Source organism: Nocardia citri (assembly GCF_054065835.1).
Window position 1 is genome coordinate 1 of the sequence record NZ_JBSUQM010000012.1, and the last position, 115,343, is coordinate 115,343.

Consider the following 115,343-nt stretch of genomic DNA (forward strand, 5'->3'; position numbering starts at 1 on the left):
GTCAGTGCGACATCGTTTGCGTTGTGGTACATCAGGATTTGAGCGCAGTTGGGCAGGACTTCGGCATCTACAGCCGAGACTACCGGCCGTGACCAGGTCGTTGCGAGTTGTCACCAGGTTGTCACTCGCGGCACTTGTATGTCCATAACGTCGGTATGAGCACCTCCCCAGCAGGACGCGCCCCAGAGCGCGCCGCAGGCTACGAGCCGCCCAACGGTGCGGTTGGTGCCCCACTGGGGGTGTGCAGCCAACGACAAGGGGACCAGACCGTGACCGCGAGCGACCTTCCGCAACGCCGAGCCGGACACCGGAATTTGCCGCTACTGCAAGGCCGCTTTCGAGCGCGCAAGCCGCGCAATCGTTCTCGCGCATCGAACTGGCGGGAATCCGGACGGATGGATCAGTTCGGACCGGACGCGAGGGCGTGGTCGAGTAGCAGGCGGCGTTCCGCGGCGGCGACGACTCGGCGGGTTGCGGGGGCCGCGTCGGGGGTGACGGACACCGAGGTGATTCCCATGCGAACTAGGTGTTCGGCGAATTCCGGGTGATTGGAAGGCGCCTGGCCGCAGAGCGATGAGGTGACGCCGAGACGCCGAGCTGTGGTGATGATGCGGGCAATGGCGTCCAGCACGGCGGGGTCGGATTCGTCGAAGAGTTCAGCGCATTGTTCGGAATCGCGGTCCACGCCCAGCATGAGCTGGGTCAGGTCGTTGCTGCCGATGGAGACGCCGTCGATGCCGAGGCCGACGTATTCGGGGAGCCAGTGCACGACAGAGGGAACCTCGGCCATCACCCAGCGGTGCAGGCCCCTCTGGCGACCGAGCGGGCTCGCGTCGACGAGTTCGAGACACGTCTCCAGTTCCCATCGGGTGCGCACGAAGGGAATCATCAAGTGCAGGTTGGGGGTTCGTTCGCGGACCCGGGCCAGTGCGGCCAGTTCCAGTGCGAATATCTCCGGTTCCCGGATGTAGCGGTAGGCGCCGCGGTAGCCGATCATCGGATTGTGTTCCACCGGTTCGTATCTGGCGCCGCCGATGAGGGCGCGGAATTCATTCGTGCGGAAGTCGGTGGCGCGGTAGACGACCGGGCGCGGCTGGAAGGCCGCGGTAATCTGGTGCAGCGATTCGGCCATGCGGTCGACGAAGAGGTGTTCCTCACCGCGCGCGATCAGATCGCGGGGGTGCCGGCCGCCGAGCGCATGGGTCAGCAGGGTTTCCGCGCGCAGTAGGCCCACCCCGTCGACATCGCCCGCGGCGACGCGCTCGGCCGCCTCGGGGAGTCCGAGATTGACATAGACCCGGGTTGCGGTGGTTTCGGTGCCGCCGATCGCCGCGACGGGTGCCGTGGTTGTCGGGCTCGATTTCGGTTGTCCGGCACGGACTTCGCCAGCGGAACCGTCCACGGTGACCACGGTGCCGTCGATGAGTGTGGTGGTCGCGGTGCGCGTGCCGACGACGCACGGAACACCGAGTTCGCGGGCGACAATGGCGGCGTGACAGGTCATTCCGCCACTGTCGGTGACTACCGCCGCCGCGCGGGTGAGTGTCGGCAGCCAGTCCGGGTTGGTCATCGGTGCGACAAGCACTTCGCCGTCACGCAGCGATTGCCCCTGTGCGGGCGAGGAAAGACTGCGCACGGCACCGCTCGCGCTACCGGGTGCGGCAGCGAGTCCGCGTACGAGCACCTGCGCGGGAACCGGCCCCGCGACGCGATGTTGGGCCGAACCGTCCGGCAGCGTGGTAATCGGACGGGCCTGTACCAGCCAGAGATCGTTATCGTCGAAGGCCCATTCGACATCCTGCGGCTTGCCGCCGTGATGCTCCTGCACGGCTAGTGCGAGGCCGGCGACGGCCAACGCCTGCTGTTCATCCAGTACCGGACCGTCGGCTTCCGGGCCGGTCAATTCCACCTGGCGATCCCCGTCGGGTCCCGCCACGATCGCGAAACTCTGGTGACCGACGCGGGTTTCGAGCAGGGTAGGACCGGCCGCGTCGAACAGGTAGGTATCGGGTTCGGTCGCACCGGAGACGACCACCTCGCCTTGGCCACGGGCGGCGTCGATCACGATCCGGTCCCGGCGTCCGGTAGCGGGGTCGGCGGTGAACGCGACGCCGGATCGCCGTGCGGTCACCATGCGTTGTACCACAACCGCCATGACCGGACGCTGACTCATGCCGCGGCGCGCACGGTAGGTCACCACACGGGGCGTGAACAGCGAAGCCCAGCAGTCCATGACGGCAGCGAGCAGTTGCTCGTCGCCGCGCACATTGGCGGGAGATGTTCATGCCCGCGAACGAGGAAGTGGCGCTGTCCTCGCCGACGGCGGAGGAGCGTACGGCGACGGGAACCTGCTCGCCCAGTGCGTGATACGCGGCCAGGATTGTGTCGCGAAGACCACCGTTCAAAACGGCCTGGAGTACGAGTTCGCGCATGCGCCGGCACAATTCGGTCACCCGAGGGATGTCCGCGCTGGCGGCGAGTGCCTCGCTGTGCAGGCGATCCAGCTCAGCTCCGTCGGGGCCGTCCGAGATCACTTGCTCGTAGCAGGCCCGCAGGATCACGAACCCCGGCGGCACCGGAAGTTTCGCCGCCACCAGCTCGCCCAGGTTCGCACCCTTGCCACCGGCTCGAGCCGCGTCGTCGAGTCGCAGCTCCTCGAATCCGGCCACATAGTCGCCCATCTCGGCTCCCGTCCCTTTTCGTGTCTGGAAATGTCTTTGTTCGCACCGTCGCCCGGTCCAGTAGCGGCGGCTACAGCCGAAGGTCACCGGCGCTGGGCCCGGCGGTTCCGACGGCGATCAGGCTCGGTTCGATTACGGGACAACGGTGTTCGATTGCGCCGCGGGCAAACCGAGTGCTTGCGCGATGCTCACCGACCAGGCGCGGATGGCGGCCCAGTCGCGCAGATCGCCATAGCGTCCACCGCCCATCAAGCGATACAGGATCCTGGCTTTCAGCGAGACGCCGATGTGTTCGTAGTGCCCGGAGAACGCCTGGTAGTCCCGCGGCGATATCGAGTCGCGCAACGCGGCGATCTTCTTCGGCACGATCCGACCGATGCGGCTTCCGATGGGACCGCCGAGGGCGGGGCCGAGGCCGACGCTGAAGAGCCAGACGTTCATGTTCCGCAATGCCTCCCGGTGTGTTCGCACAAAAGTGACGGCGGCGGGCAGAAAGTCCATATCGTGGATCGCGCTGCCGAGCACGACGGTGTCGAAACGGGACAGCTCCGGTGCGTGCTCGGCGGCACTGAGCTCCACTTCGGCGCCCTGATCGTCCAGCTCGGCGGCGATGAACTCCGCGATATCGCGGGTCGATCCCTTTTCGGTCGCGTATACGACCGCGATACGAGGTACGTTCGATTCCATATCCTCAGCGTCGCGCAGGAGCCTGACCGGTGGTGAGAGCCGTGATACCCGTCGGGCGGGGACCAACGTCCCCAAACACGCCGAGCGTGACCAACGTCGACCAGTGCGCGCCGATCCGAATGCCCGCGAAATGCCCGAGTGCGATGGTGCCGCGCAACACCTCAGCGCGCCTGCGAGGTGGTGTGGACCGGTCCCTCGGTCAGCAGGATCCGGTGTGCCTCCCGGGCCGCCGCGGTGGTCCGGTTCACATCCGAGGCGTCGGTGGACAGCCTTTCTATACCGTCGGCGAGTGCCGCGACCGCATCACCGAGCGCGCGCACCCGATCCTCCAACGCGGTCAGTCGATCGCTCGGCGGATCCTCGGGCAGCTGCGCCGAAAGCTCCTTGATGGAGGTTCGCGCGCCGCATAGCACGCCGTAGAGGTGCATCGGCAGCACCGCGAATACTCGGTTCAGCTGCCCCGGGGCGAACAGATCCGACAGCGCGGCGGTGACGGCGCCCGCGACCGGTCCGACCTCGTCCTGATCGATGTCGGCCGCCCTGGCGAACTGGGCGACGAATTCGGAACGGCCATGGCGCACCGGCACCTGGCCCGGCACCCAGCCCTCGTAGTAAACGCCGCGCAGGACCTCCGGCAGTTGCGCGCTGAGATGAGCGGAACCGGTGACACTGATCCGGTCGCGGACGGTGTGCATCCAGGCCCGCAACACCCGATAGGCGAAGGCGCGGTCGTCGGTGTCGAGTCCATCCGCGACGGCGCGCACCCATTGCCGGGCGGTGTGCACAGCGGATGCGAAGGGATCATCGGAATGTGACATGGTCGGCTCCTCGGTGTTCACCCGGTGCGAATCGGGATGGCGCACCGCCAGCCTGCGATGCGGGCGAGCCGCGTCCAAGAGGCAAAAGTTGCCGTGATGTGGGGCGATAGTCACGGTGTCGGCCACCGAATGGCCCCGGCATCGGCTCGTGCCACTATCAGAGTCGAAAGTCCTTTCGGCCGAGGACTTTCCGCCGCAGAACCGGCGACACCTGCGGGACCAGGGGACTCTGCCGTCGGGCGCAGGCGCGTGTGCCCAAACAATAGCTCTTGTCATGGCCGCTTTGCTGTTGCGCGCGGTCGCGCTGGCGGTGCGCACGGTGCCCGCCGTGTACGGGCGCTGGATCGACAGTGAATCCACCCGGCCGATACCGGCGATCTCGGCACGTTCGTCTCGTCTCGCGGCGGCGGCATCATCGGACCCACCAGCGGCTCCTGCCTAGATTTCCTTACGCCGGCCTGACCGCTCGAGCGGTTCGGTCGTGCCGTGTAGATTTCCGCGGAGGCCGGCGAAGCGGTGCTGGTCTGCCGCTAGGTCCCGGTGATCATCGATCCGTCGGGGCGGATCACCAGATAGCCTGCGTGCCTGCGGGTGTCGAGCCACCGGGCGGCCTGTGGCCCGTGCGCGAACGCGGCGGTGGCGTCTATATCGGCCCAGGTCAGGTTGTCGGCGATCACGGTGACCGAGGCAATGCCGGTTGGAGGTCGGCCGGTACGCGCATCGACGATGTGGCTGCCGCGGTGCGCGGTGCCGGAGGTGGCGACCGCGCCCGTGTGCAGCGGGACGACAGCAGCGAGTTGTGTTGTATCGAAGGGGTTTTCGATGCCGATGCGCCACGGCTCAGCGGCCGGATCGAGGGTGCGGCACACCATGTCGCCGCCGGCGGACAGGCAGAAATCGGTGGCGTCCAGGGCACACAGATGAGCGGCCGCGCGTTCGACCGCCCACCCCTTCACGACACCGCTCGGATCGAACACCTCGCCATCGGGGCCCGGCCGGCGGATCGCGAAGGCCCCATCCGACTCGCGTTCGGCCCGTGCACCGAGCGCCAGCACCTCGGTCACCTCGGGCGGGAGTGGATGCGCGGAGGCGTCGTGGCGCATCATCCTCGAAATGAACGAATCCGGTCGACAGGTGCTGAAGACGCGATCGACCTCGCGCAGGCTGGACAGCACTACGGACCAGGCCGCGCGGCCGGTGTGGTCGGCGGCATGCCTGCCTCGCATGGCGAGGCTGATCGGCATGCCCATCAGCTGCTCAACGTATCTGCTGGTCACAGTCCCGCCTGATCGAGCGCGGCCTGCAGCGACCGGACATAGCCGTCGCTGGTCACGGTGGCGCCGCTGACCATGTCGATATGGGCGCTCTGCACCTCGAGGGTTTCCTGCACCAGCACCGGCAGGGCTCGCGCGTTGATCTGCTTATCACGGGAATTGCCATTGGGCGATTGTGGGACCGTGACCTCGGTGACCCGGCCGCCGCTGACCGTTACGGTCACTTGCACTGGGCCCCAACGCGTTTGGGCGCTGGACCCGGTGTAGGTCGTCGACTGATCCGATGCCGGCACGGCCGACCCGGACGCGGTCGTGCCAGCGGCGGAGGGAATGGGGCCGGGTTGGGATGTGGATAAGGCCGCCGGAGGTGATGCGGTATTCAGCGGACCGGCGGTGGAGGTGTGGTAACCGAACAACAGGACGCCACCGGTGATCGTGCTCATCACCCACCAGAGAATGCGTTTCAACGGATTACCACCTGAAGTTTTCGACATGAATCCGGGATTCGGGCACACCGGCCGCTCGGGCCGTACGACGCACCGACTCGGACCAGGCGAGCGGACCGCAGACATAGACATCGCGGGCTGCGATATCGGGCACCCGATCCAGCAAGGCTGTGCGGTCATCTACGCGGCCGACGCTGTCGCCGAGCCACGATCCGCCGCCGCGGCGATGTCCGGGCAGATGATGTAGGCGCAGCCCCCGGGTGCTGGCGAGATATTCGAATTCCCGCGCGAACAGTGGTTCACTCCGGTATCGCAGCAGGGCGACCGCCTCGCCCGGCGCATACGCGATCCCTTCGGCCAGCGCGCGCATCGGCGCGAGCCCGACACCCGCGCCGATCAGCACCACGCCGCGACGGGTGCGGGTGCGAGGGGACAGCCGCCCATAGGGACCTTCGAAAAGTACTGGTGTGCCAGGGCGCAGCGCGGATGTGCGCATGCTGTTGTCGCCCGCGGCTTTGATCGATACGCGCAGGTATTCTCCGTTCGGCATCGCCGACAACGAATACGGGTTGCCGCGCGTCCAGCCGGGGCGATTCAGGAACCGCCAGGTGCAGAACTGTCCGGCCGCGACCGGCAGCCGATCCAGCCGTCGCCCGCTCAGGTACACCGACCAGACATCATCGCCTTCGGGGACCACCGCGGTGACCCGAAGTCGATGTATAGCATTGCGCCACAACGGAAGTGCGAATCGCCACGTCAGCACGGCGACAACCGCGAGCGCCCACGCGCTCCACCAGTACGCGGTCGCGGCGGGGGAGTTCAGGAACTCCTGACCGGTCCACAGTTGATGCGGCAACGCGAGTCCGACACCGAGGTAGGCGTAGAGGTGCAGTAGATGCCATGTCTCATACCGCAACCGCTCGCGGACCGCGCGCATACTGGTCACCACGACCAACATCAGGAGCGTCGTACCGGCCACCGCCAACAGCATGCCCGGATAGTCGACGGTCAGCTCCCACAGCGTCACGGGCGTTCGAATCAGCGCACCCCCGGCGTAACCCCAGGTGATCAGCGCGATGTGACCGATGAGCAGTCCGAAGGAACCACCGCCGATCAGGCGGTGCAGCGCGATCAGCCGATCTCGTCCGAAGGCGTTCTCCAAGAACGGAATCCGTGCGATCAGCAGCACCTGCGCTAATAACAGGTCAGCGGCGACGAGCCCGGCCAGCCGCCCCGTGGAGGTCAGCCGGTCCTCGGCGATGCCGAGATCCTGAATTCCGCCGCCGGCGACCCACCAGTAGACAACGGTCAGCACACTGCCCCACAGCGCGACTCCCGCCGCGCACCGTACGGCCGCGTCGACACGCGCGCTCCGCATCGAAGGTTGTGCTGTCGACCCGATTGCGGCGTCCTGCGTGGCGATCACGCGGAGTCCTCTGCGACTCGGCCCACCGGGTCGTCGCTTCCCGCGCCGCGCACTCCCGTCATCCCGGCACCGATCGGGTGGAGATTGCCACCGCTGCCCGCCTCTGACTGATCCATTTGCTGATTGCACACTCCTCGAGAAACCTGCAATCAGTGTCGGAGAGCCAACTGGGAGCTCGGGGTGTACGCGCTGCGAGGTTGCTGCGGGCCGCAGGTCCCCTGCTGCCATATCGCCGGCCGGCCGGCACGGCCCACGTCCAGGCGCACCTGATTCCTCCAACCTCGAGCTCCCGGGATCGCAATGGGAGAAGAGCCTGCTCACGCCGTTGCCGGGGCCGCGTGCCCGGCGCTCGGAGCACCTGCTGATGCGGCCGGCTCACGAGCTATTGCCGGATCGACCAGTGCGTGTGCACCTCGGCCAGCAGTTCCTCGACGGTAGCCGCGTCGAATACCTCGGTACCAGGCAGCAGTACCGTCGCCGCGGCGGCCGCGACCCCGTACTCGCACGCGCGGACGCAATCGTCACCCACCGCGAGACGATATGTCACCGCGGCAATCAGGCTGTCACCCGCACAGGCGTCGCTGCGCGGCGGGTGGGGTAGTACCGGCGCGGCAACCTCATGGTGGGCGGCGTGGGTGGACAGTACGGCGCCGAGTGCGCCGACCGTGGTGATGGCGTTGCCGACCGCACCCGCCTCGAGGACGTACTCGTTGGCGGCCCGGGCGTCGGCGAAGGTCGCGATGGGACGGCCGATCAGGGCCGCGGCCTCTTTGCGGTCCAGGCGGTTCACGAAAACCGGCTCCTATATCACCTTCCGCAGCTGTGCTCCCGCCACGTCCAGTACGACACGGATGCCACGGGCAGCGGCCTGACGCACTGCCTCGGCGCAGAAATCCTCGCGGACTCCGGGGGGCATGCTTCCGGTGATGACGAGATATGAAAAGTGCTGCGCCATCTGGATTACGGTTGCCAGGCACCGCTGGCCGTCCACCTCGCTGAGCACCGGACCGGGCGGCACGATGTGGTAACTGCGCCCGGAGCGCACCTCGGCGATGACGAACGCCTCCCGGGTGTCGCCTGCTATCTCGATGCGTCGATGGTCCAAGCCTTCCTCGTCGAGGAGCCGGTCCAGCCGTCCGCCGATCTCCCGGCCGGCGGTGTGCAGGGCGATCGCGCCACCACCGAGCCTGCGGATACAGCGGGCGACATTGATACCACCGCCCCCGCCTCGGACCGAGCACAGCCGGGCCCGGTTCTTGCCCTCGCCGTGCAGCTGTTCGACTTCCAGACATATGTCCACGGTCGGATTCAGCGTGACGGTCAGAATCGATGCTGGGGAGTGGTCGGAATTGCCGGAAGCCATATCTCTCAACGTCCGCCGATGTCGCCGCGGGATATAGAGCAATTAGGCGCTTCGACTGTCGACCTTTGTCTCTCACCCACAGCAGGACATGCGCGCGAGGATTGTCGAGTGGCAGTGCCACACTGTCCCATCCGCGGGTACCGGCTGCCACCACCGATGCGTTCGAGGTTGACCATGACCGAGCTGCGCCCGTTGGATTCGGGATTCATGGAGTTGGAGGACACCGACCGCCATATCAGCCTGGGGATCGGCGCGGTGGCGATCGTGGCGGGCCCGCCGCCGACGCGCGAAGAGTTCACCGCGGGAGTGGCCAAGGGGCTCGACCGTAACGCCCGCCTCCGGCAGCGGGTGCGCAGGGCGCCGCTGGACCTGACCGCGCCGGTATGGGAAAACGACCCGAATTTCGATCTGGCGCACCACATTCGGTGGACCGCGCTGCCCGAGCCCAGCGACGAGTCGGCGCTATACGAGCTGATCGCGATGGAACTGGAGGAACGGCTCGACCGAGATCATCCGCTGTGGCAATGCGTGGTCGTCGAGCACTTGGCCGGTGATCGCTGGGCGATGATCGTCAAGGCCCATCACAGCATGGTGGACGGCATCTCGGGCATCACCTTGTTCGAGGGCCTATGCGACCAGCCGAGGGGCGGCGGCAGCGTGCCGGCCCCCAGCGCGGGAGATCGTTCCAGTACCGGTCTTGCGGCTCTGGTGGCGAAGGGTATCCGGCTACCGATAGTGGCGCCGCGGTTCGCGCTCTCGGTGGTGCGCGGTCTCGTGCCGGTGCTGTACTCCGCCATCACCCCGACTGCCGCGTCCTCGTTGAACGGGCCGATCGGACAGCAACGACGCTATGTGGTCGCCCGCGCCTCGCTACCGGAGATCCGGGAGATCGGCGCGGCGTATGATGCGACGGTCAACGACGTCGCACTCGCGGCCATCGCCTCGGCTTACCGAACCGTATTGCACAAGCGCGGCGAGGAGCTTGCGCCGGATAAGCTCCGCATTCTGGTGCCGATATCCGTGCGCGCGTCAGATGCGAAATATGTGATGGACAACAGGGTTTCGGCCATGCTCCCATACCTGCCCATCGAAATCGAGGATCCCGTGCAGCGACTCGCGGCGGTGCACGAGCGGATTTCCCAGCATCGTGCGAAAGGTGAGGCCGAGGCCGAGAAGTCGATGCTGTCGATGGCCGACTGGCTGCCTTTCGCCGCGGTCGCGTGGGCCTTCCGGCTGGCCGGACGCTTCCCGCAGCACAGCGTAGGCGCCCTCGCCACCAATGTCCCCGGACCCCGCCGACCACTGACCGTGCACGGTCGCGAAGTACTGGAAATCCTGCCCTGCATCCCCATCGCCATGCGCCTGCGCACCACGATCGCAATCCTCAGCTACCACGAGCGGCTCGTCTTCGGCATCACCGGCGACTACGACACCACACCCGACATCGACCTGATCGCCGAAGGTATCGAAGAGGGTATCGCCGAGCTGCTGGCCGCGTCCCGCGTCCCGCGCACCTCCTGAGCGGGTACAGAGAACTCCTTCGAACGGATGCGGGATCCGAATCCACTGTCGTCGTAGTGGCTCGCGGTCATGTAGGGGAATTCGGATCTGTACCGGTGGCTTTCGACCTCTCTTGTACGACCCACATCGGATGCGACAGTCGGAACACCGCAAACGATCAGGAGCACCGAGATGAGTTCTTCCGATACCTCCGAAGACCTGGGTTCGGTGCTGCTGCTTCGGCCCGTGTTGCTGGGCTCCGCGATCGGCGCACTGTTGGCGGCAGGGCTGGTCACGCGCCCGTTCAACACGGCCGCGGCCGATCTGCTCTGGCTCGCGGCGACCGTGATCGCGTTGGTTCCTGCGCTGTGGTGGGTAGTGGCCGACCTTCGTAAAGGGCGGTACGGCGCCGATCTGCTCGCCGTGGTCGCCTTGGTCGGCGCGATGGCGGTCGGTGCGTATTTCGCGGGTGCGCTGATCGCGTTGATGGTGGCCACCGGCCGAGTGCTGGAGGCCTACGCCGGGCGACGGGCGGGGCGCGATCTCTCCGAACTGTTGCGGCGAGCCCCGGTTCGTGCGCATCTGCGGCGGGCGAGCGGAATCGATACGGTTGCGGCGGACGCGGTGGGTCCCGGCGATCTGGTCGTGGTATTGCCGGGGGAGACCGTCCCGGTCGACGGTGTGCTTGCCACCACCGAGGGGGTGTTCGATGAGTCGACGCTGACCGGTGAACCGGTGCCCGTCGTGCGCAAGGCGGGCACGGATGTGCGCAGTGGGGTGACGAATGCCGGTGCCGCCGTGGATATTCGGGCTGCGGCCACAGCGGAACAGAGCACCTATGCCGGAATTGTGACGCTGGCCGGCCAGGCGGCCGCGACCGCCGCACCGGTCGCGCGACTGGCCGACCGGGTCGCGGTGTGGTTCCTGCCGATCGCGCTGGTCATCGCCGGCACCGCGTGGGCGGTCACCGGGGACCCGGTCCGTGCGGTCGCGGTGATCGTCACCGCGACACCGTGTCCACTACTGCTCGCGGTGCCGGTGGCGATCACCGCGGGAATGTCGCGGACGGCGCGGGCAGGAGTTGTCGTCAAGGATGGCGCGACCCTCGAAACGCTGGGTCGCGCACAGTGTCTCGCGATGGACAAGACGGGCACCGTCACCGTCGGCCACCCCGAGGTAATCGACATTGTCACCGCCGCGGGCGCGTCCCCGGAGGAGATCCTGCCTCGCGCGGCCGCGGTCGAACGGTACTCACCGCATGTGCTCGCCAAGGCCGTGCTGGGTGCCGCTGCGGCGCGTGGCCTGAAACCTGCTGCAGCCGTGGATATTTCGGAAGAACCCGGGCAGGGGGCGACAGGTACGGTCGCGGGCGATCGGGTGCGCGTCGGCAAGCTGCCCGCGGATGCGCATCCCGCACCATGGGTCCGTGCCGCGGCGCGGCGCGCACACTTGGATCTGGCCGGCATCATCTGGGTTTCGGTGAACGATGCCCCGGTCGCGGCGCTGTTGGTGCGTGACCGCATCCGGGTCGACGCGACGCGGACTATGCGCCGACTACGAGGAGCGGGCCTGCGCAGGCTGCTCCTGCTCACCGGTGACCGGGTCGACAACGCGACCGACGTTGCGCGCATGCTGGGCCTCACCGAGGTGGTCGCCGACGCCGATCCCGCCGATAAGATCGCCGCGATCCGCGCCGAACAACACGACGGTGTCACGGTGATGGTGGGTGACGGCGTCAACGACGCTCCGGCCTTGGCCGCGGCGGATGTGGGAGTCGCGCTCGGCTCGCGCGGATCGACGGCGGCGGTACAGGCCGCAGACGCCGTAATCGTGGACGACCGCATCGACCGGCTGGCCGATGCCGTGGACATCGCGCAGCGTACGCACCGGCTGGCCCTGCAGAGTGCGCTCACCGGCATGTCGCTATCGCTGGTGGCCATGATCGCGGCGGCATTCGGTTTCTTGGTGCCCGCAGCGGGAGCACTCGTGCAGGAGGGGATCGACGTCGCGGTGATACTGAACGCGCTGCGAGTGCTGCGCATAGGTCGTGGTCGGCGCAGCGCCGCGATCGACCCGCTGGTGGCACGGTTCGCGCGCGAACACGAACGGCTGCATGCCGCCCGTTCCTCGGTGCGCGATGCCGCAGACGCCCTGTCCCACGGTCCGGTACCCAGTGCCGACGCCGCGCTGCGCCGGGCCCTGGATGTGCTCACCGCCGACGTACTGCCGCATGAGCGCGCCGAGGAGGCGCAGCTGTATCCGGCGCTGGCGAGCTATCTGCGCGACCCAGAGGCGATGGTCACCATGAGCCGCGAGCACACCGAAATCGAGCGCCTGGTCGAGCGGATCCGCCGCCATCTCGCCGAGTCGCCCGACGGCATCCACGCGGATCAGATCGATGACCTGCGCGCCACCCTGTACGGCTTGGACGCCATCCTCACGCTGCACTTCGCCCAAGAGGACGAAGCGTTGTTCACCTTGGCGCACGAGCCGAGTGAGCACGATTCGGGCGTCACTCGATAGCGTCGCGTTTCGATTCCGCGGACTATTTCGGGTGGACCACCATGATCGGGCAATGTGCCTGCTGTACGAGCCAATTGCTTGTCGAGCCGAGTAGCAGCCCCCGGAAACCGCCGCGCCCGCGACTGCCGACGACGATCAGCTGAGCCGCCTTCGACCAGTCCAACAGGTGCCGGCGCGGCCCGGTGGCGAAGACCTTGCGGGTGACCGTGACGTTCGGGAACTTCTCCTGCCAGCCCGCGAGTCGCTCGGCCAGTAGCGCGTGCTCGGCGACTTCCAGGTCGACGATGGGGATTTCGAGATACTGCTCGCCGGCGAATTCGCCCTCGGACAGATCACTCCAGGCGTGGATGGCGACGAGTTCGGCATTGCGCTCGGTGGCCTCGGCGAACGCCGCGGCGATCGCCGCCTCACCGACAGGGCTGCCGTCGACACCTACCACGACCGGTCCGGTGTCGCGCAGGCGCTGCCCGGTGCCGGTGTCGTGTACCACCACGATGCAGCCGTGTCCGTGGCTGGCGACCGCCAGCAGCGTCGATCCGATGTGCGCCAATGTGCCGACACCCGGGGTGGCTCCGATGGCGACCAAGTGCGCGCGCTCGGACAGCGCGATGAGCAGTTCGGCCGGATTAGCCTCGGTGAGTTCGGTGCTCACCTCCAGGTCGGGGGCGAGCTCATGTGCCAGCCGCACGGCCGAGGCCAGGATGCGCTCGCCGCGACCACGCATCTTCTCGGCGACTCCGGGTGCCATGATGTGGTCGCTGTCGAGGAGCGAGCGGACGGCGGAGGTGTCGATGGCGTGCACGACGTGCAGGCGGCGGCCGCGGTGCGCCGCGGTCTCGGCGGCCCACCGAACGGCCGGCTCGGCGGTGCCGGAGCCGTCGGTGCCGACCACCACAGCGGCGGGTGCCAGCTCGTGCGGGCTATCGTGGCGAGCGGTCATGTCCGGTGCCCCTTCGAGTTTCGACGAGTTCGGTTATTCGTACGGTAGGTAGCCAAGGCTTCGGGGGCTGCTGGCTTTGGTCCTCGACCCGAGGGGCGATCGGCAATTCAACGCGGCCTATAAAGGCGTTGACGTCGCGGTTCGGGCCTTCGGCGCTGTTGGTAAGACGGCGGGGACCAACGTCCACGGGGGGAGGGACACCCGACTCTGTCAACCCCGACCTCGGCACAGGCACAGTTGACGGAGCCGGTTCGGACCTCGCCGCGACCGGACGTTCGCGCAAGGTGGTTTCGTCGATGATCGAGCTGGACAGGCTGACCAAGTCGTATGGCCGCAAACAGGCGCTCGCGGAGGTGACATTGCGCGTACCCGCCGGGGTCGTCTTCGGCTACCTGGGCCCCAACGGTGCGGGTAAGACGACGACTATCCGTGTCCTGGTGGGGCTCATGCGCCCCACCAGTGGTTCGGCGCGGGTCTGTGGTGCGGACACCGTCCGGAAGCGGGAGGCCGCACAGCGCCATATCGGTTATCTCCCAGGACAATTCGTCGCGTATCCCGATATGACGGCGGAGCGCTATCTGACGTATCTGGCCAACTTGCGTGGCGGCGTCGATCGCACCGTCCGTGACACGCTGATCAAGCGGCTGGATCTGGATCCCACCATCCGGATCGGCGCGATGTCCCACGGCAATCGCCAGAAGGTCGGCATCGTACAGGCTTTTATGTCCGAACCGGATCTGCTTGTGCTGGACGAGCCGACCACCGGGCTGGATCCGTTGGTGCAGCGCGAATTTCTCGCCATGATCCGTGAGGCGCGCGATGCGGGGCGGACAGTATTCCTGTCCTCACATGTTATTTCCGAGGTGCAGGCCGTCGCCGATACGGTTGGCCTCCTCCGGCAGGGCCGGTTGATCGAGGTGCGATCGGTCGCCGACCTCACCGGCCGAGCGACGCACCGGATCGATCTGCGATTCGCGGGCGAACCGCCCGATGCCGGCACACTGCGACGGATCGCGGGTGTGCGGGAGGTCCGGCGCGACGCCACCACCGTGCATATCGAGCTGTCGGGTTCGACCGCGGAACTGCTGAAAGCCGTCGCGCCGTACGACGTCGTCGACATCATCAGCCGCGAACCCGATCTGGAAGAAATCTTCCTCTCCTACTACGGACAGGCGTGAGGCGATGCTGCGCAATGTATTTCTGAAGAGCCTGCACGATCAGCGCCGTGGACTGCTGGGCTGGGGTGTCGGAATCGTCGCCGTCGTGCTGCTGGAATCGGCACTATGGCCGTCGATCTCGAGCATGACGGGCCTGCATGACTTCCTGAACAGCTATCCGGAGCCGCTGCGCAAGGTGTTCAATATGGACCAATTCATCACGGGCACTGGGTTTCTCAACGCGGAACTGTTCAGCATGCTGCTGCCGATCCTTTTCCTCGTGTTCGCGATCGGGCGGGGTGCCCGAGCGGTCGCGGGCGAGGAAGAAAGCGGTGCGCTGGAGGTGCTGCTGATCACCCGGCTCTCACCGATCCGCCTCGCCCTGGAACAGGCCGCCGTGCTGGCCACTGCCGTCGGCGCCCTCGCCGTGGTGCTGTTCGCGGCGATCGTGATGGGTTCGACCATATTCGGTCTGGGCGTCTCGATCGCGGCCGCCGCGAGCGGCGCGCTGGCGATGGCCCTGATCGGCATCGAATTCGGTTGGCTGGCACTGGCTCTCGGCGCAGCCACCGGTCGAAGGATCGTTGCACTGGGTGGGGCGTCGGTCTTCGCTGTCGCCGCCTATGTCCTCTATGTCGCCAGTAAGATCGTCGACGATGTGCGCCCATGGGGTCCGTTGTCGCCGTTCCATCAGGCGATCGAGGGTGGACCGCTCGGAGCGGGACTCCCAGCGGCGTACGTGTGGCTGGTGGTGGCCGGTGCGGTGGTCGTACTGGCGGCGCTGCCAGTGTTCGATCGCCGTGATATCGCGGGCGTCTGAGCGCCGAGCTGAATCGCCGGCCTGAACCCGACTAGGCTGGCGGAGTGGGGTGATGATCTCGGGAGGCGGGTGCCGGTGATGGGGTCGCAGCGATTCTCGTGGACGCGGCTGCTGCGCGCGGATGGGTCACCGGCGGTGATCTGCATCCGGCTGGCGGTCGGGTTGGTGTTCCTGAGCGAAGGAATACAGAAGTTCCTGTACCCGGACCAGCTGGGGCCGGGCCGGTTCGACAAGATCGGGATACCGGCGGCGACGTTCTTCGCCAACCTCGATGGCGTGGTCGAAATCGCCTGCGGCGCATTGGTTGTCGTCGGCCTGCTCACCCGGCTGGCGGCGATCCCGCTGCTGATCGACATCAGCCTGGCGATGGTGCTGACCAAACTGAGGGAACTGCGACCCGGCGGTTTCCAAGGCGTGCAAGGCTTCTGGGGCATGGCCCACGACGCCCGCACCGATTTCGCGATGCTGCTCGGCCTGGTCTTCCTGTTATGGGCCGGGCCCGGCCGCTGGTCGCTCGATGCCCGGCTCAGCGGTAGCGCTCGCCCCGCGCGCAGCACTGTCGCGAACGAGTAGCTGCCCGAGGCAAGCGCTGCGGCGATCTGTCAGGCGATCGGCGCTGTTCATCTCCTGCTGACGTCTTCCGGCATCACCGCGACCGCGCCGGGCAATCAAGTGTCGTCGCCACGGGACCTTCCGCCGAATTTCTTTCGGCAAATCAGGCCGGATCCACCGTTTGATCCGCAGTCCTAGATTTTATTCAATTGACCAGTTCCATTTATTCAATTGACCAGTTTGCCAATGTGTCAGAAAAATGTACTCCGCGCTTTATTTGTTCACTTCGTGCACATCTAGCGTCCCCGGAATATTCGCAGCCCGGCGAACGGCGGTTCTTACGATTTCCCGACCCTGGCGGTGCTGCCGGGGTTCGGTTAAATCCTTCAGGAGGATCCGTGTTCAGGAAGCGCATTGCGCCCGTAATCATGGCGGCCGCAGCTTTCATCGGTATGGCGACGTCCGCGGTGGTCAGCTCGACCAACGCGCAGGCGGCGACGAGCGTTCCGGTTTTCGACCACATCGTGCTGGTGATGTTCGAGAACCATTCCTACTCCCAGATCAACGGCAGTTCCAGCGCCCCCTACTTCAACAGTCTGGCCGGGCAGGGAGCGAAGTTCACCCAGTCCTTCGCGGTCACGCACCCGAGCGAGCCCAACTACCTGGCGATGTTCTCCGGGTCTACCCAGGGCATCACCGACGACAGCTGTCCGCACACCTTCAGCGGCAATAACATCGCCAACCAGCTGATCACCGCCGGCAAGACCTTCAAGAGCTACTCCGAGAGCATGCCCTCGGACGGCTACACCGGCTGCACCAGCGGTCAGTACGCGCGCAAGCACAACGCGGCGCCGTTCTTCAGCAACGTGCCGGCGACCAGCAACCTGATGTACACCGATTTCCCGAACTCGTCGAACTACGCGAGCCTGCCGACGGTCTCGTACGTGGCGCCCAACCTCTGCAACGATATGCACGACTGTTCGATCAGCACAGGTGACACCTGGCTGCATAACAACATGGACGCATACGCGCAGTGGGCCAAAACGCACAACAGCCTGCTCATCGTCACCTTCGACGAGGACAACGGCAGTTCGTCCAACCACATCTTCACCACGTTCGTCGGCGCGCACACCCAGGTCGGCACCTTCTCCAACCAGATCAACCACTACAACGTTCTGAGCACCATCGAGAGCGCCTACGGGTTGTCCCACCTGAACTCCGCCGCGGAGATCACCAACGTGTGGAACTGACGGTTCGCGGATGTCCGCGACTGATCGGTAGCTGGTAATCACCCCGCTCGCGGGCACGACGGCGTGTCCGCGAGCGGCACCGCAACTCACTGAGGTGGCACACCCATGTACCTGTCTACGATCGACCGTCCGCACGCCGAGGACGATGGCGCGAAACCGTCTCGCAGGAAGATGTTTTTCCTGCTGAGCGGCAATGTTTTCGCGCTCGGCGCGGTCAGCCTGGTCACCGACATCTCTTCGGAAATGATGACCGCGGTACTACCGGTGTACCTGGTCATCGGGCTGCACCTGAGCCCCGCAGTCTACGGCGTCGTCGACGGCACATACACCGGGGCGACAGCGCTGCTGCGGCTGGTCGGCGGCTTTATCGCCGACTCGACCCGTCGCCGCAAGTTCATCGCCGGGCTGGGCTACGGGTTGTCGGCGGTGGCGAAACTCGGAATGCTGGCCGTGGGCAACGCCGTCGGCGCGATCGGCGCGGTTATCGCGATCGACCGCACCGGAAAGGGTCTGCGCACAGCGCCACGTGACGCTTTGATCACCCTGTCCACCCCGCCGCAGCTGTACGGTCGCGCGTTCGGTGTCCACCGGACGATGGACACCATCGGCGCGTTCGCGGGGCCGCTGGTCGCGCTCGGCATCCTTTCCGCTACCGCGCAAGCCTATGACGCCGTTTTCGTGGCCAGCTTCTGTGTCGCCGCGTTCGGCGTGCTGGTCCTGGTGCTGTTCGTGCGGGATCACCGCGACGAGCAGCCACCGAAGGGCAGGGTCGCACCCTCGGCGTTGGTCGGGCTGATCCGGATGGTGCCGGTGCGGCGGTTGGTGCTGGCCGCGTGCCTGGCCGGGATGGTGACCATCGGCGACGGCTTCGTCTACCTCCTGTTGCAACAGCGGCAACACCTCGGCGTCAGCTCGTTCCCGTTGCTGGCTGTCGGTACGAACCTGTCCTATTTGGTGCTGGCCACGCCGCTGGGCCTGCTGGCCGACAAGATCGGCAGGCTGAAGGTGGTGCTCGGCGGCTATACCGCGCTGGTGCTGGTGTATCTGCTGCTGTTCGGCCCGTTCGGCGGTACTGCGCTGCTGCTGGTGGTGCTCGCCCTCTACGGCCTGTTCTACGCGGCCACCGACGGCGTGCTCATGGCGCTGGCCGGACCGGTCCTGCCCGAATCCCTGCGTACCACCGGAATAGCCCTGATCCAGACCGGACAGGCGCTGTCCTACCTGGTGTCCTCGGTGCTTTTCGGGCTGGCCTGGACGGTGTGGGGACCGGCGAACGCGAGCCGGATCGCCGCGGTTCTGGTCGCCGTGGCCGTGCTCGTGCTGGGCTTGCTGCTGCGTGGCGTCCAGGCCACGGACACCGGCGACCACGCCGAGATCACCGGGGAGCAGGCGTGACTCGGCGGGTGTTGTTCGCACTGCTCGGTGCGGTGCTGCTGACGGCAGTCGCGGTCGGCTACGGCGTGTTCAGGGGGACGCGCGCGCAACCCTCGGCGTCCGCATATAGCGCGCTGAGTCTCGCCTCCGGGCCAAGGATCCTGTTCCGCAGCACGGCACCGGACAGCAAGGGCCACTTGGCGATGGTGGCCACGGAAGATCCGGGCGCGCCGCGCTCGGTCTCCGCGCTCGATTGCCTGCGGGTCGACGCGGCCGGCGGCACCGGCATCTGTCTACGGCAGGACGGCCTGCTGTCCACCTTCCAGGCCGCCATCTTCGACAGCGATCTCAATGTACGGAAGCAGATTCCGCTGGTCGGCGTGCCGAACCGCGCCCGGGTATCCAGGGACGGGCGGTTGGTGGCCTGGACGGTGTTCGTGGCGGGCGACTCGTATAACAACGGGCGGTTCTCCACCCGCGCAGGGCTGATCGACCTCGGCACCGAGGACATGATCGACTCGCTCGAATTCCTCTCGGTGACCCTCGACGACCATCCCTACACCGCGGCCGACCTCAACTTCTGGGGGGTCACATTCGCCGCCGACGACAACACCTTCTACGCCACGATGTCCACCGCCGGACACCGGTTTCTCGTCCAGGGGGATATCGCGGCGAAGACCTTGCGCACCATCGCGCAGAACGTGGAATGTCCATCGCTGTCGGCGGATGGTAGGCGTATTGCCTTCAAGTCGGCGATCGACGGCGACCCCGCGAAGGGCTGGCGGCTGTCCGTCCTGGATCTGGTCTCGGGCGTGCGGACCCTGTTGGCCGAAACCCGCAGCGTGGACGACCAGTCGGCCTGGCTGGACGCGAACACCATCGGTTACGCCATTGCGCGCGGCACCGACGACTCGGACATCTGGGCGGTCCCGGCGGACGGCTCGGGCAGTCCGCGGTTGCTCATCCCGCACGCCGAATCCCCGGCGGCACTCGGCTGACCGGAATGCGGAAATCCTGACTCATTTTCGAAAGAAGAAATTCCTGATGCAATCATTGGATAACAACAACGATCCGGAGCGGAGCAATTCCAGCGCGACCGAACCCATCGGCGCGCCTGACGCTCATATCGCCGACCTCGATGCGACCGAATTTATGGCCAGCCCTGACGGCGGGACCGCTGATTACAGCACACAGGTGCTCAGCGGGAAACCTGATAATGCCATCGCCGGTCCGCGCGATCCATTCGGTGAAATCGGTGCCGATGATTTCGGCGAGAAGGTATCCGACGACCGGTCCGGATCATCGAACTCGGCGCGATCGCGGCAGTCCACCGGGTTTCTCAACCTGCACCACCGCTTACCGCGTCTCGCGACCCGCGACGTGCGCCAGCACCTGCCTTATGCAGCTGCTGCCGCCGCGCTGATCGCACTCGTTATCGGGACCGCGGTAGCGGCGGATTCGAAGCGAAACGAGAAGGCGGGTAATGTCTTGGCGTCCTCGGAGGTCTCCGAGACTTCGAGCGCGGCGGATTCGAACGCCCAGATCGGTGCGATCGACGACGCCGCGAGCATCGCGGAGACCCCGAATGACGGGCCTGTTCCCGATGACGCCACAGCGGACACCCTCGGCAGCAGCGGAGCGGATACGGCGACCGACACGACCACCGGCCAGACGACAGACACCACCGCGAGCGATCCGGCCACGACGACCACCGATACCCCGACTTCGACGATAGCGCCGAGTCTGTCTGTCAGTGTGAGTGCGAGCGCGAGTTTCTCGGTGCAGGCCGCCCCGCAATCGGACGCGGGCCAGACTGCACAGCTCGGCGTGAGCCCCAGCCAGTATCCAATCATCACAACCACCGATCCGGTGATCGTTGCCGCCTCCAGCACCCCCGCCGCTATCTCGACGAGCCCCGCGCCGACCGCGACAACGACGCCGACCGGCACGACAGCAACAACCATCGTCTCGACGACAACACCGACCGTCCCGACGACAACATCGACGGTCCCGACAACCACGACGCCCATCGGTGCGACGACGACATCGACGAGCGCCGGGCCAACGACACCGTCCGGCAAGACGACAACCACATCGGCCCGACGCACCCCGGTGACAACCACAATCACCAAAGCGACCGAGCGTAAGCCGGTATCGCCACCGTCCCAGCCAACGATCGCGCATCCACCGACCACGACTGCGCATCACTCACCGACGCCGACCGTGCCCAAGCCCGCAAAGGTGATCCCCACGACTGCACCGGTGCAGGCCAAGTAACAGACGACCCGGGTGGAAAGACCACTGCAACAGTGAATTTCGAGGCGCGATGACGAATTCCTTTCCGTCCGGTCCGCGCGGTCGGGGCGCGATGACGGCGCACCCGGCGCTGCTGGTGGTCGCGGTAGCGGCAATCCTCGCGGGATGCGGTGGCGCATCCGATCGGACTCCGGATCCGCCGCCGCCCCGTACGGGCGAATCGATACCGGCGATCCGGCTCGACGCGGTCGATCACCCGCTCGACCAACTCCGCGACTGGGCTCGAGTGCGAGCCGAAAAGTACGGAATCCCGGTGCGTGCGTTGCAGGCCTACGGATACGCGACAGTGGCCATGGCGAAGGCACAGCCGACGTGTCATCTCGGGTGGGTCACCCTGGCTGGGATCGCCCGTGTGGAAAGTGATCACGCCCGATTCGGCGGTGCCACCATCGCGGCAAACGGCACGGTACGGCCACCGATCCGTGGCATCGCGTTGAACGGTACCGGCGGTAACGCCGTGATCATCGATCAAAACGCCACAGCCCGAGCCGGGCAGATCACGTATGCCCGCGCAATGGGGCCGTTTCAGTTCATCCCTGACAGCTGGAAACGCTGGGGTGTGCGCGCCGACACCGACTACAACATCGTCGCCAACACCTTGGCAACCGGCAAACCTGTGGCCACCAGCGATCTTTCGGGCAGCCCCGATAACATCGACGATGCGGCGCTGGCGGCGGGCCGCTACCTGTGCGCGTCCGGCCGTGACCTCGCCACTGCCCACGGCTGGCGGCAAGCCATCCTGGCCTATAACCACTCCACTGTCTACGTCAACCAAGTACGCAACGCCGCCATCGGTTACGGGAGCTGACGAAAAGTACCGATGCTTGGCGGGGCCTGATTGCTTTTCACCTCATCCTCCACGATCCCTACAATGCCACCGGCGCCAACAGGGCCGCCCCATCGGCCTCCTCGGCTGGCTCGGTTGGATTGCCTGGATCGTCACCTCCGGCATCGCCCTCCTTCGTTACCAGAGGGTGTTCGACTGGATCGCCCATAGCGCCGACGCGGTACGATCACGGTGAGGATCCGATCAAGGGTTGAGTACACAGCCCGGGACCTCGGAAACACCCCCAGGTGCGGCCATCGACAACTGGACGGCAGGAATCTTCGGCCCATATCTATCGCGCGGGTGCGAGAAGAATGCGGGATTCACGCTATGCCTTCCAAATACCTGGCTCCGGTGACGAGAAGCAACCCGACGGATGCGGGTTTCCTCGGACCCTCGATTCCACAATTCGCACGCAGTGCCACATCTTCGCCGACCGCCCTCGGCCGACCACCACGGTCTGCTCACGTCCGTGTCGTCCGCACGCGGCCTTGTCTCGGTGTCACGTTGTACAGCGTGCTCGGTGAGGTCGACCTGTGCACCGCGGCGGAGTTCGAGCGGCAACTGCTCGCAACGCTGCACACTGCTGCACCGACAATCGTCATCGATCTATCCGAACTCGGTTTTCTCGGTGTGGCAGGCATGGAGGTGCTCGACGACGCACGGGCGTGGTCGCAGCACACCCACGAGATGTACCTCGTCACCGGCACCGAGTGCGTCGACCGTGTGATCGTGGCCAGCGGTATGTCCGCGTGCTTCAACACCTTCGCCAACCTCGACGACGCGCTGCGTGAAGTGGCGAAGCGGCACGGTCAACGATGAGTACACGATCCGCGCGCAGTCGTCGACGGATTCCCGCACGGCGTCCGGGTGGATGGTCAGGTGAGTGCGTCGAGGGTGTGTAGGACCCAGTGCCCTTTGCCGTTGGTTTTGGCGTAGTAGAGGCTGGTGTCGGCGGCGGCGAGGATGGATTCGGCGTTGGCGCCGAGGACGGGAGTCACGATGGCGCCGATGCTGGCCGATATCGGCAGGGCTTGGCTGTCGATGATGATGGGGTCGGCCAGAGCCGACAACAACCTGTCCGCGACGATGGTCACTCGGGCGGTACTGGCTGGTGGCGGAATGAGAGCGACGAATTCATCACCGCCGATGCGGGCGATCAGGCAGTCGTGCTCGCACACGCTGTCGAGTAGTCGGACCGCGACGGCGGCGAGGGCCTTGTCGCCGATGTTGTGGCCGTAGCGGTCGTTGATCGCTTTGAAATGGTCCAGGTCGGCGAAACAGAATCCGGCTCGATCGTCGTGGCGGGCGTTCGCGATCAGTTCGTCGACCTTCTCCAGCAGTAGCCGGCGGTTGGGCAGGCCGGTGAGCGGGTCGTGCCGGGCCTGGCGATGTAGTTCCTCGTGCCGCTCGTGCAGTTCCGTGACATCCGCGCCGAGCGCGAGCAGGTAGTCGGGCTGTCCGTCGGATCCGGGGACGAAGGTGATGGCGAACGACACCCAAGCGACGCTGCCGTCGGCACGGATCAACCGTCGTTCGAGCCTGACCGTGCCGGATCTGGTGGGCACCAACTGCTCGTAGACCAGTGTGCGGATATGGTCGCGGTCGTCGGGATGGGTGAAGTCGTACACCGATATCCCGCGTAGTGCCTCGACAGGCACACCGACCATCTCCGCCAAGGCTTTGTTGGCTTCCAGCAGTCTGCCTTCGGTATCGCCGATCGCGACCGCTGCTGCGATGTTGTCGAACACGATCCGGGACCGTGAGTCGAAGTCATCGCGGTCCGGTGAGGTTGTGCCCGGTCGCCGGTCGAGATCGAGGTCGCGAAGGTCGCGCAGACTGGCTTCATGGCCTTGCCCGAGGGCGGTGAGTAGTGCGGCGAGCCGAGCCTGGGCATCGGATCGGTGGCAATGCTGGGCCAGTTGGTGCAGTGTCAGCGCCGACAACGCCGGTACCCGCGGATCGGTCCATTCCGCCGCGACCAGTGCTCGACCGACCTGCGCACCCAACATGACATCGAAGGGGTCGGTATGCAGTCCCGCGAGCAGATCGACGATCAGACCGTGCAGCAGCTGTTGTGCCCGAGTAGGGGAGGTCGGCGCGGCACCGGTGGTAGTCAGCGCGTCCCACCATGTGCGAGTCAACGCCGCACGCTCGATGTCGTCCACCAGCAACCCTTTGACGTGTTGCGCCGCACGGACTACCCCTCTCCGGACGCGGCCGCAATTTCACTCGATCACGGAACGTATCGAACCTACCGCGCGGAATCATTCCAGTTGTCGGAATTGTGGTAGTCCAGATTTTCGGTGAAGATCTATGCGCCCTCGTACCGTCGCGTCGCGTTCTGCCTCACCCAGGTCACCTGCACACAGCCCAGCAAATCCTCGACATGGGACGCCAGTGCGCGATCGGTCAGTCTCGCGCGTCGGTGATCTACCTCCACTCTTAGCAAGCGGGTGCACCGGGCACGATCCGCCCGGCCTGCTCAACGGCGCCGGCCAGGGTCTACCCGGGGGGGTGTTCAGCAACCGCACAGCCACACCGTCGTCTACACCCAGCGACCAGTAGCCTTCCGGTCACAAAACGGTATCGCGTTTTCGACAAACCGCTGCCGTTGGCGATAGCCAGTGTTCGGGCAGCAGCGGCGAGAACAGCAACCGGAATTCGTTGACACCTTCAGGCGTCGCGTCCACCGCGATAGTTGGGTACTGATCACGGCTTGGTTCCAGTAGGTGCAGTCGGGGGAGGGCGCGGATTGAGCAGCGATTTCGTGGCTATCCCGCCTGCGTGATGTTGATCTGCCCGCCCGGTGTGTACCGGCCACAGGCCGATACCCGGCTGCTGGTGCACGCGCTGCACCAGGCCGGGGTGCCGCGGCACAGTCGGGTGCTGGATGTGTGCACCGGTACCGGAGTGGTGGCCATCCAGTCCGCCCGCGCCCGGGCCGCGTCGGTCACCGCCGTGGATATCTCGCGCTCCGCGCTGGCCGCGGCGTGGCTCAACAGCCGGTTACGCGGGCTCGATATCGAGCTGATCCTGGGTGACTTCCGAAATGTACTGCGCGGCAGGCATTTCGATGTGGTTGTCACCAATCCGCCCTATGTTCCCACCCCCGTCGAGGCGCCGCCACGGGGTATCGCGCGATGCTGGGATGCCGGACACGACGGCCGCTCGGCGATCGATGCTCTGTGTCGGCTCGCTCCGGAACTGCTTTCGGGCACGGGAATGTTGCTCATGGTGCATTCCGCACTGTGCGGCACCGACACCACACTGACCCGGCTACGCCAGGGTGGACTCAAATCCGCGGTAGTCGCCAGAGCGAGCATCCCGTTCGGGCCGGTGCTGCGCCGTCGCGCCGACTGGCTCGCCGCCCGCCACCTCATCCACGCCGGACAACAGCACGAGGAACTGGTGGTCATCCGTGCCGACCGACCCCGACACTGACCGGCGGACCATCACATACACCGCCGAAGGTCCGGCTCTCATCGAAGGGCCGGTAGAACTCGTCACCGACGACGGGCGAATCATCCACTGCGACCGATGCGTGGTGGCGCTGTGTCTGTGCCGCCGTTCCGCGATCTACCCGCTGTGCGACACCAGCCACCGCAAACGTCGCCACACCGCCAAGTAGGCGGCCGATCCGGTAGCACTCGCACCCCGAGCCCGCCGTTACCGATGGCAGGGCGATCGGCACATCGAAAAATGCGTGCGCGTGGTGGTGGCGATGGACTCCGAGGGGAACTACTGCACTCGAAAACGTTCGATCTGCGACTCACGCAGGGTCAGACCATGACCGGGCGCGGCCGGATCGGGGCGTATCACACCCCCGTGGGGATCGAGCGTCCCGTCGAAAGCCATCGATTCGATGCGGACGTGGTCGTGAAACCACTCCAGATGACGAAGATTCGGGATCGCCGCGGCCACGTGCGCGTGCAGATGCGGCGCGCAATGCCCCGACAACGGCAGGTTGTGGGCAGCGGCCACCGCCGCGACTCGCGACCACTCGCTGATGCCGCCACAGCGCGACACATCGGCCTGCAGGCAATCCACCGCGCCCGCCTGACACATGCACCGGAAATAGGTGAGATCACTACCGTATTCGCCCGCCGCGACATCGGCGGTCACCGAGTCACGGACCTCGCGCAGCCCGTCGAGGTCGTCGGAGGACACCGGCTCCTCGAACCACCGCACGTCCAGATCGGCGGCGCGGCGCAGCACGCGAATCGCCTGTTTGCGGCCGTAGGCACCATTGGCGTCGACGAAAAGTTCGGCGCCGCCGATGATCTCGCGGGCTTGGCGCATCCGGGCCAGGTCCCGCTCGACGTCGCCACCCCATGATTCACCGATCTTGATCTTGACACGGGGGATCTGTTGCCGATCGACCCATCCGGTCAGCTGCTCACGCAACCGGTCGGCGTCGTAGGTGGTGAAACCGCCGCTGCCGTAGACGGGTACCTCCACGCGTACCGCGCCGAGCAGCCGGTGCAGCGCGAGATCGAGCAGCCGCGCCTTCAGATCCCACAGCGCCACATCCACTGCGGAGACGGCGTAGTCGACCACACCCGGCCGGCCGAAGTTGCGGGTCTGGGTCACCATGCGATCGAACACACCGGCCACGTTCATCGCGTCGGCACCACGCACGATCCTGGCGAGTTGGTCGTTGATGAACCGGGCGCACACCGCCGGACCGTAGGTCCAGCCCAGTCCGGTTCGTCCGCCGCCTTGCGCGCGCACTACGACCATCGTGGTCGAATCCCAGCTCAACGTTCCGTCGGCCTCCGGTGCATCCGTGGGAATCGTGTAGGCGCAGGCATCGATCCGTTCGACGGTGACATCGGCGACCCTGTTCGTACCCACCACCACTCCTTAGCCTCACCCGGCCGTGTCCTTGCGGCGCGGATACCCGGGGCACGTGCTCCTACACGTCCGTAGCCGCCTCGAAAGCGCCTCCGCCATTGAGTGATCCCGATGACCGGCACAGCCGATCAACCGGCCTCCCGTGCCCGCAGCCCTTTGCCCGGATCCGCGGCTCACGCCTGCGCATATCCGATCAAGGATTCTCATCCTGACCAGGCTTGATCGACAGGTGACGGGGTAGTTCCGGGCGGAGGAGACCGGCTCGAAGGAGGGTGTACGGGACAGGTTCCGCACTATCCATTGTTCGTGGTCTTTACCCATGGGCTGAACATCCTATTCGTCACCTTGCTCATGCGCTCAGGCGTCGAGGTGCTGTCGTCGATGCCGAAGCTGTACTGGCCACCGCACAGCGCGATCGTGACCTGCTCGGCGCGCTCCCGACCCCGCTGGAACGCGAACTGGTCCACCTGGCCACCATGCTGATCAGGCAGACACCGCACGGACCGATTTCGGAGCTCCTGCGGGCCCAGTTCGACCGGCTCTGCGCAGCTTGGCAGGTGCCGCAAGGCCCAGCGGCCGCGCGGCTGCACTCGCGGATCGTGGCAACGCCCTGAATCGAGTTGGGACCTGCGTGGCCGGCTCAGCTGTTGGCGAGCGCACGGTCGGCGAGTGCGGCGATGACCGGTCCGAGGGCTCTGGCGTAACTGACGGTGAGGTGATTGTCGTCGCGGTACACCAGGTTGTCACCGATGATCAGGGGACAGCGGGCCGCGGTGCAGAACAGCGGGGTCGGATCGGCATACTGGCCGCCGCCTGCAGTGGCCGCCGCCTGCTCGGCCGCGATACCCGCGTCGTTGACCGCGACCGGCCGCGCCGGCGTGCACGCCGCGGCGTTGTCGATATGTTGGGACAAACACACCGGCACGGTGGTGTGCGGATCGGGGATCGAACCGAGAACGAGGACCGCCGCTCCGGTTGCTCGCAGTTGGCCGACCAGCTGGTTCAGGCTGTCGACCCAGGCCTGGTCGTAAGAGACGAAGCCGAAGTCGGCGCCATAGCGCCGGGACATGGTCACGACTATCAGCCGGGGGCGTTCGGCCCGCAACCGGGTCAGGATCTGGCCGCGCCACTGCTCGCATTCGGTGTACTCCCGGCCCAGATACGGGCTCGTGATGGGTAAGCCGAGCAACGGGCAGGTGACCTTGGCCATGGTTTCCAGCCGCCAGTGCCGCTCGGCGGCGATCGGCTCGAACGCGGGCTGCCACATCGCGGCGTGTGAATCGCCGACCAATGCCACTGTCGTGGCCGAGTCCGGATCGCCGGAGGCGCACTCCGCCTGCCCCACTTCACGCCACGATCGCACACAGCCGTCGACGAACACGGCTGCCTTGTCGCCGGGCGCGTCGGCCAGCGAGGGGGTGAGATTCGAAGGAACAGCTCGGATTTCGGCCGAGTCGGCGACTGCGGCCTGCGTCTGCGCAGTCAGCTGCCGGACCGCCGCGTCGCGTGCGTCGGCGCCGGGAGCGGCCGATGCGGCCGGCGTGGCGAGCGTGAGAGCCGCGGCCGCCGCGCCACGGCCGACCGGCACGGGAATGAGCACCAGCAGCATCAATGCCACACCACCGGCGACCGCGGTGATCGCACCGCCGCAGGCGAGGCTACGTGCGGCCGACCCTCGCAACGGAGCGGCGAAGCGGACCGGATTCTCGACCAGCCATAACGTGAGCATGGCGAGTCCGCCTGCCATCATGACCGCGCCCAGCGAGCCACCCGGTCCGAGCTGGTGACCGAGCACGTGCGGTGCCAGCAGTAGTACCGGCCAGTGCCACAGATACCAGGAGTACGACATGCGTCCGATCGCGCGCATAACAGGCAGTGCCAGTCCGCGACCAACCCCGAATCGTGTTTCCACACAACCCGATATGATCACCAGGGCGGTACCGACAGCGGGCAGCAGGGCCGCGGTACCCGGATACGGCGTCTGCCCGTTCAGCTGGGTACACGCCACGACGATCAGGGCCAGTCCGGTCCATCCCGCAGGAGCGGCGACCGATTTCGGCAACCGGGACCACACAGTGGCCGACAACGCGATCAAGCCGCCGGCACCCAGCTCCCAGGCCCGTGTGGGCAGCGAGAAGAATGCCCACGGTGGCAGCGTGCGGGTCCAGATCAGCGAGATCGTGAAGGAGAGCGCGGCGACAACCGCAAGAACGATCATGTACGGGAACACGGCGGCCGATCCGATGCGGCGCCGCCGCGCGAACCAGTACGTGGCGGCGATCAGTGCGGGCCACAACAGATAGAACTGCTCCTCCACGCCGAGCGACCAGAAGTGCTGAAACGGGGACGGAAGGGTGTCGCCGGCAAGATAGTCCGTGCCGCGCAACGCGAGTCGATAATTCCCGGCATACAAAGCGCAGGCGATCGCGTCGCCGAGGACTTGGCGAGCCTGCAGCGGCGGCAACAGTATCGCCGCGCCGATCGCGGTGGCAACCGCCACGACACCCGCCGCGGGCAGCAGGCGGCGGGCCCTGGCTCCGTAGAACCGGACCAGTCCGACACTGCCGGCGACAGCAGTTTCGCGCCAGAGGATTCCGGTAACGAGGAAGCCAGAAATGACGAAAAAGACATCGACACCAACGAATCCGCCCGCGACCCCGGGCGTGTTCGCGTGAAAGAGCACAACGGCCAGTACGGCCACTGCTCGTAGCCCCTCGATGTCGGGCCGAAATCTCCTGCGTGGCGTTGCCTTGGGCGCGTGATCAGCCCGCCGATCCATCAATCCGCCGCTCGCCGCCACCGTCATGGGCGGCATTGTTGTCGATCTCCCCGGTTAAGTCACGGCAACTCACCGCCTATAAGGTTGCTTGACCTCGATCTTTCGGCACCACAGGCAGATTGAGTTCGAGATCGGTATGCACCAGGCGTCGGAGCTGCGCACAGCGCCGAACACCGACCGCGCATATGAGAAGCGAAAGTCAGCGATCGACTTCAGTGATAGAGGGCGTCGATGCTGTCGGCGAGATTCTCGACGACTATCTTGCGGCGCAGTTTCATGCTCGGGGTGAGATCACCGGCCTCGATGGACAGTTCGTGATCGATGATGTCGAAATTCTTGATCTGTTCCCAGCGATTGAGTTGGGTGTTCAGGTGGTCGACGTAGTCGGCGATCACGCCATGGGTCTTCTCGTCCCGCGCGATTTCGGCGAGCGGTTTGTCTGCCAGACCGTGCTTGCCAGCCCATTCGGTGATGCTCTGGGTGTCGAGGCCGACCAATGCGACGCAATAGGGGCGTGTCTCTCCGTAGACGATGAATTCCGCCGCGTACGGACAGATTCCCTTGAACGTGGCGGCAATCGCGGAGGGGGCGACGTACTTGCCCTGTGAGGTCTTGAACAAGTCCTTCTTGCGGTCGGTGATATGCAGGAATCCGTCCGCGTCGATCTCGCCGATGTCGCCGGTGCGGAACCAGCCCTGCGCGTCCAGAGCCTCAGCGGTGGCCTCGGGGCGGTTATGATAGCCACTCATCACACCGGGACTTCTGAGCAGGATCTCGCCGTCCTCGGCAATCTCGACCTCCGTGCCGGGGAAGGGCTTGCCTACGGTTCCGAACCGGTATGCATCGGGGCGGTTGATGAACGAGGCGGCGGCGGTCTCGGTCAGGCCGTAACCTTCGAGCACAATGATGCCGATCGCATCGAACCACTGCGCGACATCGCGGTCCAGTGGAGCCGATGCCGAAACGAAGTACCGCAGCCGACCACCGAAGCGTTCACGGACTTTGGAAAGCACCAGCCTGTCCGCGATTTCGTGCTGCAAGGACACCAGCAACGACGGGTCCTTGCCGGCCTGCCTGGCACGCGAAACCTGCAGGCCGACCCCGACCGCCCAGTCGAAGAGCTGCTTCTTGATCCCGCCTTCTTCGGCCACCATGCCCTCGATACGGGCATGCGCCTTTTCGAAGATGCGTGGGGCGGCCGCCACGATGGTGGGATGCAGCACCGTGAGGTTGTCCACGATCTTGTCCGCGCGGCCGTCGATCGCTGTGGGGAAGCCGATCAGCGGCGACAGCGCCAACATCACCTTGCCGAACGCGTGCGACAGCGGCAGCCACAGAAAGTTGAGGTCGTCAGGGCTCAGAACGTTCAGGGCGTCGATCGCTGCGGCGCTATACGTCCATGCGGAATGCGGCAGCCGAACCCCCTTCGGGGTGCCGGTCGTCCCGGAGGTGTACATGATGCTGCCCAGGTGCGCGGGCCGGATGCCGCGGACGCGTTCGGCGATCGCGTCGGGGGATTCGGCGAGCAGTCCGCATCCGCGCTCTTCGAGGTCGTCGAGAGTGATCACCCACTTCCCGTCGCCCGCGCCGTCGAAGATCACCACCTGTTGCACCTCGGGCAGCTCGGCGCGATGCTCGATCAGCTTATCGACCTGGTCCTGATTCTCGGCAATCACGATACGGCTGCCCGAGTTGGCGATGATGAACGCGACGCCGGCAGCGTTGGTCGTGGGATACACGGTGGTGGTTGCCGCACCAGCACACATCACGGCGAAATCGGCGAGCACCCATTCGTAGCGCGTGGCCGACACCAGCGCGATCCGGTCCTCGGCCTGGATTCCCAGCGCGATCAGCCCGGCGGCGAGAATGTCGACGCGGTCACCGAACTGCTTCCAGGACACGCTGGTCCAGCCCTCGCCGTCACGGAATCGGAACGCCTCCGCGCCGGGAGTCGCGGCGATCCGATCGACCAGCATTCGGGCGACCGAGGATGCCCGCTGCTCGATCTTGCTGAGATCGGGAAGTTCCTCGGATTTCCGGAGGAACGTCATCCCCTTATTCTACGGTCTCGGCCGGTCGATGAGGCGCTCCGACGAGATGATGTGTCCGAGGAGAGACCGGCGTGATTACGGTAACCGCTGCGGACCGGCAGGGGCTGTGGACGTCGAGTTGGATATCGAAGTGCGCGGCGGCTCCCTCGCCTCGGAGCGCCCGACTGTGACCCGCCTTTCCGTGTCACGTGTGGGTGCCGCCGCGAAGCCAGTCGGACCAGGGGACGCTCCAATCGCCGTTCTGCCAGATGTCGAGAGGGTCGCCGCCGGTGTTGCGGACCTCGACAACGTCGCCGGGGATGACGAAGTCGTAGAACCACGCGGCATCGTTGGGGGAAATGTTCAGGCAGCCGTGTGAGACGTTGGTGTTGCCTTGGGCCCACATGGTTGCGGCCAGCTCGTGCACGAAGATTCCGTCGTGGCTGATGCGGACCGCGTGGTTGATGCTCGTGCGGTAGCCGCCGGAGTTGGTCGGCAGGCCATAGCTGGCGGAGTCCATGATCACCGGGTCGTTTCGGTCCAGGACCGTATAGATGCCGGGGCGGGTCCAGAACGACAGATATCTGCCGCCGACGACCGCGGTGCCGCCCTTGCCCATCGATGTCGGCATGGTGCGCACCAGGTTCCCGTTGTCGAAGACCTCGATCTGTTTGGTGTCGTCGTCGGCGATCGCAACGTGCGCGGGACCGATGATCACCGACACGCGTTGGTCGCGCAGGCCATAGCGGCCCTCGCCGAGCGCGAGTCCGAAGAGTTCGGCCTCGATCGTGATCCTGGTGCCAGGCGCGTGGTAATGCTCCGGCCGCCAATGTGCGTTCTGATCGTCGAGCCAATACCAGGCGCCGGTGACTTCGGGCTGGGTGGTGACCTTGAGGCGGCTTTGCGCCACCGCCCGGTCGACGGGTGCGTCGAAATGGGCGACCAGCACGAAACCCACTCCGTAGGTGTCGTTTTCGGCCAGCTCGACGAGATTGGCGGAGCGCAGGGAGACGTCGACGAGTTGTCGCGGTCGCACCGTTGTGTAGGTCGCCGTCGCGGTGAGGTCGCCGGCTTCACCTTGTGCCACGGCTTTTGCTGTGTAGGTGTGTCCGTAGCCGAGTGGTTCGGCACTGGTCCAGGTTCGATGATCGGGTGCCTGTCCGCCGGGCAGCGATCTGCCGGTTTCGTCGATCCATTCGACCGACCGCAGCGTCCCGTCGGTGACCGTGACCGTGCCGGGGCTGCGAGCATCGACATCGTGGGTGCCGGGTGGAGGATCGAATCGGAGTGTGGCGGGTTTGGGGGGCGCGGGTTCCCGCCCACATCCGGCCAGGGCGAGGCCACCCACACTGGCGAAGCCGATCAGTAGCCGACGACGTCCCAATGCCACCACGTATCTCCCTTCGCTGGGTGCAGCAGGGCCGACCTCTGTCCGCCAGCATGTGGTAGCTACGGGCTTGCTGAGACGGCAATGAGCGGAATCTCCACCGATCCGCCGCACAACCGACACCGTTCCGCGATCGATCGGGGTGCTCGGGCGAGACGGTCACGGGAGGTCTGCAAGACCACGATGGTCCACGCTCCGTGGCCGCGAACCGCCAGCTGAAAGCTGGCTCAGGGCCGCATGACGGTGACCAGGCTGATCAATGATTGCTCGGCGGCCGGAGTGTGGCCGAGGTCGTGGATGTAGTCGTTGAGATAGACGCGCTCGCCGGTCCAACCGCGGTTGCTGAACCACTCGGCGGCCTCACTGTGGGGTTCGTTGTAGATCAACCGTACCCAGTCCGAGCCCGCGTCGTCCTGCTCGGCCATCGCGGCGACGGCCTGCGCGGGCATGGGATCCATCTGCTCGATCGCGACCCGGCTGCCGGGCACGCTGAGCGCGACTATGGCGTCGAACAGCTGGTCCTGCGCGGCCGGCGACAGATAGATCAGCAAGCCCTCAACCAGCCAAGCGGCTGGCAGGGCGGGATCGAAGCCGCTGTCACGCAACGCTTTCGGCCAGTCCTCACGCAGGTCCGCCGGCACCTCATGACGCTCGGCGATCGGCTGCAGCCCTGCCTGTAGGAGAGTTTTGCGCTTGAACTCCAGTACCTGCGGCCGGTCCAGCTCGTAGACGACGGTGCCCTCGGGCCACGATAGCCGGTACGCGCGGGCGTCCAGACCCGCGGCGAGGATAACCACCTGTCGGAGGCCGGCGGACGCGGCCGCGTGGAGGTAATCGTCGAAGTACCGCGTGCGGGCAACCTGATGCTGCTGGAACTGGATGCCGAATTCCGGGGTCAGCAACGGATGGTCGGGCACTCGACCGTCGAGCAAGTCGGCCCACTCCGCGCCCGCGGCCCGCACGAAGAGCTCGGCCACCGGGTCCTTCGCCGGCGCATCGGCCGCGCGGCCGCCCAGCGCGCGAGCCGCCGCGACGAACAACGCCGTAGATCCCACACTGGTATTGATGTCCCAGGAATCTCCCTCGGTGCGCATACTCGCCAACGTACCCGGCCGAAAGAATCGCTGTCGCAGGTCGCAGGTCGCGCGCAGCGTGTCACCCAGGGCCCTATCCTGCGAATGTGACAAGGGAACCGGCGCGCTGGGAACCACCAGTCCGGCGGCGTGTGCCACTACTGGCCGTCGCTGCCGTGCTGGCGGCAGGCGGGGCAGCCACCCGGCCGTTCAGCTGGTCGGCAACTGCGCTGGTGGTGGTTCCGGTGGTCGTAGTTTTCCTGCTGGCCTGCCGCGCGAGGCCCGCGCGAACACCACACACCGTCCGCCTGCGGCGCGGCGTGGCGGTCTGGACGACGCTGCTGGTCACGGTGTTGGCGTGGGAAGTGAATGCATTTGTGCGGCAACCGGATTGGACCCAGCCGAGCTACTCGCACCCGACCTTGTCGACGCTACTCGATCCCGCACTGGAGCAGTGGCCGCTGCGGTTCGCCGGGTGGCTGGTGTGGCTGGGTATCGGCTGCTGGCTGGTGTGGAGATGAGCGATCGGGAGATCGTCATCGCCGGGTTCGTGCTGCTGCTCGCGGCCACGCTCGGCACGGTTGCATTCACGCATTTCCGCCGAGACCTGGTCGCACCCGTGGGGGAGACGATCGCGTACCTCATCCGTACTCGGGCGGCGAGAATCGCCGCTGTACTCGTGTGGGCATGGCTCGGCTGGCACTTTCTCGCACGGTAGCGCCCGACCGGCCCGCCGAATTACGGTGGGCAGGCCGTCGATCCGGCTCATCTCGAGCGACATCGAACCCAGGCCGTCTAGGAGGGCGAGTGCGCCGGCGACGACGTTGTTCCAGATCGTCGATGCGGTATCGACGTTACCGCTGACGATGCAGGGGCAACTTCCACGATGATCCGGATTTGCAAGCCGCACACACGGCAATATGCTGCCTATCGTGACGAACTTGCGGATCAGTGAAGCGGCCGCCCTGTTGGGCGTCAGCGATGACACCGTGCGCCGCTGGATCGACTTGGGACGGCTTACCGAGGTCCGACTGGACAACGGTCGCAAAGGCGTGCGCGGTCAGGACCTCGCCGAGGTGCTGCGCAGCACCTATGCCGAATCCCCTGAGCCGGGCGCCACTGTCGCGGCGTCAGCGCGCAACCGGATGCGCGGCATCGTCACCCGCATCGTCAAGGACACGGTCATGGCGCAGGTGGAGATGCAGGCCGGACCGTTCCGGCTGGTGTCCCTGATCAGCCGGGAGTCGGTCGACGAACTCGGTCTCGAGGTCGGCAGCATCGCTGTCGCCTCGGTCAAATCGACCCATGTAGTGGTCGAAATACCAGAAAGTTGATGAGGATGAAGAAATTCCGCACCCTCGGCGCGGTGGTAGCCGCATTCGCCGTCACGGCCGGCCTGGCCGGATGCGGCTCCGATGACAAAGTGAGCACTCCGGCCGGATCGGATCAGATCACCGGCACGGTGACGGTGTTCGCGGCGGCATCGCTGACCGAGACGTTCACCAAGCTGGGCAAGGACTTCGAAGCCGCCCATCCCGGTATGAAGGTGGTGTACAACTTCGGGGCGAGCTCGGCACTGGCCGAACAGATCAAACAGGGCGCACCCGCCGATGTCTTCGCCTCCGCGGCACCGGCCAATATGCAGCAGGTCGTCGATGCCGGTGATGTCACCGGCCAGCCTTCCACCTTCGTCAGCAACCGACTGGAGATCGCGGTGCCCAAGGGCAATCCCGGGCACATCACCGGGCTGGCCGACTTCGGCAAGACCGAGCCCAAGCTCGCGCTGTGCGCGGAACAGGTGCCTTGCGGTGCCGCCGCCAAGAAAGCTTTCGAGGTCGCCGGGATCACCCCGCAGCCCGATACCCGCGAACAGGACGTGAAGGCCGTACTCACCAAGGTGACCCTGGGTGAGGTCGACGGCGCGCTCGTGTATCGCACCGATGTGCAGGCCGCGGGTGACAAGGTGGAGGGTATCGACTTCCCGGAGTCGACCAAGGCGGTCAACACCTATCCGATCGCCGCGCTGGCCAAGGCCCCGAACGCCGCGGCCGCCACGGCGTTCGTCGACTTCATCAAGTCCGACAAGTCGAAGCAGGTCTTCGCTGCGGCGGGGTTCGACACCCCGTGATCATCCTCGCGATTCAGGCCGAATGCCGCCGGTGATCGGAACGTCGGCACGGCGGCGGGCTGCACGTCGACGACGACCGATCGTCTTGATGCTGCCCGCCGTGTGCGCGTTGGCCTTCCTGGTCGTTCCGCTGCTCGGTCTGCTGGTTCGTACGCCATGGCCGACACTCGCCGACCGCCTGTTCAGTTCCGAAGTCGGTGCGGCACTACGCCTTTCGCTGATCTGTGCGTCATTGGCGACCGCGATCTGCCTGCTGCTGGGGATTCCACTGGCGTGGCTGCTGGCTCGGGCAGAGGTACCGGCGCGGGGGTTGGTCCGCGCATTGGTGACGGTGCCACTGGTACTGCCGCCGGTCGTTGGTGGTGTCGCGCTGCTGCTGGTCTTCGGCCGCCGGGGGCTGGTCGGACAGTATCTCTATGACTGGTTCGCAGTGTCACTGCCGTTCACCACGCCCGGGGTCGTGGTCGCGGAGGCGTTCGTGGCCATGCCGTTCCTGGTGATTTCGGTTGAAGGCGCGCTACGGGCCGCGGATACCCGCTACGAGGAAGCCGCGGCCACGCTCGGCGCCACACCCTGGTACATCTTCCGCCGCGTCACCTTGCCCTCGGTGCTGCCGGGTGTGATCGCCGGTGGCGTCTTGTGCTGGGCCCGGGCCCTGGGCGAGTTCGGTGCGACGATCACCTTCGCGGGCAACTTTCCCGGGAAAACGACAACCATGCCATTGGCGGTCTATCTCGCGCTCGAAACCGATCCCGACGCCGCGATCGTGCTCAGTCTGGTCCTGCTCGCGGTCTCGGTCACTGTCCTGGTCACCCTGCGGGAACGCTGGATTCGAGGAGCGGTATGACACTGCGTGCCGACCTGCGAGTCGAACGGGAACGCTTCCGCCTCGATATCGCCGTCACCGCCGAACGCGGCGAGGTCGTGGCGCTGCTGGGCCCTAACGGCGCGGGCAAGACCACCGCGTTGCGCGCGCTGGCCGGGCTCACTCCACTCACCGGCGGACGCATCGCCGTCGCCGACCAGATCTGGGATGACCCGCCCGCGGTCTTCGTCCCGGCCGAGCACCGTCGAGTCGGTGTGGTATTCCAGGATTACCTTCTGTTCCAACACCTCTCGGCGCTCGAGAACATCGCCTTCGGATTGCGTGCCCGCGGTATGCGCCGTGCTCGAGCCAGAACACGCGCCGCGGAATGGCTCGACCGTGTCGGCCTGCAAGATCACACCCATGCCACACCACGTGAACTGTCCGGCGGTCAGGCACAACGTGTTGCCCTCGCCCGAGCCCTGGCCACCGACCCGCAACTGTTGCTGCTCGACGAACCCCTCGCCGCTCTCGACGCGAGCACCCGCCTACAGGTCCGTGCCGACCTGGCCCACCACCTGCACGACTACACCGGACACACCGTCCTGGTCACCCACGACCCGCTCGACGCCATGGTACTGGCCGACCGGCTCGTCATCCTCGAAAACGGTACCGTCGTTCAGCAAGGCCCACCCGCCGACATCGCCCGCCGACCACGCTCGGACTACGTAGCAAACCTCGTCGGGCTCAACCTGTTTCGCGGTACCGCCACCGCAACCACTGTCGACATCGACACCGGTGGCCAGCTGACCATCATCGACCCGATAACAGGACCGGTATTCCTCGCCTTCCCGCCCACCGCGGTGAGTGTGCATCTCGAACAGCCGACCGGAAGCGCGCGCAACACTTGGCCGGTCACCCTCACCGGGCTGGAACAACACGCCAACGTCACCCGTGTCCGACTCCACGGCAGCCCACCCGTGCTCGCCGATATCACCCCGGCCGCCGTCGCCGATCTCCGACTACAATCCGGCATGCAACTGTGGGCCGCGGTCAAAGCCACCGAGATTCACGTCTACCCCGCCTGAAACCGCGCCCACCGCGCACGGAATCAGCAGGCCGGTCCCGACATCACCGTGTCATGATGCCGATTCGATCAGCAGATGCTCCAAGCGGGCCGTGTCGTCGGAGTCCTCATCGACACCGATTACCGCGACGAACTCGCGATCACCGGCACGTCGCTGCAAGAGACTCCAGGAGTTGGCGAGATACCAGCTTGCCCCGGTGGTGCCACGCGGGCCTAAGCCCGCGCAGAATATCCGGTATCGGTCGGGGTGCAGATCCGGGCTCGGTCGCACCCGCGCGATGACGCCGACACTGTGATCTCCGCTCGAGCCGTACCTGCTACCGTCCGTCAACTCCAACTGCTCTAAACGGGAACCGCCTTCAGCACCATCGCCATCGAGAGTGAAAAGCGGACGATCGACGCTTTCAAGGTACAGACGTGTGCAGTCGTTGCAAGTCAGTCCAAAACTGATATAGGGGCGGTCGCTGTGCGCAACGACGTCCCGGTCGCTCCTGATATCGGTCAAAAGGCCAGTGTGTCGCCGCAGCGCGGAAAACACGTACAGCAGTCCGCGAACTTCCTTCTCCGGTAAGGCAGCCAGCACATCCGAGCGATGATCAGCCGCAACTGCGCGGACTTTGCCCATTGGGCACGGATAGGGGGCCTCGGCCACACCGAGTGCTTGCGCAGGCCGCAATGGTAGCTCGAAGGTCGGGTACACGAGTGTAATCCCGCTGGTGACCATCTCAGCCCCGAGAAATGCCTCGAGCTCGATGTCCGTTCCGGGAGGATCCAACTCGTGCGCGCGAGCGGCGACTGGTGCGGCATCTGCCATCTGAAACAATCTTTCGATCGTCCAGCCAGGGAACATCCTGACCAGCACCCGGCAATGGTAGTTGCGCGGAAGCCCGACCATCCTGCCCGAAAGCCACTGGTAGAACTGTGTCTTCGCTGGCCCGTAACCAGGTGGGATGGGAGGATCGAGTTGCGCGGCGCACCTATCGTACGCGGCCAGGAAATCCGAATGGCTCTTGAGATGCTGCTCCGCCAGCAGCATCTTCAGAACGGTAGCCAATGAAACCCCCTTACCCCTGAAACCACCGCCCTGGTGGCGGCGACTCGATTTACAACCGCAGCTCGCACGGGCCAGCAACGCTGTCCGGTGACCACCCCGGACGCAGTACCGCTCGGACATAGCTGTAGGAGACTCTGTTACCGATCCCACCCACCGCGGCCGCGGTGAGCTGTACCTTCCCCTCCCGGCCGGGGCGAGCGTAAAGCTGCATATCCGGGTCGATGGTCAGCGAGGTAACCGCAATGCTGCCGACGAAAGCGATCGCAGTGACGGTCGACAGGCCGGTCCCGGTGAGGTTGGGCCGTAGCGCCGCCTGCGGCAGCCCCTTGGACGGGGACTGGTGCTGTTCAAGGCAGGTATCGCAACGTAACAGACCCTATTGCTGGGTCCCTCCGAGGGGTGGCGGTGACCTGCACCGCACCCGCAGGCGCGATCACGGTGACCTGCGTATCCGAGTCGATGGTGAAGGCAGTTGCGGCAGTACCGAATCGCACGATCAAAGGACCGGCGAAGCCGGTATTCACCACAGAACGTTCGCGTCTCCCGATGCGGGCCACGAGGTCGGAGAGCGGGAGGTGATGGTAGGCATACGCTGCCTCCTTTGCCGCGATCGTGATTCCTCGACTGCACGGGTGATTGCTTCCAGTAAGCCCCCTACTCTGTTGCAGAGCAATGCATCTCGGATCCGTTTTCGTCCGTTTTCATACTTAGACCTTGCCTCCCGTCGATGTCATTCACTTCCGGTGTGTCAGAGTCGGTTGTGCTGCCGCACCGTCGTTAGTGCTCGCTGCCGAAATTCCCATGGACAGAGGGGGTCCCGCCCTAATGGGTTCGCACCGTGGCCGCACTGATCGCCACCCGCGACCAGTCGATCAAGTCTGACTGCCCAGCTCGCTGCGACCCGATAGTTCGGTCTATCCCGGCGGTGCGGTCGCGGCACGGGCCACACCGCGGCAAACCGCGAAGCTGCACCCGGACAAGGCCAGGCAGCGCGGCGCGGCGGCACGATCGCGTCAGGCGACGGCATCGGGCGCACAGCTGCGGCACAGGACCGCAGACTCGCAACCAGGTGACGAAACCCGTTGCGGCGCAGGTTTTCGGCGTTATATCCAACGGCTGCGATGGTGCGCGTGATCACGGCGATCGACGAGGGTTGGTAAGGGGGTGCCCGACCGACCGGGAGTCTCCAGATCTTCCACAAGCGGCGGGATTCCGATAACGGAGGAAAACGAACCCGTGCGGCCGGACGGTGGCGTATTTCAGGGACGCTAGTGGAAGTTGCGGGCCGCCAGAGCAACTCGGACAACCGCCCGGGTGCACCAGAGGAGCTACACAGCACCAAGGAGGCAAGCATCGTACCTACCTGTCCCCAACCTCGGGACCCACGACAGGGGGAACCAGCGTCACGATCACCGGTACGGGGTTCACCGGCCCGACTGCAGTGTGATTCGGCACTACCACAATGACTTTCACGCTGGATTCACCGACACAGATCACGGCGGTCGCCCCCGCCGGCGGCCCAGCCGCGTCGCGATCGAACGGCGGCCCGCCATCATGGATGGCGTTGCGGGGTGCGAGGTTCGGTGCGGATGCCGCGTTGGGGCGCAGGTGTGCCGAAGCGAGTCGACTTCACTGAGCCACGCTACGGACGCGAACCCGAATTCTGCTTGTGTTCGTCACCGTTCGAGCAGCAGATGCTCGAACAGTTCGCATTTGTCGTTGTCGAACATATCGATCTCGGCCAGGTCGTGGCGCGGAAGGCGGACACCGGAGCCCGGATTGAACGGCAGCGACGGCACGCAACGGTGCTCCACTGCCGCACGCCGCCGCGCGCCGAGGAACCCCGGCAGGTGAACATCGGTTGCGGATACTGCTACAAAACGGAGGCTGCGAAATTGTTGAGGGCTTCGACACTCGGGTCGAGCGCGAGACATAAAAAGCCTGTATCTAGTAGAATTAGACGGGTGCGGGTGCAACGGTTCCACATATCGCAGGCGTGGAAGGTCCCTACATGTAGTTCCGGAGCGTGGACGTCTGAGCATCGTTTCGTTTGGAGGGAAAGGACAATGTCCGAAGCGGTAGCCGGCCGGACCGGGCTCATCTTTGGTGTGCGATTCCGAACCGAGGAATCAGCTACCCGCACAACGCGGATCTCATTTCGATACGGACATATCGTGCATAGCTCGGTGTATCCGGCAAGATCGCCATAGAACCGCCGCGAGCAGGGGTTTTCTGGAAGTCTACACGCTTGTGGCGGCAAATCTTCGCGTTCCCGTTACGGCGAATTTTTGCACAGGTGCTCGACAAACGTCGGGACAGGCCATTCGCTAAGTAATGCGCTTCGGCCGGCGCATGACCGCAGCAGGGGATGGAAGATCGCTGCGACGTTGGTGAAGTGCTTCGTATGTAATTGTATCGGTATGGAAATGCGCCTACGGGAAAATTCCGGGCACAGAACGGGTCTTTGTTGCACCTGCTCCTGCGCCCGGAATTCGAGGAGGGGTTAGACCATGAGTCCGAATTCAGCTACGCCTGCCGACCGAAATCCGGATCTGATTCCTCTTTCGAGGGCGCAATACGGAATGTGGCTCGCGGACAATCTGCCCGACGGCCCGAACGTCAATATCGCACACTACGTCGAGATCGAGGGGCCTATAGCGTACGGCGCGTTCACCAAGGCGGTGAACGACGCCGGCCGCGAAACCGAGTCTCTTGTTGTCCGGGTGGTCGAATCCGGCGGACAGCCATACCAATTCGTCGACCGCAGCATTGTGTACGACGAGCCGTTGCTGGATCTCAGCGCCGAAGACGATCCGTATGCGGCGGCGATGGATTGGATGCGCGGTGACTACAAAACCAAAGCTGTTGACCTGGCCCGGGACCGGCTGGCCGCGACGCGGCTTATCCGGCTCGGCGAAGAGCGGTATTTGTGGTACGCGCGTGCCCATCATCTTGTGATCGATGGCTTCGGCGCGTTCAACACCGTGCACCGAGTGGCCGAGCACTACAACGCGTTGCTCGAGGGCAGGCCGCCCACCCGGCTGGCGGCGGCCCGGCTGGCCGACATCATCGCGGCGGAGCGCGAATATCGCATGAGCCGCCGGTTCGACACCGATAAGGCGTACTGGCTCGACAAGGTCGCCGATCTGCCGTCGGCGCCGAGTCTGTCCGGTCGTACTGCCAAGTGGAGCGAAGACGACCGCTTCGCTGGTCGGACGTTGCCGTCGCGGTTGACTGCCATGCTCGACCGTTTCGCCGACGATCTGCACGCGTCGCCCGCGCAAGTGATGGTGGCCGCGTTCGCCGCGTTTCTCGCCCGCGTGACAGACACCGACGACGTTGTCTTATCGCTGCCGGTGACGGGACGTGTGACGAGACCCTTGCGCAACGCCGCCGCGATGTTGGCGAATATGGTGCCGATCCGATTCGCCGTGGACGCGACGACCACCGTGGAAGGGTTGATTCGCGCCTCGGTGTCCGAACTCGTCCTGGCGATGCGGCATCAGCTCTACCGGTTCGAGGATCTGCGTCGCGAGTCCAACGCGTTGGACGCGGCCGCGACTTCGTTCGGTCCGATCGTCAATATCTTGTTCTTCGATTCCGAGATTCGGCTCGGTTCGGCGATCGGCCGCTACCGCGCACTGACCTCCGGGGCCCTGGATGACCTGCAGCTGAATATGTATCGCTCCGGGGCCGACGCGCCGCTGCTGATCGAATTGCACGGCAACGCCAACCTGTACAGCCAGGACGAACTCGACGTCCACGCCGGTCGATTCGTCGATTTCCTGCACCGCATGATGGATTCGCCTGTCGACACCCGCCTGGTCGACATACCGCTCGTCGATCCCGTCGAGGAGCGGCGCATGCTGGGCGACCTCGCCGGCCGCGACGGCGTGGCGATCTCTGCGACGCTCGTCGATCTGCTGATGCGACAGGCCGCGTCCACTCCGTCGACGGTGGCCGTCACCTCTGGTACGACCGCCCTCACCTACCGTGAGCTCGACGAGCGCTCGAACCGGTTCGCCCGCAAGCTCATCGCTCTCGGCGCTGGGCCGGAGTCGCTGGTGGCCATCGCGATGCCACGCGATGCCGATCTGATCATCGTCGCTCTGGCGGTGCTGAAGTCGGGCGCCGGGTATCTGCCGCTGGACCTCGCGCACCCGCTCGATCGACTCGACTTCGTGCTGAACGACGCCGATCCGATCGCTGTGGTGACGGTCCGGAGCATGCGCGATCAGCTGCCCGGCGATGCCGGCCCCGTGGTGCTGTTCGACGACGACTCGGGTATGGAGACCGCTCGTCCGATCACCGATGCGGAACGTACCCGCCCGCTGCGTGGTGACAACATCGCCTACGTCATCTACACCTCCGGATCCACGGGACGGCCGAAGGGCGTGCCGATCACTCATCGCGCGGTCGCCACCTACCTGACGAATGCGTGTACCGAATTCGGAGTCCGCGCCGGCGATGTGTGGACGTTGTTCCATTCGTTCGCATTCGACTATTCGGTATGGGAGATCTTCGGTGCACTGGTTACCGGCGGCCGGGTGGTCGTGGTGGACGGCCCTACCACGCGTTCGCCGGACGACGTCGTGCGCCTGGTGGCGCGCGAGAACGTGAGCGTCTTCAGCCAGACCCCCTCGGCATTCCATCAATTCGCGGCCGCGCGACAGCGATATGCGCAGGCGGGGGAGCCCGATGGTGAAGTTTCCTTGCGTCTGGGCGTTCTCTCGGGCGAAGCTCTCGATCCCGCGGGTTTGTCGGACTGGTACGAACATAATCCGAACCTGCCCGTGCTCGCCAACAGCTACGGCATCACCGAAACCACCGTCTTCGTCACCTATCTGCGGTTGACACCCGACATCGCCGTGCCCGGCGCACCTAGCACGATCGGCCCACCGCTGCCCGGCTTGCGCATCTACATCCTCGACGAACGATTGCGTCCGGCACCGCTGGGAGCCTGGGGTCAGATCTATGTCGCGGGATCCCAACTCGCCCGCGGCTACCTCGGCCGCCCCGGGTTGACCGCGGGACGCTTCGTCGCCGACCCGTTCGGCGAACCGGGCCGGCGTCTCTATCGCAGCGGCGACGTCGCTCGACGAAATGCCAAGGGTGAGTTGGAATATCGCGGGCGCGCCGATCAGCAGGTGCAGCTGCGCGGGTTCCGGATCGAGCTGGACGAGATCCGCAGTGCGCTGGTGAGCCACAGTGCGGTCTCGACGGCGGTCGTCATCGTGCACCTGCCGGGTACCGAAGCGGCGCGGCTGATCGCCTACGTCGTGCCCGCCGACGACGCGGCCTGCGAGCCCGAGGTGCTGCGCGCGCATGTGGGGTCGATGCTGCCGGAATACATGGTCCCGGCCCACATCGTCGTATTGCCGGCGTTGCCGCTGACCGTCAACGGCAAAGTCGATTATCGGGCGTTGCCCGAGCCGACCGTCGGTTCGGCCGGGGCGTACGTGGCGCCGCGCACCGCGGTCGAGGAGACCATCGCCGACGTCTTCGCCGAGGTTCTCGGCACTACGAAGGTCGGCGTGCTGGACAACTTCTTCGACCTGGGCGGCAATTCGCTCACCGCCACCAGCGCTTCTGTACGAATCGCCGAGCTGACCCGGTGCGAGGTATCGGTGCGCGAGGTGTTCGGCAAGCAGACCGCTGCCGAACTCGCAGCCTATATCGAAGCCGGTCGCCACTCCAGCCGTCCCGCGCTGCGGGCGCGGCCACGCGTCGAGCCCATTGCGCTCGCGCCCGCGCAGAACCGGATCTGGTTGATCAATCAGGTCGACCCCGAATCGGCGGCGTACAACATTCCGCTCGTGCTGCAGCTGACCGGACACCTCGACACCTCGGCACTGCGCTCGGCGCTGACCGACGTGCTCGAACGGCATGAATCCCTGCGAACCGTATATCCGGCCGTGAACGGTCAAGGGACGCAGGTGATCCTGTCGGCCGAGCAAGTCGCTGCCGATCTCGATGCGACCCCGCAGCTCACCCGTCCCGACGATTTCGACAACCGGATCCGCGAGCTGACCGCGACCGGGACCGATATCGGTCGACGTCCACCGATCCGGGTCGCATTGCTCGCATCCACCGACCAGCGCAGACACGTCTTGGTCGTCGTCCTGCACCACATTTGCTGCGACGGATCGTCGCTGGTACCGCTCGCGGCCGATTTCGCCGCGGCCTATCGGGCGAGGTCGCAGGGATACGCCCCGGATTGGCGGCCACTGAGCGTGCAGTACGCCGACTACAGCATCTGGCATCGCGATGTGCTCGGCGACGAAAACGATCCGGACTCGCTCGCGGCGCGCCAATTACGTTACTGGACAACGCAATTGGCGGATATGACTCGGCTGATGGAACTCCCCGCCGACCGTCGGACGCCGACTCGCCGGTCCACGCTCGCAGACATCGTCGACACCGTGCTCCCCGCCGAGACGTGCGCCGGGATAGAACGAGTGGCGCGCACGGCGAACGTCACGACCTTCATGGTCGTTCATGCCGCGTTGGCCGTTCTGCTCGCCCGGCTATCGGATTCGGCCGACGTCACCATCGCGTCGCCGGTCGCCGGCCGCGGCGAGCGCGCGCTGGAGCCGCTGATCGGCATGTTCGTCAATACGGTGCCATTGCGCACCCGGGTGCGCGACGACGAATCGTTCACGGAGTTCCTGGCGCGAGTCAAAGATATCGATGTCGAAGCTTTCGCCCACAGCGACGTGCCGTACGAACGCGTGGTCGAGGCGGTTGATCCGATGCCGTCGGCGGCGCACGAGCCGCTGTGTCCGGTGTACCTCGCCTTCGACAACATGGACCGCCCGGTCCTGGAATTGTCCGAACTCGCCGCTGAGATCCTGGATCCGGGACCGCAACCGGCGAAGGCCGACATCATTGTCACCGTCGCCGAGAGCACCAGGGCGGCAAGTGATCTCGCACTACGGATCAACTACGCGACCGAACTTTTCGATCGGGGCACGATCGAGGAATTCGCCGCGCGGCTGAATCGGATCCTCGAGTCGGTCGTGTCGAATCCGCGGCAGCGAGTGGGTGCTGTCGATGTGCTGTCGAGGACCGAGCGAGCCGCGTTGGTGCCCGCGTCGGGCGGTGGCGCCGAGGCACCACGGGTGCTGGCGGAGTTGCTGACGGTCCGGGAGCCGGATGCCGTGGCGATCGTGTCGGGCGAACGCACGGTGTCGTACGGACAGTTGGATGCCTGGTCGAATCAGCTGGCCCGGTTGCTGATCGAGTGCGAGACGGGCCCGGATGATCAGGTCGCGCTGGTGATGGCGCGGTCGGTGGAACTCGTGGTGGGGATGTGGGCGGTGGCGAAGGCGGGTGCGGCATTCGTCCCGGTGGATCCGCGGCATCCGGCCGAGCGAGTCGCACTCATGGTCGCCGATGTTCGGGTGGCATTGACGGTGCAAGCAACCCAGGGCCTGCTCCCATCCGCGGTCGAGCGGTTGGTTCTCGACGATCCGGGCACCGCGGTCCGCATCGCGGAGCGATCCCTGGCCGCGGTGACGCCAGCGGATCGGATCCGCGCCTGCCGTGCCTCGAACGCGGCGTACGTGGTGTACACCTCGGGGTCGACGGGTGAGCCGAAGGGCGTCACTGTGACGCACGAGGGCTTGGCGAATTTCGCCGCCGAACAACGTGAACGCTATCGGATCGACAGATCCGCGCGGGTGTTGCAGGTGGCGGCTCCGGGCTTCGATGCGGTGGTGCTGGAGTTGCTGATGGCGCACCCGAACGGTGCGGCCTTGGTGGTGTCGCCGCCAGATGTTTTCGCCGGCGATCGGTTGACGGAATTGATTCGCAAGCAACAGGTTTCGCATGCGTTCATCACGCCGAGCGTGCTGGCGACGATGTCGCCCACCGATATGGATTCATTACAGGTATTGGTCGCCGGTGGAGAGGCGGTGTCCGCGGAAACGGTCGCGGTGTGGAGTCCCGGGCGTCGGTTGTTCAACGGGTACGGACCCACCGAGACCACGATGATGGTCGCGATCAGTGATCCCCTGTACCGCGGCGCCCGAGTCACGATCGGTGGCCCGATCCGCGGTGTCGAAGCCCTGGTATTGGACGCGAATCTGCGGCCGGTACCGGTCGCAGTGACAGGACAGTTGTACATCTGCGGTATCCATCTCGCCCGCGGATACCTCGACCGACCGCAGGACACCGCGTCGGCATTCGTGGCCGATCCCTTCGGTGCGGCGGGGGCACGGATGTACCGCACGGGCGACCTGGCGCGGTGGACACCCGAGCACACCCTCGAATACGTCGGGCGCACCGACTTCCAGGTGAAGATCCGCGGCCAGCGCATCGAACTCGGCGAAATCGAAGCCGTCCTCGCCGAGCATCCAGCGGTTGCGGCCGTGGTGACGGTCAGCGTTGCGACCGAGAGCGGACCCAGGCTTGCCGCCTATGTCACACCGGCGACCGATGATGCCGTCGACGTGGCGGAACTGATGTCCTACGCCGCCCGCCGCCTGCCGTTGCATATGGTGCCGGATGCGGTGACGGTGCTGGACACGCTACCGCTGACGGCGGTGGGCAAGATAGATCGTGCCGGGTTGCCGGCACCGGTGTTCGCCGCCGGGACCACCGAGTTCGTCGCGCCACGCGACGCGGTCGAGCAGATTGTCGCCGATGCGTGCGGTGCTGTTCTGGGCATCGATCGTGTGGGCGTCCTCGACAACTTCTTCGATCTCGGCGGCAACTCGCTGTCGGCGACCCGCGTGGCCGCGCGGGTGAGCGCTGTGCTCGGTGTCGAAATTCCGCTGCACACCGTATTCGACGCGCCGACCATCGCGGCATTCGCGCAGGAGCTGCGGGCCATCGACGCACCCGGACGGGAACCGTTGATGCCCCAGGAGCGCCCGGCGCGGATCCCGCTGTCGCCCGCCCAGGCCCGCATGTGGTTTCTCAACCAGTTCGACACGGGCTCGGCGCTGTACAACATCGCCCTGGTCGTGGACTTGTCTGGTCCCTTCGACGTCGCGGCCATGCACGCGACGATCGCCGATGTGCTCGACCGGCACGAAGCTCTCCGGACTATTTATCCGGACAGCGACAGCGGACTGCATCAGTTGATCGTGCCGGCACAGGCGGTACTACCCCCACTGGCGCCGATCGAGGTGACGGCCGCGGACGTCGAGGCGCACATCGCCGCGGCTGCCGCGGTCGGATTCGATGTCACCCGCGAGGTTCCTTTCCGAATCACGTTGCTGCGCAGTGCGTCCGATCAACACACCCTGGTCCTGGTCGTCCATCACATCAGCTTCGACGGATCCTCGCTCGCGCCGCTGGCCGCGGACCTGATGACCGCCTACAACGCGCGAATCCGGTCAGCGGCACCGCAGTGGTCGCCGTTGCCGGTGCAGTACGCGGATTACGCTCTGTGGCAACAGAAATGGCTGGGCACCGAGGACGACCCGAACTCCCCGGCCGCCACCCAGATCGAATATTGGCGGGCTGCGCTGGCCGATCTGCCCGAAGTGCTCGATCTGCCCACCGACCGTCCGCGCGCGGCGCGGCAATCGTTCCGTGGTGCGACGGTATCGGCGGCGCTGCCCGCCGACCTCGGTCGTGACCTGATCGCCCTGGCCCGCCGCCGCAACGCGACGGTATTCATGGTGCTGCATGCGGCGTATGCGACACTGCTGGCCAGGCTTTCGGGAACCAGTGACATCGCTGTCGGCACGCCCATCGCCGGGCGCGGCGAACCCGGGCTCGAGCGCCTGGTCGGAATGTTCGTCAACACCCTGGTGCTGCGGACGCACATCGAACCCGGCGCATCCTTCCTCGACATCCTCGAACAGGTCCGGGCTGTCGACCTGGCCGCCTTCGACCACGCCGACATCCCGTTCGAGCGCCTCGTCGAAGTGCTGAATCCGCCACGCACGGCGGCACACGCGCCGTTGACGCAGGTGGGTTTCTCGTTCCACAACATCGAGATTCCCACGGTGCGATTCGAGGGCCTGACGGTATCGGCCCGGACCGCCGACGCGAGCGTGGCCAAATACGATCTGCATCTGAATCTGGTCGACACCGCGGAGCGCGACGATGAACCCGGCACCATGGCAGTCGAATTCAACTACGCTACAGATCTTTTCGACGAAGCAACGATCATTTCGACGATCGACCGATTCGTGCTGCTGCTGCGTGCGATAGTCGCCGATCCGGCCCGCGCGGTCGGAGACATCGAGCTGCTGACCGCGCATGAGGTGCGCGAGCGGGACAGGCGCGAAACCGCGACGACGACGCCGGCGTCTGCGACGATCACGGACCTGTTCGCCGCACAGGCCGCGGCGACCCCGGACAGCACGGCCGTGCTCGACTCCGAAGACGGCACGCGACTCAGCTATCGAGAGTTCGCGGCACGGGTGAATTCGCTGGCGCGTTCGTTGATCGGACGCGGAGTCGGCCCCGAAACTGTTGTGGCCGTGTCGATGCGCCGCTCCATCGACCTGCTGGCCACACTGTATGCGATCCACGCGGCCGGCGGGGCCTACCTACCCCTGGATCCGGACAACCCGCTCGATCGCGTGAGCACCGTCCTCGCCGCCGCGCGGCCGCGCGCGGTGCTCACCCGTCGGCTCGACGACGCGAATCTGCCCGACGATATTCCGGTATGGGCGCTCGCGGAACTCGATGCCGAATACCGGGATGCGTCGCCGGTGACGGACGCCGATCGGCTCGAGCCGCTGCATCCCGCGAACCTGGCGTATGTCATCTATACCTCCGGTTCGACCGGGGTACCGAAGGGTGTGGCGGTACCGCATATCGCGGTGGTCAATCAACTCCGGTGGATGCGCGAGCACTACCGACTCGGCGACGACGTCATGCTGTTGCGAACACCGGTCACCTTCGACCTATCGGTCTGGGAGTTGTTCTGCCCCTTGTCATGTGGTGCGCAGTTGGTTGTCGCGGGCCCCAACGGGAGCGGCGATCCGGATGCGGTGGCCCGATTGATAGCCGAACACCGTATTACGACAGCGAATTTCGTACCCTCCTTGCTCTCGGTGTTCCATGAGACGGCCGATGGGCGCCGGTTCCCGGACCTGCGGCGGGTGCTGTGCATCGGCGAGGCGCTGCCGGTCGAAACTGTCCGCCGTTTCCGGGACCTGAGCGACGCGCGTATCGACAACCTGTACGGACCGACGGAGGCCGCGGTCAGCGTGACCGCGTATCGCATCGACGGGCTCGAGGGCCCGGCGGTGCCGATCGGGGTTCCCGAGCCGAATGTCATCGTGCACGTGCTGGATTCGCGACTGCACCCCGTTCCAGTGGGGGTGACCGGTGAGCTGTATCTGGGCGGCATCCAGTTGGCCCGCGGATACCATCAACGTCGCGATCTGACAGCGGTGGCGTTCATCGCCGACCCGCTCGACGGCGCGCACGGATCTCGCCTGTACCGCACCGGTGACCTTGTTCGCCGGGACAAGACCGGCACCCTGCACTATGTCCGCCGTGCCGATGATCAGGTGAAGATTCGCGGGCTCCGGATCGAATTGGGTGACATCGAGGCAGCTCTGCTCACGCACGCACAGGTAACCGCCGCGGTTGCGCGAGTGTATTCCGGCCGCGACGAGCAACGCTTGGTCGCCTACGTGGTCGCTCCGGAAACATTGGACACCAAGCAGATTCGACGTCTACTGCTGGAGCGACTGCCGGCCTATATGGTGCCGTCCGCGATCGTTCGGATCGACGCGGTCCCGCTCACGGCAAATGGCAAGGTCGACTATCGGGCTTTGCCTGTTCCGGACGGGAACGACCACGCGGAATACCGGGCGCCGCGAGGGCTTGTGGAGCAGGTCATCGCCGAGGTTTTCGCCGAGCTGCTCGGTGTGCCGACGGTCGGCGCGGACGACGACTTCTTCGACCTCGGCGGGAATTCGCTGGTCGCCACGCGCGCGCTGAGCCGGATCGGCGGTACGGTCGGCGCGACCGTACCGGTGCGAATGATATTCGAGGCGCCGACTGTCGCCGAGTTGGCCGAGCGCGTTGCGCACCTGCGGGGGGTGCCCGGTCTGCCCGCCCCGACGGCGAAGCCGAGACCGGACCGTCTGCCGCTGTCGACTGCGCAGACCCGGATGTGGTTCCTCGACCAGTTCGATCCAGATTCGCCGGGATACATTGTGCCGCTTGCGCTTCGCCTCGACGGAGTGCTCGATGTGGATGCGCTCGCGGCCGCCGTCGGCGATGTCGTCGAGCGGCACGAGAGCTTGCGCACCGTATACCCGGCGGTCGACGGCACGCCCACACAGGTGGTGCTGGACGCGGCCGATGTCGTCGCGGGCTGGGACCTCAGCCCGCAGCGGATCGATGAGTGCGAGCTGGCACGTCGGCTGGCCGCGTTCTCGAACACCGGATTCGACGTGTCGAAGGGTGTGCCGGTGCGGGTCACGCTGTACCAGCTGTCGGACCGAGCGTGGGTGGTCGCGGTGGCAGTACATCACATCAGCTGTGACGGTTATTCGGTGACGCCGCTGGCGGCCGATATCGTAACGGCCTATCGGGCTCGGGCCGCCGGAAACCTGCCGGACTGGGCGCCGCTCACCATCCAATTCGCCGATTACACCCTGTGGCAGCGCGAGGTACTGGGCTCGCCGACCGACCCCGATTCGCCCGTGTCTCGCGATATCGCTTACTGGCGAACCCGACTCGCGGACATACCCGAACTGCTCGAGCTGCCTACCGACCGGCCACGCCCGGTCGAGCAGAGCCACCGGGGCGCGGTGATCCACGTCCGGATTCCGGCGCAGGTGCACAGCCGGGTGGAGTCGCTGGCCCACCGAGCCCGCGCGACGACCTTCATGGTGGTGCATGCGGCACTCGCCGTGCTGCTGTCACGGCTGTCGGGCAGCGATGACGTCGCCATCGGCATACCACACGCGGGTCGCGGCCACCGGGCGCTGGACCGTCTGGTCGGGATGTTCGTCAACACCTTGGTCCTGCGTACCCGCGTCGCGCTCGGTCAGACGTTCACCAGCCTGCTGGATGTGGTGCGGCACAGCGATATCGAGGCCTTCGACCATGCCACCGTGCCCTTCGAGCAGCTGGTGGAAACGCTGAATCCGGCACGGTCGACAGCGCACACGCCACTGTTCCAAGTCATGCTCGCTTACCAGAACATGGTGCGGGCGCGCGTGGAACTGCCGGGGCTCACCGTCGAGACCATCGATCCGGGCGACAGTGCCGCGATCTACGACCTGCTGCTCATGATGACCGAGGACCACGGGCCGGACAACGAGCCGATCGGCATGACGCTGCGCCTGACCTACGCCACCGATCTGTTCGACGCGGACTCCGCACAGCGTTTCGCCGACCGGTTCGTTCGCCTGCTCGATGGCGTCGCGACCGACGCCGATGTGCCGATCGGTGAGGTCGATCTACTCGATGCCACCGAGCGGCAGTGGGTGCTCGACCGTTGCAATGACACCGGCGACCCGCTAGCAGCGGGCCGAACTCTGGTGGACGCCTTCGATGAACAGGTGGAACGCAGCCCGGATGCTGCGGCGATTCGGCTTTCGGACGGCGGCGCGCTGACCTACCGGGATTTCGCCGCCGGTGTCAATCGACTGGCCAGGTGGCTCATATCTCGTGATGCGAGGACGGAAACCGTTGTGGCCGTTGCCATTCGGCGCTCGATAGACCTCGTGACGGCGCTATATGCGGTGCTCGAGGCGGGTGCCGCGTTCCTGCCGATCGACCCGAATCAACCGAGCGAGCGAATCGCCGCTGTGCTGGGTGCGGCGCGACCAGTGATGGTGCTCACGACATCAGCGGACAGCGACGAACTGCCCGAAGGATTCACCTCCGTTCGCGTCGATCGGCTGGATCTGGCCGGGCTGTCCGGTGCCCCGGTCACAGATATGCAACGGTGTGCACCGCTGCGGCCGGACAACGTGGCCTACGTCCTGTTCACCTCCGGCTCCACCGGTGTTCCCAAGGGAGTGGCTCTGACCCATGCCGCGACGATGAGTCAGCTGGCATGGGCACAGCAGCGGTGGCCGCACACCGCGGCCGACTCGGTGCTGCACAAGACTCCGATCACTTTCGACATCGCCGTGTGGGAGTTGTTCTGGCCGTTGCAAATCGGCGCGCACCTCGTGATTGCCGATCCCGACGGGCACCGTGACCCGGCCTACCTCGCGCAGGTCATCGCGAGCCGGAACGTCAGCACCGTGCACTTCGTCCCGTCGATGCTCGACGTTCTCCTCGAAACCGTCGGTGATATCGAATTGTCCTCGATCCGGCGGATATTCGTCGCTGGCGAGGCGCTGGCGCAGCACACCGTCGACGCCGCGGTGCGCGTGTTCACCGAGGCAGAGGTGGTGAACTGGTACGGCCCGGCCGAGGCGGAGGTAGTCACCGCCGCGCGCTGCCTGCCCGGTACGACGACCCCGGCGACGGTTCCGATCGGCGCGCCAATATCCGGCATGCGGGTCTACGTGCTCGACAAGCGACTGCAACCGGTGCCGGTCGGTGTCGTCGGCGATCTGTATGTCTCGGGTGTGCAGTTGGCCCGCGGTTATCACGGGCGCGCCGACCTCACGTGCACGGCCTTCCTCGCGGATCCGTTCGGCGTGCCGGGGCAGCGGCTGTATCGCACCGGTGACCTGGTGCGGTGGACGAGAACCGGAGAGCTGGATTTTCTGGGCCGCAGCGATTTCCAGGTGAAGGTCCGCGGTCAGCGGGTGGAGCCGGGGGACATCGAAGCCGCGGCGTGCGCGATACCCGAAGTTGCTCGTGCTGTTGCTGTCGCGACCTCGCAGCGAATCGTCGCCTACGTGACGCTCGCGTCGCCAGCGGTGACCGATGGTCGCGCGATTCGTGACCAGCTCGCTCGCACGCTGCCATCGTATCTGGTTCCGGCCCACGTCGAGGTGCTCGCGCAGCTGCCGCTCACCCCGAACGGCAAGCTCGACCGGGCCGCGTTGCCGCAACCGACGTTCGACGACGACGAGGAATTCGTCCCGGCGCGCACCGAACGCGAAGCGGCACTGGCCGATATCGTCGCCACAATCACGGGCAGCGACTGGGTGAGCGTGCGAGCGAACCTGTTCGAGATCGGTGTCGACTCGCTCTCGGCTGCCCGGATCGCCGCGCGCGCCGAGGCGGCGCTCGGTGTCCAGGTCGGTATCCGCGATATCTTCGAGGAGCCGACGATCGCCGGATTGGCGGCATCCCTGGCGCAGCGCTCGCCGACGTCGCTGATACCGCTCACGCTCCGGCCGCGCCCGACGACGATCCCGCTGGCGGCGGCGCAACGACGGTTGTGGTTCATCAACCAGTTCGATACCGCCTCGGCGGCCTACAACATCGGCTTCGCGGCCCGGTTGACCGGCGCACTGGACATCGACGCGCTACGTGCGGCGCTCGAGGACGTGGTGGCCCGGCACGAGCCACTGCGGACGGTGTATCCCACGGTCGGTGGCGAACCATGTCAGGTTGTGCTGGATGTGGCGCCGGTAATCGATGGCCTGGCACTGGACGCGGAGCCGGTCGCGGACGAGATCGTGCTGGGTGAACGGATCCGGCACTGCTTCGAGACCGGCTTCGACGTCTCGGCAGCGGTGCCCGTGCGGGCGCGGCTGTATCGCCGCGGCCCTGACGAACATATTCTGGTGCTGGTCGTCCATCACATCGCCGCCGACGGCTCGTCGATGGCGCCGCTGGCTCGCGACGTGTTCGCCGCCCACCGAGCGCGAGTGAAAGACCAAGCGCCGCAATGGAAACCGCTGCAAGTCCAGTACAGCGACTATGCGCTGTGGCAGCGGGAGATGCTCGGCGCCGAGGACGATCCCCCGTCGGTGATCGCGCGGCAGATCGCCCACTGGACCGATGTTCTCGATGGCGCCCCGGAACTGCTCGACCTGCCGACCGATCGACCTCGGCCGGCGACCATGTCGATGGTCGGTGGCAGTGTTCGCTTCGACATACCGCAGCGGCTACACGACGAGGTCGTGCGGCTGGCCCGTCGAGAGGGCGTGACCGTATTCGTCGTGCTGCATTCCGCACTGGCGATCGTCTTGGCGCGCACCGCGCACACCGACGACGTATCGGTCGGCACGCCCGTAGCGGGTCGCGGCATCCCGGCGCTGGATGATCTCGTCGGCATGTTCGTGAACACCGTGGTGCTGCGCACGTCGATCCGCGACGACATGTCGTTCCGGGAGTTCGTCGCGCGGGTGCGCGGTGTCGACCTCGAGGCGCTCGCGCACGCGGACCTGCCGTACGAACGACTGGTCGATCTGCTCGACCGGCACCGGTCGACGGCGTATACGCCGCTCTATCAGGTGCTGTTCGGGTTGCAGAACACCCCGGTGGCCGGGTTCCAGCTGCCGGATGTCGATGTCGAACTGCTCGATCCCGGTATCGCCCAGGCCAAAACAGACCTCACGCTGTTGCTGACCGAACGCCTCGACGGGGATCAACCTGCCGGTATCGAGGGCGAAATCATTTATGCCACAGATATTTTCGTCGAGTCGACGGCGACGTCGCTGGCCGAGCGATTCATCCGCGTACTCGATGCAGTGGTCTGCGATCCGACGCGGCCGTTGGGCGACCTCCCGCAGATCGGCGCCGAGGAGGCCGAACGACTGGTCCCGGCGCGCGGCGGCGACGCACCCGCGCCACGCCTGCTTCCCGATCTGCTGGCCTCTGCCGTGGCAATCACCCCCTCGGCGATCGCCCTGATCGACGGCACTCGGATCCTTACGTACATCGAACTCGACCACCGTGCCAATCAGCTTGCGGCGCAGCTGCTTTCCTGGGGTGCGGGGCCAGGAATGTGCACCGCGCTGGCCGTGCCACGATCGGCCGACTATCACGTCGCCATGTGGGCGATCACGAAGACCGGCGCCACCTTCGTGCCCGTGGATCTGCGCTATCCGCCGGAACGGATCGCCTATCTGCTACACGACTCCGGTGCCGAAGTCGGCATCACGGTCGCGCCGGCACGTACATCGCTACCGGACGGCGTGCGCTGGCTGGTGCTCGACGACCCGCGCACGGCCGCCGACATCGCGGCATGTCCCGGCCACGCCGTCGCGGACGCGAACCGCCCACGCGCACTCCGGAATCGGGATGCGGCATACCTGATCTACACCTCGGGTTCGACCGGGACCCCGAAGGGCGTGGTGGTTACCCACGAGGGGCTGGCGGCCTTCGCGGCCGAACAACGCGAGCGCTACCGGGTGGACAGCACCTCGCGCGTGCTGCAAGCTGCGGCACCCGCCTTCGACGCGGTCCTGCTCGAAGCGTTGATGGCGCACGCCGCCGGCGCGGCGCTGGTGGTCTCGCCGCCGGAAGTTCTCGGCGGCGCGGACCTGGCCGCGCTGATCCGAGCGCATCAGGTGACGCATGCGTTTCTGACACCGAGTGTGCTGGCGACGATGTCCCCGGCTGAAGTGGATTCGGTGCGGATGCTGGCGGTCGGCGGCGAAAAGGTGGGCGAGGATCTGATTGCCGCCTGGGCGGCCGGGCGGCGATTGCACCATATCTACGGTCCGACCGAGACGACGATGGTGATCACGATCAGCGACCCGGTGCAACCGGGCGAAGTGCTCACGATCGGTGGACCGATCCGCGGTGCGCAGGCGGTGGTGCTCGACGCGCGGCTGCGGCCGGTGCCGATCGGCGTAGCGGGAGAGCTGTACTTCTCGGGGACCGCGCTGGCGCGCGGCTATCTGAATCGCCCTGCGACAACGGCAAGTTCGTTCGTGGCGAACCCCTACGGTGCGCAGGGTACGCGGATGTATCGCACCGGTGACATCGTCCGTTGGACCACGCAGGGCACGCTGCAATACATCGGCCGCCTCGATTTCCAGATCAAGATTCGGGGCCAGCGTGTCGAGCTGGGCGAGATCGACGGCGCGCTGCTCACGCATCCGGCGGTCGCCACGGCGGTCACGGTGAGTCGTAGGGGGCCCGGCGGGCAACCGGTGCTCGCCGCCTACATCACGGCCAAAGCCGAAGCGGTTGCCGATCCGAGCGCGGTACTCGAGCACGTGGCGGATGTTTTGCCCGCTCACATGGTGCCGGCGACGATCACGGCGCTCGAGCACCTGCCGCTCACCTCGACCGGTAAGGTGGATCGAGAAGCGTTGCCGGAGCCCGTCTTCGAGACCACCCAGGACGATGCCGCCGCGGCATCGACCGAACGGGAACGGGCCATCGCCGCCGCCTTCGCGGATGTCCTGGGCGTCGCGACCGTAGGTGCGACCACCTCCTTCTTCGCGCTCGGCGGCGATTCCATCATGTCGATCCAGTTGGCCTCGCGACTGAAGTCCGCCGGCATCGGTGTGACGGCTCGAGACATCTTCGAGCGCAAGACAGTTCGCGGACTCGCACAGGTGGCGCAGGCCGCCGCGCGGGCGCCACTCGCGGAGCTGCCCGGCGGTGCTGTGGGCGAGATCGCTTTCACGCCGATCGTGTCCTGGTTCGTCGAGCGACTCGGGGCACCGGCCCGGTTCGCACAGTCGATGCTGGTGCGCTTGCCGCGTGATGTGCGCGTCGACGACGTGCGCTCGACCGTGCGGGCGATCGTCGAACACCACCATGTCCTGCGCTCGCGGCTCGACGCCCGACGCTGGGAGGTGCCGGCATCGAGCGCCGATACCGCCGGCTCGGTATCTGTGCGGACCTTCGGCGCCGACGAGGCGCCAGGCAGTGCCGGTTTCGCCGCCGTGGCGCAGGCAGCGTCCACCGCGGCGTTCGACCGGCTCGACCCGGCGGCGGGCAGGATGGTGCACGTCGTGTGTCTGCTGCCCGAAATGGGCGTCGACGCGCAGGCGCGTGCCCTCATCGTGATCCATCACCTGGCAGTCGATGCGGTGTCGTGGCGGATTCTGCTGCCCGACTTCATGACCGCGTGGCAGCAGATCACCGAGGGGCGGCCGGTCGAGTTGGCCGAGCCGGGCACCTCGATGCGTCGCTGGTCGGCGGCGTCGATCGCCGCCGCGACAGCGCGTGCCGGCGAATTCGAGCTGTGGCATCGGATCTGTTCGGCACCGGATCCGTTGCTCGGATGTGCGGCTTCGGATCCTGCGCTGGACACCCAGTCGACCGTGCGTGAGCTCACGGTGTCGCTCCCGACCGACGTGACCTCGGCGTTGCTCGACGAGGTGCCCGAAGCCGTGCGCGGCAGCGTCGACGATGCGTTGCTGGCCGCTCTGACCGTGGCCCTGACTCGCTGGCGGCGGCGGCGTGGCATTGCGCATGCGGGCATGAAGGTCCTGCTGGAGGGGCACGGTCGCGAGGAGCAGATCGCCGAGGGCGCGGATATTTCCCGAACCGTCGGCTGGTTCACTACTCGGTATCCGGTGGCGCTGGACCTGAGTGGTGTCGATCCCACTGATGTGCGCGCGGCGGTGAGATCCGTGAAAGACCAGCTGCGCGCTATCCCGGACAAGGGAATCGGTTACGGCCTGCTGCGCTATCTGAATACCGAGACCTCCGAGCGGCTCGCGGCACTGCCGGAGCCGCAGATCAGTATCAACAACCTCGGCCGATCCGGCGTTGATCTCACGACACTGACGGACCTGGCGTGGGTTCCGACCAACGAACCTTTCGACCGACGGGCGGCATTCGATCCGGATATGCCGGCGGCGGCAGTCCTCACGATCGACGTCAACATCGTCGACGCGGCGGCCGGACCTGAGCTGTCGGCGTACATCGGCTACGCCTCACGGTTGCTCGACCACGACGACGTAGCCGAACTCGTCGAGGAATGGGTCGACGCCCTGACCGCGATCGCCGCTGTCGCGAACCAGGACTGGGGACTGAGTCCGGCAGACGTTCCGCTCGTCGAGCTCACCCAGCGCGAGCTGGCGGAGTTCGCCGACCGGTACGGGCGATTGAGCGAGGTGTGGCCGTTGGCATCGCTGCAGGCGGGGCTGCTGTTCCACGCCGAGGTCGCGGCGGGCCGCCTCGACGTCTACATCGCGCAGTCGGTGCTCACGCTGTCGGGCACGGTCGACGAGCACCGCCTCGCGCGCGCCGGGCGGGCCCTGCTCGCACGGCATTGCAACTTGCGGGCCGCGTTCACTCGAACCGCCGAAGGCGTTCCGGTACAGGTGATTCCGGCCGATACCGCCATCCCGTGGCGCAGCGTCACGCTGTCCGACAGCACATCGAGCCTGCAGGAGGTGATCGACGCCGAGCGGGCGACCGGGTTCGATCCGGCTGATCCGCCGCTGCTGCGGTTCGTGATCGCTACGGTGGGGCCGCAAGATTTCCGGCTGATACTGACCGCCCATCACCTCTTACTCGACGGCTGGTCACTGCCGTTGCTGTGGCGTGAACTGATCGGTCTATACGCGGTGGACGCACAGCCACAGTTGCTGCCCGACGCGGTGCCCTACCGCGATTACCTGGAATGGCTGGACCGGCGCGACCGTACCAGAAGCGTCGAGGTGTGGCGGGCCGCGCTGCGCGGTGTCACCGAGCCCACGCTGGTCGCCGATCGGCACACCGACACGGCCGCGACCATCCCGATCGATCTGCAGGTCGTTCTCGATCGCGACGTGACGGCCGAGTTGGTGGATTTCGCCCGAACACACGCGGTGACGATGGCGACGATCGTCCAGTTCGCCTGGGCTGTGGTATTGAGCAACCTGCTCGGCGGCGACCGTGTGGTGTTCGGCAGCACGGTGTCCGGCCGTCCGGCCGACGTGCCCGGAGTCGAGTCGATGATCGGTCTTTTCATCAATACGATTCCGGTCGTCGTCGAAGTGCGCCCAGACCGGACCATCGAAGACGCGCTGGCTCGATTGCAGGCCGACAACGCCCGTCTGCTCGACCACCACTACCTCGAACTACCGCAGATCCTGGCGGCCGCGGACGCGGTGTCCCTGTTCGACACGCTGGTCGTGTTCGAGTCCTACCCGGTCGACAGCAGCGGATTGGGCGACGCTGACATCGATGGTATGCGGGTGGCCGCGGCGCAGGGTCGCGACGCCGCGCATTACCCGATCACCGTGCAGGCGCACCACACCGACCGACTGCACGTCCGGCTGCGCTACCAGCCCGACCGCATCGACGACGAAACGGCGTCCGGTCTCGCTGCCCGGCTCGGCATCGTGCTGCGCGCGATCACGACTGATTCGCACGCGCGGCTCGATTCCGTCGATTTACTGTCCACGGCCGATCGGCGCGAATTGGTGCCCGCCACCGGAGGCAGTGCCGCGTCGCCGCAACTGCTCGCGGAGTTGCTCGCCGCTGGCGTGGACGTGAATCCCATTGCCGCAGCCCTGCTTTCGGGGCAGCGCAAGATGTCCTACGCTGAGTTGGACGCGCGGTCGAACCAGCTGGCGCGGCAGTTGATCGAATGCGGTGTCGGCTCCGGCGACCACGTCGCGCTGGCGATGGCACGATCGGCGGAGTTCGTGCTCGGCCTGTGGGCGACGGCCAAGACGGGTGCGGCGTTCGTGCCGATCGATCCGCGCAATCCGGCCGAGCGCGTGGCGCATATGATGGCGGACTCCGGTGTGCAGGTCGCGCTCACTGTCGAGGCGTCGCGGGATCTGCTTCCTGACGCGGTATGCGCGCTGGTCCTCGACGATCCGGATACCGATACCGCTATCGGGACGCAGTCGGCGGCCGCCGTCACCGATGCCGATCGCCTGCGTACGCCACAGATCCGGGATGCGGTGTACGTGACCTACACCTCGGGGTCGACCGGAATCCCGAAGGGCGTCATGGTCACCCACGAGGGGCTGGCGAATTTCTCCGCGGTAGTGCGTGAGCGCTTCGGCGTCGACACCGGTTCGCGCGTGCTGCAGGCGGCCGGTCCCGGTTTCGATGTAATGGTCCTCGAAGTATTGCTGGCCCATACGAACGGGGCATTGCTGGTGGTGGCGGCACCGGATGGATTCGCCGGCGACGAGCTGGCGGAATTGATTCGGGCGCAACGGGTATCGCATGCCTTCCTCACCCCGAGCGTGCTGGCCACCATGTCGCCGGCTGGTATGGATTCGTTGCAAGTGCTGATGGCCGGCGGCGAGGCCGTGACACCGGAACTGGTCTCGGTGTGGGCACCGGGCAGACGGCTGCTGAACGGGTACGGACCGACCGAGGCCACGATTCTGGCCGGGATCAGCGGTTCGCTGCACCCCGGCGATATGGTGACGATCGGCGGACCGATTCGTGGCCTCGAGGCAGTGGTGCTCGATCCGTGGTTGCGACCGGTACCGGTCGGGGTGGTGGGGGAGTTGTACCTCGCGGGCATCCAGCTGGCGCGCGGGTATGTGAACCGGCCGGCGGCCACGGCGGGTGCCTTCGTGGCGAACCCCTTCGGCGCGGCAGGGTCGCGCATGTACCGCACCGGCGATCGTGTCCGCTGGACCCCGCACCACGCCGTGGAGTACCTCGGCCGCCGTGATTTCCAGGTCAAGATCCGCGGTCAACGCATCGAACTCGGTGAAATCGAAGCCGTGCTCATGCAGCATCCCGGTGTCGATCACGCGGTGGTCGTGGTGCGCACCGACGAGCGCGGCACCGACCGGCTCGTCGGCTATCTGGTCGGGGACGGGCGCATCGATCCGAGCGAGGTCAAGGCGGCTGCTCGACGTCATCTGCCCGCGCACATGGTGCCCGAAGTGCTGATGCCGCTGGCAGAGCTGCCGCTGACCGCGACCGGCAAGCTGGATCGGGCGGCACTACCCGCGCCGGAATTCCCGCGCGAGCGGGAGTGGGTCGCCCCGAGTACCGACGCCGAACAGCATGTCGCGGACGTTTTCGGTGACGTCTTGAGCGTCGGCGCAGTGGGCGCCGCGGACAGCTTCTTCGAGCTCGGCGGTAATTCGCTGTCGGCGACGCGGGTGGTCGCGCGATTGCGCACGGCACTCGGGGTGAGCGTCGGCATTCAAGACCTGTTCGACGCCCCGACAGTCGCCGAACTGGCCGCGCATCTCGCTACCGCCGGCCGGAACGTCGCCATGCCGCCGACAACGCGCGCCCGTCCAGCTCTGGTACCGCTGTCCCCAGCGCAGCAGCGGATGTGGTTCCTCAATCAATTCGACTCATCCGTCGGCGCGTACAACATTCCGCTGGTGATCCGGCTGCGGGGCGAGCTCGATATCGATGCGCTGCGGTACGCGTGCGAGCTGGTCATCGACCGGCACGAGTCGCTGCGAACCAAGTTCCCGATGATCAACGGGATGCCCTGTCAGGTCATGGTCGGCGTCGACGAGGTGGCACCGGCTTTGGCTCCGATCCGGGTCGACGAACAACATGTGCTGGAGCAGGCGGCGGCAGTGGTCTCCACGGGATTCGATGTGACCCAAGCACCTCCGGTGCGAGCCGAATTGTTCGCTCTCGGCGACCGTGATCACTTGCTGGTGCTCTGCGTGCATCACATCTGCGCCGACGGACAGTCGATGATGCCGCTCGCGCGGGACATGGCGATGGCCTACGAAGCGAGTAAACAAGGGACACAACCGAACTGGCCGCCCCTGCCGGTGCAGTACGCCGACTACGCACTGTGGCAGCGCGAAGTTCTCGGCGACGAACACGATCCGGACTCACTCGTCTCCCGGCAGCTGCGATTCTGGATCGACAGCCTCACCGGGCTGCCCGAACTGCTCGAGCTGCCGACCGACCTGCCCCGACCGCCGGTGCCGTCCATGCGTGGCCGGGCGGTTGATTTCGAGCTGTCCACCGAATTGCACGCCCGCATCAATGCCCTTGCCCGTGCGGCCAACGCGACGGTGTTCATGGTTTTGCACGCAGCCTTGACCGTGCTGCTGTCCAGGCTGGCCGATGTCGACGATATCGCGATCGGCACCCCGGTGGCCGGCCGCGGCGACCGCGAACTCGACGAACTGATCGGCATGTTCGTCAACACGCTGGTGTTGCGGTCGCGGGTGTCGGCGGGGCAGCCGTTCGTCGATCTGCTGGCTGCCACCCGCGAAACGGATCTCGCCGCATTCGCCCATGCCGATGTGCCCTTCGAGCAGGTCGTGGAGGCGCTCAATCCGCAGCGGTCGACCGCTCACATGCCCCTCTACCAGGTGACGCTCGACGTCCAGGATCTCAGCGCGGCCGCGTTGGAGCTGGCGGGGCTCACTGTCGAACCGATCGAGAACGGCTTCGACCAGGCCCGCGCGGATCTGAACGTCAAACTCGTCGAACGGTTCGATGCAGAGGGCCGTCCGGGCGGCATGGTCGGACGGCTGACCTTCGCCACCGATCTGTACATCGAGCAGACGATGACTCGGTTCGCACACGCGTTTACCCGGATCCTCGAACAAGCGACCGTGGATCCGACTGTCGCCGTGGGCGACATCGATATCGTAGATCCCGACCAGCGGTGCGAAGTGCTGGAAGCTGCCGGAGTCGACGGCATCGCGGTCGCGGATGTGACCCTGCCCGAGCTGTTCACCGCTCGCGCCGCGACGCAGCCGGATGCGGTCGCGGTGACCGACGGTATGTCGCAGCTGACCTACGCGGAGTTGGATCAGCGCGCCACCCAGCTCGCCGTTCGCCTCACCGAGCACGGTGTCGGGCCGGAAACCCTGGTGGCAGTGGCGTTGTCGCGTTCGGTCGACTTGGTCGTGGGCCTGCTCGCGGTCGTGCGCGCAGGCGCCGGATATCTGCCGCTGGATACGGCGAACCCGCCGCAGCGATTGCGTTTCATCCTCGACGACGCACGTCCGGCCGCGGTGTTGACCTCGGCCGAAATGGCAACCGACGTACCAGGATACGTGGCACCAACGGTACTGATCGAAGAATCCTGGGCCGAAGTCCGGGACTGTCCGGTGCCCTCGACGGCGCGACCGGACAATCTCGCCTATGTGATCTATACGTCCGGGTCGACCGGCACTCCGAAGGGAGTGGCTGTCAGCCATCGCGAAGTCGTCACACTATTGACCCACGCCGCCGAACGGTTCGACTTCCACCCCGACGACGTGTGGACGATGTTCCATTCGTACGCTTTCGATTTCGCGGTATGGGAAATGTGGGGCGCCCTGCTGAGCGGAGGCAGGCTGGTCGTCGTCGACCACAACAGTTCACGGTCGCCGGAGGCATTGGTGGAACTGGCGGCGCGCGAGCGCGTCACGGTGTTGAGTCAAACCCCTTCTGCCTTCTACGGATTCGTCGATGCGGAGCGGCGATATCGCGAATCCGGCTGCCGCTGCGGCGATCTCGCGCTCCGGTACGTGGTCTTCGGTGGCGAGGCATTGGATGCGGCGCGGTTGACCAGCTGGTTCGCCGCGCATGAACCCGGATCGCCACAATTGATCAACATGTACGGGATCACCGAGACCACCGTGCATGTGACATTCGCCGAGGTCGATGACCCGAGCGCAGCTCGGATAGGATCACCGCTGCCGGGGCTACGAGGATATGTGCTCGACGACCGGCTGCAGCCGGTACCGATCGGTGTCCGCGGCGAGATCTATATCGCCGGCGGACAACTCGTGCGCGGTTACCTGCGGGCTCCGGCGTTGACAGCGGGGCGCTTCGTGGCGAACCCATACGATCCGATCGGCGGCCGATTGTATCGGACGGGCGATCTCGGCCGCTGGCGCAAGAGCACCGGCGGGCTGGAGTTGACCTACGCCGGCCGGGGTGAAGCACAAATTCAGTTGCGCGGGTATCGGATCGAGCTGGGCGAGGTGGAGTCGGCGCTGCTACGGCATCCGTCGGTGTCGCGGGCCGCTGTGGCGGTGCACCGCCACGAACGCGACATCGATCAGCTGATCGGTTACGTCGTCGGTATCGACGGGCAGCGGATCGATCCGGGCCAGGTCCGGGCGGCCGCCGCTGAGGTGCTGACGAATTATATGGTGCCCTCGGTGGTCATGGTCCTGCCCGATCTGCCGTTGACCATCAACGGAAAGCTGGATCGAAAAGCATTGCCCGCTCCCGATTTCGACGCAGCGGTACATCGGTTCGTCGCACCGCGGACTCGTACCGAGAACGCGATCAGCGATGTGTTCGCGCAAGTCTTGGGAACACCGCGAGTCGGGGTGATCGACGGATTCTTCGACCTGGGGGGCAACTCACTGCTGGCCACCATGGCGGTAACAGAGTTGCGGACTCGTGGTGTGAGCATCGAATTGCCCTGGATGTTCGAGGATGCGACTCCGCAGACGCTTGCGCGCAGGGCCGATGACTCGGAAGGCGACTCCGGTCTGAAGGTGCTGCTGGCGCTGCGCGCGAGCGGATCCGAGTCGGCGGTCTTCGCCGTGCACCCGGCGGGCGGTCTGGCGTGGTTCTACGGCGGCATCATCGAGCATCTGCATCCGCATCGGCCGGTGTACGGGTTACAGGATCCGCACGTCGTGTCCGGCGAACCGCGTGCGGAGTCCGTCGACGAGCTCGCCGCACGCTATGCGGCCGAGATTCGCCGAGTGCAGCCCACGGGTCCGTATCACCTGCTCGGCTGGTCGTTGGGCGGACAGATCGCGCACGCTATGGCGGTACAGCTACAGCGCGACGGTGATCGGGTCGGCATCGTGGCGGTGCTCGACAGCGCGGCAGGTGCACCATCGCAATCAACCGCCTTCCCGGCAGGTCAGCCCGCACCGGGACAGCTGATGTCCGATCTGCTCGGCGGCTGGCGGGAACTGTTCGACCTCGGCGACGAGCTCCAGGCGACCAGCCACGAACAAGCGTGGAACGTCATCCGGGACCAGGTGGTCGCAACTGGACTGTTCACCGCCGAACAGACGGATCGGGTGATGGAGAGCTTCCGAACCGCGAGCGATATCTCCGCCGGCTATCGCCCGAATGTCTTCGATGGCGACCTGGTCTTCTTCACCGCCGGAAAAGACCACGCGGACCACGCCGCCCTCGCGCACACGTGGCGGCCCTATGTCAGCGGCGACATTCACAACGTCGTCGTCGACGCCCGCCATCTCGAGTTGAGCCATCCGCATGCGCTGGCCATCGTCGGCCCTGTCCTCGAAAGGTTCATGGAACAATGCTGACCACTTTGCAACAACTGCGTCTCGACGACGGCAGAACGGTGACCTGCACGAGCCCGGCCGAGGCCCGAATGCTGTGGGGTGAGACGACCGCGCCGCGCGGGTTCTACCGGCGTGCCGCCGCGTGCCTTTGCCCTGGAGACGTCGCACTCGACATCGGCGCCAACATCGGACTCAGCGCGATGATGTTCGCCGACACCTGTCCCGGCATTCGGGTCATCGCGGTCGAGCCCGTGCCGATGACCTTCCGCTGCCTGGACCGCAATATCGCAGCGCATGTTCCGGACGGTATACCCCTGCAGATCGCGGTCGGTGCCACACCGGGCACGCTGCCGTTCACTTGGTATCCGCGCGCATCGGCGAACTCCGGTTTCTTCGCCGATCGCGAGGCGGATGACGAAGCCACCAAGATCTATCTGCGCAACTGCGGCTTGGACGACAAGGCCATCGCGCTCATCACCACCGGCCTGCACGACGGCGTAGCACTGGAGGTCCCGGTCACCACCGTTTCGGCGATACTGGACGAACACTGTCGCCACAGCGAGATCGGGTTGCTCAAAGTCGATGTCGAACGTGCCGAATTGGATGTCTTGCGTGGCATCGCCGAAGCGGACTGGCGTCGTATCCACGCTGTCGTCGCCGAAGTCCATGATCGAGACGGCCGCCTGCGAGAAGTTTGCGAGCTGCTCGGTCGGCAGGACATGTCCGTGCAGACTCAGCAGGACCCGCGTTTGATCGGAACCGAAATGCACGAAGTATTTGCTGTCAGGCCCGCACCGACCAACTGACGGTAGCCGGATCGGTGCCGGCGCAGTTTCGACTGTCGCCATTTCGACGGGACTTCGGGTTGATCTCGGGTGGTTGTGCTGAGGTGAATTGATCTCACCACAACGTGCCGCAGGTATCGGAATCAATTGGACAACAAGGGATTACGATCCAAACGACTTCACCGCGATGCGGCACATGTGGCAGCGCCGCGCATGTGCTCCGCGGGAAATACTTCACTCTCCGACAAACTGGGGCGACCGCTTCTCTCGGAAGGCCGCGAGCGCCTCTCGCATGTCCGCGGTCCGACTGGCCAGCACCTGATTGCGGTTCTCGACTGCCAGCGCCGCCTCCAGTGACGCAGCGTCGATGTTGGTTTGAATCACCTGCTTGGTCAGCTCCATGCCGACCGGGCTGTTGCCCCGGATCTGTTCACCGATCTCGAGTGCCCGCTCGATCAGGTCCTCCGGTTCGCAGACGTCGGTGACCAGTCCGATCCGCAACGCTTCCGGCGCGTCGACGAACCGTCCGGTCAGCAGGATTTCGGTGGCGCGACCGAGTCCGATCAGTCGCGGCAGTGCCCACGACGTGCCGAGATCGCCGCCGGAGAGTCCGATCCGTACGAATGCGGCGTTGAATTTCGCCGTGGTCGAGGCGATCCGGATATCGGCGGCCAGCGCCAGGCTCAGCCCGGCCCCGGCTGCCGGGCCGTGCACCGCGGCGATCACCGGAGTCGTCATCCGTGTGAAGCCCGATACCGACCGTGCCCACGACTCCTGCCCACGTAGCATTTGCGCCGCGGACATATCCGGCAATGTCGCCGCCTGATCCAAGTCCAGGCCGGCGCAGAACCCACGTCCGCTGCCGGTGAGAATCAAGGCTCGAATGTCTTTGTCCGCCTCGACCTCTCGTTGCAGCTCCACGAATTCGTCGAACATGTCGAAGGTTATGGCATTCAGCCGAGCGGGCCGGTCGAGGTAGGCGAGCGCGATCCCCGGTCGTGGCCGTTCGATGCGCAAAGTGGTGTAGTCGACCACGTGAGACTCCTTTTCGCGAACCATGAGCGACCGACTTCTAGTGCACGGCCGATGATTTCGCGCATGATCGCGGTGGTGTCCGAGAAGCCTCAACGTACTGAGTCCACGGGAGCTTGGTCAAGGCAACGTTTTTCCCTCAGTGCCGCGGACGGCCGGTGCGCAAATCGTTCGGCACATAGTGGATAGTCGCGCCGCTCGGTGGATATCTCATAGGCCGAACAGCATGTAGTCTTGCTTCCCGGCAAGAGGAGAACGTCATGAATGATCTTGCAAGTGGAACCGCATTCGAACCGGGCGGGGCCAAGCCGTTCTGGGTCCTCAGTCTGCCGCACCGATCGCTGGCCACCGTGTCCGCTGAGCGGCAAGGCATCGGTATCCCCAGAATAGGTAGCGGGAAACGGGACCTCGCGAACGCGTCCATGTCGGACTGAAGCCGCAGAATTTCGGAAAGATGGCAAGCGTCGACGCGTGATAGCCACTATAGTCGGCTTCGCGCGTGGAGAGAGAGAGCAGTGAAACTCGCTGGACCATCGATCCCGAATCGGCATCTCGTGCACACCGATGATCTCGACATTGTCCGCACGGCAGTGTCGACATTTCTGACCGATCATCGTGTCGGCTTGGTCGAGCCATCGGTCCTGGATGCGAGCTTCAGTGCGGTCAGCGTCAACAAGCTCACGCTGTTGCGGATCGAGTACGGGGCTGCCGTCCGGATCGAGGCAGATCCGCCGGAGCGGCCGTTCCATATCCTTCAGTTGCCCTTGCGAGGCACCGCGCTGGTCGTGTCCGGTCGCGAGAAGGCTGTCTCGACACCGGACCTGGCTTCGTTGCCCGACCCCCGACGGAGCATCTCGATGAAGATGGCGCCCGACTGTGTGCAGATCGCCATCCGCGTCGAGCAGGATCATCTGCAGCGCCATCTCCAATCGCTCATCGGCCGGCCTGTGCTCGATCCGATCATCTTCGACCTGGGCATGGACCTGCGGACGAGCCGGAGCCGAAGTTGGCGCGCATCACTGGATCTGCTTCTCGCCGAGACGCAGCGGACCGGGGGGCTGCTGGAGCACCCATTGCTGGCCGCGCAGATCGAAAGTGTCATTCTCACCGGTCTGCTGCTCGCGCATCGCCACAACTACACCGCGGCGTTGCAGGCCGAACAAGTACCCGGGGCTCCGCGGCCTGTGCGGCATGTCATGGAACGCCTCGAAGCCTATCCCGAGCGTGCGTTCACTATCGAAGAACTGGCCTCCGACGCCGGCGTGACGGTCCGGGCCCTGCAGCGGGGGTTTCACGACCTCCTCGGCTGTTCGCCGATGGCCTACCTGCGCGAAATACGCCTCAATCGGGCGCGGGAGGCACTGCTGAATGCGGATCCCGGATCTGGCGCCAGCGTGACCGACATCGCTTTGACCTGGGGTTTCATGCATCTCGGTCGGTTCTCGGTGGAGTACCGCAGGCGATTCGGCGAGTCGCCGTCGCAGACGCTGCGACGGTAGACCGAAACGTCCCGGTCTGCCGGATTCTGCACATCGCGTGTTGTATTCCGGATACTTTCGGTATTCGGCGCCCTCCGGAATTGCGATATTCTCCGGTGAATACCGGACGCGCGGCGCCGTGTGTGGTTCGTTCTGGCATCGGAATACTTGGGGAACCAGCCATGGGTGCCGTGATGCCGACCGGCGCTTGGACCACGGTTACCCTCCTGCACGGTGGATGGGAAAGTGCTGAGGCTTTCAAAAGTAGCGATGCGCCGGCCGGTTGAATAGCCACAATACGTGCGAATTATCCAGATAGACGTCGCAGCCCGGATAATGCGCACATTATGTGGAACGAATGGACAATCCAGCCGCTATGCGGATATTGCAACGACAGATCGGTGGGTACCTTGGGCACTCCAAGTACTGAAGAGCCGTGCGGACCTCAGTCGATGTAGGGAGTGATCCATGGATGAAAAACAGGAATCGGCCGTTTTGGTGACCGCCAGTGAGCGGGAAACTGTGTGGTTCGGGTCGAGCCTGGTCGATATCATTGCCGGGGGAGAGCAGACCGGTGGCGCGTATGCGATTTTCGAGATGCTCGGGCCGCCCGGTGACGAAGTGCCATTGCATTTGCACACCGAAGAGGAAGAGGCGTTTTTGATCATCGATGGTGAGTTGACCATCTGGGTCGGTGATCAGACCCGAGCTCTGCAACCCGGGGATTACGCGTTGATGCCGCGCAATGTCGCGCACTGTTATTCGGTGACTTCCGATATTCCGGCTCGGTGGCTCGCGATCACCTCGCCAGCGGGGTTCGAAGGGTACACGCGTGAGATTTCGACGCCGGCCACCGAGCGCCGGCTGCCGGATCCGATGCCCTTGGACTCGGAGGTGTTGGCGAAGCTGGCGACGGCGGCCAAGAAGTACGGGGTGCAGTTTCTCGGCGCTCCCGGCACGCGTCCGACCGATCTGACGGACTAGGTGGCTGCCATGAATGAACTGCACGTCGGATTGGATGACGACGCGTTGCGGCTGATCAGTGCCGCGGAGGCGTTGGTGCCGACCCTGGCCGAGCATGCCGCGGAGGTCGACCGCAGCGGTCATATCTCCCCTGAGGTCTTCCAGCAGGTTGTCGATGCCGGGTTGCTGCGGGTGTGTGTGCCCAAACGGCTCGGCGGGTGGCAGCAGAAGCTGCAGACGCTGGTGGCGATCAGCGCGACGTTGGCACGCGGGTGTGGTTCCACCGCATGGGTGACCCAGAACATCAACGGCACCGCGCTGATGGTGGGCATGTTCGGCGAGCAGGCGCAGCGCGAGGTCTGGGAGAGCAATCCCGATATCGGAGTGTGCGCTTCGCAAGCGATGGCGTCCCAGGTGACCCGGGACGAAGGCGGCTATCGAATTTCGGGACGGTGGGGTTTCCTGTCCGGTGTCGAACAGGCCGGCTGGGCATTGCTGATGATGCCGATCAGCGCGGACCCGGCTGCCCTGGAGTTCGGGCCCGCTCTGGTCCCGGTCGCCGACGGCACCCTCGTGCAGACATGGAACGTCGCCGGGATGCGCGGAACCGCCAGCAATACCCTGGTGCTCGACGATTACTTCGTACCGGACCACCGTGTCCTGTCCGTCACCAAGGCTCTGGCCGGCGACTACGCCACCGAGTACCGGGACGAGGCGCTGTACCGCACCCCGATCGCTCCCAGCCTCGAACTCGGACTGGCGGGGACTCCGTTGGGGGTGGCCGAGGGTGCGCTGGAATATGTGCTGAAGCTCGCCGACAAACGCGGCATCGCCTACAGCACATTCCCGTCACAAAGCGCGTCCACCGGGTTTCAGATCCAAGTTGCCGAAGCGGCGTTGAAGATCGACACCGCGCGCCTGTTCGCGGGGCAATTGGCCCGCGATCTCGATGACGCCGCCACCGGGCGGATCGTGATGGCGCCCGCCGACCACGCCCGCTTCCGCGCCGCGGTCGGGTTCGCCTGCCAGCAGTTGCGCGAAGCGATGCAGATCCTGGTGAACGCGCACGGGACCGCGTCCTTCGCCGAAGCCAATCCCCTGCAGCGGATGTGGCGCGACGTCAACACCGCCACCAGCCACGGCATGCTCACCCCGACGTTGGGCTATGAGGTCCACGGTAAGGCGCTGGTCGGCAGTAGTGAAGTAGTCGCCCCGCTGGTCTGAGGGCCGATGACAAAAGTCCCCGTGTCCGATAACGCACGAATAGCACAACGGCAGGAATATTTGATGAAACAAGACATTCGACCCGCACCTGAACGAATTCTTGTGTTCGGCGCCAGCGGTCATGTGGGTGGCCCGGCGGCGGCGGCGATCGCGGCCGCCGATAATGCGCCGGCGTTGCGGATTGCCACGAGCTCCGCAGAGAAGGCCGCTGAACTGAAGGCCGGTTTTCCGTCGGCGGAAGTCGTGCAGGCAAGCTACACCGACCTGCCGAGCATGGTCGCGGCATTCGACGGTGTCGACGCGGCCTTCCTCATCACACCGGACTTCAGGATCGATGAGCGCCAGGCGATGATCAATGTCAGTGCCGCCGCCCACGCGGCGGGAACGCAGCCGCATCTGGTCAAGCTCGTCGGCGTGACGATCGGCATCAACAACGTCAACGAGCTGCGCACGCCGCTGCGTGACACGCCGGGCCCGTCGTTGCAATACCAGCAGGCACGAGCGGTCTTGAACGCTTCGGGTCTGCCGGTGACCTTCTTGAACTGCTTCGCCAACTTCATGGACGACTTCCTCACGGTGTGGCTGCCGCCAGTGTTGAGCCGCAGAGTGCTGGCGGCTCCCTATGACCGGAGTTCCTTGTTCGTCGACCCGCGCGACGTGGGCGAGGCGGCGGCGCAGCTGCTGCTGCGGCCGCACAGCCGCGAACACGACGGGTACATGCGCCACATCACCGGCACCGAACGGATCAGGTTCTCCGAGGTCGCCGATCTCATGACGGAAGTCCTGGGCGTCGAGATCACCTACGAGGACGATCCGCAAAGGTACAAGTCCGAAGTCGGGGGACTCATCACCGCACAGTACGGCCCCGCCGTAATCGACTGGTTCCTGGCTTTCTCGGAGAACGAGCAGAAGGAGGAAACGCTGTTCATCGTGACCGACGAATTGCGTTACCTGCTCGGCCGCGAACCGCGCACACTGCGCGAATTCTTCGAGGAGCGCAAACATATCTTCCTCGGGGAAAGTTCTGCGCTGACGCAGAACGCGTAGGTCGGATGAGCCTGGTGTGATCCGCGGTCTGCCGTCGCAGACCGTGATTGTATTTCGCGGCGGCAGGCCGTCCGGCACGAATCCGATGAAACCAGGGATTTCGTCGCGGGCTCGCCCCGGTTGGCGTGGCACAGAAAAGAAGGGTGCAATGATGTTGAACACCACCAGTGGAACGGTCGTCGGCGACACGTCCGAGGGGGTCGCGGCTTTCCGTGGAATTCGTTACGGCACGCTGAACAATGGCGGCCGCTTCGATCCGGTCGCGCCCGCGACGCCTGATTCCGCGCAGGATCTCCGTGAATTTCCCGCCATTTTTCCGCAGCTCCCGAGCCGACTCGATACGGTACTGGGCAGTGCCTGGCGAGAGCATCCACAAGAAGAAGACGCGTTTCTACTCAACATTTGGGCGCCGTCCGGTGCTTCGAATCGGCCCGTTCTCTTCTTCATCCACGGTGGCGGCTTCATCTCGGGCGGCGGCGTCATACCGTGGTACTCAGGTGACCGGCTCGCCCGCGAGGGCGACATGGTTGTGGTAACCATGAACTATCGGCTCGGGCCACAGGCCAATCTGCTGGTCCGACCGGGTGCCGAGGACGCGAATCGTGCGCTCGACGATCTGCTTCAAGCATTCACGTGGGTGCGCGAGAACATCGCGTTGTTCGGTGGTGACCCCGATAACCTGACCGTTGCTGGTCAATCGGCAGGCGCCTTTTATGCGCAAATTCTGGCGGTGCTGCCACAGTACAGGGGCCTGATTCCGCGGCTGCTGCTGATGAGTACCCCCGGAATTCCTGCGGCCGACCGCAGCCGTATCGAAACGCTCAGTAGCGAGGTCATCGAGAATCTGCACGGTGCAGACCCCGAAGATGTGCCGATCGAAAGTCTACTGATGAGTCATCAGCAGGTGATGAAGAAACGCGTCGCGTTCGGATCGATCGCTCCGACTTGCCTGATGCCGATGGCGGATTCCCGTGTCCCGGATTGGCTGGACGATCCGGCACGCATTGTCCAAGCGATGGGCGCTACGCAGCTGCTGGTCACCTTCACCCAGGACGAGACCGGCGCCTACTTCTTCAGCTCGCGCGAGCGGGATATCACCGATGAGCAGATACGCCGGCTCGGGTACCGGCGGACACAGAGCTACGCCACGCCGTATGCGGAACTTATCGCGTCTACAACCGATGCTATGTTCGCGGATCACGCGAGAGCGCTGATCGCGGCATCGCACCAGCACGGTGTCCGAGCCGAATTACGCGAATTCTCGGTGCCGAGTCCGCTGGACGGTCTCGGAAGCTGTCATGGCCTCGACACCCCCTTTCTCTTCGGGAACCGCGCCGCCTGGGTCGGTGCGCGCATGCTCGACGGGATAGCTGACGATCTTTTCGACGCGGAAGGCGAAAAACTACGTCGCACCGTCGCTGATTTCGTGCACCTGCCCTGAACGGAATGAAGCGATGAAACAGGAAAAGGTCACATTCTGTCGTATCTGCGAACCCGCGTGCGGCCTGATCGGCGTAGTCGAAGACGGGAAATTGCTGGCCTTACGACCGGACAAGGATCACCCGCTCAGCGCGGGTTTCGCTTGCCCGAAGGGCATCGCACACGCGGCCACGCAGAACGACCCGGACCGCGTATTGCACCCGATGCGGCGACAGTCCGACGGTTCTTTCGAAAAAGTGTCATGGAACGAAGCAATGCATGACATCATCGCGCGATTGCGCGGCATTCGGGAGAAATACGGCGCGGAGAGCCTCGGCTGGTATTTGGGTAATCCAGGCGGACTGAATTATAGCCATTTGCTGTGGACACTCGGTACGGTAGAAGCGCTGGGTGTTTCGCATTTCTACTGCGCGGCATCGCAGGACACGCACAGCCGGTACGTCGCAAGCCAGCTGCTCTACGGGCATCAGCTGATAGTTCCGATCCCGGACCTCGAAGCCGCCGAAACCGTCGTGATCTTGGGCGCGAACCCGGCGGTCTCGCACGGCAGCCTGGCCGCCATTCCCCGGTTCACCGACAAGCTGCACGAGGTCGAGAATCGGGGGGGCCGGGTGATCGTGATCGACCCGCGCCGCACCGAAACCGCGCGCTCGTTCGAATGGACGCCGATCACCCCGGACGCCGACGCATGGTTGCTGCTGTCGATGCTGTACGTCTTGTTCGAAGAGAATCTGTTCGACGCGAAGGCCCTGACCGAATGCACCGGTGAGCGGGAACTACGCGCGGCGGCAGCGCGGTTCGCGCCGGAGGTGACGCAGGCCCGGACCAGTATCCCGGCCGAGGTCGTGCGAGATATCACCCGCACGATGGCGCGCACCAAGGCGGTTCTGTACGGCCGCACCGGCACCTGTCTGGGCACCAGCGCGACGCTGGTCAACTGCCTGATGGACGCGGTGAATCTCGTCGCGGGCAATCTCGACAGCAGCGGCGGCGCGATCTTCGGCGCCGAAGTAATCCCGATGCGCGCGGCAACGGCAGCGAGTCTCACCTACAACACCCGCCGGAGCCGGATCGGAAACTTGCCCGAGGTCGCCGGCATGGAGCCGGCCTACAACATGGTCGCCGAAATTCGCACGCCGGGTCCCGGGCAAATCCGCGCGATGGTGATCGCGGCCGGCAATCCGGTCCTGTCCACGCCTGGTGGCCAGCATCTCGGCGACGCGCTGGACGAACTCGATCTGGTGGTGTCGCTCGACTTGTACATCACCGAAACCAACGCGCATGCGCACTATGTGCTGCCGGTGACCGCGATGTACGAACGCGAGGACCTCATGCTGTTCACCCAGCCGTACTATCCGCAGCCATTCGTCCAGGCGACCGAGGCGCTGGTGCCTCCGGCCGGCGCGGCGCGGGCGGAGTGGGAGATCATCGACGAGATCGCACGCGGTCTCGGCACTCGGGCGCTGCCCAACCGGGCACTGCGCGTGGTGGCGAAGGCCGCGGATATCGTCGGCAAGCCGCTCACGCCACAGACGATGCTGAAGGCGATGATCCGGGTCGGCCGCGGTGGTGACTTGTTCGGACTGCGGCCTCGGGGACTCACCTTCGACAAGCTGGTGCAGGACAATCCGCACGGAATTCTGTACGCCGAGGAGCCCGTCGCCGGCCGGCGACGAAAGGTGATCCGGCACCGCGACCGCAAGGTCCATTTCGATCATCCTGGGATCTGGGCCGAGATCGAGCGATTGGAGCGGCGCACCAGTGATCCCGAGTTCCCGCTGTTCCTGATCGGGATGCGTGAATTGGGCTCGGAGAATTCCTGGATGCACAATGCCGCGCAGTTGCGCGCCGGGCGGCCGGCCCACGCCGCGCGTCTGCATCCGCTCGACGCCGAGGCACTCGGTGTGGCGAACACCGAGACCGTGCGACTGGTGTCGAAGCACGCGGCGATCGAACTGCCGGTGCTGATCACCGAGGACATCCACCGGGGTGTCGTTGCCGTGCCGCACGGCTGGGGCCACAACGGCAAAGGGCGCTGGAGGACCGCCAACCGAGAAGGCGGTGTGAGCGTCAACGATCTGATGACCACCGAGCCGTCGGATGTCGATCCGCTCTCCGGTGTCGCACATCTCAACGGGGTACGCATCCGCGTAGAGCGGGTCGAAACCCATGTCGGGGAAGGAATCTGATCGATGGCATATGTGATCGCCGCGCCGTGTGTCGCCGACTACTCGTGCTTGGAGGTGTGTCCGGCCGATTGCATCCGGCCACGACCGGATGACCCGGAGTTCATGCGTACCGAACAACTGTTCATCGACCCGCAATCGTGTATCGATTGTGAAGCGTGCGTGACGGCATGCCCGGTGCAAGCGGTATACGAGGCGTCTCGCCTGCCGCGGAAGTGGGTGGAGTACAAGAACATCAACGCCGAGTACTTCCAGGCGCGGACTTGAAGGCGCCACTGCGGGTCGCGGTCGTGGGCGCCGGACCGGCCGGAATGTACGCCGCCGGGCATCTCCTCGAAGGTCCGGCGGGCACCTACCTGGACGGACAGCTCCAGCGTCTGACCGACCACCCGATCGAGGTGGATGTGTTCGACCGGCTGCCGACGCAGTGGGGACTCGTCCGGCACGGTGTCGCACCCGACCATCCGGAGAAAAAGCTCGTCCAGACCGTGTTCGAGGCGGCGGCCGCGCGACCGGGCTTCCGATTCTTCGGAAATGTGGACATCGGCAACCACATCTCGGCCCAGGAGCTGTCGCAGTGGTACGACGCGGTGATCTACGCGATCGGCGCGTCCGGTGATATGTCGATGGGCATCCCCGGCGAGGAGGTGCCGGGGTGTCTTGCCGCGCGGGTCTTCGTCGCCTGGTACAACGGTCACCCGGACTACCGCGATGTCGATGTCGACCTCTCGCACGAGCGCGTTGTCATCGTCGGGAACGGGAATGTCGCCCTGGATGTCGCCCGGATCCTGGCCATGCCGATCGCCGATCTGGAACGTACCGACATCGCACCCTACGCACTAGAGGCGTTGCGCACCAGCCGGGTTCGCGAGATTGTGCTGCTCGGCAGGCGCGGCCGCGTGCACGGCGCGTTCAACAACGCCGAGCTGGACGAGCTCGGTGAGCTGCCCGGTGTGGACATTGTCGTCGAGGGCGACCCGCCGTCCGATCACAACGCCGTTCTCGGCGACCAGGACCCGGCGACGCGACGTAAAGTGTCCACCCTGCGGCGCTACGAGCATCGGCCCGTCGCCGGGCACGAACGCGCAATCGTGTTGCGGTTTCTCACCTCGCCCGTACAGCTACTCGGGACGGATAAAGTGACCGGACTGCTGGTGTCGCGCAATCACCTCGAATGCGACGACACCGATCGTGCGTGCGCGCGGCCCACCGGTGCGACCGAGATCATCGGTACTGGTTTGGTTCTGCGGGCGATCGGCTACTGCGGCATCCCGCTGCCCGGCCTGCCGTTCGACGAGGTGCGCGGGGTGATCCCGAACCTCGACGGTCGCGTCGTCGAGGACGGGCGAGCGATGCCGGGTACTTACGTGACCGGCTGGATCAAGCGCGGCCCGCGCGGAATCATCGGGACCAACAAGAAATGCGCTCGAGACACCGTCCGGGCGCTGCGCGCCGACGCCGTGGCCGGCGCGTTGCCCCGCGACGGTACTTTGGCGCCGGCAGCGGTGGAACGTCTTGTGCGACAACGGTGCCCGCAGCTGGTAGACCAGCGCGGATGGTTGTGTATCGACGACTACGAGCGCCGGGCGGGCCGAGCGCTGGGGCGTCCTCGGCACAAACTCACGGATATCGCCGAACAGCTCGCAGCCGCTGCGAGGTAGGTGCAGCCAATTCGGTGTCGGAGGCGTTGATATGGCTCTTACTCCGATATTGCAGCAATGGATAATATGCACGCTATTCGGATAGATTTACCGTATTTCCGGCAGTACGCTGACTTTTCGGAGCGAGCGGCAGGAGGCCGTTATTGAGCCAGGCGGATAGAGCAGCCGAAAAGGCTCGACCTCTTCGAGAAGCTGCCTGAAGGTAATGCACTGAGGACCAATCGGGCTTATTTTCTTTGCAAGCATGCAACAGATTGCCATTTTTGAAAACAGATTTTTCGGTGAATTGACAACACAGGCGGTGGTCCCGCGATGACGAGCCTGGAGAACGAGAACGGAGAGGAGGACTCGTATGGTGCACGTGACCCCGAAAATCAGTCAGACGGAAGTCGACCGGCGCGTATTCGCCGATGACGAGATCTATCGGCTGGAAATGCAGCGGCTGTTTCGCGACGGCTGGACCTACGTCGGGTTGGAGGCCGAAATCCCCGAGGTCGGTGACTTCCGCCGGTCCTGGATGGGCGATCTGCCGGTGATCATGACCAGATCCCGGGATGGTTCGGTGAAGGTGCTGGAAAATGTGTGCACCCACCGTGGCTCCCTGGTCGCGCTGGATCAACGTGGCAACTGTTCGACCTTCACCTGTATTTATCATCAGTGGGTCTTCGGTGATGATGGCCGGCTCCTCGGCGTCCCGATGCGTAAGAACTACACCGAAGGGCAGCACAAGGAGCGCGGTGGTCTGCGGGCTGCACGTGTCGAGACCTTCTCGGGGATGGTTTGGGCGACTTTCGGCGAAGGCGTCGAACCGCTCGCAGAGTATCTCGCGGACGCGGGACCGCACATCGAGGATGTGCTGCGCGGTGGCGACGTGGAAATTCTCGGATACCACCGGTTCGAGGTGCAGGGTAACTGGAAGCTTTTCTTCGAAAACACCCAAGACGCCTACCATGCCGCGCTTCTGCACAATTTCGCGATGGCTTTGGGCGTCAACCCGGTCGGCGAAAATATCGTATTCCAGAACGGTCACGGAGTGCTCCAGTGGAAGACCGTCTCGCTGTCCGACGAAGTGATGCGTAAGCATATGGCCACGAATACCTTCCAGATGCAGGATTTCTCGCTCTTCCAGAGCCATGATCGGCCCGCTGAGAACAGCTGGAACAGGGTCATGGGTCTCTTCCCGAACGCCTTGCTGCTCGAAGAGTGGGACATGCTCAATGTCCGCCATATCGTTCCGAAGAGCCCGACGCGCGTCGAACTGCACACAGTTTCGCTCGGACACAAGGGGGAGTCACCGGAGAAGCACGCCAAGCGGGCCCGCGACTACGGCAACTTCTTCGGTCCAGCCGGGTTCGCCGGTCGCGACGACGTTGTCGCGGTCGCAGCGGTGCAGGCGACCGAAGGGGTGTCCAGCGTGGACACCAGCTTCATGGCGCTCGGTGACCTCAGCACACCGAGCGGCGACTTGGAGGGTGAGTACACCGTCCGAGGGTTCTACGACGCGTACCGCAGTCGGATGGGGTGGTGACCGTGACCGAAACAGTGCATACCGTGGCCCCCCGAGGCGGCGATGCCGTCGTGGAAGCCGAAGTGCGCGAACAGGTTCTGCGCCTGCTGCACGAGGCCTGCGCGACACTGGATGAACGGCGCTACCGGGACTGGATCGAACTTTTCGCTCCGGACGGGCGTTACGTCGCCATCTCGGCGGAGAACTTCGAAAACAGCTGGCCGCTCTCTGTCATCGATGACAACCGTGCGAGCATGCTCGACCGCGCCGAGTTCATCGAGAAGTACTGGTCGATCGAGCCCGGCCGCACCCGCCGCATAATCGGAAACGTCGACATCGAAGCCGCAGGACCGCAACAACTCAGGGTTCGATCGGTATTCGTGGTGTACCTCACCAATTCGGACGGCCGGGTGGAAATCCAGGCGACCGGCACCTATCGGGACGAACTGGTCTATCGCGAGGGATGGCTTTTCCAGCGACGCACCGCCGTACACGACAACGATCTGCTGACCCGCCCGGTCACCTATCCGTTCTGAGGCCGGTTTATTCACGAAGGAGCGACTGGCGGTGACGCAGACAATAACGATACCGACGGCCGATGGCTGTCAGGCGAACGCCTACCTGGCTCCGGCCGCGGCGGACCGCCGCGTGGGTGTGGTGGTCATCCACGAGATCGAGGGCCTTACATCGCACTTCGGCTCGCTGTGCGAGCGGTTCGCCGAAAACGGCTACTCGGCCATCGCGCCAGACCTGTTCTCCCGTGACCCGGGAATCGTGGATCCGGTCGCTGCCGGCGATTTCGGCGCGGCGCTGGCTAGGTTCTACGCGCTGGGATCCGAGCGCTGGCTCGGCGATCTCACCGCGGCGCGGGACGCCTTGGTGGCCCGGTGCGGCGTCGACCCGGGCCGGGTCGCGGTGCTGGGCTTCTGTCTCGGCGGTTACCTCAGTCTGCTCGCTGCCACCGACCCGAACGGTGGGTGGGCGGCCGCGGCCCCGTTTTACGGGCCGCCGGCAGGTTACGGCAACTTCGGTGCACCGGCAGAGCCGAATCCACTTGGCCGTGCGAAGGACCTGTCCTGCCCGGCCCGGCTTTTCTACGGAAAGCGCGACAATCATATTCCCGCGGAAGACGCGGTGGCCTTCGCGGCCGCAGCGCGGGCCGCGGGTGGACAGGTCGAGGTCGTCCTCGAGGAAGCCGGGCACGCCTTCTTCAATGACACCCGCGACACCTATGACGAGATCGCGGCACAGCATGCCTGGATGGCACTTCTCGAATTCCTCGGAAATACTTTGGAAGTGGCGAAATGAAGCGCGATCAGATGGTGGATCTGTGGGAGCGGCATGCGTCGTATGAATTCGTGGTACGCGACGCCGACCTCGCGGTCTCTACGATGGTCGCCGAGGCCAGCGTGATGCACCTACCTACGATGAGCGGTGGTTTCGGAAAGGAATTCCTCCGGCATTACTACGCCGACATATTCATTCCTGGAATTCCCGCCGACACTATGAACGATGTGATCGCCCGGACGGTCGGTGACGACTGCGTCGTCGACGAGCAGATCATGACGACGAATCATGACATCGAAATTCCCTATCTGTTGCCCGGGCTGGCGCCGACCGGTAAGACGATCGAGATCCCGTTCGTCGTCGTCGTGAATTTCCGTGATGATTTGATGCTGAGCGAACGGCTGTACTGGGATCAGGCGGCGGTGCTGAGCCAACTCGGCCTGGTCGATCAGAGTCGGCTGCCGTTCGCCGAGTTTTCCGCGGTGACCTCATTTCTGCGCGAAAAGGTCGCGCGATGATCGCGCGCGGCTCGTCGACCGGTGACCGGCGGGTGGTCATCGCCGCACTCGATCACAGGGCGTGCACGGAGGGGAATGTCCTGTTCCGACGCGACGGCGAGGTCGTCCTCGACACCCTGCTGCGGTTGGGCTGGACGGCGCCCTACGCCTGCCGGCGCGGCGGTTGCGGGGTTTGTCTCATCCGGATTCATCGCGGCGAGGTGCGACACGGGCCACATACCCAGCGGGCCTTGTCCCGGCGCGCCGAGACCGAGGAGCGGCTGGGGCTGGCCTGTCGCGCGTTGCCGACGACTTCGGTGGTCGAAATCGACTTCTGCCGCGGAGACGCCGAACGGGGCGCAGCTATTTCTGATTCAACCCGGAGCTTTGCAAAGGAGCAGTGAACGATGAGTGTTCTGAGATTGGGTTACGTGCATTTGGCCGTGACCGACATGCCGACGGCGCACGACCACTACACCGACGTGGTCGGTCTGGCCAAGAGCGCCGAGACACCGGAGCAGCTGTATCTGAAGGGCTGGGACGAGTGGGATCATCACTCGTTGGTCCTCGAGCAGGGTGACGGGGGACTGCTGGCGATGGGCTGGAAGGTCCGGGACAACGATGCGCTGGCCAAGGTCGAGAAGGCGGCGCACCGGTTCGGTGCCACAGTGCAACGCCTGTCCGACGGAGAACGCACCGCGGTCGGCGACGGTTTCCGGTGCGTATTGCCGAGCGGCCATGTCGCCGAGTTCTACTCCGAGATCGAGACAGTCGGGACAGCGGTCGGCACACTCAACCCCGACCCCTGGCCGCGTGGAGGATTGCCCGGTATCGGCGCTCCCCGGCTCTCGCATCTCGCGCTCTCGGCCGACGACGTCGCCGGCATGGAGCGATTCATGGTCGAGGTCTGTGGATTCCACGTCACCGAGCGAATCGTGGCCGATCCGGACAATCCAGACCCGATGGTCTCGTTCATGAGCTGTGGTGAGCAGGCCCACGACATCGCGGTCCAGAAGGGCGAGGACGGTCGGCTGCATCACATCGCCTACGAGGTGGAGAGCTGGAATGCGGTGCTGCACGCGGCGGACGTGCTCTCGATGAACGACGTGCCGATCGACATCGGTCCCACTCGGCACGGCATTACGCGCGGCGAAACCGTGTACTTCTTCGACCCCACCGGAAACCGCAACGAAGTATTCGCCGGCGGCTACCGATCGGGACCGGATATGCCGTGCATCACGTGGACGGCCGACCAGTTGGCTCGCGCGATTTTCTATCACGATCGCCGGATTTCCGAGCAATTCATGACAGCGCAGACCTGAGCCGCGCCGTGACCAGACCACCTACGAAAGCAGCGAAGTGATGACCCCAACAGCTGACAGCCCTGCTATCGCCGCCCCAGCATCCAGCAGCACCCCCGAATTGATCGAATCGACTGTCGAGCACGACGGCTACCGCACGCACTATCTGCAGGCCGGGTCCGGACCGGCGATCGTACTGCTGCACGGCTCCGGCCCGGGCGCCACCGGACGCGCGAACTGGGCGTTGACCCTGAATTCAGAGCTGGCTCAGCGGTTTACCCTGATCGCGCCCGACATCGTGGGCTACGGCGCGACCGACCAGTCGCCCGAGGTAGGTCTGAGCCACGATAACCGAGTGGAGCACATCGCGTCGTTCCTGCGCGCACTCGACCTCGGACCGGCCCGCCTGGTGGGTAATTCGATGGGTGGCAGTATCGCGCTCGGGATCGCCGCCCGGTACACCCGACTCGTAGCGCGCATGGTGCTGATGGGGACGGCAGGAGTGTCGTTCCCGGTGACCCGCGAGGTCGACCAGCTCTACGGCTACACACCGAGCGAAGAAAATATGCGCGGGATCTTCGAGCTGATGGCCTACGACCGCGCACGCGTCACCCCGGAACTGGTACGCGCACGCTACCAGGCGTCCAAGGCGCCTGGCGCGGCCGAGCGGTGGGCGGATATGTTCCCCGCCCCCAGGCAACGGCACATCGATGCGGCTGCCTTGCCGTTCACGACCCTGGAGCAGATCACCACCCCCACTCTGCTGATTCACGGCGTGCAGGACCGGGTGGTTCCATTGGCCGCGACCTCGCTGCGGCTGGTGGAGGTGTTGCCGAACGCCGATCTGGTGGTGCTGGGCCGGTGCGGGCATTGGGCGCAGGTGGAGCGCGGCGAGAAATTCCGTAGCGAAGTCGCCCGGTTCTTCTCCGAAGTGGAGTGACCCACCATGATGGATGTCGATCTCACTATCGAGCTTTATGTCAGCCGGGCCGAACAACTGTTCGCGGATACCGAGATCATCGAGAGAACCGGGTCCGGTGACATACGCACCAACTACGGCGAGGTGATCGCCCGGGCTCGTCGGCTGGCGGCCGGCCTGCAGGGGATCGGGGTGCGCCCGGGCGAGCGTGTCGCATCGCTGTCGTGGAACACGATTGCCCACTTCGAGTGCTATCTCGGCATACCGTCGGGTGGGTTCGTGCTGCACACCTTGAATTTCCGGCTTCCGGTCGACGATCTTCGGTATGTCATCGACCACGCCGAGGATCAGGTCGTGATCGTCGACCCCGATCACTTGGATCTGCTCGACGAAGCGCTGGAAGGTCTTTCGCACGTCCGGCACATCGTGGTGACCGGCCCCATCCCGGACACGCTCGGCGCGAACATCGCGCGACGTGAGGTGGTGTCCTATGCCGCACTGCTCGATGCGGGGGTCCCGGACTATCGTTGGCCGGCCTCGGCCGAAAAGCAGCCGGCCGGTCTTTGTTACACATCGGCCACAACCGGTCGGCCGAAAGGCGTGGTCTACACACACCGTTCACAGGTCTTGCACGCGACGACGATGTGTACCGCCGATGCGTTGGCTATCTCCGAACGCGATGTCATCCTGCCGATGACTCCGTTCTTCCACGCAAACGCCTGGGGTCTGCCCTACTCAGCGGTCATGACCGGGGCGAGGCTGGTGCTTCCTGGCGTGCGTCCGACACCGGCCGATATCGCCGACATGATCGAAGCGCACAGCGTGACGGTGGCTGCGGGCGTTCCGACGGTATGGACGGGTGTGCTGGAAGTCCAGCACACCCGGGAGCGCGACTTCGCCAGCTTGAACCGCATCATGTGCGGAGGTTCTGCGATTCCGCGGGCGCTGGCCGAGGAGTTCGAAACCCGGTACGGCACCCTCTTCATCCAGGCATACGGGATGACAGAAGCCTCGCCGTGCACCCACATCTGTCGACTTCCGGTGTCCATGAGGGATCTCCCGACAGACGAGCAACTCGCTGTTCGTTCGACACAGGGCCGACTGCTGCCCGGCCTCCAGATGCGGCTGGTCGACGATGCGGGCGAGGTTGTCGCACCGGGCACGGGGCCCGGGGAGATCCAGCTGCGGGGTCCGTGGATCGCCGATGAGTACTACCGCGACGAACGAACCGAAACAGCGTTCCGGGATGGTTGGTACGCGACCGGTGATCTGGCAACGGTTGACCGCAACGGGTTCGTTGCGCTGGTGGACCGCAAGAATGATCTGGTCAAGTCCGGTGGTGAGTGGATCAGCTCCGTCGAGCTGGAGAACGCGTTGATGGGGCACGACGCCGTCTTGGAAGCTGCGGTGGTGGCTGTGCCGCATGAGCGGTGGGGCGAACGACCGCTCGCTTTCGTCGCGTTGCGCCCGGGGACGCAGGTCAGCGGCGAAGAGTTGCGTGCCCATTTGCGTGACCGGTTTCCCGCTTTCTGGTTTCCCGATGAGGTCCGATTCATCGATGAGGTCCCGAAGACCGGCGCGGGCAAGTTCGCCAAACGGGTGTTGCGCGATCTCCTGCGGGCCGAGCGTGGGGATTCGGATGGGAAGGCGATAGACGCCGCACCGCGGCTGCAGACTGGAAGTTCAGTATGACCGCACCGCTGCAGTCGTTGCTGGTGACTTCGATCGTATCCGAAGCAGAGGGCGTGGCCTCGGTCGAACTGCGCCACCCGCAGGGCGGCGAGCTGCCGGCCTGGGAGCCGGGCGCCCATATCGACATGTACCTGCCGTCTGGGGTCATCCGCCAGTACTCGCTGTGTTCGGACCCTGCGGACCGGACGCGATACCGCGTCGCGGTTCTGCGCGTTGCCGATGGCCGCGGCGGCTCGATAGAGGTGCACGACACCGTGCTCGTGGGCCGCGAACTCAAGGTCGTCGGTCCGCGTAATCATTTCCCGCTGCGCGCCGCGGAGAACTATCTGCTGATCGCAGGTGGGATCGGCGTGACGCCGCTACTCGCGATGGCCCGGCAGCTGACGCGGCAGCGGCAGCGGTGGTCGATGATCTACGGCGGCAAGTCCCGTAGGCATATGGCGTTTACCGCCGAGCTGGCCGAGCTCGGTGGTCCGGTCGATATCGTCGCGCAGGACGAGCGTGGATTGCCCGACTTGGCAGCGTCGATCCGCGCTTGCCCGCCGGGCACCGCTGTGTACTGCTGCGGTCCCGAAGCGATGCTGCAAGTGGTCCAGTCGTTGTGCGCCGAGCATCTCCCCTCCGATGCCCTGCATATCGAGCGGTTCGGAACAACTGCTGACAGTGCTACACAGACCGGCGATGATCAGGAGATCGAGGTCGAGCTCGCCCGTTCGGGCCAGGTACTCACGGTGCCTGCGGACCGCACGGTTCTGGACGTTGTCCTCGAGGTCCAGCCCGGCACACCGTATTCCTGCAAGGACGGCTACTGCGGTACGTGTGAGGTGGCGGTGCTCGAGGGCACGCCCGATCATCGGGACGATGTGCTGACCGACGCCGAGCGGGAAAGTGGCGAAACGATGATGATCTGTGTCAGCCGCGCCAAGTCGCTTCGGCTGATCCTGGACTTGTGAACGCTACGCGTCAGAGTAGCGAATAGCGTTTGCGCAAGACAGCGTGCCGAGACCGGTCCACAGAGGTACGGGCGGTTCCTTCGCCATTCGAGCCCCATGGTCGAGTTCACGTTCGATCAGATCCCGGTCGATCGCTTGCGTCGATATTCCGAGTCTCGTCGCCGGGACCCATCCGCTCGGCCATGCCCGACGCGATAGGCGCCGCCGCGCCGCGGCCGACCTGATGCGCGGCAGCGACCAATGCGGCCTGCGAGCGGGTCGAGCCGACTTCCGCGCCCCGGTGCGCAACATGATCACGGAGATGCGGGCCGCGTCGAAGTCGACCACCACACGGCTGAGAATTCCGTTGACCGCCGCCCATGCACCCGTCAGGGCAGTGAGCGAGCTGCGCAGGGCGGCAAGGTATTCCGCAGGCGCATCGGTGACCCGAGCGAGCCCAGGTCTGCCGTTCAGCGAGTTCGTTCTGCACCGCGCGTACCGTGTCGGCAGCGGAAGGCCGTTGCCAGCCGGAGGGTACCTCCGATGCCCCGGATGTCGATGTTCTCGTGTCGAGTGCTGCGGGCTACGTGCTCGAGACGTCGCGACGGCGGGCTCGGGTGGCGACCCACACACCGGCGCCGACGGCAGCAGCTACCGGCCATTCCAGCAGTCCGAACACGGCCGCCGCGCCGAGTCCGCCGTACAGCAATGTCGGCTCGGTGTCGGGCACACGGTGCCGCACCGAATCACCCATCGACGAAACGCTGTGGGTGACCTTCGACGCCATCGACTTCGGCGCGGGGATGCCGGGAACGTGTGCCATGTGTATCCCGACCGTCGGTACCGGGACACGCATCCCGTCGCCAGCCGGCTGCTGTTCATGCTCCGACGACCCGGTCGGCTCCTGCTGTGCGGCGGTTTCGTGAGCGGGTTTCGTCGCGCTGTTGGTCATCGATGTTCCTTTCTCTCCATGTATATATGTCTCAGTACTTCTAGGCGGCGATCTGGTTTGCGACCGCGCCCCCATGGTCGTCGATCCGATCGGCTCTGCGGGCGGCGGTATCTCCGCCGAAGACTTTCGACGGATGCAGATGGTCGAGGGGACCGATATCGCGGGCGGACTTCACTTCCACCATCATGTGCGTCGAGCGCCAGTCGAACTGCGCGGTCCCGCCACGTTTCGGGCCGTACGTGACCAGGACGAGCCCCGATGTCATCGGGGCGTCCGTGTCTTCCAATCGTTCCGGTATCTCCGTATCTCCAGCCTTGCCTGTGCCGGACCGCTGGCGACAGGGCCGGACGTCCCATGAGACGGGGGCCGATGGTCTATGTGCTCGCGTCGGGTGAACTTCGTACCTCGACAGGGCTGCAACCGGCGGCCGGAATTTCCTCCGGCATCGAGGCATGGCCGGTCCACCACCGTGTTTCGGTCGGATAATCCGCCGCATTGCGTGTGGCCGGTTGGCGTGCGGATTCCCGCATGAGCACGCTCCAAAATTGTTGCAGCACATCTGGTAGCGGGTAGCATCGGGACGTGGATGGTCACCGCCGCAATCGGTGAACCGGGGCGGGTCATGGCAATGGATCCGTGCTCCGCGTCGGACGACCCACGCGTCGACGGAATTGCCGACCGCGAGTTCCCCGGTCGCGAAACTGTTTTTCCCACCTTGCCGCGCGCAGTCGGCCGCGGCCACAGACCGCCACCGCGAGGTGACCGGAATGAGGGTGTCACTACTGGATGGGTGGTTTCCCTGGGCACTGCGGATCGCGTCAGCGAGCCTGGTGGTGCTTGCCGCCGGGTGGCGCAATCGCCGGTGGCGCGCGCGGTGGTTGCCGATTGCTGCGGTGACCGCGGTTGCGGGGGGCATTGGCGGGTGGGTGGCTATCCCAGCAGCGCTGGCCTTGACCGATCCAGTACCGACCGAGGCGTGGATCTGGTTCGCGGTGCTGCTCTTTGTGACGCTCACGCTGGTCGTCGGCTGGCACGGCGACCGATGGTGGCGCCATGGTGTTGCGTTGCTCGCCGTCATGGTCACCACCGCGGCGATGGTCAACGCCGTCAACACCTCGATCGGCTACTATCCCACGATCCGCGACGCCTGGCGCACGATATCCCATGCACCGATGCCCGCTGCGGTCAACCTCTCCCAACTCGGCAGCGTTACACCCGAAACGCTCACCGGCCGAGTCGTCGCCGTCGCTGTGCCGGATACCCTCAGCCACTTCCGGCACCGCCAGGAATTCGTCTACCTGCCCCCGGCCTGGTTTCGCCGTCCTCGACCGCACCTGCCGGTACTCGAGCTGATCGGCGGTGTGTTCGCCGCGCCGGATGACTGGATCCGCGCGGGCCACGCGGTGGAAAACGCCGACGCCTACGCTCGCCAGCACGGCGGGCTCGCACCGATCCTCGCGTTTACCGACGCCACCGGCGATCTCATCGCCGACACCGAATGCGTCAACGGCACCGCTGGCAACGCCGAGGACCACCTCGTCAAGGACATCCCCGCCTACGTGGTGTCGACATTCGACGCCGCCCCATCGCCGCGCGACTGGGGTGTGGTCGGTTGGTCCATGGGCGGCACCTGCGCAGTCGACCTGGTCGTCGAGCACCCTGAGACCTTCGACCACTTCGTCGATATCTCCGGCGATCTCGGCCCGAACCTGGGTGGTAAGCAGGACACGATCAGCAAACTGTTCAAGGGCGACGCCGTCGCGTGGGCCGCGCACGATCCACTCACCGTGCTCGCCCACCACGGCCCATACCACGACGTGACGGGGCTGTTCATCTGCGGCGCCGCCGAGCTGGCACACGTTCGCCACGCCGGCCAGCTCGCCACGGCCGCGCGGGAAGCCGGTATCCCCACCGAAGTCACGATCCTTCCCGGCGAGCACACCTGGAAGTTCGCCGCACAAGCCTTCGCCGCAGGCCTGCCTCGGCTTGCCGCCCAACTCGACTTCGAACCGCCGTAGCTACCAACCTGGACCCGGTGCTCGCGCGATGACGATCTATTCGCCGCCTGGTTCGCGGTCGACATCCCCTCGACACCGCATACCTCCACCTCATTGCCGAACCGGCCGGACGCCGCCCGTCGCGAGCTTGGTTCCATGCCGCTTTTGGTGAGTTCCGGCGATGCGCTCTATGATCGACGCGATGATGATTCCTTCTGATCGCAGATTGGGGGTCCCGTCCGTCCAAGGTGAGTGCTGATGCTCACTGTGAAGACGAATAGGGACGATTCCCGCCTTTCCTTCTGGCCGCGCGTGCGTGAGTTCGCCGTGCCGCCCTCCATGATCGAAACCGCTACCGCTCGGCGTCGCGCCGGAGATTGGGCGGGTTCCTGTGCCGCAGCGGGTTTCGACGTCGATATCGATTTATGTTCCGTGGCAAAGACTTACGGTGGGGAGCTGGCTGCCGATGTCCGTTCCGATCTGCGGAATTTAGCTCCGGATCTGCTGCGCTGGCACCTGCCGAGAGTTGCTCCCGATGGTTTGCTCCGGCCGGGGCTGACGATCACGCTTGCTCGTTACCCCAGGGGCACAGCTGGTTTCGTACATTTGGTGGTTCGTACCGCGCCGGCTTGGGCGGATGCCGGGCAGCGGGTCGGCCTCGCGTTGTGTGATAGGGCCACGACCGTGGTCGGCTTGCATCCGCATCCCCGGCCGGACCGACGTTTCCGGATGGACCTGCACCGTCACCTCTGGGATGCGCGCAGGGCCGATGAGCTGCGAGTACGGTGTGGAGCCGAGCCAGGCGCCGACCGGTCAGCACTGGACCCGGCTCTGCTGGAGACTGCGCCGCGCGATCGCGGCTACGCCGTTGATCGCTGGGGTGCCGAGGCGCGAATCCTGCTGGATTCCGAAGGGCGGCAGGAGAATACGTTCCTGGTGCGGTTGGGTGCCCGGCAACGGGTGATTGCCGAAATGGGGCCTGCTGGCTTGCGTATCGCGGCGGCATATCCGACCGGAGCTGTCTCGGCGCTTCCGGTACTGCCCGACGCCGCGACCTGGCAATCACCCGACCTGGAACTGCTTCGCGCCGGCGTGATCTCGCTCGAACGACTGCATCCGCTGGTCGCTGCGGCGCTGGTGCCGGACTATTCGCCGAGCGAGCCCGTCTGGGGGCCACCCCAGGCGGAGCGAACACAGCTGGTGGAATGCAGCGGCGAGCAACACCGAATCGGCTTGGTCGGCGGTGCGTTGTCCGCGCTGGACCACGACCGGGCCGAGATCCGGCGCGAGGAACTCCTGGCCGCCTTGACCGGCGCCCCGCTGCCCTGCCTGCAGGCCATCGATCGGGCACATCGCCAGCCGGACTGCCTCCCAGGCGTTCGCGAACGTCTCGCACACGGCGATACCGCCGGCGCACTCGCTGTCGTCGAAGGCTTGCTCGGTCCCGAAGCGATCCAGCGTGACGGCGCTCTTCGGGACGAATTGGTAGCCACCGCGCAACAGCGGGTCACGTATGGGCTCTACCGATCCGGCCTGTCCACAGCGCAACTCGCCCCCCACTACTCCGGCGTTCGCCGTCCACGAGATCGCCGCGCGCACCCGCGCAACGCGACGAGCTACTAAACCTGCCAGAGCGGTGCGCTCCGGCGCGAGGCGACTGCTTCCCGATCTTGCCACTACTGCGCACAGCCGCCCGGCACGACCGCCTAACGGCCCGCAATGGCGCGACTACTTTCCCACCGTCGTATCGGTTAATCCTTCTACAACACAAGGTGGTTCATATGTCTGCTTCTGTAACGCCCTCCGCTGCTCACACCTCTGCGGATGGCGCTTCCCAGCTCGATATCGCAGCTGATCTACTGACTCTGCTCGGCGAGACCACCACCGAACCGTGGCCCAACACCCAACTGGAGGCCATCACCCTGGCAGTAGCCGCTGACCTGCCGGTGCTGCTGTGGGGTGAGCCGGGAATCGGTAAGACCGCGGCCCTGACGCAACTCGCCCAAACCCTCGATCTTCCGCTGACCACGGTAATCGCGAGCGTGCATGAGCCGTCCGACTTTTCGGGTCTGCCCATCCTCGGCGACGACCCGGCGGAGCGCGGTGTTCCGATGGCGCCACCCGACTGGGCGGTGCGATTGGTCCGGGCGGGCCGGGGACTGCTGTTCCTCGACGAGCTGTCCACCGCGCCACCCGCCGTGCAGGCTGCCCTGCTGCGGCTCGTGTTGGAGCGGCGGATCGGTTCACTGAAGCTGCCGCCCGGCGTCCGGATCGTGGCGGCAGCCAACCCGCGTTCGTCGGCGGCCGATGGCTGGGAGCTGAGCCCGCCGCTGGCCAATCGGTTCGTACACCTGCAATGGATGCACGATCACGATGTGGTCGTGCGCGGTCTCGGCGGCACCTGGCCGCGCGCGACACTGCCGCAGCTCGACCGGGAAAAGCTCACGGACGCAGTGTCGTTCGCGCGTCGCGCGGTGTGCGTGCTGCTCGCGGCGCGCCCGAAGCTCGTGCATCAGATGCCGAGCAGTGAAGTGCACCGGGGTGGCGCCTGGGCTTCACCTCGCACTTGGGAGATGACGCTGCGGCTCATCGCATTCGCCACGGCCGCGGGGTCGTCCAGGGATGTGCTGTCGCTGTTGGTCCGGGGTGCGGTCGGGGATGGCCCGGGTTTCGAGCTGCTGACCAGCCTGGACCGGATGGACCTCCCGGACCCCGAGACGCTGCTGGCCGATCCGGCGGGCGCTGAGCTGCCCGAGCGCGGGGATCTGCGCCAGGCCGCGCTCGACGGTGTGGTCGCGGCGGTGCGTAAGCGCCCGGAGCGGTCCCGCTGGGATGCGGCGTGGGCGCTACTGGTCAAGGCGATCGAAACCGGGGCGCCGGATCTTGTGGTCGTCCCCGCGACCACGCTCGCAGCACTGCGCCAGGGAAATTGGGAGGTGCCGGCGTCGATCGAGAAGCTGGCGGGCGTGGTGTCGGTGTCGCAGCGCGCGGATCGTGCCGCCGATCTCCTGCGGGCGGCCCGATGACTGTGCCGGCAGCGGTTCAGAAACTGGATCGGGAAAAGCTCTTCGCCGCTCGGCTGTGCGCCGTCCGAGTCCGGCCTTACCTGGCGACCGCCCTTTTCGCTCTGCACATCGTCGAATCGCGCCACGTCCCGACGATGAGTGTGGACCGACACTGGCGCTGCTACGTTTCGCCCGCGTTCGTGGACAGCATGCCGGTCGAGGAATTGGCCGGGGTCTTGGTGCACGAGGTCTCGCACCTGCTGCGCGACCATCACAGGCGTGGTGAGCGCTTCGCCCGCGAGCACGAGCTGAGCGGGCCGGGGGAACGGCTGCGCATCAATATCGCCGCAGATTTCGAGATCAACGACGATATCTTCGGCGACGGACTCCTCCGCCCGGAGGGCGCGATCCTGCCCGCCGACATCGACTTGCCCGCAGGCAAACTCATGGAGGAGTACCTGCGGGAGTTCCGGTTCCGAACATACACGCCGGGCATGGCGTGGCTCGATTGCGGTAGCGGCGCCGACGGCCTGGAACGCGAATGGGAGCTGGGGCCGCTCGGCGCGGACGGCCTCAGCGAACAGGAACGCGACGGCGTGCGCTTCCGGGTGGCGCAGGGCATCATCGGCCGTCCGGGCAACGTGCCCGAAGGATGGCGACGGTGGGCGCAGGAAGCATTCCATCCACCGCAGCCGTGGCGCGACCTGCTCAGCGCCGCACTTCGCGCGGCCGTCTCCGCACCCGGGGTCGGCGAGGACTACACCTACGGTCGGCCCGCGCGACGCTCGGCCGGTGTTCCCGGTGTCATCCTGCCGAGTCTGCGGTGCACGCCACCTCGCGTCAGCGTGATCATCGATACCTCTGGTTCGGTCAGCGACGCCGAACTCGGCAGCGCCCTACTCGAAGTGACCGCCATCGGCCGCGCGGCGGGCGGCCGCCGCGACCTGCTCACGGTGTTGTCCTGCGACGCCGCTGCCCGGATCGCACACCCGCTGTGCGCGGCCGAGGGCATACCGCTGGTGGGCGGTGGCGGAACCGACCTACGCACAGGCTTCGCCAAAGCCCTTCGCGCCCAACCCCGTCCGGACGTCGTCGTGGTCCTCACCGATGGTCAGACACCCTGGCCCGAGACCAAGCCGTGGTGCCGCACCGTCGTGGGCCTGTTCCGCCGGGCCCCTTCGTGGAGTGAACACGATCCCGATTACGTTCCGGACAGACCACCGGCGTGGGCGCGAGTCGTCGAAATCGGCTAGCTCGCGCTGTTCGGTGCGTCCCGGGTGATTCGAAACAGCCACTGGGGAGAAAGGGGGTAAGCCGGTGAACGATACGCATTCCGTTCAGTGCTGCCAGCCACCCGAGCAGGACGTCGGCCTCGGTGACCTGATAGTCACGACCGCTCTGCAGCACCAGGATCGGCCGGTCCAGGGCCGCGGCGGTGGCCACCTGATCGAACCCGCCCAGGTCCAGCCCGTAGGAGGCGGGCCAGCCGAACAGCAATTCCGCGCTGGGGGTTTCGGGTGACAGGGCCGAGGCGTAGCCGTCACCCCGGGGACAACCGTGGTTCATACAGGGTGTCCAGGATGTGCGGTGTGGCGGGAGCGAACGGAAACGGCCTGGCGGGCAGTATCGCCTGTGCGGTGATGTCTGCGGTGCTGTTCGCCGTCTCTGCGGCATTACAGCAGGACACCGTACGGCAGGCGGCGACTGCGGAGCCGAGCGGCGTGCGTGTACTCGCAGTGGGTCCGCTTGCGCGGCGGATCCTGACCAGCCGGCGCTGGCTGGTCGGCCAGGGCGCGAGCGTCGCAGGGTTCGGATGCCATGCGGTGGCGCTGCGGCTGGGTGCGTTGCCGATGGTGCAGGCATTGCTGGTGGTGCAGCTGTTGTTTGCGCTGCCGCTGGCCGCGCGACAGCGGCGGCGCCGACTGCTGCGCCGGGATTGGGTAGGCGCCGCCATCGTGTGCGCCGGGCTGGTCTTGCTGATCGCTCAGGGTGTCCCGCACGGGGTGCCGCGCCCGGAGACGCTGCCGCGGGCGGGCATGGTGGTGGTGATAGCGGTGGTCGTGTTGTTCCTGCTATCCCGGGCGACCCGGCCGACCCAGCTGCGCGCCTCGCTGACCGCTGTGGCGGCAGGCTTCTGCGTCACCAGCACCGCGGTGCTGGTGTCCGTGGGCACGTCGGAGCCGCATCGGTACGGTTGGATACTGCTCGGTGTTCCGGTGACCACCATCATCGGCGGCATCCTCATCCAGGAGGCATTCGCGCACGGCTCCCTGCCGACCGCGCTGACCACTGTGACCATCACCGATCCGGTGCTCAGCTACGTCGCCGGCCTCACCCTCTTCGCCGCGGCCACCGAACCAGACCCGCTCGCTCTGGCGGGTGCCGCCGCCCTGATCCTCGGAGGCGTTGCACTGCTCGCGAATTCACCCACCCTCCACGACGAGCGTGACGGCAACATTCATGACCACCGCGACAGCGCCGTTCCCGGCCGACACGACGGCGACATCCACGACGCACCCGATGGTGACCTTCGCAGTGGACGCGATGGCGATGCCGACGACGGGCATGGCGGCGACGTTCGTGGACAACGTGACGGCGGCATCCGGGACCGACGCGGCGATACCTTGTCTATCGACCGGGTGGGGTGAAATCCGTTCTGGGTGCTTGGATTCGTTCCTCATGGGGACAGGCGGAGATCGCGCCGGGTTCGAGGTCGGCGTAGAGCGCGAGCATTCCGGTAACGGTAATCGACCAGGGAAAACGTTCGGCGCTGCGGCGGGCGGCCTGGCGGCGCCGATCGGCGGGATGGGTGAGCAGGGTGCGCACACCGTCGGCGAGACCCGCGGGGGTGCCGTCGCAGTCGACGCCGGAACCCGCGGGACCGAGCAGTTCGCGGGCGGCACCGTCGCGCGGGACCACCACGGGCGTGCCGCATGCGAGCGCCTCGAGCACGGCGAGGCCGAAAGTCTCGGCGGGGGAAGGGCACAGGGCGATGTCGGCGTGGGCGAGTGTGGCCGCCACCAGGTTTCGATCCGCGATATGGCCGAGGAAGGTCACCGGCAGGTCGGCCGACTGGCGCTGCAGGCATTCCCGCAGCGGTCCGTCGCCGATCACGGTCAACCTGACCCGCATACCGCTGTCACACAACAGTCGGACGGCATCGATCGCCCGGTCGGGACACTTCTCGCGGGACAGCCTGCTCACCATCGCGAGCTGGACTGTGCTGCTCGGATTGTGCTGCGCCGAGTGGAACTTCCGGTGTGGCAGGGCATTCTGGCCGGAATTCCACGGTGCGGACCGGCCGAGGTGTAATGAGTTCGCGGCGGGGTCTGCCGGAGAGTGACCGGTGGGGTCCACCGGGGTTCGCCCGGAGCGATTCGGAAGATTGTTCTCGCCAGGGTCTGATGCCGGGCGCGACGCTGTGTTCGACGCGCGTGGCGGACCTACTATGCGCGGCAACCATCGTGTGCGCTGCGAGCGGGGGCAGGCGGAATGCGTTGTGCTGTTACCCTTTCGTGGTCGCGCCGACGGCTGGACCACCGGTGTGGAGCGCGAGACCGTGGCGATCGTCGTCGTGTGCCCTCGCCCGCCTACCGCACCGACTACGCCGGGATCGATTGGGCGGAAGGTGTCCAGATCCACCCCGAGCGGGATCCGGCGCACATTCGCGGCGCCGATGCGGGTAAATTCCGCAGCCGCGAAACCCGAGGTGACGACGATATGTTCGGCGCGCGCGGCCAGCTGGCGGTTGGCCAGATCCGCGGCCGTGACGAGTGGAAACCCGGGTGGTACCCGGGTGCGCAGGATGGCGTCGATGCGTTCGTGTGAGAACAGCACCACTGGAATGCCCTTACGGCGAGCCCACGGTGCGAGCCAGCGCATGCTCAGTTTGTCGCTGCATTCGAGCACCTCGGGGCGCACGCTCTCCAGTATCGGGAGGGTGCGCGCGGAGGTGAGGACATGGTAGCCCGCCGCACCGAATCGGCGGCCGCGCACCGTGATCCGGCGCCCGGATGAGGTGAGCTCGTCGGCGTCGGACAGGCCCGGCACCACCAGAACCCGATCGTGTCCCGCAGCGAGATAACCGCGGCCGATCTCGTCGACGCAGGTGCGCAAACCTCCGGACGCCGGGGTGTAGAAGTTGGCGACCTGCACGATTCGCATCAGCCGATCACCTCGGCATAGGTGGCCGGGCGCGCACCCGCGGAGAGCGCGGCATCGATTCCCTTCAGCGCGGCATCGCGCAGCCCGGGGTAGTGCAGATCGTCGGGGTGCAGGGCGATTCGGACCAAGCCGTCGCGCTGCGCGGCACGTCCGGCCAGCCGGGGCAATAGGCCGGCCGCGGTGCGTTCACCCCATCCGCCAGGGCGTTGCGACAGCGCGAACCCGCGCACCCGAAGGCCGGTCCGCAGATCCCGCACGCCGAAATGATCGGTGGTGTGCGAGAAGCCCGCCCGGCGCAGCGCCCAGTCCGAGGCCGGTGAGGAAAGCCAGCCCGGCGGGGTGAAACCCGTTGTGGTCAGGCCCATCTCGTTCATCACCGTGATGGCCTGCCGGAGCCGGGCGTCGGCCGCGGCGACGTCGAGCGCGGCGAATTCGGCGGCGCCGCGCGCCACCATCCGGGCGACCGCGCGGCGGGCAAACGAACCCTCCTTCGGGGCCCGGTGTTCCCAGCCGTGCAGCATGATCTCGTCGCCGTGCGCGCGGCGCTCGCGCAGGAACTGCCCGTATTCGGGCGCGTCGGCCAGGCTCGCACCCCGCCATGGACCCGGGATCACCAGGATCGACACCGGGATGCCGAAGACGTCGGCGTCGGCAATCCAGCGCGCGGTTTCCCGCTCGGATGCCGGAGCAACATCATGAACACTCACCACCAGTCGTGCAGGCACGGGCGCAGGTTAGCAACGAACAGTTGCGGCCAACTGAACAGCAGGGATGCGTTGCCTGGCGAATCGAAACCTGTAGTGATCATCGGGTGCGGGCGGCTCTGCACCAGCACCGGGTAAGAATGAGAGGACAAAAGGCGTGGAGTGATGAGATCATCGCCGCCCGTATGGTTTTTGGCGGTCGTGTCGGCGAGCAGCCAAGACTGTGGGTCAGTTCAAGCAAGGTCAGGGCTTCGACAGTGGGGCGGGTGCGATGCGGAGTAGTTGTTTGCCGAGGTTGCGCCCTTCGAAGAGGCCGCGCAGCATGGCTGGCGCGAGTTCGAGGCCCTCCTGGACATCTTCGGCGTACATGATATGGCCTTGGGTCATCCATTCGTGTAGCCGACCGAATGCCTCCGGGAATCGGTCGAGGTAGTCCAGAAAGATGAATCCCTCCATCCGTGCCCGCCTGAGGCCGAGTTGCATGTAGTTGCGTGGTCCAGGAGGTGGTTCGCCCGCCTCGTAGCCGGAAGAGATGCTGCCGCAGACCACGATTCGGGCTCGCTCGGCGATATTCGCCAGTCCAGCATCCAGGATGGCGCCGCCGACGTTGTCGAAGAACACGTGGACACCGTCAGGAGCCAATTCGTGCAACCGCGCCTCGACGTCGTCGGCCTTATAGTCGATGCACGCATCGAACCCGGCGATCTCGGTGACCCAGGTGCACTTGGCGGTTCCGCCCGCGATCCCGATCACCCTGCATCCCAGCGCCTTCGCGATCTGGCCTGCGATGGACCCGGTCGCTCCGGCGGCTCCGGACACCAGCACGGTATCCCCGACCGAGGGTCTGCCGATATCGATCATGCCGAAGTAAGCGGTCAGTCCGGTCGCGCCGAAGATGCCGAGCATCGCCTTGGGCTCGATGCCTGGCGGAACGACATTCAGTCCCAGCAGCCCCTGACCCGAGGCGATCGTGTAGTCCTGCCATCCGACCATCCCGAAAACCCAGTCTCCCACCGCGTAGTCGGCGTTGCGGGATGCCACCACCTGCCCGACGCCACCGGCGCGCATCACGGCACCGAGTGGCACTGGATCCATATAGTTCGGGCCGTCATTGAGCCAGCCTCGCTGAGTCGGATCGAAAGCCAGCCAGACCACCCTGACAAGTGCCTCATCCGGGCCGGGGATCGGTATAGAGCCACTCCTGAGCTCGAAGCTACTTTCGTCAACCATGCCTACCGGTCGTTTGACAAGAATCCACTGGCGATTCACCCGGCGAAGCTAACCCGCCTATCCGATTACTGTCATCCGAATTTACCGGCCTCGCACCTGCCGCGGGCATCATTCAGTGCTGTTCGGCGAAGCCGCGAATGAGTGTGCCGGTGCTGTCGGGCTCCTCGATCATGGTGTGTGACCGAAGTCGAGGGTCTCGATCCGGACGTCCGGGATGAGGCGGTAGTCCTGGAAGGACGCCGACGACCAGCGCTTGTCCTGGGAGCCGTAGATCACCATCGCCGGCAGGCCGAGGTCCACAAGCCGACCCGTACGCGGGCGCCGACACCCTATTCGGCTCCAAGGTGCGCTGGACAACAGGATCGCGCCGTTGGTCTCCATCCAGGTATTTCGGCGTGCTAGTCAAATTGAAGTCAGTTCAGTATGCTGGCGTCGAAACCGACCGAGGAGACGTCGCCATGACGCAGACCACAAGCCGTTCCGAGTCATCTGATCGAGACCTGGACGGATGCTCCGTCATGCACCACTGGTCAACTCACCCAGGCGGTCCCGGAAGCCGAGGACACCTACGCGCACGCGGTGGGCACCGGGGCCATGGGTGAAGCGGCAGCCCGTGGGCGGTGGTCGGACAGGACGGCAAGGTGCACGGCCTCGATGCGCTATACATCGCCGACGCGTCGGTGCTGCCGACCCTTGTCGGTGTGCCGACCTACACCACAGCGATGATGATCGCCGAAAGATGCGCGGGCTTCATCGAGGATACATTCAGGTAGATCAAGACATTTCGAGTCGTACTGATCAGGCGGTAGGTGGGTATATGGCGATCGACTTGGCGTATTCGGCTGAGATCGCGGCATTGGTCGAACGGACCCGAGCGTTCATCCGCGAGGTTGTCGTTCCGATCGAAGACCGGCATGGTGGCGATATCACCGCCGCCGGTGGCGATATCGTGCGTAAGGATCTGCAGGCGGCCGCCCGGCGCGCGGGCATATTCGCCCCGCATGTGCCGGTCGAGTACGGCGGGCTGGGATTGTCGATGTCGGATCGTGCGCCGGTCTTCGAGGAGGCCGGGTATTCACTTTTCGGTCCGACGGCGTTGAACATTGCGGCGCCCGACGAAGGAAACGTCCACCTGCTCGCGCATGTTGCGAGCCCTGAGCAGAAATCGCAATACCTTGCGCCCTTGGCGACCGGTGAGATCAGGTCGGCGTTCGCGATGACCGAGCCCGCTCCGGGCGCGGGCGCAGATCCGTCGGCGCTGACGACCCGGGCCGAGCGGACACCGACTGGGTGGCGCATCAACGGACGCAAATGGTTCATCACCGGAGCCGACGGTGCCGGGTTCTTCATCATCATGGCGCGTACATCGGGTCAGCCGGGGGAGCGTGGCGGCGCAACGATGTTCTTGGCTCCGGCCGATACGCCAGGACTGCACGTCGGGCGGCACATCCCAACGGCGGACCGCTCGATGCTCGGCGGTCACTGTGAGGTCACCTTCGAGGATCTGGTGGTGCCCGATTCCGCGGTGCTCGGTGCAGTCGATCGAGGCTTCGAGTACGCGCAAGTTCGACTGGGACCGGCCCGGATGACGCACGTCATGCGATGGCTCGGAGCCGCGCGCCGTGGCCACGATATCGCCCTCCGACATGTGGCGCAGCGTGCGGCATTCGGCGCGAAGCTCGGTGATCTCGGCATGATTCAGAAAATGGTCGCCGACAACGAGATAGATATCGCGGCAACGCGGTCGCTGCTCGTCCGGGCGTGCTGGGAACTCGATCGCGACGGTTCCGCGTCCAATGCGACATCGATCGCGAAAACCTTTGCCGCAGAGGCGATATTCCGAATCGTCGACCGCTCGGCCCAGATGTGCGGTGGCCTCGGCGTGGCCGAGGATCTGCCGCTGGCGCGGCTCGCTCGTGAGGTGCGACCGTTTCGGGTGTACGACGGCCCCTCCGAGGTCCATCGCTGGGCTATCGCCAAACGCAGCGTGGGTGCGGCCAAACGCGCGATTCGCGAGGATCGCGCATGACGCTGCCGGTCATGGATGCCGAAGCGCTGCACCGGTTCCTGGTGGACAGCGGGGTCGAGGTGCGTGGCGAGCTGGTGATCGAACCGATCAGCGGCGGCCGGTCGAACCTGACTTACAAGGTTCGCGACGACGAGTCGGCGTGGGTGGTTCGTCGCCCGCCGGTCACTGGGCTGACACCCTCCGCACACGATATGGCCCGCGAGTACACCGTTGCGCACGCCCTGCAGGGCACCCGGGTGCCGACCGCCGCAACCGTGGCGTTCGATGCGGCGGGCACCGCGCTCGGCGTACCTATGACCGTCGTGGAATTCGTTGCGGGCCAAGTGGTGCGGGATCGACACGACCTCGCCGGCCTGACCGACGCGCAGGTGGAGATGAGCACCTCGGCGTTGGTGGCGGCGCTGGTCGAACTGCACGCTGTCGACTACCGCGCCGTCGGCCTCGAATCGTTCGGTCGGCCCGACGGATTCCTTACCCGTCAAGTGACGTTATGGGCAAGTCAGTGGGAACGGGTGAAGACGCGCGAACTCGGTGACGCGATGACTCTTTTCCGTGCCCTCGCGGAACGTGTCCCGAAGGCGTCGGATGCCGCAATCGTGCACGGCGACTTCAGGATCGACAACACCATTCTCGATCTGACTGGACCGGACATCGTCCGCGCCGTGGTGGACTGGGAGCTCTCGACGATCGGCGATCCGCTCACCGATGTCGCGCTCATGTGTGTCTACCGGTCTCCGGCATTCGATCACGTCCTCGGAGCCGAAGCAGCGTGGACAAGCCCGCGCTTTCCTCCTGCGGATGCACTGGCGCAGCGGTATGCCGATGCATCCGGCCGAGACCTGGGCGAGTGGAACTTCTATCTCGCCCTCGCCAATTTCAAGCTCGCGGTCATCGGTGAGGGAATCACCCACCGCGCTCGGCAAGGTGCCGACGCCGGGAACGGCGCGACCGCTGCGGCCGAGGCGACACCGGAGTTCATGGCCGCAGGCTTACGGGCACTACGTCGGAGGTGACCACGGCGGTCAGCCAGCCGCGACGGCACCGTCGGCTGCCGCCCGGTCGGCCGCGACAAGTCCGAATACGAGCGCGGCGGCGATTCCGCCGGTGTACGCGCGGTCGTAGAGACCGCCGATATCGGCCCCCGCCGCGAAGAGTCCATCGATGGTGCCGCCGCGTGCGGCAAGGACCCGGCCGTAGCGATCGATGCGAATGCCGTGAAATGGAAAAGTCAGGGCGGGGCGCACCTCGATGACGTAATACGGGCCGTGGTCGAGCGCGTGCGCGTCGTAGGTTCGCGGCGGCTGCGCGGCGGCACCCGCTGCGTTTACAGCGCGGATCTGCGCGGCGATGTCAACGCCGTCGTAGCCCCATTCGGCGGGCAGATATGCGAAGTCGTCGAGGCTTTCGGCGATGCCACAACGGGCGCCACGGCGTTGTGCCAGATCGAACTTGTCGAGCGCCTGCGCGCCTTCGACGTAACTTCCAGTGATCCAGTCGCGGTAGACCCGCTCGTCGGCAACGAGCAATCCTCGGGACTCGGGTTGGTCCAGCAGTTCCATGGTGGTCAGGTGATCGCCGACGGTTTCGTCGGTGAACCGGCGGTTGTGGAGGTTGAACAGCAGAGCGTGCTCGCTGTAGTACAACGACAGCGCGACGAAGTCCGACGGATCGCGGAACTCCAGCCCGGCGGGAATGAGGTGGCCGTAGAAACCGGATCGTTGCGTGCCCGTCGCGGCGCCGACGTCCTCGGCAAGCCGAAGTCCGTCGCCGACGCTGGTCGGATTGGACCGCAATTGCATCGCGCTCGCAGCGGGATGGATGTACTCGTCGACCAGCTCCGGATTCGCCTGGAACCCGCCGGTCGCGAGTATCGTTGCACCAGCGCGAATCTCGCGTTCGGTTCCATCCGGAAGTCGCACACGAGCGCCGACGACGCAACCGTCCTCGGTGAGCAGGGCTCGAGTGTCGGCCTCGGTGAGCAGCTCGCCCTCGGCACGGATCCGTCGGCGGCATTCGTCGATGTACCGGTTGGTGTCGAATTGATGGCCGCAACCGTAGCGCAGGACGGTGACCGCATCCGCGCATTCGATGCCGAGCGATCGGATCCACGCGATACCAGGACCGAATCCGTCGACAAGTGCGCGGCGCAGCTCGATATCGCCGCGCGGGTTGACCTCGTCCATGATCGCGTGGGACGGGGCGGTCCAGGCATATCCCGCGAATTGCGCGGATCCGCCTACTGCGGCGGCCTTTTCGACGACGATCACCGAATTGCCTCGGTGCAGTGATCGAGCCGCCGCGGTTAGCCCGGCCATTCCGCCGCCGATGACGAGTACGTCGGTGTGTACCTGTGGCATTCGATGCTCCTCACGCGTCGCCTTGGCTACCCAGCCGTGCTGGCCACCCTAACCATAAAACTGAAGTCAGTTCAAGTATTGATTTGCTTGTGAAGCCGATCACAGCTCCTGTACGGTGATACCCGAACCGAGTTCAACTCAGTTTGGTGCGGCGGCGGTACGCCGACGATTTGGGAACCTTTGTCGTGTACGGCGTACCGGCCGGACGCGGTCCGGGCATTAACGCCTGATTCCAGAATCAGTAGTAATGCCAACTCTTTTCGACACATGAAGAACCGATGAGGATTCGACCAATGAAATTCAAGAAATTCGCGGTAACGGCTGCGCTAGTGACTACCGGACTCGGGATCAGCGCTGGAACCGGCCACGCCGCGCCCACCTCCGGCCACGGTGACATCGATTTCACCGCTTCGGCGACCGACCGGTCAACGATCATCACGACCAGCGCGGGATCGATGGTTGTCGAAGATGGTGTATTCAAGATCAAGGCGGCCGATGGGGCCACCCTGGCTGGTACCGAATTGCGGTTCCGTGTCGATGATTTCGAATTCCCGATCGCCGCGGAAATCAACGACCGCACCGCGACCATGACCCCGCAGTTCGATACGGCACACGCAACCTACAAGCCGGTCGCGTTGCCATATGAGGATCAGGCGCCGTGGAAGACCCAATATGACCGTGAGCAGGCCGCCTGGAACCGACTTACCAGCACCATCAGCACGGGTGCCACGATCGGCACGCTGGTCGGCGGTCTGGTCGGCGGTGCGGCAGGCTGCGTGCTCGGTGGCATCGCGGGTGCGACGGTCGCCGCGGCGACCATCGTCGGCATGTTCGGTCCATTCATTCCGGCCGCCGCCATCGGTTGCCTGGGCGGCATCGTCGCCATCGGCGCGCTCGGAACTCTGGCCGGTCAGATCTTGGTGACCGCGCCCGTCGCGATCGGCGCGGCCATCCAATACTTCACCACCATCAACCAGCCGATGACCGCCCCGAAGTAGTTCGCCGAGTGCGACAGTAAAGCAACGGTCGAAAGTCACGCCCCGCCCGGATCCCCAGCCGAGCGGGGCGTGAGCGGCCACAATGTGCGGTCACCCGCACGGTGAGCGCCGCGCGCCCGATCGGCCGGTCATGTCCGTAATCGCCTGCGGCGCACGTATCCCTCCGCGACCGCGTGCGACACGCGCCATGGTACTTCTGCATCCCCGGCGCCGCACAACCGCCGGTCCTGCGCGCCTATGCCGAATGTCGCGCGATTCGAACCACTCGGCGACATCCGCTGGCGGCGTGAAAGATCATCGGGCGCAGGCAAGCTTGGCCCGAGGCCCGAGCCAACGTCCGCAGCCAGCCTCAGCTCGCTGATGGTCGCGTGTCCACTGCGCGCTGCCACAGTTCTTCGGTCGAAGCTCGCCATGCACGCCACCGTGCGCGGTGGCGACCAGACGATTCCGCAGCCGTACTGCACCGATCCGTAGCGACCGGGATGCCTGACGAGCCGGGACGAGTTCTTCTTCAACTGGATTCACTTCACAAATTAGCGCTCTTTGTGATTGACACCACATGGGGCTGCGGATAGATTCTCAAACTGAGATCAGTTCAGTTTCGGAGGTTTGATGTCTTTTTTACTCGCGCACGGAGCGGGTATGGCCGCCTCCTACTGGGATCGCTTGCTGCGCTTGCTCACTGGGCCGACGATCGCCGTCGATTTGCCCGGCCACGGAAAGCGGTCCGACCGTGACATCTGCGGGATAACCCCCCGGAGTGTCGATCTCGCGGGTGCTACCAGAGTTGGCGGATCGCATCCAACACGTCGTGTTCGCGGCCACGGTCGTGCCGCCGCATGGGACACGGGTGCTCGACCAGATCAATCCGGCCGTCCAGGCTGCGGTGAAGCAGTGATCGTCGGCAAAATTTATCACCAAGACCCCGCTGCCGCGGTTGCCGTGTTGTGCAACGACGTGTCATTCGAGCAAGCGGAATGGACCGCCGATCAAGTCATCGATGATCGGGCGGCGCTGCTCGCGGCAGCGGCAGATCTCTCGGGCCTGTCGGCCGACCTTCCGCGAACTTATATTCGCCTCACCAACGATGCGTGCTACTCGCCGTATCTGCAATCGCGGTCCGCCGACCTTATCGGCGGAAACACCCGATTTCTCGAATCGGGCCATATGCCCAAGGTCTCGATCCCGATCGATCTGGCCACCCTTCTCGATCAGTAAGGAAATAGATTCCGTGATGAAATCGCTGACCAAGGCGGTCGCGACTCTCGCGATTGTCGCCTCGACATTCGGTCTGGCCGCCTGCGGAGGGAATTCGTCCGCCTCGAAGCCCGTCGAAGGGAGCTGGGAGGACGTTGTCGCCGCGGCCAACGAGGAGGGCGCAGTGATGCTCTACTCGAGCCAGAAGCCGGCCAACCTCGATGCCCTCAAGACCGCGTTCCAGGCCCAGTATCCGCGGATCAAGCTGGACTTCGTGCGCGGTACCGACGCTGATATCAACCCGCGGGTGGAGACCGAGAAGAAGACCGGGAAGGGCACCGCCGACGTACACATGCTGACCGATGCGGCATGGATTGCCAATGCCGCGAAATCGGCGACGTACTCCACCGAGTTGGTCGGGCCGGACTTGAAGGCTCCCGAATATCAGCCGGACAAGAGTGTGCTCAACAACCGGTTCTTCCTGACGAGCGCGGCGGTTTACGCAGTGGGCTGGAACACCGGTGCGGTCCCGAACGGCCTGAAATCTCCCCAGGACATACTGAATCCCGCCTATCGGGGCAAGATCGGAATCGTCAATCCGACCGGCATCGCCTCCTACGTCGATCTGTACCGGTACTACGCGCGCACCTACGGCGCGGAGTACTGGAAGCAACTCGCAGCCCTGAAGCCACGGATCTACCCGAGCGCCCTGGGCGTCGCCCAAGCGCTGACCTCCGGTGAAATTGTTGTCGCGCCTTCGGTTCAGCCCTTGGTGACCGAAGTAGCCGCCGGCGCGCCGGTCGATTGGACCCTGCCACCGTCGCCATGGGGCACCCCCTGGTACAGCCAGGTGACGAGCGTGGCGCCGCATCCCAATGCCGCTCAGGTACTGGCGAATTTCATGGTCACCCGTGTAGGACAGACAGCGCTCAACGGGGGATACGCGGCGGCGTTGGCCGATATCCCAGGCGCGGTGGCGCGGGCTCAGGACATCGCCGCACCCGACACCACTGATCTGACGCCCGAGAAGATCGAGAAGTACTCCCAAGAGTGGTCTCAACTTTTCCAGGGCTGACAGTGGACAGGAGTACTGCATTGCTCGGAATCAACGTATTGGTCACCGGAGCAGCCGGCGGAATCGGCGGCGCGACCGCCGAATTGTTCGCGAGCAAGGGCGCGACGGTGTACCTCACCGACGTCGACGACGCGGCGGGGGAGCGCCGCGCACACGAACTGGGGCCGACTGCGCTTTACCGTCGGCTCGATGTGACCGCCGAATCCGATTGGCAGGCAGTCACTTCCGAAATGGATCGCGCGGGACACCCGCTCCAAGTACTGGTGAACAGCGCCGGAGCGGCGATGAAAGCGCCGCTGACACAAACTACGTTGCAGCAATTCCGCAGGATGATCGACCTCAATCTGGTCGGCACATTCCTCGGACTGCGGGCGGCCGCCGCGGCGATGGTTACCGGCGGGGCGGTCATCAACATCTCGTCGCTGCGAGGCGTACTCGCGACCGCCGAACTCGGCGCCTACGGCGCGTCGAAGTTCGGTGTCCGCGCCCTGAGCAAGGTCGCGGCACTGGAATTGGCCGATCACGGCATCCGCGTCAACACGGTGTGTCCGGGCAGCATCGACACCGAGATCACCGCGGTTCCCGACTTCGCCGCCGACGATGTCGAAGCGTATGTGCGATCCATCCCCATGCAGCGGCGTGGCAGTTCCATGGAGGTCGCGACGGCGGTCTTGTTCCTTGCCGGTGACGACAGCAGTTACGTCACCGGGATCGACTTGCTCGTCGATGGCGGTATCGCCGCCGGCGTCCGCACACCTAAGAAGCAGACCTAGAAGGCATGAGATGAGCTCGCAGTTCACAGTTTCCGGTCTCACCAAGACCTATGGATCGAATGTCGTCGTCGACCGGCTCGACCTCGCGATCGAGGAAGGCGAACTTCTCGTACTACTCGGCCCGAGTGGCTGCGGCAAGACAACCACCTTGCGCTGCCTCGCCGGATTGGAGACACCCCAGGATGGTTCGATCACCTTCAAGGACCGGCGCGTTTTCGACGCCGAGGCGAAGCTGAATGTGCCGGTCCACAAACGGAATATCGGAATGGTGTTCCAGTCGTACGCGCTGTGGCCACATATGACCGTGCGCAAGAACATTCGATATCCACTGCAGGTCCGCAAATTGCGGAAGGAGATCTCCGGCGGCGCCGTCGAAACTGCCGCTGCCATGGTCGATTGCACAGAGCTGCTCGACCGGTACCCGTCGCAGCTCAGCGGTGGACAGCAACAGCGGGTTGCGGTGGCTCGTGGCCTGGTGGCCCGGCCCGATCTGGTGCTCTTCGATGAACCATTGAGCAATCTGGATGCCAGATTGCGGGATCAGGTTCGTACGCAAATCCATCAATTGCATCGAAGTCTCGGATTCACAGCGGTTTTCGTCACCCATGATCAGGCCGAGGCATTCGCCCTCGGCGACCGCGTCGCTATTATGAAAGCGGGCAAGATCGAACAGTACGATGCTCCCGAGCAGGTTTTCGAGCATCCGGTATCGGAGTACGTTGCCGCGTTCATCGGTATGGCCAACCGGCTGGAACTGCGCCGCGGTCCCGGTGGCTGGATGACCTCGGCCGGCGACGATATCGACCTGACGCGTGCGGTGGTGCGTGGACGAGCCGACGAAGGTAGGTCCGCGGTCGCGCGGCTACGTCCCGACGATGTCGTGGTCCACTCGTCGATCGACCAAGTGCCGCAGGGCGATGTGGCACTGCATGCCGAGTTGGTGACCTACGAATACGGTGGCCGCCACTTCGATGTGACCGTCCGCACGGGTGGCGAACAACTCGCGATGCGGGTCGATGCGGCCGCCCACGGCGCCACGTTGCGCCGAAGCCGTCCAGGAGATCCCATGATCGTCAGTTTCTCGCCGGCGAGCTTGCGCGTGTTCGCACAACAGCCAGACAACACGGGCGCCGACCTGCCAGTGCTGGCGACGGCCGGCGCGGGAAGGCACTCCTGATGGCCACAGTGACTGCCACCCCGATCAAAATCCGCGCGATTCCCGCGCACTCGCGGGCGAGAATCGGATATCTGGCCTTGCTGCCAGTTCTCGCCTATCTGGTCGTATTGCCGATGATCCGGCTGCAATCGCTGGCGTTCGAAAACGGCGCGCAAGGTTATCGAAACCAGTACGGGCGCTTCGATATCGCGGATACGATCGCGACCACCATCGCGCTGGCCCTCGGAGCGCTCGTGATCGCGATGGTGCTCGGCACGGTGCTGGCGTTCGCGGCGAGCCGACTGCCGGACCGCCTCGGCTTTCTGCGGATCATTCCGATCCTGCCGATCGTCATGCCCGCGGTTGCCAACATCGTGGGCTGGGCCTTCCTGCTATCGCCAGGGCCCGGCTACTTGAACCTTGTGCTCAGGAAGTTGCCGTGGTGGAGCGGATCGGATTCCGGACCGATCGATGTCTACACCGTTCCGTGGATCATCATTCTCACCGCTTTCGGGCTCACGTCGTTCGTGTACCTATTCGTCAGCGCGGGCATGCAGAACGTCAGCTCGGAACATCTCGAGGCAGCACAGGTGAGCGGGTCGTCCACGCTCGGAGTCTTCTTCCGGGTGGTGCTGCCGTTGCTGCGCCCGTCGTTGATCTATGGCGGCGGCATCGCGTTGTTGCTGGGCCTCGGCCAGTTCACCGGTCCACTGCTGCTCGGCCAGAACAGTGGCGTCAAGGTACTCACCACCGAGATGTATCGGCGCGTGTCCGAGTCACCGTCCGACTTCGCCGCCGCCGCTGCGGCAGGTTCGCCACTGGTGATCTTCGGGCTCGTACTGGTGCTGATCCAGAAGGCCTTGCTCGGCAACCAGACTCGCTTTGTCACGCACGGCGGCAAGGCATTCGCACCATCCACCGGCCGCGCTACCTGGGCCGTAGTGACGATTGCCGGCTACGCGTTGTTCGCCCTCGTCATCCCTTTGGTCGGCTTGATCATCGTGGCCTCGACGCGGTACTGGTCCGGGTCACTGTCGTGGAACCTGTTCACGCTCGACAATTTCCGAGAGTTGGCCGCTACCGACGCGATCGTCGAATCGGTGATCACGAGTGTGCTGACATCGCTCGGCGCGGTGGCGATCTGCGTACCCATCGGGTATGTGATGGCCAACCTGTCGGTACGCGGCCGACGCTACAAAATACTGGCGCTCATCGGTGATTTCATCACGGCATTGCCGCTCGGCATCCCGGCGGTGATCTTCGGCGTCGGTTTCTTGCTCACCTACACCGAGCCGCCATTGATTCTGTACGGCACGCGAACGGTGATCATTCTCGTCTACGTCGTACTGATGTTGCCCTTCACGACGCGCATGCAGATGACCGCGATGCTGTCGCTCGGCAACACCTATACCGAGGCCTCGGCAACCAGCGGAGCATCACCATTCGTGACGAACGCGCGGATCATGCTGCCGTTGATGCGTCCCACCATCCTCAGCGCGGTTGCCTTGATGTTCATCCTGCTCACGCACGAATTCGCGGCATCGCTGCTGGTGCGCGCGTCGACCACCCAAGTGATGGGGACCCTGCTCTTCGATATGTGGCAGAACGGTTCGTACCCGCTGGTCGCGGCGATGGCGTTGCTCATGACAGCGGTGACCACGATCGGCGTCGCACTCGCCATGCTGGTCGGCGGCCGCAACGTCCTCAGCAAGCTCTGACCACCTGGCGCCCAGCTCGGACTTCGAAAGGACTGTGCAGCAATGACTCTCGGTGTTTCGAGGCTCGATGGCAAGGTCGTGTTGGTGACCGGTTCGACTGGGGGAATCGGCGTCGAAATCGTGCGCCGCCTGGCCGAGGAGGGGGCCTCGGTCGTGCTGACCGATGTCGACGTCGAGGCGTGCGAGAAGCTGAGCGCCGGCCTGGAACACGGTGCGCGGCATCAGGTTCTGGGATTGGACATCACCCAGGAGTCGCAGTGGCAGCAGGCGGTGTCCGCGGTGTCCGAACGCTTCCCGAGTCTGGATGCCGTCGTCAACAACGGTGCCATCGGCAGTCTGGCGTCGGTGGTGGACGAGGATCTGAATCGGTACAACCGGGTGATCGAGGTGAGTCAGACCGGCACCTGGTTGGGCATGAAGCACGCGGGTGCGCTGATCGAGCGGACCGGCGGCGGATCGATCGTCAATATCTGCTCGATCCTCGGCACCGTCGGCGGTCTCGGCAACAGCGTGGCCTATGCCGCGGCGAAGGGTGCGGTGCGCAGCATGACGAAGAACGCCGCATTGCATTGGGCGACAAGGGGAGTACGGGTCAACTCGATCCATCCCGGATTCATCGAAACGCCACAGTTGCTCGAACGGTACGAGGGCACCGCGCGACACCAGGCGATGGTCGCGAACACCCCGATGGGCCGACTCGGCCGCGCCGAAGAGGTCGCCGCCGCCGCCGCATTCCTCGCAGGCGACGATTCGACCTTCATCACCGGCACCGAACTCTATGTCGACGGTGGCTGGACCTGTGCCTGACCGACGAAGCTGTCGCGTCGCCGACGATGGTGCGGCGATCCCCGCGCAACGGAAAGTCCCGCACCTCGATCACCTCAGAGGTACGCGCTTTCTGTGTGGGAGCGGCTCGTCATATGATGCGTTGTATCCACGATCAGCGGGCGCTCAGGCGCATCATGCGGCTACCCGGAAGGCCATAACGCCGTCCACATCCTTCGCGGACAACACATTTCGGGCGACCAGGACATCCAGATGCGCCATCGTCTCACACGTCGCAACCATCTGATTGAAGTCGTCGAGCATGCTGAACGGGCGGTCGCGCCGCGTCCAGGTCAGAGCGCGGGCCACCGCGACGCCGGTGCACGGTCCCAGATTACCGACGACAGTGCGGATTTCGTCGAACCGGCGGTCATGGTGGGCAAGAAGTTCACGAGTCCGCTGCCCGACACTGCCTCCGGCGGGCCCGTGCGCGGGCAGCATCTTCTGCTCGTCATCGTTTTGCAGCAGTGCCAATGACCGGAGGAAGTTGTCCAATGGCAGTTCCCACGGGCCCAATTCGAATCCGATCGATGGGGTGATAGTGGGCAGCACGTGGTCTCCCGTGAAGACGAGCCCTTTCCGCCGATCCTGAAAGATCATGTGGCCCTTGGTATGCCCGGGTGTCGCTATCGCATGGAGATCGAGCCCGGGGATAGCCAGCGCGCCGGGGCACAGCCAGTGGTCGGGCTGTTCCCAATCGTCGCGTTCGAACGGCTCGGCGATGCCGGCCGCATGAGCTCGTTGTGCGATATCGTCCGCGCCGGCCCGCCTCAGTTCCCGCAGCGAACTATCGGGCACATTGCTGTTCAGCTGATGGATGGCGCTGAGTCCGCCGGCTTCATCGGCTCCGAGATGAACTCGACAGCCGTGCCGACGACGGAGTTCGATGGCGAAAGTGTAGTGATCGCGGTGGATATGGGTGACGAAGACATCGTGGATTTCGGCTGCCGACCGACCGATTCGAGCCAGCGCGTCGGAGAGCTCCCGGAAGGTGTCGGGCCGGTGCCAGCCGCCGTCGATGAGTACGAGGCCGTCGTCGGTTTCCAGCACGTAGACGTTGACCGCGCGCAGACCGTCCTGCGGCATCTGCAGCGGAACGCGGTGAATCCCTTCGGCTATCGGATAGCACCCGGGTTCGGCCCATTCGGCGCTCATTCGACCGACGGGGCGAGCGGCACCATCGTCTGCTCCGCGCCGTGCCAGATCATGCGACGTCCCCGCATGGTGCCCACGTTCTCGACGGCGGCCTTCCATTCCGGGCTCGCCAATGCGGCGTCGAGCGCCGCGCGGGATTCGAAACTCAGAATCGACAGACCGTCCCAGCCGGAGGACTTCTCGTCGAAGGATTCGAGGAGTTCGGTGTGCTGCCAGCGCAGCAAGCCCGGCAGCGGGTAGGTCACCTCCGCGTGTTCACCCCGCCACCACTCGATGAACTGCTCGTGGGTCCAATCATTGGGACGCGCTGCGAGGACGATCATGTTGTACATGCGACTCCTAACTGAATTCTGTTCAGTTTCAGTGAGCGTAGAGCCCCACCATGTAGGAGGTGGGATCTCAGTTACGCACTATCCGTACTGCTGCTTCGGTCACCGACTCGGTGATCTGCTCGAGGGTGACGCTGCCCCTCGGCCGGTACCAGCGCCAAACGCTGATCACCAGTCCGAGGACCATTCGACCGAGCATGCGGGGATCGCCCGGAGTGAAGACACCGGCCTCGATGCCGTCCGAAATCAGCCCGGTCCAATTCTGCTCGATCTGTCGCACGAGCTCACGCGACCGCAGGCGTTCGGCCTCTTCTTTGGCCGACTGACGCGGGGCGGCAAGCAAATCCATATGATTCTGCAGGATGCGGCGCTGCAGGGCATCGGTTGGCGAGGCGGTCAGCGCCGCGGCGATGGCGGCGCGCAGCGCTTGCTCCGGGTCGGCCTGATCGGCGATTGCGGTGTTGAATCTTTCGGCCGAATCGGCCAGTTCGAGTCGCATGATCGTCAGCAGGCAGTGGGCCTTCGACTCGAAATAGTGGTACAGGGCGGTCTGACCGATGCCGACCTCGTCGGCGATCGACGCCCATTTGGTGTGCTCGTAACCGACTTTCCCGAACTGCTCGATGGCAGCGGTCAGGATTCCGCTTCGTTTCGAGCGCGCGCTTTCGCGGCGAACGTCCGAGTCAACGGTCATCAGCGTCTATACCCCGCATTCAATGGTGTGGATTCGACATGACTCTACCGGAACTGAGGTGAACTCGGGTCAACTGCGGTGGCCAGCTGTGTTGCCAGCCGCACCGCGTCGGGCCGAGACAACTTCCCCACGGTGTTCTGCGGTAGGTCTTGCACCGTGAACAGGTACTCCGGCCATTTCGACTTGGGAAAGTCCGCCGCCGCGAGCTGATCGGTGACGGTGGCCAATGTCAGCGATTCTCCGTCGGTGACAACCAGCGCTGCCGCTCGTTCGCCGAGCATGGGATCAGGTACGGGGACTACACACACCTGCACGATGCCGGGCACATTAGCGATGGCCGATTCGAGTTCGTTGATATCGATATTGCGCCCGCCTCGGATAATGATCTGCTTCTGGCGTCCGGTCACCCGGATCGAGCCATCGATCGCGACCTCGACCAGATCACCGGTCGGGAGGAAACCATCCGCGGTGAGGGTCTGGGGAATCGCGACGCCGCCGCGGGCGTAACCGACGAACAGGGACGGTCCCTGTACCTGCGCATCGCCGATCTCACCGGCGGCCACGACGTTCCCAGTGGTGTCGACCGCCCGTACGACGGTGCCACCGAATGGTCGCCCGTCCCGGCCGAGCCTGATGGCGGGCGGATCATCGAGTTGTGGTGTGGTGTGTCCGAGACATTCGGACATACCGAAAACCCGCAGGAACGTGGTACCGAGCTTTTCCTCGGCCGCACGCAGCGCGCGTTCGTTCATCGGACCGCCGCCGACGGTCATCGCTCGCAGGGCGGACAGCGCGCCTTCGGAGCCGTCGGCCACCGACAGCTGCAGCGCCATGGTCGGAACCAGCATCGTCCAGGCGACGCGGCGCTCCGCCATGGCCGCCAGGGCGGCGGCAGGTTCCCATTTGCCGATCGACACCATCGAGCCGCCGAGATAGGCAGGCAGGTACATACCGAAACAGAAGGCGGCCACCGAAGACAGTGGCACAAACGCTCCGACTGCCTCATTCGGCTGCAGTCGAACGGCGTCGATGGTGCACTGGCAGGCATAGCGGATGGCTTCTTCGGACTGCACAACACATTTGGGACGACCGGTAGACCCGGAGGTCATCGCAATGGCCGTGCCTCCACGCCAGCGGTCCACCGAATCGAACGGTCCCGTTCGCGAGCGCAACACGCGTCCGTCGAAGGCGGCCGCCCGAATCGGGAAGCGATCCTCCCGCACACCCCAGCGCTGCAGCGAGTCCGGCGCCGCGACCACCAGATCCGGGGCAATATCCTCGACAGCGAGCGCGAACTCGGATTCGGTGGCATGCGTGCCGAATACCGCGACCACACCACCACGCAGACCGATTGCCACGGCCGCCGCCACGGTGCGCCAAGTGTTATCGGCCTGGATGAGGGCAGTGGGTGGGGCTGGATCGATGGACTCGATCCGCTCGGCCAGCGCTCGGGCCGCCGCGACGATCTTTCCGAGGGTGTGGCGACCGAATTCGTCGACGACCGCGATCTGCTCCGGCGCGCGCTGTGCCCGCTCGATCATTTCCTGCGCAAGTGTCTTCATCGGCCCACTTCTCTCGCATCGCTCGATATCTGTTTACTCGCTTCCACGGGCTGTGGTGCGTGGCTTGTCAACAGCGGTGGCACGAGTACCGCGCGTCCGGTGACGGTCCCGTCCCGCAGGCGTCGGTAGATGTCGACCGCGTCCGTGAGCGGATATGTCGTGGCCTCGACGTGGAGTGTCCTGCCGATCGCCATCTCGACCACGGCCTCCAGATCCGATCGGGCACCCCAGAACGGTGCGTCCACCTGCCACCCGGCGGCGAGGCCGATCCGTTTGCCCACAGCCAGACGGCCGCCCGCACTGCCGACAACCGCGAGTCGCCCACCTGGCGCGAGCACTCGCGCGGCCGACGCCATCGTGTCGGCGGTGCCGACGAAATCGAGGATCAGGTCTGCGCCGCCGTCGAGTGCCGGAAGCGCCGAGGCGAGATCGGCAAACGCCGCATCGCTGCCCAGCCGCAAGGCGACGGGCAGTGTTTCCTGCCGGTTGTCGATGGCGAGGACCCGTCCGGCACCGAAGTGACGCAGGATCTGAATCGCCAGGTGACCGAGCCCGCCGACACCGATCACGACACAGATCGCGGATTCGTCGATGACATCGGCGTGCCGGCGCACGGCGTGATAGGCGGTCGTCCCGGCATCCGCGAGTGGAGCGGCGATGGCGGGCTCGAGATCGCCTGTGCGAACAAGCAATCGGGCCGACGGCACCACCATGGCCTGCGCCAGACCGCCGGGATAGCCGAGGCCATTGCCGATCGGGGCCAGTCTGCCGTCTGGACGAGGTTGCAGCGTCAGACAGTAGTTCTCCCGTCCACGCGCACAATTGCGGCAGCGGCCACAGCCCCAGATACCGTGGACCACAACGGCTTCGCCGATCCAGGACTGATCCGCATCGGGACCGGTATCGATCACCGTGCCCGCGACTTCATGGCCGAGGGTGAGCGGCAGCGGATAGTCGAAGCTCGATTCGGCGGCATCCATGACGTGCAGATCGGAGCGACACAGCCCTGCCGCGGTGACCTGCAGCAGGAGCTCTTTCCCACGTGGCTCCGGAACGGCGACCTCACTGAGGTGCGGTTCGGAACCCCACTCGGTCAGTTGGACGGCCAGCATCAGCGAGCCGTCCAGCCGCCGTCGACAATGAGCGTCTGGCCGGTCATATACGACGACGCGTCGGAGGCGAGAAACAGCACCGCGCCGTCGATTTCGCCGGCGTTGCCACCACGGCCGAGCATCGTGTTGCGGCGCACCCACCCCGCCGACTTCTCGTTGTCGAACAGGCCATCGGTCATCTCGGTATCGAACCAGCCCGGCACGACGGCGTTCACCCGAATCCCTCTGCGCCCCCACTGCCCGGCGAGTTCCCTGGTGAGTCCGAGTATCCCGGCCTTGGATGCGG

84 protein-coding genes and 2 pseudogenes (1 of these 86 running past the window's edge) are annotated in these 115,343 nt (G+C 65.5%); 55 read left to right on the top strand and 31 right to left on the bottom strand.

Features of this window, described 5'->3' with window-relative positions:
* Window positions 1–400: 400 nt before the first annotated feature.
* From ppsA to ACW2Q0_RS18125, 7 genes and pseudogenes are all read right to left on the bottom strand, one after another.
* A pseudogene (gene ppsA, locus ACW2Q0_RS18095) lies at window positions 401–2,681 on the bottom strand (phosphoenolpyruvate synthase).
* 132 nt (window positions 2,682–2,813) lie between these two features.
* Complete coding sequence (locus tag ACW2Q0_RS18100) at window positions 2,814–3,368, bottom strand: flavodoxin domain-containing protein (RefSeq protein ID WP_457191577.1); 555 nt, start codon at window positions 3,366–3,368, stop codon at window positions 2,814–2,816.
* A gap of 161 nt (window positions 3,369–3,529) precedes the next feature.
* On the bottom strand, window positions 3,530–4,186 hold the full coding sequence (locus ACW2Q0_RS18105) for a DUF2267 domain-containing protein (protein ID WP_457191579.1): 657 nt from the start codon (window positions 4,184–4,186) through the stop codon (window positions 3,530–3,532).
* Between the two features lie 530 nt (window positions 4,187–4,716).
* A complete protein-coding gene (locus ACW2Q0_RS18110) occupies window positions 4,717–5,463 on the bottom strand; it encodes an FAD:protein FMN transferase (RefSeq protein ID WP_457191581.1) in 747 nt (248 codons plus the stop codon).
* Entirely contained in the window at window positions 5,460–5,927 is a 468-nt protein-coding gene (locus ACW2Q0_RS18115) for an FMN-binding protein (RefSeq protein ID WP_457191583.1), read from the bottom strand. The genes ACW2Q0_RS18110 and ACW2Q0_RS18115 overlap by 4 nt, the downstream gene beginning before the upstream one ends.
* Window positions 5,928–5,931: 4 nt before the next feature.
* Window positions 5,932–7,284, bottom strand: coding sequence for a ferredoxin reductase family protein (locus ACW2Q0_RS18120; protein WP_457191585.1), 1,353 nt, complete (start codon window positions 7,282–7,284; stop codon window positions 5,932–5,934).
* A gap of 430 nt (window positions 7,285–7,714) precedes the next feature.
* A pseudogene (locus tag ACW2Q0_RS18125) lies at window positions 7,715–8,695 on the bottom strand (1-phosphofructokinase family hexose kinase).
* 174 nt (window positions 8,696–8,869) lie between these two features.
* Between ACW2Q0_RS18125 and ACW2Q0_RS18130 the strand changes: the two are divergent.
* Entirely contained in the window at window positions 8,870–10,216 is a 1,347-nt protein-coding gene (locus ACW2Q0_RS18130) for a wax ester/triacylglycerol synthase family O-acyltransferase (RefSeq protein ID WP_457191587.1), read from the top strand.
* Between the two features lie 171 nt (window positions 10,217–10,387).
* The gene (locus tag ACW2Q0_RS18135; protein WP_457191589.1) at window positions 10,388–12,718 is read left to right on the top strand and encodes a heavy metal translocating P-type ATPase; all 2,331 of its coding nucleotides are present in this window, start codon (window positions 10,388–10,390) and stop codon (window positions 12,716–12,718) included.
* A gap of 22 nt (window positions 12,719–12,740) precedes the next feature.
* Here the strand turns inward: ACW2Q0_RS18135 and ACW2Q0_RS18140 are convergent, their stop codons facing one another.
* Window positions 12,741–13,658 (bottom strand): universal stress protein, encoded by a 918-nt coding sequence (locus ACW2Q0_RS18140; protein ID WP_457191591.1) that lies wholly within the window; start codon window positions 13,656–13,658, stop codon window positions 12,741–12,743.
* A 296-nt stretch (window positions 13,659–13,954) separates the two neighbouring features.
* Between ACW2Q0_RS18140 and ACW2Q0_RS18145 the strand changes: the two genes are divergently transcribed.
* From ACW2Q0_RS18145 to ACW2Q0_RS18185, 9 genes are all read left to right on the top strand, one after another.
* On the top strand, window positions 13,955–14,836 hold the full coding sequence (locus tag ACW2Q0_RS18145; protein ID WP_457191593.1) for an ATP-binding cassette domain-containing protein: 882 nt from the start codon (window positions 13,955–13,957) through the stop codon (window positions 14,834–14,836).
* A gap of 4 nt (window positions 14,837–14,840) precedes the next feature.
* The gene (locus tag ACW2Q0_RS18150; RefSeq protein ID WP_457191595.1) at window positions 14,841–15,635 is read left to right on the top strand and encodes an ABC transporter permease subunit; all 795 of its coding nucleotides are present in this window, start codon (window positions 14,841–14,843) and stop codon (window positions 15,633–15,635) included.
* A gap of 111 nt (window positions 15,636–15,746) precedes the next feature.
* Window positions 15,747–16,208, top strand: a complete 462-nt coding sequence (locus ACW2Q0_RS18155; RefSeq protein WP_457191827.1) for a DoxX family protein — start codon at window positions 15,747–15,749, stop codon at window positions 16,206–16,208.
* A gap of 377 nt (window positions 16,209–16,585) precedes the next feature.
* Complete coding sequence (locus ACW2Q0_RS18160; RefSeq protein ID WP_457191597.1) at window positions 16,586–17,437, top strand: alkaline phosphatase family protein; 852 nt, start codon at window positions 16,586–16,588, stop codon at window positions 17,435–17,437.
* Window positions 17,438–17,542: 105 nt separating this feature from the next.
* Complete coding sequence (locus tag ACW2Q0_RS18165; protein WP_457191599.1) at window positions 17,543–18,832, top strand: MFS transporter; 1,290 nt, start codon at window positions 17,543–17,545, stop codon at window positions 18,830–18,832.
* Window positions 18,829–19,809 carry a hypothetical protein gene (locus ACW2Q0_RS18170; RefSeq protein ID WP_457191601.1) on the top strand — a complete coding sequence of 327 codons (981 nt, stop codon included), beginning with the start codon at window positions 18,829–18,831 and terminating at the stop codon, window positions 19,807–19,809. Before ACW2Q0_RS18165 ends, ACW2Q0_RS18170 begins: the two co-directional genes overlap by 4 nt.
* Window positions 19,810–19,855: 46 nt before the next feature.
* Window positions 19,856–21,088 (top strand): hypothetical protein, encoded by a 1,233-nt coding sequence (locus ACW2Q0_RS18175; protein WP_457191603.1) that lies wholly within the window; start codon window positions 19,856–19,858, stop codon window positions 21,086–21,088.
* Between the two features lie 49 nt (window positions 21,089–21,137).
* Window positions 21,138–21,935 carry a murein transglycosylase gene (locus tag ACW2Q0_RS18180; protein ID WP_457191605.1) on the top strand — a complete coding sequence of 266 codons (798 nt, stop codon included), beginning with the start codon at window positions 21,138–21,140 and terminating at the stop codon, window positions 21,933–21,935.
* 348 nt (window positions 21,936–22,283) lie between these two features.
* Window positions 22,284–22,775, top strand: a complete 492-nt coding sequence (locus tag ACW2Q0_RS18185; protein WP_457191607.1) for an STAS domain-containing protein — start codon at window positions 22,284–22,286, stop codon at window positions 22,773–22,775.
* Between the two features lie 56 nt (window positions 22,776–22,831).
* Here ACW2Q0_RS18185 and ACW2Q0_RS18190 read toward each other — a convergent pair whose 3' ends face one another.
* On the bottom strand, window positions 22,832–24,121 hold the full coding sequence (locus ACW2Q0_RS18190) for a diguanylate cyclase domain-containing protein (protein WP_457191609.1): 1,290 nt from the start codon (window positions 24,119–24,121) through the stop codon (window positions 22,832–22,834).
* 622 nt (window positions 24,122–24,743) lie between these two features.
* Between ACW2Q0_RS18190 and ACW2Q0_RS18195 the strand changes: the two genes are divergently transcribed.
* Window positions 24,744–25,397, top strand: a complete 654-nt coding sequence (locus tag ACW2Q0_RS18195; protein WP_457191829.1) for a HemK2/MTQ2 family protein methyltransferase — start codon at window positions 24,744–24,746, stop codon at window positions 25,395–25,397.
* Window positions 25,375–25,584, top strand: a complete 210-nt coding sequence (locus ACW2Q0_RS18200) for a CDGSH iron-sulfur domain-containing protein (protein WP_457191611.1) — start codon at window positions 25,375–25,377, stop codon at window positions 25,582–25,584. Before ACW2Q0_RS18195 ends, ACW2Q0_RS18200 begins: the two co-directional genes overlap by 23 nt.
* 110 nt (window positions 25,585–25,694) lie before the next feature.
* Here ACW2Q0_RS18200 and ACW2Q0_RS18205 read toward each other — a convergent pair whose 3' ends face one another.
* The 6 genes from ACW2Q0_RS18205 to ACW2Q0_RS18230 form a co-directional block, all read right to left on the bottom strand.
* Entirely contained in the window at window positions 25,695–26,810 is a 1,116-nt protein-coding gene (locus ACW2Q0_RS18205; RefSeq protein ID WP_457191614.1) for an enolase C-terminal domain-like protein, read from the bottom strand.
* 293 nt (window positions 26,811–27,103) lie between these two features.
* Window positions 27,104–27,277 (bottom strand): hypothetical protein, encoded by a 174-nt coding sequence (locus ACW2Q0_RS18210; RefSeq protein ID WP_457191616.1) that lies wholly within the window; start codon window positions 27,275–27,277, stop codon window positions 27,104–27,106.
* Between the two features lie 173 nt (window positions 27,278–27,450).
* On the bottom strand, window positions 27,451–29,589 hold the full coding sequence (locus ACW2Q0_RS18215; RefSeq protein WP_457191831.1) for an acyltransferase family protein: 2,139 nt from the start codon (window positions 29,587–29,589) through the stop codon (window positions 27,451–27,453).
* Between the two features lie 212 nt (window positions 29,590–29,801).
* The gene (locus ACW2Q0_RS18220) at window positions 29,802–31,640 is read right to left on the bottom strand and encodes an AMP-dependent synthetase/ligase (protein ID WP_457191618.1); all 1,839 of its coding nucleotides are present in this window, start codon (window positions 31,638–31,640) and stop codon (window positions 29,802–29,804) included.
* Window positions 31,641–31,824: 184 nt separating this feature from the next.
* Window positions 31,825–33,009, bottom strand: coding sequence for an Ig-like domain-containing protein (locus tag ACW2Q0_RS18225; RefSeq protein ID WP_457191620.1), 1,185 nt, complete (start codon window positions 33,007–33,009; stop codon window positions 31,825–31,827).
* 224 nt (window positions 33,010–33,233) lie between these two features.
* The gene (locus tag ACW2Q0_RS18230; RefSeq protein ID WP_457191622.1) at window positions 33,234–34,100 is read right to left on the bottom strand and encodes an SAM-dependent methyltransferase; all 867 of its coding nucleotides are present in this window, start codon (window positions 34,098–34,100) and stop codon (window positions 33,234–33,236) included.
* Window positions 34,101–34,186: 86 nt separating this feature from the next.
* Here ACW2Q0_RS18230 and ACW2Q0_RS18235 point away from each other — a divergent pair, with 86 nt between their 5' ends.
* The 6 genes from ACW2Q0_RS18235 (at window position 34,187) to ACW2Q0_RS18260 (ending at window position 38,100) form a co-directional block, all read left to right on the top strand.
* A complete protein-coding gene (locus ACW2Q0_RS18235) occupies window positions 34,187–34,600 on the top strand; it encodes a hypothetical protein (RefSeq protein ID WP_457191624.1) in 414 nt (137 codons plus the stop codon).
* Window positions 34,597–34,797, top strand: a complete 201-nt coding sequence (locus tag ACW2Q0_RS18240) for a DUF6186 family protein (RefSeq protein WP_457191626.1) — start codon at window positions 34,597–34,599, stop codon at window positions 34,795–34,797. Before ACW2Q0_RS18235 ends, ACW2Q0_RS18240 begins: the two co-directional genes overlap by 4 nt.
* Window positions 34,798–35,011: 214 nt before the next feature.
* Window positions 35,012–35,413 (top strand): TOBE domain-containing protein, encoded by a 402-nt coding sequence (locus ACW2Q0_RS18245; RefSeq protein WP_457191628.1) that lies wholly within the window; start codon window positions 35,012–35,014, stop codon window positions 35,411–35,413.
* Window positions 35,413–36,207 carry a molybdate ABC transporter substrate-binding protein gene (modA, locus tag ACW2Q0_RS18250; RefSeq protein WP_457191630.1) on the top strand — a complete coding sequence of 265 codons (795 nt, stop codon included), beginning with the start codon at window positions 35,413–35,415 and terminating at the stop codon, window positions 36,205–36,207. The genes ACW2Q0_RS18245 and modA overlap by 1 nt, the downstream gene beginning before the upstream one ends.
* Before the next feature lie 88 nt (window positions 36,208–36,295).
* Complete coding sequence (gene modB, locus ACW2Q0_RS18255) at window positions 36,296–37,054, top strand: molybdate ABC transporter permease subunit (RefSeq protein ID WP_457191632.1); 759 nt, start codon at window positions 36,296–36,298, stop codon at window positions 37,052–37,054.
* Window positions 37,051–38,100, top strand: coding sequence for an ABC transporter ATP-binding protein (locus ACW2Q0_RS18260; RefSeq protein WP_457191633.1), 1,050 nt, complete (start codon window positions 37,051–37,053; stop codon window positions 38,098–38,100). Before modB ends, ACW2Q0_RS18260 begins: the two co-directional genes overlap by 4 nt.
* Before the next feature lie 51 nt (window positions 38,101–38,151).
* Here the strand turns inward: ACW2Q0_RS18260 and ACW2Q0_RS18265 are convergent, their stop codons facing one another.
* Window positions 38,152–39,153 carry a hypothetical protein gene (locus tag ACW2Q0_RS18265; protein ID WP_457191635.1) on the bottom strand — a complete coding sequence of 334 codons (1,002 nt, stop codon included), beginning with the start codon at window positions 39,151–39,153 and terminating at the stop codon, window positions 38,152–38,154.
* Window positions 39,154–40,402: 1,249 nt separating this feature from the next.
* Between ACW2Q0_RS18265 and ACW2Q0_RS18270 the strand changes: the two genes are divergently transcribed.
* Window positions 40,403–40,600 carry an IPT/TIG domain-containing protein gene (locus ACW2Q0_RS18270; RefSeq protein WP_457191637.1) on the top strand — a complete coding sequence of 66 codons (198 nt, stop codon included), beginning with the start codon at window positions 40,403–40,405 and terminating at the stop codon, window positions 40,598–40,600.
* A gap of 229 nt (window positions 40,601–40,829) precedes the next feature.
* Here the strand turns inward: ACW2Q0_RS18270 and ACW2Q0_RS18275 are convergent, their stop codons facing one another.
* Entirely contained in the window at window positions 40,830–40,952 is a 123-nt protein-coding gene (locus tag ACW2Q0_RS18275) for a hypothetical protein (RefSeq protein WP_457191639.1), read from the bottom strand.
* 711 nt (window positions 40,953–41,663) lie between these two features.
* Between ACW2Q0_RS18275 and ACW2Q0_RS18280 the strand changes: the two genes are divergently transcribed.
* Together ACW2Q0_RS18280 and ACW2Q0_RS18285 are read left to right on the top strand one after the other, a co-directional pair.
* Window positions 41,664–66,095, top strand: a complete 24,432-nt coding sequence (locus tag ACW2Q0_RS18280) for a non-ribosomal peptide synthase/polyketide synthase (RefSeq protein WP_457191641.1) — start codon at window positions 41,664–41,666, stop codon at window positions 66,093–66,095.
* The gene (locus tag ACW2Q0_RS18285) at window positions 66,089–66,880 is read left to right on the top strand and encodes an FkbM family methyltransferase (protein WP_457191643.1); all 792 of its coding nucleotides are present in this window, start codon (window positions 66,089–66,091) and stop codon (window positions 66,878–66,880) included. The genes ACW2Q0_RS18280 and ACW2Q0_RS18285 overlap by 7 nt, the downstream gene beginning before the upstream one ends.
* 213 nt (window positions 66,881–67,093) lie before the next feature.
* Here the strand turns inward: ACW2Q0_RS18285 and ACW2Q0_RS18290 are convergent, their stop codons facing one another.
* The gene (locus ACW2Q0_RS18290; RefSeq protein ID WP_457191645.1) at window positions 67,094–67,918 is read right to left on the bottom strand and encodes an enoyl-CoA hydratase/isomerase family protein; all 825 of its coding nucleotides are present in this window, start codon (window positions 67,916–67,918) and stop codon (window positions 67,094–67,096) included.
* A gap of 233 nt (window positions 67,919–68,151) precedes the next feature.
* Here ACW2Q0_RS18290 and ACW2Q0_RS18295 point away from each other — a divergent pair, with 233 nt between their 5' ends.
* The 18 genes from ACW2Q0_RS18295 to ACW2Q0_RS18380 all read left to right on the top strand — a co-directional run bounded on the left by ACW2Q0_RS18295 (window position 68,152) and on the right by ACW2Q0_RS18380 (window position 86,046).
* A complete protein-coding gene (locus ACW2Q0_RS18295; RefSeq protein ID WP_457191647.1) occupies window positions 68,152–68,325 on the top strand; it encodes a hypothetical protein in 174 nt (57 codons plus the stop codon).
* 81 nt (window positions 68,326–68,406) lie between these two features.
* The gene (locus tag ACW2Q0_RS18300) at window positions 68,407–69,390 is read left to right on the top strand and encodes an AraC family transcriptional regulator (RefSeq protein WP_457191648.1); all 984 of its coding nucleotides are present in this window, start codon (window positions 68,407–68,409) and stop codon (window positions 69,388–69,390) included.
* Between the two features lie 447 nt (window positions 69,391–69,837).
* Complete coding sequence (locus ACW2Q0_RS18305) at window positions 69,838–70,353, top strand: quercetin 2,3-dioxygenase (protein WP_457191650.1); 516 nt, start codon at window positions 69,838–69,840, stop codon at window positions 70,351–70,353.
* A 9-nt stretch (window positions 70,354–70,362) separates the two neighbouring features.
* Window positions 70,363–71,556 (top strand): acyl-CoA dehydrogenase family protein, encoded by a 1,194-nt coding sequence (locus ACW2Q0_RS18310; RefSeq protein WP_457191652.1) that lies wholly within the window; start codon window positions 70,363–70,365, stop codon window positions 71,554–71,556.
* A 63-nt stretch (window positions 71,557–71,619) separates the two neighbouring features.
* The gene (locus ACW2Q0_RS18315) at window positions 71,620–72,603 is read left to right on the top strand and encodes an NmrA family NAD(P)-binding protein (RefSeq protein ID WP_457191654.1); all 984 of its coding nucleotides are present in this window, start codon (window positions 71,620–71,622) and stop codon (window positions 72,601–72,603) included.
* Between the two features lie 148 nt (window positions 72,604–72,751).
* Complete coding sequence (locus ACW2Q0_RS18320) at window positions 72,752–74,044, top strand: carboxylesterase family protein (RefSeq protein ID WP_457191656.1); 1,293 nt, start codon at window positions 72,752–72,754, stop codon at window positions 74,042–74,044.
* Window positions 74,045–74,057: 13 nt separating this feature from the next.
* Window positions 74,058–76,232, top strand: a complete 2,175-nt coding sequence (locus tag ACW2Q0_RS18325) for a molybdopterin-containing oxidoreductase family protein (RefSeq protein WP_457191658.1) — start codon at window positions 74,058–74,060, stop codon at window positions 76,230–76,232.
* Between the two features lie 3 nt (window positions 76,233–76,235).
* Window positions 76,236–76,496, top strand: a complete 261-nt coding sequence (locus ACW2Q0_RS18330) for a 4Fe-4S dicluster domain-containing protein (protein WP_457191660.1) — start codon at window positions 76,236–76,238, stop codon at window positions 76,494–76,496.
* Window positions 76,493–77,890, top strand: coding sequence for an FAD-dependent oxidoreductase (locus tag ACW2Q0_RS18335; RefSeq protein WP_457191662.1), 1,398 nt, complete (start codon window positions 76,493–76,495; stop codon window positions 77,888–77,890). The genes ACW2Q0_RS18330 and ACW2Q0_RS18335 overlap by 4 nt, the downstream gene beginning before the upstream one ends.
* Before the next feature lie 352 nt (window positions 77,891–78,242).
* The gene (locus tag ACW2Q0_RS18340) at window positions 78,243–79,418 is read left to right on the top strand and encodes an aromatic ring-hydroxylating oxygenase subunit alpha (RefSeq protein ID WP_457191664.1); all 1,176 of its coding nucleotides are present in this window, start codon (window positions 78,243–78,245) and stop codon (window positions 79,416–79,418) included.
* A complete protein-coding gene (locus ACW2Q0_RS18345; RefSeq protein ID WP_457191666.1) occupies window positions 79,415–79,933 on the top strand; it encodes an aromatic-ring-hydroxylating dioxygenase subunit beta in 519 nt (172 codons plus the stop codon). Before ACW2Q0_RS18340 ends, ACW2Q0_RS18345 begins: the two co-directional genes overlap by 4 nt.
* Before the next feature lie 31 nt (window positions 79,934–79,964).
* On the top strand, window positions 79,965–80,705 hold the full coding sequence (locus ACW2Q0_RS18350; RefSeq protein ID WP_457191668.1) for a dienelactone hydrolase family protein: 741 nt from the start codon (window positions 79,965–79,967) through the stop codon (window positions 80,703–80,705).
* Window positions 80,702–81,202 (top strand): hypothetical protein, encoded by a 501-nt coding sequence (locus tag ACW2Q0_RS18355; protein ID WP_457191670.1) that lies wholly within the window; start codon window positions 80,702–80,704, stop codon window positions 81,200–81,202. Before ACW2Q0_RS18350 ends, ACW2Q0_RS18355 begins: the two co-directional genes overlap by 4 nt.
* Window positions 81,199–81,585 (top strand): 2Fe-2S iron-sulfur cluster-binding protein, encoded by a 387-nt coding sequence (locus tag ACW2Q0_RS18360; RefSeq protein ID WP_457191672.1) that lies wholly within the window; start codon window positions 81,199–81,201, stop codon window positions 81,583–81,585. The genes ACW2Q0_RS18355 and ACW2Q0_RS18360 overlap by 4 nt, the downstream gene beginning before the upstream one ends.
* 3 nt (window positions 81,586–81,588) lie before the next feature.
* On the top strand, window positions 81,589–82,503 hold the full coding sequence (locus ACW2Q0_RS18365; RefSeq protein ID WP_457191674.1) for a catechol 2,3-dioxygenase: 915 nt from the start codon (window positions 81,589–81,591) through the stop codon (window positions 82,501–82,503).
* A gap of 40 nt (window positions 82,504–82,543) precedes the next feature.
* On the top strand, window positions 82,544–83,422 hold the full coding sequence (locus ACW2Q0_RS18370; RefSeq protein WP_457191676.1) for an alpha/beta fold hydrolase: 879 nt from the start codon (window positions 82,544–82,546) through the stop codon (window positions 83,420–83,422).
* Between the two features lie 6 nt (window positions 83,423–83,428).
* Window positions 83,429–85,093, top strand: coding sequence for a long-chain fatty acid--CoA ligase (locus ACW2Q0_RS18375; RefSeq protein ID WP_457191678.1), 1,665 nt, complete (start codon window positions 83,429–83,431; stop codon window positions 85,091–85,093).
* Entirely contained in the window at window positions 85,090–86,046 is a 957-nt protein-coding gene (locus ACW2Q0_RS18380) for a PDR/VanB family oxidoreductase (protein ID WP_457191680.1), read from the top strand. The genes ACW2Q0_RS18375 and ACW2Q0_RS18380 overlap by 4 nt, the downstream gene beginning before the upstream one ends.
* Before the next feature lie 562 nt (window positions 86,047–86,608).
* Here the strand turns inward: ACW2Q0_RS18380 and ACW2Q0_RS18385 are convergent.
* Both ACW2Q0_RS18385 and ACW2Q0_RS18390 read right to left on the bottom strand, forming a co-directional pair.
* Entirely contained in the window at window positions 86,609–86,977 is a 369-nt protein-coding gene (locus tag ACW2Q0_RS18385) for a hypothetical protein (protein ID WP_457191682.1), read from the bottom strand.
* Between the two features lie 40 nt (window positions 86,978–87,017).
* On the bottom strand, window positions 87,018–87,242 hold the full coding sequence (locus ACW2Q0_RS18390; RefSeq protein ID WP_457191684.1) for a hypothetical protein: 225 nt from the start codon (window positions 87,240–87,242) through the stop codon (window positions 87,018–87,020).
* 661 nt (window positions 87,243–87,903) lie between these two features.
* Between ACW2Q0_RS18390 and ACW2Q0_RS18395 the strand changes: the two genes are divergently transcribed.
* The 5 genes from ACW2Q0_RS18395 (at window position 87,904) to ACW2Q0_RS18415 (ending at window position 94,627) form a co-directional block, all read left to right on the top strand.
* The gene (locus ACW2Q0_RS18395) at window positions 87,904–88,995 is read left to right on the top strand and encodes an alpha/beta hydrolase (protein WP_457191686.1); all 1,092 of its coding nucleotides are present in this window, start codon (window positions 87,904–87,906) and stop codon (window positions 88,993–88,995) included.
* A gap of 237 nt (window positions 88,996–89,232) precedes the next feature.
* Window positions 89,233–90,597 carry a hypothetical protein gene (locus ACW2Q0_RS18400; RefSeq protein WP_457191688.1) on the top strand — a complete coding sequence of 455 codons (1,365 nt, stop codon included), beginning with the start codon at window positions 89,233–89,235 and terminating at the stop codon, window positions 90,595–90,597.
* A gap of 158 nt (window positions 90,598–90,755) precedes the next feature.
* A complete protein-coding gene (locus ACW2Q0_RS18405; protein ID WP_457191690.1) occupies window positions 90,756–92,000 on the top strand; it encodes an AAA family ATPase in 1,245 nt (414 codons plus the stop codon).
* A complete protein-coding gene (locus ACW2Q0_RS18410) occupies window positions 91,997–93,232 on the top strand; it encodes a vWA domain-containing protein (protein WP_457191692.1) in 1,236 nt (411 codons plus the stop codon). The genes ACW2Q0_RS18405 and ACW2Q0_RS18410 overlap by 4 nt, the downstream gene beginning before the upstream one ends.
* 336 nt (window positions 93,233–93,568) lie before the next feature.
* A complete protein-coding gene (locus ACW2Q0_RS18415) occupies window positions 93,569–94,627 on the top strand; it encodes a DMT family transporter (RefSeq protein WP_457191694.1) in 1,059 nt (352 codons plus the stop codon).
* Here ACW2Q0_RS18415 and ACW2Q0_RS18420 read toward each other — a convergent pair.
* The 4 genes from ACW2Q0_RS18420 to ACW2Q0_RS18435 all read right to left on the bottom strand — a co-directional run bounded on the left by ACW2Q0_RS18420 (window position 94,608) and on the right by ACW2Q0_RS18435 (window position 98,377).
* Window positions 94,608–96,143 (bottom strand): glycosyltransferase, encoded by a 1,536-nt coding sequence (locus tag ACW2Q0_RS18420; RefSeq protein WP_457191696.1) that lies wholly within the window; start codon window positions 96,141–96,143, stop codon window positions 94,608–94,610. The two genes, ACW2Q0_RS18415 and ACW2Q0_RS18420, sit on opposite strands and share 20 nt — an antisense overlap.
* Window positions 96,143–96,850, bottom strand: a complete 708-nt coding sequence (locus ACW2Q0_RS18425) for a DUF2334 domain-containing protein (protein ID WP_457191698.1) — start codon at window positions 96,848–96,850, stop codon at window positions 96,143–96,145. The genes ACW2Q0_RS18420 and ACW2Q0_RS18425 overlap by 1 nt, the downstream gene beginning before the upstream one ends.
* Before the next feature lie 240 nt (window positions 96,851–97,090).
* A complete protein-coding gene (locus tag ACW2Q0_RS18430; protein ID WP_457191700.1) occupies window positions 97,091–98,116 on the bottom strand; it encodes an NADP-dependent oxidoreductase in 1,026 nt (341 codons plus the stop codon).
* A 129-nt stretch (window positions 98,117–98,245) separates the two neighbouring features.
* Window positions 98,246–98,377 (bottom strand): hypothetical protein, encoded by a 132-nt coding sequence (locus tag ACW2Q0_RS18435; protein WP_457191702.1) that lies wholly within the window; start codon window positions 98,375–98,377, stop codon window positions 98,246–98,248.
* A 320-nt stretch (window positions 98,378–98,697) separates the two neighbouring features.
* On the opposite strand from ACW2Q0_RS18435, the gene ACW2Q0_RS18440 reads away from it, so the two are divergent.
* From ACW2Q0_RS18440 to ACW2Q0_RS18450, 3 genes are read left to right on the top strand one after another with little or no spacing between them, the layout of a single operon-like run.
* Window positions 98,698–98,850: a GMC oxidoreductase gene (locus ACW2Q0_RS18440; protein WP_457191704.1), complete on the top strand. Its 153-nt coding sequence runs from the start codon at window positions 98,698–98,700 to the stop codon at window positions 98,848–98,850.
* Window positions 98,851–98,894: 44 nt separating this feature from the next.
* Entirely contained in the window at window positions 98,895–100,106 is a 1,212-nt protein-coding gene (locus ACW2Q0_RS18445) for an acyl-CoA dehydrogenase family protein (RefSeq protein ID WP_457191706.1), read from the top strand.
* A complete protein-coding gene (locus ACW2Q0_RS18450; RefSeq protein ID WP_457191708.1) occupies window positions 100,103–101,119 on the top strand; it encodes a phosphotransferase family protein in 1,017 nt (338 codons plus the stop codon). Before ACW2Q0_RS18445 ends, ACW2Q0_RS18450 begins: the two co-directional genes overlap by 4 nt.
* 9 nt (window positions 101,120–101,128) lie before the next feature.
* Here ACW2Q0_RS18450 and ACW2Q0_RS18455 read toward each other — a convergent pair whose 3' ends face one another.
* A complete protein-coding gene (locus ACW2Q0_RS18455; RefSeq protein ID WP_457191710.1) occupies window positions 101,129–102,463 on the bottom strand; it encodes an FAD-dependent oxidoreductase in 1,335 nt (444 codons plus the stop codon).
* A gap of 293 nt (window positions 102,464–102,756) precedes the next feature.
* Here ACW2Q0_RS18455 and ACW2Q0_RS18460 point away from each other — a divergent pair, with 293 nt between their 5' ends.
* The 7 genes from ACW2Q0_RS18460 to ACW2Q0_RS18490 all read left to right on the top strand — a co-directional run bounded on the left by ACW2Q0_RS18460 (window position 102,757) and on the right by ACW2Q0_RS18490 (window position 110,187).
* Window positions 102,757–103,461: a hypothetical protein gene (locus tag ACW2Q0_RS18460; RefSeq protein ID WP_457191712.1), complete on the top strand. Its 705-nt coding sequence runs from the start codon at window positions 102,757–102,759 to the stop codon at window positions 103,459–103,461.
* A gap of 642 nt (window positions 103,462–104,103) precedes the next feature.
* Window positions 104,104–104,679, top strand: coding sequence for an alpha/beta fold hydrolase (locus tag ACW2Q0_RS18465; RefSeq protein ID WP_457191714.1), 576 nt, complete (start codon window positions 104,104–104,106; stop codon window positions 104,677–104,679).
* A 16-nt stretch (window positions 104,680–104,695) separates the two neighbouring features.
* Entirely contained in the window at window positions 104,696–105,733 is a 1,038-nt protein-coding gene (locus ACW2Q0_RS18470; protein WP_457191716.1) for a substrate-binding domain-containing protein, read from the top strand.
* 20 nt (window positions 105,734–105,753) lie between these two features.
* Window positions 105,754–106,506: an SDR family NAD(P)-dependent oxidoreductase gene (locus ACW2Q0_RS18475; RefSeq protein WP_457191718.1), complete on the top strand. Its 753-nt coding sequence runs from the start codon at window positions 105,754–105,756 to the stop codon at window positions 106,504–106,506.
* A 10-nt stretch (window positions 106,507–106,516) separates the two neighbouring features.
* Entirely contained in the window at window positions 106,517–107,683 is a 1,167-nt protein-coding gene (locus ACW2Q0_RS18480; RefSeq protein WP_457191720.1) for an ABC transporter ATP-binding protein, read from the top strand.
* Window positions 107,683–109,380, top strand: coding sequence for an ABC transporter permease (locus ACW2Q0_RS18485; RefSeq protein WP_457191722.1), 1,698 nt, complete (start codon window positions 107,683–107,685; stop codon window positions 109,378–109,380). Before ACW2Q0_RS18480 ends, ACW2Q0_RS18485 begins: the two co-directional genes overlap by 1 nt.
* A gap of 42 nt (window positions 109,381–109,422) precedes the next feature.
* Window positions 109,423–110,187 carry an SDR family NAD(P)-dependent oxidoreductase gene (locus ACW2Q0_RS18490; protein ID WP_457191724.1) on the top strand — a complete coding sequence of 255 codons (765 nt, stop codon included), beginning with the start codon at window positions 109,423–109,425 and terminating at the stop codon, window positions 110,185–110,187.
* A 153-nt stretch (window positions 110,188–110,340) separates the two neighbouring features.
* On the opposite strand, the gene ACW2Q0_RS18495 is transcribed toward ACW2Q0_RS18490, so the two are convergent.
* The 6 genes from ACW2Q0_RS18495 to ACW2Q0_RS18520 all read right to left on the bottom strand — a co-directional run.
* Window positions 110,341–111,360, bottom strand: coding sequence for an MBL fold metallo-hydrolase (locus ACW2Q0_RS18495; protein ID WP_457191727.1), 1,020 nt, complete (start codon window positions 111,358–111,360; stop codon window positions 110,341–110,343).
* Window positions 111,357–111,692 carry an EthD family reductase gene (locus ACW2Q0_RS18500; protein ID WP_457191729.1) on the bottom strand — a complete coding sequence of 112 codons (336 nt, stop codon included), beginning with the start codon at window positions 111,690–111,692 and terminating at the stop codon, window positions 111,357–111,359. The genes ACW2Q0_RS18495 and ACW2Q0_RS18500 overlap by 4 nt, the downstream gene beginning before the upstream one ends.
* A gap of 67 nt (window positions 111,693–111,759) precedes the next feature.
* Window positions 111,760–112,383 carry a TetR family transcriptional regulator gene (locus tag ACW2Q0_RS18505; RefSeq protein WP_457191731.1) on the bottom strand — a complete coding sequence of 208 codons (624 nt, stop codon included), beginning with the start codon at window positions 112,381–112,383 and terminating at the stop codon, window positions 111,760–111,762.
* 44 nt (window positions 112,384–112,427) lie between these two features.
* On the bottom strand, window positions 112,428–113,945 hold the full coding sequence (locus ACW2Q0_RS18510) for a class I adenylate-forming enzyme family protein (protein ID WP_457191733.1): 1,518 nt from the start codon (window positions 113,943–113,945) through the stop codon (window positions 112,428–112,430).
* The gene (locus ACW2Q0_RS18515; protein WP_457191735.1) at window positions 113,942–115,057 is read right to left on the bottom strand and encodes an NAD(P)-dependent alcohol dehydrogenase; all 1,116 of its coding nucleotides are present in this window, start codon (window positions 115,055–115,057) and stop codon (window positions 113,942–113,944) included. Before ACW2Q0_RS18515 ends, ACW2Q0_RS18510 begins: the two co-directional genes overlap by 4 nt.
* Window positions 115,057–115,343, bottom strand: the final stretch of a protein-coding gene (locus ACW2Q0_RS18520; RefSeq protein WP_457191737.1) for an SDR family NAD(P)-dependent oxidoreductase. Its footprint extends 502 nt past the window's final position; the window shows 287 of its 789 coding nt (coding positions 503–789); the start codon falls outside the window, past its right edge — the gene reads right to left on this strand; its stop codon occupies window positions 115,057–115,059. The genes ACW2Q0_RS18515 and ACW2Q0_RS18520 overlap by 1 nt, the downstream gene beginning before the upstream one ends.

Excerpts from the sequence above, each read along its gene's own strand:
- ACW2Q0_RS18305 (WP_457191650.1), top strand. The coding sequence starts at position 69,838 with ATGGATGAAAAACAGGAATCGGCCGTTTTGGTGACCGCCAGTGAGCGG.
- ACW2Q0_RS18185 (WP_457191607.1), top strand. The coding sequence starts at position 22,284 with ATGCCTTCCAAATACCTGGCTCCGGTGACGAGAAGCAACCCGACGGAT.
- ACW2Q0_RS18490 (WP_457191724.1), top strand. The coding sequence starts at position 109,423 with ATGACTCTCGGTGTTTCGAGGCTCGATGGCAAGGTCGTGTTGGTGACC.
- ACW2Q0_RS18445 (WP_457191706.1), top strand. The coding sequence starts at position 98,895 with ATGGCGATCGACTTGGCGTATTCGGCTGAGATCGCGGCATTGGTCGAA.
- ACW2Q0_RS18120 (WP_457191585.1), bottom strand. The coding sequence starts at position 7,284 with ATGCGGAGCGCGCGTGTCGACGCGGCCGTACGGTGCGCGGCGGGAGTC.
- ACW2Q0_RS18220 (WP_457191618.1), bottom strand. The coding sequence starts at position 31,640 with ATGACGTTCCTCCGGAAATCCGAGGAACTTCCCGATCTCAGCAAGATC.
- ACW2Q0_RS18465 (WP_457191714.1), top strand. The coding sequence starts at position 104,104 with ATGGCCGCCTCCTACTGGGATCGCTTGCTGCGCTTGCTCACTGGGCCG.
- ACW2Q0_RS18195 (WP_457191829.1), top strand. The coding sequence starts at position 24,744 with ATGTTGATCTGCCCGCCCGGTGTGTACCGGCCACAGGCCGATACCCGG.
- ACW2Q0_RS18145 (WP_457191593.1), top strand. The coding sequence starts at position 13,955 with ATGATCGAGCTGGACAGGCTGACCAAGTCGTATGGCCGCAAACAGGCG.
- ACW2Q0_RS18100 (WP_457191577.1), bottom strand. The coding sequence starts at position 3,368 with ATGGAATCGAACGTACCTCGTATCGCGGTCGTATACGCGACCGAAAAG.
- ACW2Q0_RS18480 (WP_457191720.1), top strand. The coding sequence starts at position 106,517 with ATGAGCTCGCAGTTCACAGTTTCCGGTCTCACCAAGACCTATGGATCG.
- ACW2Q0_RS18420 (WP_457191696.1), bottom strand. The coding sequence starts at position 96,143 with ATGCGAATCGTGCAGGTCGCCAACTTCTACACCCCGGCGTCCGGAGGT.
- ACW2Q0_RS18410 (WP_457191692.1), top strand. The coding sequence starts at position 91,997 with ATGACTGTGCCGGCAGCGGTTCAGAAACTGGATCGGGAAAAGCTCTTC.
- ACW2Q0_RS18130 (WP_457191587.1), top strand. The coding sequence starts at position 8,870 with ATGACCGAGCTGCGCCCGTTGGATTCGGGATTCATGGAGTTGGAGGAC.
- ACW2Q0_RS18150 (WP_457191595.1), top strand. The coding sequence starts at position 14,841 with ATGCTGCGCAATGTATTTCTGAAGAGCCTGCACGATCAGCGCCGTGGA.
- ACW2Q0_RS18355 (WP_457191670.1), top strand. The coding sequence starts at position 80,702 with ATGAAGCGCGATCAGATGGTGGATCTGTGGGAGCGGCATGCGTCGTAT.
- ACW2Q0_RS18215 (WP_457191831.1), bottom strand. The coding sequence starts at position 29,589 with ATGGATCGGCGGGCTGATCACGCGCCCAAGGCAACGCCACGCAGGAGA.
- ACW2Q0_RS18230 (WP_457191622.1), bottom strand. The coding sequence starts at position 34,100 with ATGCGCACCGAGGGAGATTCCTGGGACATCAATACCAGTGTGGGATCT.
- ACW2Q0_RS18165 (WP_457191599.1), top strand. The coding sequence starts at position 17,543 with ATGTACCTGTCTACGATCGACCGTCCGCACGCCGAGGACGATGGCGCG.
- ACW2Q0_RS18360 (WP_457191672.1), top strand. The coding sequence starts at position 81,199 with ATGATCGCGCGCGGCTCGTCGACCGGTGACCGGCGGGTGGTCATCGCC.
- ACW2Q0_RS18455 (WP_457191710.1), bottom strand. The coding sequence starts at position 102,463 with ATGCCACAGGTACACACCGACGTACTCGTCATCGGCGGCGGAATGGCC.
- ACW2Q0_RS18325 (WP_457191658.1), top strand. The coding sequence starts at position 74,058 with ATGAAACAGGAAAAGGTCACATTCTGTCGTATCTGCGAACCCGCGTGC.
- ACW2Q0_RS18290 (WP_457191645.1), bottom strand. The coding sequence starts at position 67,918 with ATGGTTCGCGAAAAGGAGTCTCACGTGGTCGACTACACCACTTTGCGC.
- ACW2Q0_RS18450 (WP_457191708.1), top strand. The coding sequence starts at position 100,103 with ATGACGCTGCCGGTCATGGATGCCGAAGCGCTGCACCGGTTCCTGGTG.
- ACW2Q0_RS18340 (WP_457191664.1), top strand. The coding sequence starts at position 78,243 with ATGGTGCACGTGACCCCGAAAATCAGTCAGACGGAAGTCGACCGGCGC.
- ACW2Q0_RS18285 (WP_457191643.1), top strand. The coding sequence starts at position 66,089 with ATGCTGACCACTTTGCAACAACTGCGTCTCGACGACGGCAGAACGGTG.
- ACW2Q0_RS18180 (WP_457191605.1), top strand. The coding sequence starts at position 21,138 with ATGACGAATTCCTTTCCGTCCGGTCCGCGCGGTCGGGGCGCGATGACG.
- modB (WP_457191632.1), top strand. The coding sequence starts at position 36,296 with ATGCTGCCCGCCGTGTGCGCGTTGGCCTTCCTGGTCGTTCCGCTGCTC.
- ACW2Q0_RS18330 (WP_457191660.1), top strand. The coding sequence starts at position 76,236 with ATGGCATATGTGATCGCCGCGCCGTGTGTCGCCGACTACTCGTGCTTG.
- ACW2Q0_RS18405 (WP_457191690.1), top strand. The coding sequence starts at position 90,756 with ATGTCTGCTTCTGTAACGCCCTCCGCTGCTCACACCTCTGCGGATGGC.
- ACW2Q0_RS18310 (WP_457191652.1), top strand. The coding sequence starts at position 70,363 with ATGAATGAACTGCACGTCGGATTGGATGACGACGCGTTGCGGCTGATC.
- ACW2Q0_RS18375 (WP_457191678.1), top strand. The coding sequence starts at position 83,429 with ATGATGGATGTCGATCTCACTATCGAGCTTTATGTCAGCCGGGCCGAA.
- ACW2Q0_RS18500 (WP_457191729.1), bottom strand. The coding sequence starts at position 111,692 with ATGTACAACATGATCGTCCTCGCAGCGCGTCCCAATGATTGGACCCAC.
- ACW2Q0_RS18495 (WP_457191727.1), bottom strand. The coding sequence starts at position 111,360 with ATGAGCGCCGAATGGGCCGAACCCGGGTGCTATCCGATAGCCGAAGGG.
- ACW2Q0_RS18485 (WP_457191722.1), top strand. The coding sequence starts at position 107,683 with ATGGCCACAGTGACTGCCACCCCGATCAAAATCCGCGCGATTCCCGCG.
- ACW2Q0_RS18135 (WP_457191589.1), top strand. The coding sequence starts at position 10,388 with ATGAGTTCTTCCGATACCTCCGAAGACCTGGGTTCGGTGCTGCTGCTT.
- ACW2Q0_RS18105 (WP_457191579.1), bottom strand. The coding sequence starts at position 4,186 with ATGTCACATTCCGATGATCCCTTCGCATCCGCTGTGCACACCGCCCGG.
- ACW2Q0_RS18320 (WP_457191656.1), top strand. The coding sequence starts at position 72,752 with ATGATGTTGAACACCACCAGTGGAACGGTCGTCGGCGACACGTCCGAG.
- ACW2Q0_RS18460 (WP_457191712.1), top strand. The coding sequence starts at position 102,757 with ATGAAATTCAAGAAATTCGCGGTAACGGCTGCGCTAGTGACTACCGGA.
- ACW2Q0_RS18175 (WP_457191603.1), top strand. The coding sequence starts at position 19,856 with ATGCAATCATTGGATAACAACAACGATCCGGAGCGGAGCAATTCCAGC.
- ACW2Q0_RS18280 (WP_457191641.1), top strand. The coding sequence starts at position 41,664 with ATGAGTCCGAATTCAGCTACGCCTGCCGACCGAAATCCGGATCTGATT.
- ACW2Q0_RS18515 (WP_457191735.1), bottom strand. The coding sequence starts at position 115,057 with ATGCTGGCCGTCCAACTGACCGAGTGGGGTTCCGAACCGCACCTCAGT.
- ACW2Q0_RS18315 (WP_457191654.1), top strand. The coding sequence starts at position 71,620 with ATGAAACAAGACATTCGACCCGCACCTGAACGAATTCTTGTGTTCGGC.
- ACW2Q0_RS18505 (WP_457191731.1), bottom strand. The coding sequence starts at position 112,383 with ATGACCGTTGACTCGGACGTTCGCCGCGAAAGCGCGCGCTCGAAACGA.
- ACW2Q0_RS18400 (WP_457191688.1), top strand. The coding sequence starts at position 89,233 with ATGCTCACTGTGAAGACGAATAGGGACGATTCCCGCCTTTCCTTCTGG.
- ACW2Q0_RS18390 (WP_457191684.1), bottom strand. The coding sequence starts at position 87,242 with ATGACATCGGGGCTCGTCCTGGTCACGTACGGCCCGAAACGTGGCGGG.
- modA (WP_457191630.1), top strand. The coding sequence starts at position 35,413 with ATGAGGATGAAGAAATTCCGCACCCTCGGCGCGGTGGTAGCCGCATTC.
- ACW2Q0_RS18470 (WP_457191716.1), top strand. The coding sequence starts at position 104,696 with ATGAAATCGCTGACCAAGGCGGTCGCGACTCTCGCGATTGTCGCCTCG.
- ACW2Q0_RS18365 (WP_457191674.1), top strand. The coding sequence starts at position 81,589 with ATGAGTGTTCTGAGATTGGGTTACGTGCATTTGGCCGTGACCGACATG.
- ACW2Q0_RS18260 (WP_457191633.1), top strand. The coding sequence starts at position 37,051 with ATGACACTGCGTGCCGACCTGCGAGTCGAACGGGAACGCTTCCGCCTC.
- ACW2Q0_RS18295 (WP_457191647.1), top strand. The coding sequence starts at position 68,152 with ATGAATGATCTTGCAAGTGGAACCGCATTCGAACCGGGCGGGGCCAAG.
- ACW2Q0_RS18380 (WP_457191680.1), top strand. The coding sequence starts at position 85,090 with ATGACCGCACCGCTGCAGTCGTTGCTGGTGACTTCGATCGTATCCGAA.
- ACW2Q0_RS18370 (WP_457191676.1), top strand. The coding sequence starts at position 82,544 with ATGACCCCAACAGCTGACAGCCCTGCTATCGCCGCCCCAGCATCCAGC.
- ACW2Q0_RS18240 (WP_457191626.1), top strand. The coding sequence starts at position 34,597 with ATGAGCGATCGGGAGATCGTCATCGCCGGGTTCGTGCTGCTGCTCGCG.
- ACW2Q0_RS18385 (WP_457191682.1), bottom strand. The coding sequence starts at position 86,977 with ATGACCAACAGCGCGACGAAACCCGCTCACGAAACCGCCGCACAGCAG.
- ACW2Q0_RS18140 (WP_457191591.1), bottom strand. The coding sequence starts at position 13,658 with ATGACCGCTCGCCACGATAGCCCGCACGAGCTGGCACCCGCCGCTGTG.
- ACW2Q0_RS18510 (WP_457191733.1), bottom strand. The coding sequence starts at position 113,945 with ATGAAGACACTTGCGCAGGAAATGATCGAGCGGGCACAGCGCGCGCCG.